We start from the raw sequence: 115,343 nt of genomic DNA on the forward strand, positions 1-115,343 counted from the left end.
AACTCTTTATGAGGTTTTTGAACTCATTGGGCATAAAAATTTTATTGTAAATATAGAGATAAAAAGTGGAATTGTACTTTATCCAGGAATTGAAGAAAAGCTTATCAAAGCGATAGAGGATTATGACTTTGAGGATAGAGTAGTTATTTCTTCTTTTAACCATTATAGCTTAAGGGATGTAAAGAGAATGGCACCGGAGTTTAAAATTGGGCTTCTTTATCAATGTGGGCTTGTAGAACCATGGCACATGGCAATACGAATGAAAGCGTATTCTCTGCATCCTTTTTATTTTAATATAATACCTGAATTAGTAAAGGGATGTAAAAAGAATAATATAAAATTATTTCCTTGGACTGTTGATAGGAAAGAAGACATGGAAATGATGATAAAAGCAGGTGTGGATGCGATTATCACTGACGACCCACAAACTTTGATAAATCTTTTAGAGAAGGGAGAATAATATGTCCTCGCGATTGAATTATTTGAAGATATTTAATTTAGGCCTTGGTTTTATGGTAATTTCCATGATTTGGGCAGCATATAATGCCTATATGCCCATTTTTCTTGGTAATTTTACAAAAAGCAATACTTTAATTGGGTTTGTAATGAGTTGGGACAACATTGCTAACCTTTTTATACTTCCATTTTTTGGGGCTTTAAGCGATAATACGCGAACAAGAATAGGCAGGCGAATGCCATATATACTTGTAAGCATGCCTCTTGCTGGCGTTTTATATGCTTTGCTTCCACTTCAGACAAAACTTTTATCGCTTCTTGTTATAGATTTGCTGTTTAACATTGTTGTAGCTACGTATAGGACTCCTATGGTAGCTTTAATGCCAGATATTGTAGAAGAAGAGCACAGAAGCAAAGCTAATGGAGTCATAAATTTTATGGGAGGATTAGGTTCATTAATAATATTTTTTATTGGATCTCAGCTTTATAAAATAAACAAAGCATATCCCTTCTTTTTGTCAGGGATTTTATCATTAATTATACCTATAGTTTTATTTTTAACAATTAAAGAACCTAAAATAGTTTTTAATGAGGAAAAAAAAGAAAAACAGAGTATTTTAAAGGCCCTTGCAACTGTGGTAAAAGATCAAAATAAAGCACCCTTTTATACTCTCCTGTCAATTTTTATGACAATTGCGGGTTGTGCTGCAGTTGAAACTTTTTTCACAAGGTATTGCAAAATAGCTTTAGGGATAGACGAAAGTGTTTCTTCTTTTGCAATGGGTTTTTACGCTTTGGCATTTTTAGTTTTTGCTTTACCTGCTGGATTTATAGCTACAAAAATAGGGAAAAGAAAAACTATGATGATTGGAGCTTTTGGACAAGGAATTTTATTTTTAATATTTATGATAGTACGTGATTTTAGGACAATCCAAATTTTGATGCCTTTTGCTGGAATGTTTAATGCTTTATTTACAATAAATTCTTATCCTCTTGTAGTGAGCTATACTTCAGCTGAAAAAATAGGGACATATACAGGACTTTATTATTTCTTTTCATCCCTGGCCGCAATAGTTACTCCTTCCTCTTTTGGAGCTATTATGGATTTTATAGGATTTAACAAGTTATTTTTAGCAGCGTCTATATGTTTATTTATATCTTTTGCTTTTCTATGGATAATTGGTGAAAAATATGAAAACACAATGTCGTGAAAATATCAGTTTTTTGTGATATAATTTTAAGCGTAAATAAAAATTAAAATTAGGGTGATGAAATGAAAGAGAGAATAAAATTAATAAAGGGGAATATTGTGGATCAAGAAGTAGATGCTATTGTAAATGCTGCAAATTCTTCTTTATCTGGAGGTGGTGGGGGTAGACGGAGCTATTCATAGAGCGGGTGGCCCTTCTATCGATGAGGAGTGCAGAATTATAAGAGAAAAACAAGGAGGATGCCCTACAGGTCATGCGGTTATAACTGGAGCAGGTAATTTAAAGGCTAAATATGTTATTCACGCTGTTGGGCCTATATGGAGAGGCGGCAATCATAATGAAGATAATTTATTAGCAAGTGCTTACATAGAAAGCCTTAAATTGGCGGATGAATACAATGTAAAAACTATAGCTTTTCCCTCTATAAGCACAGGAGCATATGGTTTCCCTGTGGAGAGAGCTGCAAAAATAGCTTTAAGAGTAGTATCTGATTATCTTGAAGGTAGCAATATAAAAGAAGTGAGATTTATACTTTTCAGTGATAAAGATTATGAAGTATATTCAAAAGCTTATGAGGAATTGGAATAAATAAAATAAATAAAAAGGATAGGCCATAAATGGGTCTACCCTTTTTTGTTTTTATTATTTAACTATCTTTTCAGATATTAGAAGTAACATAAGTAGTCCTACAATTAGTCTATAATAAGCAAATGGTTTTAAAGGATGTTTTGTGAGATAGGACAAAAATTTATCTACTACAAATAAAGCGGTTATGAAGGACATTATGAATCCTACTGTAAGAGCTTCCCATTCCAATAAAGACATGGCAGTAAAACTTTTGATAAGTTCAAAGCCTGTTGCTGCCAACATTGTAGGTATAGCTAAAAAGAAAGAAAATTCTGCAGCTGCTTTAACTGATAAACCTACAAGCATACCTCCCATTATAGTAGAAGCAGACCGTGACATTCCAGGGAAAAGAGACATAACTTGTGCTATACCTATCCAGAAAGATTTTTTTGTGTCTACTTTGTCCATGTTGTCAATTTTATATCTTTTTCCGAAAGTATCTTCTATGACTATCATCATTATTGCACCTACAATGAGGGCAATTGCTACAGTGAAGGGCGAAAATAAATGCTCTTCAATGTATTTGTGAGTAAATAATCCTATAACTGCTGCTGGTATAAAAGCTATAAAGATTTTGAACCACAAATTAAATCCCCAATCTCCAGGTTTTAAATTTTTAAGAGAAGCAAATATTTTTCCCTTGTAATAATATACAACTGCTAAAATAGCTCCCAACTGAATGACGATTTCAAACATTGTAGCAAATTTTCCGGTAAAATTAATAAAGCTTCCCACAATGATTAAATGTCCTGTAGAGGAGATGGGGAGAAATTCAGTTAGCCCTTCCACGATTCCCATTATAAAAGCTTTGATTAACAGTTCCATTACCATACCCCTTTGTCTTAAATTTTGTAACCTCTATTATTTTATATGATTAATAAGGACTAATCAATCAAAAAAATGTAAATTTAATTTATTTTTAATTTGCAAAATATGATATAATGTAATCAAGATATGAGAGGTGATTACAGGGTGATGGAAGGGACTTTTTCGTTTATTGTTGCTATTTTAATATTAGTTTTTATTTTATGGCTTTTAGGTAAATCTCTAAGGTTGATGGTAAAGTTTGTATTAAATGCCTTAGTGGGTTTTGTGATGCTTTTATTTTTTAATTTTTTTGGTGTTCTATTTGGGGTTTACTTGCCTGTCAATATAATTACTTCATTTATTACAGGAGTTTTTGGAATAGCAGGTATAGCAATTTTGCTGATTCTTAAATATTTATTCCATGTCATATAGGTTCCTTTTAGGAACTTTTTTGTTTGTTGACAAACTTTTTATGTTTTATGTATAAATTAAAAGTCTCCAGCTTTTATGCTCGAGTGCAGGCTCACGTATCTAAGTCGTGTCTAAGGCTCGTTTTGGGCAGCTTCCGAATTCGCTTTCCTCCTTACATGAAAGGCGAGTTTAATTTAAGTTTAGAAAAATTCTTTTTTAGGTAATAAGTATCTAAGAGTTGCTCATGGAAAGCTGCTTTTCCAAAACTTCGCCAAGACACACTAAGATACTTCCGCGATGCACTTTACGCATAAAAGCGGAGACTTTTTAATTTGACTTTGTCTTCAATCTGTAAGTTCCTTTTTAGGAATTTTTTTGTTTATTATTTTTTATTTTGGGAATTATATTAATTGAATTCTCATAAATGGAGGTATATTATGGACATAAAGAAAGCAGTACTTAATAATTTAAAGGGAAGAACAAAAGAAGAAATTAAAGGGTTTATACAGCAAGTGATTGACAGTAAAGAAGAAAATGCAATTCCAGGACTGGGGGTGATTTTTGAAGCGATGTGGGAGAAAATGACCAATGAAGAAAAAGACAGCATGATGAATTTGATAATGAGGGGGGTATCTTAAAAACAATAGCCGGGGTGTTTAATCCCCGGCTCAGACTGTAGAACAAGAAGGAATTATTTCACCAATATTTGCAAATATATACTTTAATAATTTTGATTGGACTATTGGTAGAATGTATCAAGAGCCGATACAGAAATGTGCAAGAATTGATGAGGATAGAGAAAGATTAAAACATATATGAAGCAATATATTCTATAACAAAAGGGCTGCCAAGGATAATAAATAACCTGGTAACAGCTTCCCTTCTCTATGCGTACTCTAAAAGGCTAAGAGAAATAGATGAAGAAGTAAAAATAAAGGAATCCCTTTTATTATATGAGATTCCTTGGACTTTGTCTACAGTCTGAAGGGATAATCGAAGGATTATCCCTTAATTGTTAACTACCTTTTTAAAATAATTATTGAGAATCGCAATTAATATAATTCCTGCAATACCGCCGGATATTGCAGTTAAAAGTTGTGGCAGAGTAAATGCTTGGACAATTTTGATTGGAACTTTTATGTTAAACCACCGTAATATGTATTTTACAGATGCTATATTTTCTCATTTAAATTACTTACAGTCAAAATTTTTTTATTCTTGAAAATTTTATTGCGAGATGGTATCTTGATGTGCTACAAAAAGTATGACCTTTAAAATATAAAAGATATAATACTTGACAGTTAAAATTTAATAAGGCTATAATATAAATATATAAATGAGTAATGAAAGGCAGAGATAACGATTGACAACGATATAAAATAATACACATCCAATTATATATGTTGTGCCTGATTCTATTGGTGAAACAGCTGAACTGGTTACACGAGCAGCAGTAAGCCAGTTTAATTCCGGAAATGCTGAAATTCGTCGTTTTCCGTTTGTTAAAGATTCTGAAGAAATTGTTGAAATTGTTCAACAAGCAATGCAAAATAATAGCTTTATAATTTTTACACTGGTTATGCCTAATCTAAAAGGAATGTTTCTTAGCGAAGCTCAGAAACATTCAGAAACATAATGTAATAGTCGTAGATATACTTGGACCAGCACTCGATGCTTTAAAGCAAATAACAGGAAGAGAACCTCATTTCGAACCAGGTCTTATGAGAAGAGTAAATGAAGAGTATTTCAAAAGGGTAGAAGCTATCGAGTTTGCGGTAAAATACGACGATGGTATAGATCCTAAGGGCATTACGAAGGCAGATATGGTAGTAGTGTATATAAAGAATTGGAGTATGCCTAGGAGGTGATGAGGAAAATCGTTGATGTTACAAGGAAGGCTGTAGAAGAGACAGCTAATAGGGTTTTAGAAGTTTATTATAAAGAATTATGTAATTGTTAAAAGTGGGAGGAGATAGATTATGGCATATAAATTTGTTAAATGGTTTAATGAACTGGGGAAAGATGATGTGGAGTTGGTAGGAGGCAAAGGGGCTAATCTTGGAGAACTAACCCAAGCTAAGATTTCAGTACCACCGGGTTTTTGTATTACTGCAGAGGCTTATAAATATTTCATTGAAACAACAGGTTTAGCATCAAAAATTAAGGATATCATTAGCAAAACGGATATTAACAATTTGGAACAATTGAAAAAAAATACGTCAGATGTACGGGATATGATTACAAATACACCTATGCCACCTGAAATCGAGAAGGAAATTATTGAAGCTTATAAAGAACTTGGAGGTAACGATGGCCCAGTAAAAGTGGCTGTAAGAAGTTCTGCAACAGCAGAAGATTTGCCTGATGCATCTTTTGCCGGTCAGCAGGATACATATCTTAATGTTTGTGGTGAAGAAGATGTACTTGTTCATGTGCGCCGTTGCTGGGCTTCTCTGTGGACTGCCAGAGCTACCGCTTACCGTCAAGCACAAGGATTCGATCATTTTTCGGTGTATTTATGTGTTGTAGTGCAAAGAATGATTCAATCAGAGATTTCAGGAGTGGCTTTTACGGCAAATCCGATTTCCGGAAATAGGCAGGAGATAATGATAAACGCCAGCTGGGGTTTAGGGGAAGCTGTTGTTTCAGGTAAGGTAACACCTGATGAGTATGTAGTTGATAAAAGCAATTTTAGGATCATAGAAAAAACGATTTCTGACAAAAATCTAATGATTGTTGCTGATCCTGACTCAGAAAGTGGCTCTGTGGAAATAGAAGTATCCAAATACTTAGGTTCAGAATATGTTAAAAAGCAGTGTCTTTCAGACGAACAGATTTTGGCTTTGTGTCAGCAGCTTATAAAGATTGAAGGTCATTATGGTGTACCACAGGATGTTGAGTGGGGATATGAAAAAGGAAATTTCTATATACTTCAATGTCGTCCTATAACAACGTTGGGGAAAGTACAAAATGAAGATAAAAAGGTTAATACAACAAGTGAGAAGAAGGTTTTAGTTAGAGGATTGGGAGCATCACCTGGAATGGCTGCAGGCAGGGTTGTTCTTATTAATGATTTTGATGATGTTACCAAAATTGAAAAAAACACCGTTCTTGTAACAAAAATGACAAACCCGGATATGGTTCCTGCTATGAAAAAGTCAGCGGCTATTATAACCGATGAAGGAGGTCGTACCTGCCATGCAGCTATTGTATCCCGTGAGCTTGGTATTCCTTGTATTGTGGGAACAAAAAATGCTACAGAAATTTTAAAGGAAGGCATGGAAGTAACTGTTGATGCTTCCCGAGGAGTAGTTTATGAAGGACATATTAGCTTGGATGAAGAGAATACAGAAAAACTAAGCAAAGAATCAGGTCCATTGATAAATAGGGTACTATGGAAAGAGCTTGCGCCTGTTACTGCCACAAAGATATATATGAATTTGGGAGAACCGGAAGCCATTGCACGCTATAAAGATTTACCATTTGATGGGATAGGCCTCATGAGAACAGAATTTATATTTACAGATCATATAGGGGCTCATCCTATGTACCTTTTAAAAACCCATCAGGAAAAAATGTTTATTGACAAACTGGCAGAAGGTATTTCAACAGTAGCTCAGGCTGTTTATCCCCGACCAGTAGTTGTACGATTCAGCGATTTCAGGACCAATGAATTCCGTGGTTTAAAAGGAGGAGAAAACGAACCTATAGAAAACAATCCAATGATTGGATGGCGTGGTGTTTCTCGTTATATTTCTCCTGAGTATGAAGCTGGATTTCGCCTTGAATGTAAAGCGATAAGGAAAGTCAGGAAAGAATTTCAGCTTACAAATGTTTACGTTATGCTTCCATTTGTAAGAACTACCTCAGAGGTTCGCCAGGTTTTGAATATAATGGCTGAAGAGGGTCTTTCCTCTGGCTTGGATTTTAAGGTATGGATTATGGCGGAGGTTCCTTCAGTTATCTTCCTTGCCGAACAATTCTGCACCTTAGTGGATGGTTTCAGTATAGGATCCAATGATCTGACCCAGTTAATACTTGGTGCCGATCGTGATTCTGCCAAGTTGAGTAATATGGGGTATCTTGATGAGCGTAATGAGGCAGTCATTTGTGCAATTTCCCACCTTATAGAGGTTGCTCGTAAATATGGTAAGACTGTTTCCATATGTGGACAGGGACCTTCGGTTTATCCTGAATTTACCGAATTCCTAGTTCGTAAGGGAATAACCAGTATTAGCGTAAATCCTGATGCCGTTGTTGATACACGTCGTCTTGTTGCCAGCGTAGAGCAAAAGATAATTTTAGAAAGTCTTCGCCAGTACAATAAATAAAAGAACCAGAAACCTATTTTCATAGGTTTCTGGTTCTTTTATTGTTGCTTTTGTGTCACAGGGACGGTTTTTTTGACACATTTCATTTACTTTAATTATAAAACAAGCCTATAATATTAATTAACCACTCATGCTTAATCAAGCACAACCAGAAATGAAAATAAGTTTTCAAGTTACAAAAATTTCGCTTTTTGTTAAACTAAAATTAACAAGGCAAAAGGTTGAATTTTATTTTGATGGATTAATACCTCGTTAATTAATAAGCACCAGAGAGAATTTTTAAAGCTTTTACTCAAGCATTTAGACGAAATGTATGAACACCTGCACGAGATAGAAGAAAACATCAATTCTGAGCTTACAGATATAAAAGGCAGATTGAACAACTGGATGGTATACCTGGCATAGATGTAACGGCAGCTGCTGCAATAATTGCTGAAATTACATATTGGCGATGAGGCAATTTGAACAAAAATATTTTTAAAAATTTACTTAATTTTGACACGGACAAATGTTCACAGCCTATTGACTTTGTGAGAATAATGTTATAATATAATTTGGAAACCAAAATATTAGGGAGGCAAATTGATGAAACTAGGTTATATAGACAGTTTAGAAATGTTTTTACGAGAGATAAATCACATATTAAATTTATATACTCGAAGCTATCTCAACGAAAAAAATATAACAATGGCAAGATTTTGGGTTATGAATAAGCTGTCGGTTGACAATCCAATAACCATGAAAGAATTGCAAAGGAGGCTACTGCTGGCTCCCGGCACTCTGACAGGGCTTGTTGACAATCTTGTAAGTGATGGGCTCGTTGAAAGATGGCGAGATGAAACTGACAGAAGGCTTGTTTATCTCGTTTTAACACAAGAAGGTGACAAACTATTAAAGGAGATCTTACAATATCGTACATCAATACTTGCAAATATTTTGAAAAAGATTGATGGACTTGACGTAGAACGTCTAAACAGTGATTTAAGGTTAATTTGGAATCAATTGAAAGAATGTGAGACTTGCTAAATTTTGATTTGGAAGCAGGTGTTTATATGCCTTTTTCTGTTGAAGTTAAAAATCTAAGGAAGCTTTTTGGAAAGTATGAAGCAGTTGCAGGTATAAGTTTTAACATAAACGAAGGAGAAGTTTTTGGCTTATTGGGACCTAATGGAGCAGGAAAAACAACTACAATTCGTATGATAACTACTCTTCTGCCTCCGACATCAGGCGAAATCAAAATAGAGGGAATAAATGTTATAAAAAATGGAGGTTATATTCGAAATTTAATAGGATATGTACCACAAGCCTTATCAGCCGATTCAACTTTAACAGGGTACGAAAATCTTCTCTTTGTTGCAAAATTATTGCGTTTACCTAAAAAAGCAAGAGAAGAAAGGATTAATCATATTCTTGACATATTAAATTTAAGCGAAGCAGCAAACAGGATTGTCAAAGAGTACTCTGGTGGTATGGTTAGAAAACTGGAAATCGGCCAGGCATTAATACACAGGCCCAAATTATTAATACTTGATGAACCGACAGTTGGTCTTGATCCTGTAGCACGACGTAATGTTTGGGAGGTTCTCGAAGCACTTAGAAAAGAAACGGGACTTACAATTTTAATAACGACTCATTATATGGAAGAAGCAGAAGCCCTGTGTGACAGGGTAGCTATTATGAATAAAGGCAGGATAGCTGCACTTGGTACACCTGAAGAATTGAAAGCGATGACGGGAAATAAAGAAGCCACTTTAGAAGATGTTTTTACATTTTTTACAGGCAATCGACTGGAAAGCGGGGGAAGTTTCAATGAAATGCGACAAGTCAGAAGGCGCATTCAGCGCTTTGACTGATGAAAAACGACACAGTTTTTCTATACTATCAAAATTTATAGCCTATATAGCTAATTCCTTTACTATTGCTGAGATGGAAATAAGAAAATTGCGCCATGACCCCACTGAACTTTTTACTCGTGCAGTTCAACCAGCTTTATGGTTGTTGGTTTTTGGCCAGGCTTTTTCCAAAGTATGGGCTATTCCGACAGGAAATGTTAATTACCAGACATTTATGACTCCAGGAATTCTGGCACAGTCTATGATGTTTATATCAATTTTTTATGGCTTGAGCATTATTTGGGACAAAGACCAGGGAATTCTTCAAAAATTAATTGCACTGCCAGTACCTCGCTTTGCATTTGTTACGGGAAAAGCTTTGGGAGCCGGTGTAAGGGCAATAAGTCAAGTAGTGATTATACTGTTTCTTTCCTTGTTAATAGGGATAAAATTGCATTGGAGCATTGTTAACATATTAATGAGCGTAATTACTATAATTTTTGGGGCTATTATCTTTTCTTCTTTATCCATGGCTATTGCTGCTATAGTCAAAAACAGAGAAAGATTTATGGGCATAGGACAGGTAATAACAATGCCTCTTTTCTTTGCCAGTAATGCAATTTATCCTATTGAGATTATGCCTCATTGGCTGCAAATAGTAGCACAAATAAATCCTCTGAGTTATATTGTAGAACTTTTAAGAGGATATTTATTAAATAGTCCTATACCAAATGCAGGCTTGGATTGGCTAATAATAATATTCATAACTGTTATTTTGCAATTATGTGCCGCATTATTATATCCAAGAATCGTTGTATGAAAGGAGATGCATACTGTGAAAAAATTGGAATACAAATGGATTGCACTTTCATGCACTACAATAGGTGCTCTTTTTTCTGTTCTTAATGGAAGTATGCTTTTAATTGCTTTGCCTGATATTATGAAAGCTTTACATGCTGATATGACTATAATCATGTGGGTTGTAATGAGTTACATGCTTTCTATTACAATACTTGTACCGACAATAGGGAGAATTGCAGATATGATTGGAAGAAAGAAATTATATGTTACAGGTTTTGCGATATTTACTCTCAGTTCTTTACTATCTGGAATGTCAAATTCGGGTATTCAATTGCTTTTGTTTAGAATTATTCAATCTATTGGTGGCGCCTTAATGATGGCTAATAGTACAGTGATTGTAACAGACGCTTTTCCTAAAAACGAATTAGGGAAAGCTTTAGGTATAAACAGCATGGTTATAAGCATTGCAAATGTCATAGGACCTATTTTAGGAGGATTTTTGCTTAAATTTGGCTGGAGAAGCATCTTCTACATCAATGTGCCATTTGGGATTATTGGCACACTGTGGGCAGCACTACAACTTAGGGAAGTAGAGGCTCTTCCTGAGCATCAAAAATTTGATTATGCTGGTACTTTAGTATTTACCGTTGCTATGATAATACTTTTAATTGCCCTGTCTTTTGGAGGATTTGCAGGATGGGGAAATCCACACATTATTACTCTCTTTGTTGTCTCAATAGCCTTGTTTGTTTTATTCGTTTATATTGAAAATACCGTAGACCAGCCAATGCTTGATTTGAATCTTTTTAAAACGAGAATATTAGCTTTTGCCTATACGAGTAATCTTCTAAACGGAATAGCAAGAGGAGCCGTTACTTTTCTTTTGATTTTTTATTTGCAGGGCATTAAGGCAATGGCTCCATTGACTGCAGGTATTTTATTGACACCATTTGCTCTTGCAATGATGGTGGTTTCTCCAATTAGCGGTTGGCTATCTGATAGGTATGGGTCACGAGAGTTAAGTAGTATAGGGCTACATATATCTGCAGTAGGACTTGTAGGTTTTATGGGAATAAATGCTACAACGTCAATTACAAAGTTAATACTGTGGATGGCTATAATGGGTTTTGGCTCCGGACTATTTATATCTCCTAATACCAATGCTATAATGAGTAATGTTCCTGCTAATAAGAGGGGAATAGCGGCAGGAGTAAGGACAATGATGAACAATGCCGGTACAGTAATAAGTATAGCTTTGGCTATGGGAATAATTTCTTCAAGCATAGATCCACAAGCAATGCAAGCACTTTTTGTAGGCACTCAAGTTGGATCAAAAGGGATAGCAGTTGCTCAGTTTATTAAGGGATTAAGAGATACTTTTGGGATTTCTTTTGTAATAAGCTTGGTTGCAGCTTTTATATCATATTTTTAAGGGGACCACAGCCCAAATGGGAATCAGAATATAGTGTTAATAAAAGAAAGTAAGTAAGTTAAGATAATAAAAAACACCAGTAGCAGATCGTTGGTGCTAAGTTTAATGTCTACAGAATGTCAAAGGGATAAAGTTGACCTAAATCTAAAATTGAAGTTCCTAATTTCTCCTTACTTTTATAGCATAACAAATTAAACAAAAGAAAAGGTGATAAATGTGATTTTTCAAATTAATTTATCCTAAGACTAAGAAAATTTTCTTAGATTACTATAGATGAGAAAATTTAATAACAAATATTACCATTAGATAGATGCACTTTATCTAAGCCAATTTTAGTTGCTCAAAAATCTCATCGATAGGTATATTATTTTTAGGTTGATCATAAATCCATTGAATACGCTGCTTTTGTACATCTTTACGAACTATAACTATTCCACAACCAAATAAGTAATTTAGAATAGTCTCAGTATTTAGTTCAGTATCAGTGCATAAAAATGCATGTAGAGCTTTTTGATTTTTAAAAGCTTTTTCAAGGCCAGCATATTAGAACTACAGCATTATCTATACCATTTAAAGCACCTTCATAACGATATACCCAGTAATTAGAACCTTTCACTGTAACGAGGTGAACTTCGTTCTTATCAATATACTGGGCAAAGTCTTTTATCTGGATGCGAATCCCTTAAAGAGAACCCAAGTTGATTAACTGGTTATGTAGACTCAGTACTAACAATTGCAGACATCAATTTGTCAGCTCAGAATAGCTTTGAATTTATTCAGAACTTGAAATCAGAGGGAAAGTACAGGACACATTCCGACAATAATTTTAAGTGCAGATGCTAAAGTACCCTCAAATTAAACGAGCCGTGGAAGACCGAATGAAAAAAGGGGAATGCTTGGTGGACATATGGAATTATTAGAAAAGTATAGCCAACATTCGCAAGATTAATTTGGTATTTGCAACACTTTTTGGAGAAATAAGACTTATAGTATATCGAGTTGCATAGTGGATAAACCCTGAAGGACCACATAACAACAGAATAGAGGATAAAATACAAAGAAAGGAGATAAATTAGATTGAATTTTATAAGAATTTCCCATTCCTACAGTTATATCTTCGGCTCGCTTCTATTCTTATTTTAACTAGAGGATGGGGAGTCTTTTTAACCCCTTTTTAGACAAATAAGACTTGACTTATTCTAAATGAATCATATGTTCGAAAAAATACCCATTCCAACTCTTGACGAAAATCCTTGTTTGTAAGCAGAGAATAATTATTATCTATTTGTGGAAGTTATTGATTTCTGAGAAACGATATGCTATACTCAAACTGGTGGTGTTGGAAAGAAAGAGGAAGAGTTTATGGGGAATAATAATTTTGAAAGTAGAACAAAAGACAGTTTTAAAGGTTTGATAGGCTTTTTTAAAAGCATAGGACTAATAATTTTCACTTTAGGGGTATGGTCGTGGATTATAGGAGCTTTTATCTGGATTTTAGGAGCATTCGGTTGGTTTTTGCTTGCGTATGTGTGGAGAAAAAATCTTTTTATACCGCAGGCTGTATATTCCACAGCCCTTGCTTTTCTTTTGTCTGTTGGATGGGCTGTTATTATTTGGATAATTATGTTTATGTGGACCCAATATCATTATTACAGGTATTACAAGAAAAATAAAAGGAAATTAAAAATGCCAGCTTTTGAAGCACCGATATTAGCCTGGAAAGAACTTTCTTTAGAAACTCTGGATACAGCAAAAATTACTGAAAATAAGCAAATACGCCAGGAGACTAATGAAACCCCATTTGGAAATTTTGCCTCTATAAAAGAAGAAGATTATTTAATCTCCTTCCCTCCGTTAACTATGAAAAAGAATTTTTGCACTCCAAAAGGAAATATTATTGTTTCTGAAGGAGAAGAAATTACACCGGAAGTTATAAAAAGAATAGAAGAGGAGGGACTCTATTGGGAGTTTATTCATGAAATTTCTGAATATATACCTAAAGAGGAGGAAAGCAAATGACAATATGGGAAGTCATAGGATGGTATGTATTTACTTATCCTCTTGCAATGAGCATAATTTGGACACTTGCAGGAATATATTTCTGGTGGAGGCGTGAAAAAAGTTATTCAAGAAAACCCAGTCAATGGAGAAAAATTGGGGCGAAAAATTGGCCGCCAGTTACTATTCTTGTACCCTGCCATAATGAAGAGGTAAGTATTGCAGCAACATGCACGGCTTTACAATTTTTAAACTACCCAAATTACAGAGTAGTATTTATAGATGATGCATCCAGCGATAACACAGCGAATATTATTAGAAGATTTGTTGGTTTGAATCCCAATTTTCATCTCCTGCGACTTTCTGAAAATCAGGGAAAAGCCAATGCTTTAAATACTGCCCTGTCGGTTGATGTGTTGTAGCATTTCGAACAGAAGTTTTGAAGGAAGTTGGCGGTTTTTCACCATATACTGCGACTGAAGATATTGATATAACCTGGAAGATTCAAAAGCGTTTCTATGAAGTTTGGTTTGTACCTCAGGCAGTAGCCCTAATACAGTCTCCAGCAACGTTGAGAGAATACTGGAAACAGCGCAAGCGCTGGGCACTTGGAGGCTGGCATTTACTGCGAACTCATAAAGATATTTTTAAAAGCTGGCACTGGCGTTATTTATGGCCTGTTTATTTTGACTTTGTACTGGGATACCTGTGGGCATTCTGTTTTGTCTTTGGCACACTTTTGTGGGCTATAAGCAGTATATTTTTCCATTATCCTCTGGGAATTAGTCCAATTCCAGCCTGGTATGGGGCACTTCTTTCCGTTGCAGGGGTGGTACAAATGTCAGTTGCTGCTTTTTTGAATTATGACTACGACAGAAACTTATGGAAAACACTTTTCTGGGTTCCCTGGTATTTTCTATTTCTCTTTGCATTTGGTGCCTTTACTGTGGTGTGGACAGCTCCAAAAGGACTTTTTGGAAGTTTAACTGGAACTGGCAAATGGAAGAGCCCAAAAAGACTAAAAATGGAGAAACCGGATATTCGAGGATGAAAGTGGTATATATAAAAGGTGGCAGACTTTTTAACCGGATGAAAATAAACACTATGACAGGAAAATTTTATTGCACTTTTCAAGTGAGAAGAGTACAATAGTACTTTGGAAAATAAAAATCATAAATAATTTTTCAAAGATACTTGCAAAAAGGTTGGAGGTACCAGATGATGAATGCTTTTTACCTGAAGAAGGTCCTCATTGTAGAAGATAGCAGGCTCAATGCGCAGATAACAGCGGATATTCTGACCAGGCATGGATACGAAACAGAGATAGTCACATCAGGCGAAGAGGCTGTTGAAAAAGCACTAAATAACATCAAAAGCCCAGACTTAATTCTTATGGACATAGAACTTAAAGGAGCAATCGATGGGATAGAGGCAGCAAGAATAATTCAGCAGCATAAAGATATCCCAATTCTATTTCTCACTGCCAATGCCAGTAAAGAAATAATGGAAAAAATAAAGTCAGTTTCAGCTTACGGGTATGCTCTTAAGGGTGTAGATGAGTATGTACTCGTATCTCAAATAGAAATGGCTTTTAAGCTTTATGAGGCTAAAATACAGATAAAAAAAAGAGAAGAGTTGTTCCGCAATATGTTTGAAAATCATAACGTAGCAATGATACTTATTGATCCACAAACCGGACGCATCATTGATGCTAACAAAGCTGCCTGTCACTTCTACGGTTATTCCAGAGAAACTATGCTGCAGATGGACATAGAAGCTGTTATTGGCGTTTCTACTATAGATGGTGGTCAGAAGTGTTCGGAAGCTTTAAAGAAGGGCTGTAATCCCTGCATTTGCTTCCAACGGTTAGCCAACGGAGAAGAGAAATTAGTAGAAATATATTCATCCCCTGTAGATTATCACGGAAAAACACTGATGCATCTGATTGTCTTTGACATCACCGAACGATGGAAAGCAAAGAGAGAGCTTGAATTTTATAAAAATCTTTTTGAAGACTCGCTCAATGAAATTTACATATTCCATCCGCAGACACTAAAGTTCATCGCAGTAAACCGTGGAGCAAGGGAAAATTTGGGATATACTGAAGAAGAGCTTAAAGAAATGACGCCTGTTGACTTAAAACCGGAGTTTACCTTGAAAAGCTTTAAAGAACTTCTTGAGCCGCTTTCTAATGAAGAACAGAAGCAAATTATTTTTGATACAATGCACTGCAGAAAAGATGGTTCTTTATATCCGGTAGAAATTCACTTAGAACCTGTAGAATTTGGTAAAGAAAAAGTATATGCAGCACTTGTGATTGATCTGACAGAGCGCAAAAGGATGGAAGAAGAACTGAAAGAGAAGAATGAGATTTTAAGCACTGTAATGGAATATGCCGGAGATGCTATTGTAATGATTGACAATAACGGCAATGTAACTTTTTGGAATCCTGCAGCGGAACGCATACTTGGTTATTCAAGAGAAGAAATAATAGGAAAGGATTTGCACATGTTTATGATACAAGATATGCGACTGTACGAAGCCTATAGAGAAGCATTTAAAAAATTCCGTTTAACCGGAAAAGGAAGTGTCGTAGGTAAGACAATTGAGATGAAGACAAGGCATAAAGACGGACATGAAATTGATGTAGAACTTTCACTTTCTGCTGTTAGAATCAAAGATTCATGGCATGCAATAGGGATTATTCGCGATGTAAGTGAGCGCAAAAAATTTGAGGAATTGCTTTATCGCCAGTCTATTACTGATCCCCTTACAAATATTTATAACCGGCGTTTTTTCATGCAGATGCTGGAGCGGGAAATAGAGTGAACAAAGCGAAATAGAAAGCCGTTTTCCCTTATTATGTTTGACTTAGATCATTTCAAAAAGGTAAATGACCATTTCGGCCATGCTGCGGGGGATATGGTTCTTAAAAAAGTTGCCGATACAGTAAAAGGAAGGATACGCAAGACAGATTGTTTTGCACGGTGGGGAGGAGAAGAATTTATAATCCTATTGCCGGAAACTTCTTTAAGTGATGCGGTTGACCTGGCGGAAGAGATTAGGAAGCACATTAGTATGATGAGCCTACCTGAAGTGGGACATGTGACTGCAAGCTTTGGTGTGACGGAATATAGGGATACTGATACTATTGATACAGTTCTTCTTCGTGTAGACAACATGCTGTATGAAGCAAAAGGTGCGGGAAGAAATTGTGTAAAAAGCGAGTAAAACTGAGCTGAAGTATTTTACAGAGAGGGAGGATAGAGAGTGAGGCTTGTAAGCTGGCCTCAATAAAAGAGCTATGGAAGAAAGAAAAAATAGTAAGAGCATTCTAATAATAGATGACTCTGTATTAATACGGTTTATGGCTAAAAATATATTAGAAGCAGAAGGATATGACGTTGAAACTGCAGCTACTGCTGAAGAAGCAATATTGAAAGTAAAAAATAAAGAGAAATTATTTGATTTAATAATTGTAGACATTAATCTCCCGAATCAGAATGGCTTTGAATTTATACAGAAACTAAAATCGCAGGCGGAATACAAAAACATTCCGGTGATGATATTGAGCGCAGATGCTACACCACTTTCAATTAGAGAGGCAGTAGAAGTTGGTGCAGTAGAATATTTCATTAAGCCCTTCAAAGCAGCTGAGCTTGTAAAACGTGTGGTAAAGCTAATAGAATATGTTAAAGAAGAAGACCACTATCCAGAACTTAAAGAGCTGCTGAAAAAAGAAATAAACCGGGCGAAAAGAGGCAATGAAAATCTTTCTTTAGTGTTGACTCAATGCAACGGGAAAGTCAAAATTGAAATTTCAAAAATAGCAGAACAGCTAAAAAACAAACTTCGTGACATAGATACAGTATTTGAGGTTGATAAAAATACACTGGCTTTAATTCTTCCTGTTACAGGAGCTGATGGTGCAGCGGTTGTAATAAAAAAACTTAAAGATAAACTGCCGGGGAAATGGTATTTTCACATAAGTACATATCCTGATAACGGGAAAAATGAAGAAGAGTTAATTAATTTTGCAAAAGAAAACTTAATGAAGGAAGAATCAAATTCAAAACAAGAGACGGCAGAAACAAAAGAAATATAAGGAGTTATAAAGACAGTAATTTTTTGGCGTTATGTTTTTAGACAAAAAAATAAAAAGGGAGAGAGGGTAACAGTACAGGAAATAAAGGAAAATAAAATTTACTTAGGGTTGAGAAATGGCTTTAGTATAATATTCTAATTTTGAGATTTTTCATCAGGCTTTGCGCAATAAAGCAAAAACAGGCGGGGCAGGCATTCCCCTTGTATGCCGATAAATACAAAAAAAGAAATAGGGAGCCTTCCTCCCAATATATTATAACTCAGTTTGAAAAAATTAAAAAGAGGAGATGAAAGAAAAATGCAAATTTTTCAGTTAAAAATAACATTAAAAGACGTAAACCGCCTGTGTGGAGAAGAATATTGGTTAGAGATGACATAACATTTTTTAAGCTCCACCAAATAATTCAGTGTGCAATGGGATGGCTTGAGGAACACCTTTACGAATTTGAGGTAGGCGATTTGATTATCGGAGAAAAAGATAATGAATGGGATATCAATATAGACAGAGAAATAAAAAGTTCCAGAAGTGTAAGATTAAGAGATATAGGTTTTGTACCAAAAAATAAATTCGAATATATTTATGATTTTGATGATTGCTGGGAACATGAAATCATTGTTGAAAAGGTGCTTGAACCGGGAAAAGGTATAAAAATATCCTGTATGTATTGGAGGCAAAAGAAAATGTCCACCTGAGGATGTGGGAGGCCCATGGGGAGCTTTAAAAATGGTGTAAAACCAAATTTAATTTATGCATAAAAATAAAACAGTTATAAAATTCTTTAAAAGAGAGTTTCTGCTGTGATATAATTAAAACAAAAAAAGAGGGGAATGACAATGAGCAGCTCAAAAACAGCTATTAATTTACAAGATGTTTTTCTAAATCAAGTAAAAAAAGAACAGGTGCCTGTGACAATTTATTTATTCAAAGGTATACCATTAACAGGCCTTGTAAAAGGTTTTGACAATTATACTGTAGTTTTAGAAGTAGAAGAAAACAAACAGCAAATGCTAATTTTTAAAAGTGCAATTTCTTCGATTATTCCGAAAAAATCCATAATTTTTACTCAGTCGGATAAGAATGAAAGAAAAGAAAATTAATTAATAAAAATTGATAGTGCAAAATTTGAGTAGGTGATTAAGCAGGGAAAAAGGTGCAAATGTAGAAAAAAGACCTCACCGCCAAAAACAATCAAAACAAAAATCAAAAGGAAGGTGATGTCTGATATGTTAGATATTCGACACATAACCAAGACTAATGGAGGAACACGACCATAAGACGTGGGAAGTAATAGGATTTAGAGCAAAGCAGGTAATAAGCGCATTTGGATAGTTTACATACAAGAGGAGATGCAGAAATATTAGCCTATCTTTTTCCTGGCATTAGTGCAATGACAATATGGAAAGTAGTACAAGAAATAGGAGAGAGATTAAAGAAAGAAAGCGAAAGAAAAAGGGAAGCTGTATTTGAATGTGGAGAGATACCAGAAGGAAAAGAAGAAACGAATAAACTGTATATAGAAGGAGATGGAGTAATAATAAAGCTACAGAGAGCAGATAAAAGCAAAGGAGAAATAAAACACTTTGTAATCTATGAAGGGAAAAAAGAAGTATCCCAAAGTAGATACAAACTAAAAAATAAGCTAGTAATAAGTGGGTTAGCAGAAGGAACTTTCATTTAAGTTTACAAAACGATAACATTGTGCAGGTGATAAAAGTATGAATGATTTGATGCTTTTCTGGATTGTTGTAATTTTCGCGGGAATTATTATAGATATAATAACAAGCAATATTCTTTTCGTAAGCTTTTCTATTGGTGCTTTAACAGCAATTATTGTACAACTTATGGGCTTCTCTTCAGTTTGGCAAATAGTTGTTTTTCTTTTTGTTGGAAATACAGCTTTTGCAGTAAGTTATTTCTATATTCGTAAGCATATTAAAAATATTCCTCAAGTAAGCCCTTATGAAAAGACTTTTATCGGGCGCACAATTAAGTTAGCTAATGATATAGATACAGAAGGGCAGGTGATGCTTGATGGAACTTATTGGCTAGCAATAACAAAAAAACCTTTAAAAGCAGGTGATACTGCTGAAATAATAGGCATAGAAGGAAATAAATTATTAATTAAAAGAAAGGAGTAATGTAAAGTGTCAATTCTAATGATAATTTTATTAATAATTTTTTTATTTATTTTGCTTTCAAGTGTAAAAATAGTCAGGACGGGCTATGTTTATGTTGTTGAAAGAATGGGACAGTTTTATAAAGTGTTGGAACCCGGCTGGCACATTATTTTGCCATTTGTAGATTATGTACGTGCAAAAGTATCGACAAAACAGCAAATTCTTGATATAGAACCACAAAGTGTGATAACAAAAGATAATGTAAAAATTTTAATAGATAATGTCATATTTTATAAAGTTATAAACGCAAGGGATGCAATATATAACATAGAAAATTATAAGGCAGGTATTATATATTCTACAATAACGAATATGAGAAATATAGTTGGCAACATGACTCTGGATGAAGTTTTGTCAGGCAGAGATAAAATTAATTCAGAACTTCTTAAAATAGTAGATGAAATAACGGATGCTTATGGGATAAAAATTTTGTCTGTTGAAATAAAGAACATAATGCCTCCGGAAGAAATACAGCAGGCAATGGAAAAGCAGATGAAAGCGGAAAGAGACAAAAGAGCAATGATTTTGCAGGCAGAAGGTGAAAAGCAGAGTGCTATAGCAAAAGCAGAAGGTTTAAAGCAGGCAAAAATTCTGGAAGCGGAAGCAGAAAAGGAAGCTAATATAAGAAAAGCTGAAGGACTTAAGCAGTCTCAACTTTTGGAAGCGGAAGGTAAAGCAAAAGCAATAGAAGTGGTGGCAAAAGCACAAGCTGAAGCTATTGCTTTAATCAACAAAGCAATAATTGAATCGGGCACAAATGAAACAGTTATAGCGTTAAAACAAATAGAAGCGCTGCAGGAAATGGCAAAGAATCCGGCAAACAAATTAATAATTCCCGACAAACTGATAGATACACTTGGCAGTATAGCTGCTGTATCAGAACTGATAAAATCAAGCGGAGAAAAGAAATAATCTCTCCTTTTCCTACTACTGAAATTAAATGAAAGCTTTAATTTTGCTCCAATATTAAATGGACTTAATAATTCATGGTTAGTTGTATAATTAAATGCAACAGGTAAAAAAATAGAAACCATAGTGAAAATCATGTATGATATAGGTGTCAAATCAACATCATACAAGGAGGATTTTCACTACGGTTCATAATAATTATACCACAAAAAAGCGTTCTTTTAAACACTTAAGTAGCTATGAACGAGGAGAAATCTATGCATTACTCAAAGAAGGGAGAAGTATTCGATATATTGCTAAAAAACTTAATCGCTCTCCGAGTACAATCAGCCGTGAAATTAAACATGGAACTACTACACAACTTAGAAGCGATTTATCTTCTTATACAAGCTATTTTCCTGAAACTGGTCAGGCTGTCTACGAAAAAAATCGTTCAAATTGCGGAGCTAAATTTAAAGTAGCTAAAGCAGAGGATTTCTTGAAATATGCTGAAGATAAAATATTACATGAAAAATGGTCACCAGATGCAGTTGTGGGACATTGCAAAAAAGACTCAAGCTGGAATAATAAAACCATTGTTTGTACTAAAACGCTGTACAACTATATAGATAGAGGATTATTAGCATTTAAAAACATTGATTTACCTTTAAAACTACGTTTAAAACCGAGGAAGAAACAAAACCGTAAGAATAAACGTATTATGGGTAAAAGTATTGATGTTAGGCCTAAAGAAGTTGAAAGTCGTGAAGTTTTTAGGCATTGGGAAATAGATACGTTAATTGGCAGATACTACACGATGTTTTATTCCTAAGGGCAAAAGTATCAAAGATTTATCTATAGATACTATAGAAAGAGTAGAAAACTGGCTTAATAACCTTCCACGTAAATTACTAAGATATAAAACGCCTAAAGAATACTTTACGAGGAGCTAGTAAAAATCTGTTAAGCCCATCCCTTATAAAATATAGAGCTCACTCGTAATTTGTCAAGGGGCAGGCTTCGCCTGCTTAAACCCTTGACAAATCACGACCTTCGCTCAATATGTTAACTAAGATGGGCTTAAGGTTAAATATGATTTATTTCTAAATCCTAATCTACATGATTTTCATTAGGTGTTGCATTTAATATTGCAATTAATTATACATAAAAGATATGCTCGCGGTGAGGCAATATAGTAGCAAGAATTTTGAGTTCTCCAGCTGACGTTTGTGCAGTAGCAGGACATGTTCTTGTAAGAAACAGCAGAAATAACATATTAACAAGAATGCAAGAATGGGACTACTTCATGGGAATTGCTTCTTTAAAAAGAATGCAGGGGCTGTATCAAGGAACGCTTGTAGCGCAGGGTGCTTTCAGTCTTTATAAAACAGATGTTGTAAGAGATGTAGGTGGCTGGGATGATGTAATAGGAGAAGATATTGTGTTAACGTGGAAATTTTTTAAGAAAAACTACAGAGTATATTTCGAACCAACAGCGGTAGCGTTCACAGAAGTTCCAGAGAAAGCAAAGCATTTCATAAGACAGAGATCCCGCTGGGCAAGAGGCATGTTCGAAGGATTAAAAACTGCAGGTCCGTGGGATCAAAGAAGATTTCTGACTGCTTTTCTAATCGGAATAGACATATTGATACCTTTTGTAGATTTTGCTTATACATTTTTCTGGATACCTGGCTTGATAATGGCGTTTTTTGGTAAGTACTACATTGTAGGACCTTATACACTGCTGGTATTACCATTAAATGTTGTTGTGACAGTTGTTATGTATGCATTTCAAAAAAGAGTTTTTGATACTCTTGGTTTAAAAATACGCAGAAACAGAATAGGATATATCCTTTATCTACTTTTCTATCAGCTCATACATTCACCGATTGCGGTGTGGGGTTATATACAGGAAATTTTTCAACTTCGCAGAGTGTGGAAATGACTTTATTTTAAAATAATGTTTAGAAGTAGATGAGATGCTACAAAAAAGTACTTAACAACAAACATGGAGAATAACCATTACAGGGAAATTTTTATTGTGTTTTTAAGTAAAAAGAGTATAAAACATTTCGGAAAATAGAAGTCTTGAACAGTTTTTTTGAAAATACATAATGGTTTTTGTAATCTACATCCAATTTATACTTATTTAAATCAAAATCAATTGGAGGCATTAACTGATGAATACTGCTTTTCCAAAGAAAATCCTTATTGTAGAGGACAGCAAACTTAATGCACAAATAGCAGCTGACATTCTAAATAAATACGGATACAAAACAAATATAGTCACATCAGGAGAAGAGGCTGTTAAAAAAGTAATAAATGACACCGAAAACCCAGATTTAATTCTTATGGACATAGAACTTAGAGGAGCAATCGATGGGATAGATACAGCAAGAATAATTCAACATCATAAAGATTTCCCGATTTTATTTCTAACTGCTAATGCCAGTAAAGAAATAATGGAAAAAATGAAGTCAGTTTCAGCTTATAGGTATGTGCTTAAGTGTGTAGATGAATATGTACTCATATCTTAATGGATTTATGTCAATATAGTAGACACAAAAAGATTTGTCAACAAACTGAGCAGGATGTCTAAACCCAGGCTGTTTTTTACTTAAAGCAGCAAGATTGTTACGATGTATCCTGCAATAAGTCCTGTTATTACAGGTATCATATTTCTTTTAGCAATTTTGTCAGCTTCTACATCTATCATTGTAGATACTGCAACCGTGCTCCACGGTATTATGGTACCACCGCCCGTCCATATAGCTGCTATTTGCCCTATTGAAGCGAGAATTGCTGGATTTAGGTTTAAAGTAGAAGAAAAAGTTTTAGCAATGGCACCTATTAAAGGAAGGCCTGAGAATCCGGAACCCGATAAGCCTGTAAGTATCCCAAGAAGAAGTTCAGCCAAAGAGACAGTATATTTATTTAATGGAATATGTTGCGATAAATATACTCCTAAGTCCATGAGATATCCTTTTGCATGAGGACCTATGACCTCTTTTGCCATACTGGTTTCTCCCATGAGAAAAAAGGCGCTTATCACTATGATAGGGGCAAAAGTTTTCATTCCAGTTATGAAACCTTCTCTTAAATATTCGCGGGTTTTATCTAGAAAATTTTTTTGTACTAAAGTAGAGGCAATTAAAACTATTATAGATGTTCCACCTATCAAAGCAGTGGCCGCGTTAGAGTGAATTCTAAATAACAGCATCAAAATTATGTCTAAAATAAAAAGTCCTACTGCAATTATTGAAACCACCACACTACTAAAAGGAGGAGAAGGTTTGTTAACATTATTAATGTCTAAATAATTGTTTTGCTGTTGTTTTTTACTTTGCTGCACTGTAATAAAGTAAAGTATAAGAATGCTTACAGCTGAAGCTGTAGCCCAAATAGGTAAACTTACCAATATTAATGTGTGAATTGGTATACCTGTTGCTCTGGCTGTTATAGAGGGAGCTCCTTGTATGAAAAAGTCTCCTGATAATGCTGATCCAAAGCCAAAAATTGAAACAATAGAGGCAAGGCTTACTTTGTCAATACCCGACTTTAAAGCGGGATTGATGAGAACCGTACCGATTAAGCCGACTGCAGGGGCAGGCCATATAAAAAATGATAAAAACATCATTAAAAAACCTATTATCCAAAAAGAAAAAGTAGGAGTTTTTAAATATTTTATAAAAGGTTTCGTTATGATTATATCTGCGCCTATGTCATCTAAAGCTTTTGACATAGATATTATAAGAGATATTATTACTATGATTTGCCACAGCCTTTTTCCTGACACAAAAATTGCAGTGTAAAGTATTTGAACTGCTTTTAAGATATTTCCAGTTGATAGAAATCCAATTAAAAATATTGCTAATATTATGGGTAAAATTATATCTTTTCTCATTAAAAGTAAAATCAATATAATTAAAATCATTATTAGATATGCTATGTGGGATGCAGTCAAGATAACCATTTCAACACCTCTCAATATTTTTCATAGTTTTATGATAGCTATATTTTGAGTTTTTATACCTTTTATAAAATGATATAATTATTCTGAGGTGTTATAATGGAAAAGTTTTTGGTGTTTACTTTATTAACTTTAAATGTATTTTCTTTCATCTTAATGGGTATTGATAAATATAAGGCAACTCACAAGCTTTGGAGAATAGAAGAGAAAACATTTTTTCTTTTATCACTGTCTGGTGGTTCTATAGGTGTGTTGATTGGCATGTATATATTCAGACACAAGACAAGACATAAATTATTCACAATAGGAATACCCTTGATTATTTTGTTTCAATCTTTGTTAATTTTTTATATGAAGTTTTGGTAAAATAGTGTATATAATAAAAATAGGTGTAGTTGTAAAGCCTTTTGATTTGTCTGTTAAAGATATAGGTAAATTGGCTATGGCATTAGTGGATGCTGCTACAATAGTTATAGGTACTCCAACAGTACTTACAGGTGCTCATCCAATGGTGGTTTATGCTACTTATTTGGCCAATGTTTTAAAGCCGAAGACAAAGTTTGTTTCAATTATAGGCTCTTATAATTGGGGTAGCAGGGCACAAGACCAGCTTTCTCAAATGATTACTAATTTAAAAGTAGAGGTTATTTCACCAGTTTTCATAAAAGGATTCCCAAAAGAAGAAGACTTTAAGGCTCTTGATGAGTTAGCTGAAGAAATAGTGAAAAAACATGAAGAGGCTGGGATTTTATAATTTAAAAGCACTCGTGATTAGTGCGAGTGCTCCTTTATATCTTCTATCAAATTTTTTACATTTTCTTTGATTATATCTCTTATTTCACGAAATTTATTTAAAACTTCTTCTTCTGTGCCTGTTGCTCTTGCAGGGTCTTCTAAGTCCCAATGGAGGCTTTTTATTGATGGAGGCAAAGCAGGACATTTATCTCTTGCATCACCGCATAAAGTTATTACATAATCTGCTTTAAAAAGGATATTTTCATCCAATAAATCGGAAGTCTGATTGCTTATATCAATTCCTATTTCTTTCATGACCTGTATAGCTTTTGGATTTAAGCCGTGAGCTTCTACACCACCACTATATACTTCAAAATCATCTTTTCCATAATATTTGCCAAAACCTTCTGCCATTTGACTTCTACAGGAATTGCCAGTGCATATAAAATACAAAATTTTTTTATTTTTTGACACATAAATTCCTCCCTTCTTGTTTATTATAAAAAATTGTGGATTATAAAACAATCCGCTTTTTGTTAAGAATATGTTAAATTCTTTTGAGTAAAATAAAGTAGAGGTGATGTTTAATGTTGAATTATCCATACGGGCAAAATTCCATAGCGCCTGGTATAATTGTTACACCAGACAATGGAAATGCAAATTTAAAAGTACCGACAGATACATTTAGTATATATGTAAATGGGAAATATGTGGGAGAAAAAATCCTTATTGTACAAGGAGATTTAGGGGAAAACTCTGTAAAAGAGTACCTTATGAATCAAGGTTTTACGGATTTTAGCTATACAATTGATGGAAAAAATATTTATATAGACACATATGAAGAAAATGCTAAAAATGTGATAAACTACTTAAAAGTGTATTTGAGAATAAGGTAAGAGGGACTAAAAATAAGTCCCTTTTTAAATTTTTACAAATTGTTAATGGAATTTTAATATATTGGTTGTATAATATTCGATGTTAAATTTAACTACTTTTTATCTGAGGTGGTATATGGGAAAGAAAATTTCTATGAAGCACATTTTGGCTTTTTTGATATTTGAAGTGTTTTTTGTGTCCATTACAATGCCTGCTTTAGTTTTTTACGGGCCTTTTACTAATATACGAAATACTTTTGTCACAACAGCGATGACAACTTTTACCCATCAGTATCTTGCAACCTTGTTTTTGCCAAAAAATGTGATAAATAAGATAATGAGTATGAACAAGATACAAACTGGTAAAACTGATAAAAATTTGATAAACTTTACGAATAAACATGATAAATCTATAGAAGTGTATAACATCTACGGGAAACACTTTGAAGGTAAAATGATATTAATACATGATCCTACGAGGGTACAAGTAGGGATATCCAGTAAATTTCCTAAAGAAGGGGAAACTACAAGCGTAATAGCTAAAAATTACGATGCCATAGCAGCTATAAATGCTGGTGGCTTTGGAGATAGCAGTATGAAAGGTATTGGTGGTGCTCCTCAGGGATTTGTGATTCAGAATGGAAAAGTTTTATACACAGAGATTAAGAACCCAAACGAAAAAGTTGATTTGATAGGATTTACACAAGACGGGAAATTGCTGGTTGGAAATTATAGGTATAAAGATATATTAGAAATGTCGATAAAAGAAGCGGTGAGTTTTGGACCAGCACTAGTCATAAATGGACAGCCTATGATAAAAAGAGGAGATGGAGGTTGGGGGATAGCTCCTCGTACGGCTATTGGGCAGAGAAGAGATGGCACGGTGATTTTTTTAGTAATAGATGGAAGGTCATTAAAAAGTATTGGAGCTACTCTCAAAGATGTTCAAGATATAATGTTAAAATATGGTGCTTATAATGCAGCTAATCTCGATGGAGGTTCTTCTACCACTATGTATTTTAAAGGTAAAGTGATAAACAATCCCTCAGATGCTTTGGGAGAAAGATGTGTTCCTACCATATTTTTTGCAAAATAAGTGGGAGGTAAGAACAGTTGAAACTAAAGAAAATTTTAAAATGGAGTATTATATCTTTGATTTTTGAACTGGGATTTTTATACTATATTAACAACTATTTTCTTGTAGATTCTACTTTTATTAAAACTGAAAAAGTATTTGGAGATACTAAGTTACCTCATACTATAGAAATAACAGTGCCCTATGGGGCAAAGGATATAAAAATTTCCTATGATGGCGAATATATCTCATATATAGAAAATGGCAAACTCCACATAATAAGTACTAAGACTTCTAAAGTTGTAAAGCAAATTAAAGTGGAAGAAAAAAATACAGATTATTATACCTGGTTAACCGATAGAAATAGAATACTGTATTTTCTAAGAGAAAGATATGGGCATGGAATAAGAATAAATTTAGAGGCTTATGATGTAGACAATAGTTTAAACAATACTGTCAATAAAGCGATTTATTTGCCAGATAAGAGCTTTGTGTCATATATGACTTTATCTCCTCTTACAAATATGATTTACATCAAAGTAAACACACCTTTAGGAGATAGACTGTATCAAGTCAATATAATGAGTGAAATAAGAAGGATGTATTTACCTGTTAAAAAAATTTTAAAAATGGTTGAGACCCAAAAAAAGGACAATCTTGTTTATCAATCTTCAAATAACATAATTCACGTCATTAGAGACGGAAAGAAAGACACGTATTTAAGCACGAAGAAGTACGTTTTAATTGGAATTGATGGTAATGACAATGTGTATATTGGAAGTCTTAACAATAAAAAGCAGGTCACAAATTTATACTATGGCCATGTCGACAAGCCTTTAAGAGAATGGAAGAAGATTACTTTAATGAGAGAAGAAAATCCTCAAAATATAATCATTATTCCAAAAGATGATAGTTTAGGTTTTATACGAGATAATGAAGTTGAAAACTTGGAAAGTGGAATAGTTGTAAAAGGATATGGAAAAATAATCGATGTAAATAAAAGTTATATAGTTTATCGAAATAAGGACAAAATAATATTAAAAGCATATTAAGCAGGGGTTTTCCCTGCTTTTTAAATGAAAATGTGTGAACAATTATATAATACTAAAATTATAAAAAATATCACATGATAATTATTATTAAGGAGTGATTTATATGAAAATAGGTTTAATTGGACTAGGGCGCATGGGGTTTAATCTAGCATTAAATATGAGAGACCATGGACATGAGGTTATTGCATATAACAGGTCCCCTGAAAAAGTAAAAGAGGCCGAAAAAGAAGGTATAAAAGGTGCGTATACCATCGAGGATTTGGTAAAAAATCTCGAAAGAAGAAGAGTTATATGGTTTATGGTACCTGCTGGAGATCCAGTGGATGAAATGATAGATAAACTGCTTCCACTGCTTGACAAACATGACATTATCATAGATGGAGGTAATTCCTACTATAAAGACACCTTGAGAAGGAATCAAATGCTTAAAGAAAAAGGAATTGATTTTGTAGATGTGGGCACAAGTGGAGGAATTGAAGGAGCAAGACATGGAGCCTGCACCATGATAGGAGCAGAAGATGAGGTCTTTAAATATATTGAACCTCTAATTAGGGATATAAGTGCGGAAAACGGTTATTTACATACAGGCAAAAACGGCTCAGGGCATTTTGCAAAAATGGTTCACAACGGCATAGAATACGGAATGATGCAGGCTATAGGAGAAGGGTTTGAGGTTTTAGAGAAAAGTCAGTTTGATTTTGATTTAAAAGAAGTGGCCAGAGTTTGGAGTCATGGGTCAGTGATTCGCGGATGGCTTATGGAGCTTATGGAAAAAGCTTTTGAAAAAGACCCTAAATTGTCTGGAATAAAAGGAGTAATGCATTCTTCTGGAGAAGGACTGTGGACGTTAGAAGAAGCTTTAAACCTCAAAGTGCCTGTACCTGTAATTGCACAGTCGTTGTTTATGAGATATCGCTCAGAGCAAGAAGATACTTTTGCAGGAAAGGTTGTAGCTGCTTTGAGAAATGAGTTTGGAGGGCATGCGGTGGAAAAGAATTAATAGAGGTGGTTTTATGGTTAAAAATAATATATCTAATATAATGGTTATATTTGGTGGGAGAGGGGATTTGACTCACAGAAAGCTTATGCCTGCTTTGTATAATTTAAAATATCAAAAAATTCTTCCTGAAAATTTCGCTGTTGTTTCTATAGGAAGGCGGGACAAGACAGAGGAGCAATATAGAAACGAGGTATTGGAGTCTGTTAAAAATTATTCAAGATTTAACATTGATGAAAAAATTTGGCAAGATTTAAGTAAGGGAATATACTATAAAAAATTTGATTTTACAGATGGCAAGGGTTATATAGAACTAAGCTCTTTTTTGGAAGAAATTGATAAAAAATACAATGCAAAAGGCAATAGAGTTTACTATCTTGCGGTGGCACCGGAATATTTCGGGATAATCGTTGAAAAACTTAATAGGTACGGTATGGTCAAAAATGAAACTTCATGGCAAAGAGTAGTAATAGAAAAGCCTTTTGGAGAAGATTTAAAATCGGCACAAAGGCTAAACAAGATAATTACAGATGTTTTTACAGAGAGGAACACTTACAGGATAGACCATTATCTTGGCAAAGAGATGCTGCAAAACATAATTGTAATTAGATTTGCCAATGTATTTTTTGAACCTGTATGGAACAGAAGATACATTGACAATGTGCAGATTTCCTCTAATGAAACGGTGGGAATTGAAAACCGTGGGGGATATTATGAAAAAGCAGGAGCTTTAAGGGATATGGTTCAAAATCACATGCTTCAGCTTTTGACTTTGACAGCGATGGAACCACCTGTAAACCTCGATACAGAATCTATAAGAGACGAGAAAGTAAAAGTTTTGAAGTCTTTAGAAATTTTTACTCCAGGGGCTGTTGAAAAAAATATCGTTAGAGGGCAATATGTAGGATATAGACAAGAGGACAAGGTTTCGCCTACTTCCAATACAGAAACATTTATGGCGTTAAAAGTTCATGTGGAAAATTTCCGATGGGCAGGAGTTCCATTTTATATTCGCACAGGTAAGAGAATGCCGGCAAAATCTACGGAAATTGTCATACAGTTTAAGCCTCTTCCAGGTATTTTAAGCAAAGTTATAACAAAGTGTAAAGTATTTGACTTTACGAATATATTTGATAAAATAACTTCGGAGGACCTTGTAAATAAAAATATTCAAAAAGGAAATTTTATAATATTTAAGACGAGGAACTCCTTGGTAGAGGATTTCGACTTTGAATTTGTTTATTTAGATAAAAGCGGAGCCCTTTATTTAAAAGAAAAAGAAATTGTGGGTGTGGGAATTGATGCCTTAGGAATTGAGAGAAGCCAGCCAGACCATGAAACCCACAAAATCCTTTTGGAAGCAGGCATAGTTATCCTTGAGGGACTCCGGCTTAAAGATGTTGAAGAAGGGGAATATTTTTTGTATGCTGCACCTTTAAAAATTAAAGGTGCCGAAGCAGCTCCTACAAGAGCCGTATTGATAAAGGAAGAGTAAAGGTGCCATGAAATTAAAATTGTCTAAAATCAAAAATTTTGTCTTAGGAAAAATTTCATACGATGAGGAAGGAATAAACGAATATATTCAGCTTTTGTTTGAAAAGTTCGGCGAAAAGTTTTTTGAGGATTTATACAAAAGATATGAAGAAGGAGAAGAAATAGATAAGGCTTTTAAAAATACGCTGATTGAATATGGTAAAATTAAGCCCCTTAAAATAAAAAAATTAAACGTAAAAAGATAGTAAGCCGGGGAAACCGGCTTACTGTGCTGTTGCTTTTTAGTAGAGTTAAAGGTAAAATGTAGCTAAGAAAACTTTTACGTAAGGGGATCAATATGAGGGATTACAGCGTTTTTGATATATTGGGACCTATAATGGTTGGACCCAGCAGTTCCCATACAGCAGGAGCTGCAAGGCTTGCAAAAATTGCTCGAAAAATTGTGGAAGAGGATGTATCAGAAGTAGAGTTTATACTGTATGAATCTTTTGCCCACACTTATAAAGGGCATGGCACAGACAAAGCTCTTGTGGCAGGCATATTGGGCTTTGACCCTGATGATGAAAGATTACCTTATTCTTTTGAAATAGCAAGACAGCAAGGTATGAGGTTTAAATTTATTGAAAGCGATGAAGAAGCTCCACACCCCAACACTGTAAGAATGATAATCACAGGCAAAAAAGGACAAAAGAATAATATATTAGGATGTTCAATAGGCGGAGGCAATGTCCTTTTAAAAGAAATAAATGGCATAGAGGTGGAGTTTAGTGGAGAATATGAAACCTTGATTACAAATCATATAGATAAACCGGGGATAGTAGCAAGTGTCACTAAAATTTTTGCAAATTATAAAATAAATATCGCTTTTATGAGGGTATACAGGCATTCTAAGGGAGATAAAGCTATTATGGTGATAGAGTCAGACCAGAAAATACCTGAAGATGCAAAAGAGGCAATAAAAAATATTGATGGCATTTTGAATGCTATAATAATAAATACTATTTGATGGAGGTATAAAATGTATCAATATAATCATGGTTATGAGTTATTAGAACTTACCAAAAAATTCAATTTGCCCATATCTCAAATTGTAATGCTAGAGGAACAAGAGAGAACTGGAGAAGATTTAAATGTCATTTTTCAAAAGATGAAGAACAATTTGTTAGTGATGAAAGAATCTATTAATAAAGGTTTAAATGAAGATTTAAAATCAGTAAGCGGCTTGTCTGGAGGAGATGCTAAAAAACTATACGAAAGAGTAGTAATAGGGAATACCCTTTCTGGGGAGACAATAGCCAAAGCTGTAGCATCTGCTCTTGCAGTGACAGAGGTTAATGCTTCTATGGGTAAAATTGTTGCTGCTCCTACTGCAGGTTCCAGCGGTGTTATACCGGGAGCGCTGGTTACAATAGGTAGAAAGTTTGGCAAAAGCGATGACGACATGACGAGGGTATTGTTTACTGCATCAGGGATAGGTATTATAATAGCCAAAAATTCCACTTTATCAGGTGCTGAAGGGGGGTGTCAAGCAGAAATAGGTTCTGCCTCGGCAATGGCTGCAGCGGCTTTAGTAGAACTTATGGGAGGAACGCCAGAGCAGTGTTTTACTGCGGCTTCCTTTGCCATAATGAATTTGCTGGGGCTTGTATGCGATCCTGTTGCAGGATTAGTAGAAATACCCTGTGAAAAAAGAAATGCAATTGGAACAGCCAATGCCATAATATGTGCTGATTTAGCAATAGCAGGTATGGATAGTATAATTCCTTTTGACGAAGTTGTAGATGCGATGTACAGAGTAGGAAGGTCTATACCTTGCGCTTTGAGGGAGACTGCAGAAGGAGGGCTTGCAAAGACGCCAACAGGGGTTAGACTTAAAAAAGAAATTTTCCAAAAGGATTAAGTGGGAGGTTAACATGGCTACTTTAAAAACCAGAAGTGAAATTGAAGATAAGTATAAATGGAGACTTGAGGATATATACGAAGATGAAAAATTGTGGGAAGAAGATTACAATAAAGTAAAAGAGCTTTTAAAGGAAATTGTCAAATTTAAAGGGAAAATTAATACTTCTAAAGACTTATTGAGCGTTTTGAAGCTTCATGACGAAATTGGAATAATGGCTGGGAAAGTTTTTGTATACGCCCGCATGAGAAGAGATGAAGACAACACAAATACAAAATACCAAGCACTAGCTGACAAAGCTATGAGGCTAAACATTGAAGTGATGAGCACTACTTCTTTTATAGTTCCGGAGATTTTGTCTATTGATACGCAAAAATTAATGGAAATGATAAATGAATGTGAAGAACTAAAAATATATCAACATTATTTTGAGGACTTGATTAGATTTAAGCCTCATGTCCTCTCTCCAGAAGAAGAAAAAATATTGGCGGAAGCAGAAACTATCGCAGAATCTGTATCAAATATATACACTATGCTAAACAATGCGGATATGAAATTTCCTACGATTAAGGACGAAAACGGCGAAGAAGTAGAATTAACTCATGGCAATTTTATACGATTTATGCAGAGCAAAGACAGAAATGTCAGAATGGCTGCATTTAATGCCATGTACGATACATATGAAAAGTTCATAAATACTTTTTCTTCTACAATGGCTGGCAATATTAAAAAAGATATTTTTTATGCAAAAACGCGGAAATACAATTCCTCTTTAGAAGCCTCACTTTTTGAGGATAATATAAATGTAGAGGTTTATGACAATCTTATAGAGACAGTACATAATAGGCTTAATCTTTTGCACAGATATGTAAGTCTTAAAAAGAAACTTTTGGGTTTATACGAACTCCACATGTACGACTTGTATGTTCCCTTGATACAGGAATACGACAAGAAATTTACATACGAAGAAGCTTTAGAACTCGTACTTGAAGGTCTCAAACCTATAGGAGATGAGTACATAAGCTTGCTTAAAAAAGGATTTAACTCTCGATGGATTGATGTTTATGAAAACCGAGGCAAAACATCTGGAGCCTATTCATGGGGCACTTACGGTACCCATCCTTATGTGCTGTTAAACTACCAAGGCAAGCTAAATGACGTTTTTACAATTGCTCATGAAATGGGCCATTCATTGCATACCTATTATTCTAATTCAACTCAACCGTACATATATGCGGGCTACAAAATTTTTGTAGCAGAAGTAGCTTCTACTTGCAATGAAGCACTATTGATGGACTACCTTTTAAAGAATTCAAAGGATGAGAAAGAGAAACTTTATCTTTTAAACCACTTTTTTGAGGAGTTTAGGGGCACTATATACAGACAAGTGATGTTTGCAGAGTTTGAAAAATACGCTCATGAAATTGCAGAAAAGGGAGAATCAATTACTCCCGAAGTATTGTGTAAAAAATACTATGACCTCAACAAACTCTATTACGGTGATGACATCGTAGTGGATGAAGGTATAAGTTATGAATGGGCGAGAATTCCTCATTTCTATAGGAATTTTTATGTCTATAAATATGCCACAGGATTTTCTGCGGCAATAGCTATCTCTCAAATGATACTAAATGAGGGAGAAAAAGCTGTACAAAGGTACAAAGAATTTTTAAAGAGTGGAAGTTCTGATTATCCTTTGAATCTTTTGAAAAAAGCAGGAGTAGATTTGACAACTCCTAAGCCAGTAAATGAGGCGTTGGATGTTTTTGAAAGATTGCTTGATGAGTTTGGAAAAATGCTATGATGAATCAAGAGGGCAGTAAAAGAGACTGTCCTTTTTTCCAAACAAAAGTTCAAACGCTGGGGACGGTTCCTTCCGTCCGATTTCAAATTAAAATTCAGCTAAAAGGAACCGTCCCCTTTGTCTGAAAATAAAAAAGTGTGAGGTGTGAACTTTGGATTTTATAACAGTCGATTTAAAAGAAAGGTCTTATCCTATATATTTTGCCTATGATTCTTTTGATAAATTAGGAGAAATAGCAAAGAAACATGTGAGAAGCAGTAAAACATTTGTAATAACTGATTCTAATGTTTATCCTTTGTATTTTGAAAAACTCAATGAAAGTCTTATAAAAAGTCGTTTTGATGTGTCATATGAAGTTATTCCTGCAGGGGAAACAAGTAAAACAATGGAAATGGCACAAAGGCTTCTTGAAAAAGCTTATGACTATGGACTTTTAAGAGACAGTTCAGTTATAGCTCTTGGAGGAGGCGTTGTAGGAGACATAGCGGGTTTTGTGGCAGCAACTTACATGAGGGGAATAGACTTTGTGCAAATTCCCACGACTTTGTTGGCGCAGGTTGATAGCAGTATAGGGGGCAAGGTAGCAGTCAATCTAAAAAAAGGCAAAAACATAATAGGAGCTTTTCATCAACCTAAAATGGTATATATAGACACTGCCGTTTTAAATACGTTAGATAAAAGAGAAATACTTGGTGGATTAGCCGAAATAATCAAATATGGTATTATATGGGATTTTAGTTTATTTGAGTATATTGAAAGCAACATTTATGAAATTTTAGATTTAAAAGAAGATAAATTAAGGCATATAATCAAAAAATCTTGCGAAATAAAAGGGAAAATCGTATCTCTTGATGAGAAAGAAGAAAACCTGCGTTCAATATTAAATTTTGGCCATACGATAGGACATGCTATTGAAGCTTTGACCGGTTATGAGAGGTATATCCATGGAGAAGCAGTTGCTATAGGGATGGTATATGCTTGTAAACTTGCATTAAATTTAGGGTATATTGATGAAAAATATTTTGAAAGAATTTTTTCTTTGATACAAAAAACGGGATTACCTACAGATTATGGGGATTTGCACAAAGAAGACATCGTAGAGGCTATAAAACTTGATAAAAAGAGTAGAGAAGGCAAAATAAATTTTGTTCTTCCACGTGGTTTTGGAAAAGTTGAGGTCATGAGTGTTAAAGAAGATGAAATCTTAAAAGTTTTAAAATAAGCGGATAACCGCTTTTTTATTTATATTTTTTAGACTTTATGAAAAATTTACTTGACTCTACTTATGCAAAGTATTAAAATATCACTAATATTATAATTTGCAAGGGGGTGTTGGATGAAAATTGGCTATTTGGGTCCTAAAGGAACATTTTCTGAAGAAGCTGTTATAAAATACACGCAAGGTGTTGAAAATTGTGAAGTTGTAGAGTTTAACACCATTCCAGAGGTCATAAATTGCATAAGCAATGGCTTATGCGTAGAGGCAGTAATTCCTATTGAAAACTCTATTGAAGGTTCTGTAAATATTGCCGTAGATATGCTGATAAACGACGCAAATGGGATAATGATAAAAGGAGAAGTGATAATACCTATTTCCCATTGCTTGATTTCGGATGCTCCAATTGAATTTAAAGATGTACATTGTATACTTTCTCATCAGCAGGCAATTGCTCAGTGCAGGGAATATATATCTAAAAAATTTCCCAATGCGGAAGTAAAAGCTACAGACAGCACTGCTCAGGCAGTCTTAGGTGTCAAATCTAAACCTGGAGTGGTGGCAATAGGTCCTGAAAGAGCAGCTGTTATTTACGGCATGAGAATAATTGACAAAGACATTCAAGATGTAAAAGAAAATTATACAAGGTTTTTGGTCCTTTCTCAAAAGGACGGGGTTGTCACAGGGAAAGACAAGACATCAATAGTGTTTTCTGTCCCCAATGTTCCAGGCAGTTTATATAACGCTTTAGGGGTTTTGGCCAATAAAAAAATCAATATGACAAAAATAGAATCTCGACCTTCAAGGAAAAAACTTGGAGAATATGTTTTTTGGGTGGACATTGAGGGGCATAGAGAAGATGAAATAGTAAAGAGTGCTTTAGAGGAGTTAAAAGGTAGAACGGATTTTTTAAAAGTGTTAGGTTCATATCCTAAATTTAAGTAGAACGGTAGAATGGAGGAATTGAAAATGGTAATTGTTATGAATATTGATGCGACTGATAAACAAATCTCTGATATTACAAATCTTTTAACATCTCTTGGTTTATGTTACCATATTTCAAAAGGTGAAGAACGGATAGTCATAGGTGTCATCGGTGATAAGAAAAAATTAGAAGGTAAGGCTGTAGAAATGATGGAGGGAGTTGAAAAAGTCATTCCTATTGTGGAACCTTACAAACTTGCCAGCAGAATTTTCAAACCAGAGCCGACTGTTGTGGAAGTAGGGGATATAAAAATAGGCGGAAACAACATAGTTATAATGGCGGGACCCTGTGCAGTAGAAAGTAGAGAACAGCTCTTTGAAAGTGCGATGGCAGTCAAAAAAGCGGGAGCTCAATTTTTGCGAGGAGGAGCATTTAAGCCGAGAACATCTCCTTACTCCTTCCAAGGGCTTGAAGAAGAAGGCTTAAAAATGCTTCAGGAAGCAAAACAGCTTACTGGCCTTAAGATTGTGACAGAAGTTATGGATATTCATTCAGTTGAACTCGTGGTGCAATATGCTGATGTTCTTCAAATAGGCGCAAGGAATATGCAAAATTTCCCATTACTTAAAGCGGTGGGGAAAATTAACAAGCCTGTTTTATTAAAGAGGGGTATTTCAGCAACATTGGAAGAATGGCTAAGTGCAGCCGAATACATTTTAAGCGAAGGTAACAAAGACGTCATACTTTGTGAAAGAGGAATAAGGACTTTTGAAACTTATACTCGAAATACTTTGGATTTGAGTGCAGTTCCAGCAATAAAAAAATTGAGCCATTTGCCCATAATTGTTGACCCCAGCCACGGAACTGGAAAATGGCACCTGGTAGGTCCTATGGCTAAAGCTGCTATAGCAGCAGGAGCCGATGGCCTCATTATTGAAGTCCACCCAGACCCTAAAAATGCGTTATCTGATGGGGCTCAATCCCTTACCCCTGAAAATTTTGAGGTTTTGTGTCAAGACATAAAGTCTATTGCCAAAGTAATAGGGCGTGATTTTGCATGATAAAAAACGCGGTTATTGTAGGATTGGGTCTTATAGGCGGGTCACTGGCAAAAGCGTTAAGTAAATATACTGATATAAAAGTTATGGCTGTTGATATAAATGAAAATAGTTTACACAAAGCGTTGGAAGAGGGAGTAATTTCTTATGGCGTGACAGACCTTGATTTTCAAGTAGATGCTGATCTAGTTTTTATATGCACGCCTGTTGGAAAAGTTGTTGAAAAGGCTAAAAATATACTTCCTTATTTAAAAAAAGGTTGTATTGTAACTGACGTTGGAAGTACAAAAAAAGTTATAATGGAAGAAGTGCAAAAATTTTTACCCGATGAAATTTTTTTCATCGGGGGCCATCCCATGGCTGGCACAGAGAAGGCAGGTTATGACAACGCTGATGCAGATTTATTTGTCAACTCTAATTATTTGTTGACACCTTTTGATAATGTAAAGGAAGATGTTTTAGATTTATTTATAAATGAAGTAATAATAAAAATAGGTGCAAAACCGGTAATAATGGATTATAATAAACACGATGCCATTGTCGGAATAATAAGTCATGTACCTCATATTCTTTCTGCTACCCTTACGAATTTTGCTCATGATAAATGCAGTGAAGCATTTAAATACGCAGCTGGTGGGTTTAAAGATACTACGCGAATTGCCTTGTCTCAGACTGAAATATGGAAAGACATAATTTGTACAAACAAAGAAGTTATTTTGGAGTTACTAAAAAATTACAGGGAAGTCCTAAGTGACTTTATTTGTTATTTAGAAAATGACGATATTGACACCATACAAAAGTTTCTTGAAGATGCAAGAAAATATCGAAACACTATAACTTGAGGTGTTGTTATGGATATTGAAGTTAAAAAGAAAAGATTTTTAAAAGGTATTGTCTCAGTCCCTGGAGACAAGTCAATATCCCATAGAGCTGTAATGATTGGGTCAATTGCAGAAGGGATTACAGAAATTGAAAATTTTCTTTTAGGAGAAGATTGTATATCTACTATTAATTGTATGAAGAATTTGGGAGTTGACATTGAATTAAAAGGGACAAATGTTAAAGTTCATGGAAAAGGGCTTTATTTAAATAAAAGCGAAAAAATCCTTGATGTAGGAAATTCGGGTACTACCATTAGGCTTTTGATGGGTATTCTCGCTGGTCAAAAGTTTGAGACAACGCTTACAGGTGATGATTCTATAAAGAGACGCCCTATGGGAAGAGTGATAACTCCTCTTAGTATGATGGGAGCGAAAATAGAAGCAAGAGAAGGAAATTTTGCACCTCTTACGGTTTTTGGAAACAAACTTAAAGGCATATATTACAAAATGCCAATTGCCAGTGCACAGGTTAAGTCCAGCATAATGTTGGCAAGCCTTTACGCTGATGATAAAACGACTATTGAAGAGCCTTACCCTTCAAGAAATCACACGGAACTCATGTTTAGTTCTTTTGGTGCTAAAGTGGATGTAAATGGCACAAAAATAACTTGTTACCCTGGCTACAAATTACAAGGGCAGAGAGTTATTGTACCAGGGGATATATCGTCAGCAGCATATTTTATTGTTGCTGCAACTCTCGTTCCAAATTCGGAGGTTACTATAAAAAATGTAAATGTAAATCTTACAAGGACTGGTATTATCGATGTGATAAAAGAGATGGGAGGAGACATTGTCTTAACAAATGAAAGAACTATAAACAATGAAAAAGTAGCGGATATAACAGTTAAGACTTCAAGGCTAAAGGGAATTGAAATTGGAGGAAGTCTTATTCCAAGGCTTATTGATGAAATTCCAGTAATAGCAGTTGCAGCAGTTTTCGCAGAAGGGAAAACAGTGATAAAAGATGCCGAGGAGTTAAAAGTAAAAGAAAGCAATAGAATAAATACAATCACTTCAGAATTAAAGAAAATGGGAGCAAAAATTTTTGAAACAGAAGATGGGATGATTATAGAAGGGACGGGTTTTTTAAGAGGAAATACAGTGGAAAGTTACAACGACCACAGGATTGCCATGTCTTTATGGGTTGCTGGACTTATAGCAGAAGGAGAAACTAAGATAAAAAATGCTGAATGTGTAAATATTTCGTATCCGGATTTTTATAAAACCTTTGATATGCTATAATATCATTGGTGATGAATGATGAAAGAAAAGATACTTATCATAGAGGATGAAAAGCACATAGCCCGTTTTTTACAATTGGAGTTTGAACATGAAGGATATACTGTCACTGTGACTTACGATGGACCTTCTGGCTTAAAGGAGGCATTAGAAGGAGATTATGACCTTGTGCTTTTGGACATAATGCTTCCAGAAATTGACGGATTTGAAGTTTTAAAAAAAATAAGAGAACATTCCGACATACCTGTTATAATGCTTACTGCCAAGTACGAAGTAAAAGACAAAGTGGAAGGACTTGACATTGGAGCTGATGACTATGTGACAAAACCCTTTTCTATAGAAGAGCTTTTTGCAAGAGTGAGGGCTGCTTTGAGAAAGAAAAAGCCGCATCTTAAAAAAGATGTGTTAAGATATAGCGACATCACTATGGATTTGACAACTCATGAAGTAAGAAGAGCGGGTATAAAAATTGAACTTACAAAAAAAGAATTTGACCTTTTAGAATATTTGATTAAAAACGCAAATATAGCGCTGACAAGAGAAAAAATCCTTGAGTGCGTGTGGGGTTATGATTATTATGGAGATACCAACATAGTGGATGTATATATAAGGTATTTGAGGAGCAAAATTGACGACCCTTTTGACCGGAAGTTAATCCACACCATAAGAGGAGTGGGGTACACTTTGAAGGAGGATAAAGATGAAGATTAAGCTGTGGCCCCGCCGCATAACTTTAAGGATAGCTCTTCTTTATTCTGTAGTTTTTTCAGTAATACTGGTTGTGCTTAATGCTTCTGTGCTTTACGGCTTAAAATATTATCTAATATACCAAGCAATGGACCAAGTAACAAGCCAGGCAGAGGCTATAAAAAGTAAACTGGGGGAAATAAAAGGGGACGTCAATTTATTTGAAAAAGATTTGATTTTTTCAAGCATACCAAATGAAAATATTTATACAAAAATATTTGATGAAAAAGGGAATGTCATCTATTCTTCTAAAAGATTAGAAAGAATTAATATTCCTCATGATGTAAACATAGATATTCCTGTTAAAATTGACAAATATGATAAGGATTTGACTTACCTCAATACCATTTTTAAAAGCGATGATAAAGTGTTCTATATTCAAGTGATAAAGGACATGGAAAATGAATATTTGTTTTTGAAGCTACTTTTTATTTTGATGTTTTTTGCGGATGCGGCAGGAATTTTTGTGTCCTTTATTGCAGGATATTTCGTTACAAAGAGGGCTTTAAGACCTGTGGATTATATGACAAAAGAAGTAAGAGAGATAGATGCCCATGGGTTAAATAAAAGACTTAAAATATATGGAGAAGACGATGAACTTACAAGATTGGCAAAAACCTTTAATGACATGCTGGATAGGTTGGAAGATTCTTTTAAAAGGCAGAACATGTTTGTCTCTGATGCTTCTCACGAACTTAGAACCCCAATTTCTGTAATAAAAGGGTATATTGACATGTTGGATAGATGGGGAAAAGAGGACAAAGCCGTATTGCAAGAGGCTATAGAGGCGATTAAAAAAGAGACATTAGACATGGAGCATCTCATTGAAAGACTTCTTTTGTTGGCAAAAGGAGATAATAAATCGATAAAGTTAAATAAGGAAGAGTTTAATTTAAAGGATGTAATAAAAGAGGTTGCAGAGGAAATAAAAATGTTAAATGAAAGCAAAAATATAGTTGTAAAAGGGCAAAATGACATAAATATAATGGCTAACAAAAAACTCATTAAAGAGCTTATAAGGATATTTTTAGACAATGCAGCAAAATACACTTCTTCAGATGGCAATATAGAAATTGATGTGGGGAAGGATAACTCAAAAGCCTATATAAAAATTAAAGATGATGGCGTGGGAATACCAAAAGAGGACATTCCACATATTTTTGATAGGTTTTACAGAGTAGACAAAGCGAGAGCCAAAGAGACAGGTGGGGCAGGATTGGGATTAGCTATTGCTAAGTGGATTATTGAGGAACATAAAGGAAGCGTCACTGTAAAAAGTGAAGTAGGGAAAGGTAGTGAATTTACCATAACATTACCTATCTTTCCACCAGTTTAATATGGACACAAGTTAAATATCCGGCTATAATTTAGTTAAAAATATGCCGAATCCCCGATAAGGGGTACGGGGGAACTAAATTGGGGTGAATCCACTTTTGTGGTAGGGTGTCCCTAACCCGAACCCGTCAACTAACCTCGGAGGCAAAAGGGGGAACAACATGTTTAATATTCGCATCAAGGTCAAACCTCTCATCGCATCAGTTATAGCCGGATTGTTTATTTCCCAATCAGTATTTGCCGCAACTTACACAGTTAAACCCGGCGATACCTTATGGGGTATAAGTCAAAAATACGGAACTACCTATACTAAGCTGATGTCTTTAAACGGCCTTCAAAGTACCGTAATATACCCAGGACAAGTTTTACAAGTGCCGGGTAGTGATAACACATATGTTGTCCAAAAAGGTGACAGTTTGTACTTAATTGCTTTAAAATACGGCATTACTGTTGATATGCTCAAATCTGCAAACGGATACAAAAGCGACATAATATATCCTGGACAAGTCTTTATTATACCCAGTGCTACTTCTTCTAATAGGGCATATCAGGATGTCAGCAGAGGTTCTATCGAAAGGGGTGTAATACCCTACACAAAAGAGGAATTTGACCTCCTTGCGCGACTTGTTACCGCGGAAGCAGATGGAGAACCATACCAGGCTAAAGTAGCAGTTGCGGCTGTAGTAATAAACAGAGTTAAAAGTGGTATTTTCCCTAATACTATAAAAGATGTGATATATCAAGTCGATGCATACGGAAATTACCAATTTACTCCTGTGCTAAATGGGTGGATAAATAGACCTGCTTCAGTTGACGCTATAAGTGCAGCAAGAGATGCGTTAAGTGGTGTTGACCCAACAAACGGAGCCTTGTATTATTTTGACCAAAGTTCTACTAATGCGTGGTTGTGGTCACTTCCTATAGCGGCAAGAATAGGTAATATGGTTTTCTGTTACGGCAGGTAAAACTTCCGATGAGAGGGTCAAAAACGGGTACAATTTAAGTACCCGTTTTTGACTTAGAAAAACAATTTATACAAAGTAGAAAGACCAAAAGCGATGAATATGAAAGAAGATAGATATTTTAAGTATTGAGAGGGAAATTTTTTATTGAAATAGATACCTACAATTATTCCTAATATATCTGCTAAAAATATCCCCAGAGTAGTACCTATTAATATGTACAGAGGACTGTTATATGATGCAGTCAAAGCTATAGCAGCCAATTGCGTTTTGTCTCCAAATTCTGATAGTACATATGTACTTATAATAGTTGCAACAGGACCATATTTTGAATTTTTTATTTTTTCCTGTTTTGTTTCTTTCTCTATTAAAGTTGAAATTCCAAAAAACAAAAATAATAAAGCAGCTAAAAATTTTATATAAAAAATGGGAATGTATTCGGTGATATACGAACCAAATATCACAGCAATGCCATTGTTTATTAAGGCTGCGATAAATATACTTATAAGAACAGTCCTTACTTTAAAAAGAGTAGCAAAAGCCATTGACATGAGCTGTGACTTATCTCCCATCTCAGAAGTAAAGATAAGGACAAATGATGTGACAAGTGCCTCCATTTTATTGCCTCCCCAACTATTATATTTGCTCTATAAATAAATTAGGACCTTTACATAATATGTAAAACATATTATGTAAAGGTCTCGTTCTTTAAGGTAAAGCCAGGGTTTCCCGATATGTTGACTTTACCACATATAAGCTATGCGAACTACTCCCCTTTACTCAATATATTGTAAAAAATTTATCATAAAATGTCAACTTATTTGATTGTAACATGTCTGTCGAAATTTTGAAGGTTACTGAGTTTTTGCATAGTTATATTTTTAGACTAAAATTTTACACACATTATTTTAGAAATGAAGGCAATGTAGCTTTATTGGTGAAACCAATTTCAAAAAATTGATGTAATTTACAAAATGAGTTCTGCAAATAAAATTTTAGTAAATGGCTACAAGTTAATAGGATATTGATTATTTTTCTTTTTTCAAAAGTCTCCACGCTGTTTTGTCAATAAGATATTTATTAGAAGTAGTGGTAGCAGATAAATATATTGCATCAAAGTCTATATTTATAGGAATAGTGATATGAATTATTCTATTTTTTATATTGACATCTCCTTTTCTATAGACTAATTTTCCATTTGTAACTTTTGCATTTATTCTTGTAACTTCTTTATGGCCTTTAAATAGTATACCATATAAGTTGTATTCATAAAGTGGCTTTGCAGGTTGTCTACACTTTATAGTTATGTGCAAATTATTATTTTGTATATATGCATACACTCCTGTTATATCAACACTTCCATTTTCATAATCTCTAAAATTATCATATTCTGGGTCTATTATCACTTTATAATCATCAAATTTACGGTTTTTATTGTATTTTTTCAATATGCCGTCTTCATAAAACCCATACAGCTCTGTTTTTCTGTCAAAAGCCAATAAAAAGTCTTTCATCACTTTTATCTGAGTTTTATACATCATTATTGCTTCTCCCTTTTTGTCAATATCGGTTTTTGCAAGAGGATATAGATGCCACTCTGTTCCTGTCTTCAAAAGATTTTGAGGAGGATTTAGATTTAATTGAGAATGTTTTCCAAAAGGCAGTGGCCAGTCTGTGCGATGAATTATGTAAAGAAATTGAGGGAGATTTTCTTTTTTAAGAAGATATAAGGTATATTTTACAAAACTATTTGTTGCCCAATGGTCGGGATGAAGCTCATTTGGATGAGGATACACAATAAGCGTAGGGTTATATTCTTTTATAATTTTTGTTAAATCTTTTATTATGTTTTTTCCATTGTATTCTACTTTCAGAATGTATGAATTATCATAGGGGCTTATTGTTGTCTTAGTACCAAAGCTTTTATAAGGTACATTCCAATATTTCCACCAAAGAGGAGCTAAACCTTTATCAGGGTATCCTAAAAAAATTATATTTTCACCTTTAACGCCTAAGTATTTTAGGGCATTTTTAGTTTCTTTTTGCCTGTCATAGCCGAGGCGCAAAAACTCCTGTGGCTTAGGCATTGGAATTTCATAATTTTCTATAACTGCACGCTCGAAAGAATCTCCATTAGTCATTACTATGACTTTAACGCATCCTCCATATCTTAAGGTGTCCTGAATTAAACCGGCAGCAGCAAGCGTTTCATCATCAGGATGAGGTGCAAAAACTAATACTCTTTGATAAATTTGAGGAGTTGGATAAAGTTTTTTAACAGGAGTTTTGCCTGCATAGTTATAAGTTTTTAATTCTAATCCAGCAAAAGCTACAAAAAGTATTAAAGTAATTATTGCAATGTATTTCATTTTTTTATTCATTATAAGGCACCTTCCTTGTATATTTGTAGTCTCAAAATTTATTATTTACATTTTTCAAATTATTATGGTATAATAATTACAGGAAAATGTTCGGCAATCGAACTAATTTTTTTGGATAATTAGTTCAGATAATGAACTAATGGAGGCGAGATATTGAAAGACTATACTAAAGGCACTTCAGGGTTAATTAAAAATATCAATAAAGCCAATGTTTTAGATGTTATTAAAAAAATGCAACCCATATCGAGAATAGAGGTTTCTAAAATTTTAAAAATGAGCAAATCTACTATTTCTGCCATTGTAGATGAGTTGATTGAAGAAGGTTTGGTAATAGAAAATGGCTACGGAGAAAAAGGTACAGTAGGGAGAAAGCCTATACAGCTTTCTTTTAATCCCGATGCTAGATTTGTTATAGGGATAAGCGTTGAATCTACAAATTCGATAGGAATTCTGACTAATTTAGAGGGGAAAATTTTAAAAAAGATAAAATGGGAAACTGGCATTAAAGAACAGGCTTTTAATGGAATTGTGAAAGGGATAAAAGAACTTACTGAGGAAGATAAAAATATAATAGGAATTGGTATTGGTCTTCCAGGAATCACAGATATACAAAAAGGAATTATTGATGCACCGGGATTGAAATGGAGTAATTTTGATTTAAAGAAAAGGTTGAATGAAATTTTTAATTATAGCATTTATGTAGACAACAGTGTAAATTATGCTGCACTGGGAGAGAGATGGATTGGTTGTTGCCGCGAAATAGAGAATTTTGTGCTGATAAATATAGGAAATGGTATAGGTTCCGGGATATACGTAAATGGCAAATTATTAAGAGGCAATGCTTATGCCGCAGGAGAAGTAGGCTATATGGCTACAGAAGAGGACGTCTTTGAAAACTCGTATTCTTATGAGGACTATGGTTATTTTGAAAGGAAAGCTTCTTTGTCTGCTTTAGTTGAATCAGTTTCTAAAAGTTTGCCTTATATAAAAACTATGGAGGGTGTAGTAAAAGAATATAAAAAACAAAATCCTGCTTGTGTACAAGCTGTATCTCAATTTATTAAAAATTTAAGCATGGGTATTGCCAATATTGTAAGTATTTTAAACCCAGAAGCGATAATAATTGGAGGAGACATCCTAAACTATGAAATTGATATACGCCAGGAATTAAAGGAGAAAGTGAAAAGGATTGTGCCTTTTGATTTTGACATTAAAGTAGCTCAACTTGGTGAAGATGCTTCTGCTATTGGGGCGGTAGCCGATGTGCTTTTAAATACAAATAATTTAATTTTACTATAAGGAGGTATCAACAGTTGAAATAAAAAGTAAAATAAATTAAAAATCAGGTGGCAGGAGAAGAGAAAAGGAAATCTCTATTCAAGAGGGGATAAAAGCAAAAAAGGAAATCTCAACACAAGAATAGAAGTAAGAAAAAACGGCACTTTCTTAAGGATAAATGTAGGGGAAAGAAAATATGTATACGCCAAAATAGAAGCAGGCTACAAAAAGAATAAAAAAAGAAAAGAACTCCTGCAGGAAATTGCCCAATCAAACATACCATACTCTGTAGAACTAAAACTCAAAAATGGCAGCATATGCGCCTATTTTGCCATTGAAGAAGAATATCCAGAAATAAAAATAACAAAAGAAAAAGGAATCATAGGAATAGATGTGAACGCATATCCGGACAACATATCATGGGCAGAAGTAGATGAAAAAGGAAATCTAATAAGCTATGGCAGTATACCAATGCCGGAACTTGCAAGCGGCAATTCAGATAAAAGAGAGTATTTCAGATGGCAGTATGCTCATGAGATAGTAAAGATAGCAAAAGAAAAAAGAAAAGCAATAGTAATTGAAAAATTAGACATAAAAAACAAAGGAGAAAAAGGAGACTTTTCAGGCAAAAAGTCAAGGAGAATAAGACATAACTTTAGCTACAAATCCCTTTTAAAAAAGATAAAAATTTTAGCAAAAAAGGAAGGGATAGAAGTAATAGAAGTCAATCCTTCTTACACCTCAATAATAGGCATGTTAAAATATGCGCCGCAGTACATGATAACAAAAGACATAGCAGCAGCTTACGTAATAGCAAGAAGAGGATTAGGCAGAGAAGAAAAGATACCAGACAATTATATAAAGTTTCTTAACGCACTAACTATAGATAAATTAGAAGAATTAAAAAAGCATGTAAAGAAAACAGTCAGGAACAAGCAGTTGAAGAAAAAACACTTAAAAGAGATAAATAAAGCAATAGAATTTCTACAAAGCCTTGAGAGTGAGCCAGGAAGGGTACTAAAACCTCTGGATGGAACAAGTTTTAGTGCCCATGATTTCTGGCAAGTTCTCAAGGTAGCGGTGGTAACTCCACTCTCCCCTGAGAAGGTGCCAAGAGACTTCTCTGCCCTAAAAAAGCTGTTAATTCAGGGCAAGTGGGGAGACCCATAAAGGCGCGAGTCCCTGCTTCTTGGGGCAGGGGCTATGGCTTTCCCAAAAACCGCCTGCTGGGGCAGGGAAAGTCTGAAGGGCGGACTACAAATACCCCAGCTGCCCAAACTGCACAGTTTTGCACAGTTTGGGTAACCAGGATATACACAAATGAAAACAGTAAATGTCACAGATGAGACTTTTACAGAGGAAGTGTACAATTCTGATAAACCTGTTTTAGTAGATTTTTGGGCTAAATGGTGTAGACCCTGTTTAATGATGGCACCAGTGTTAGAGGAGTTTGCGGAAGAATATGCTGATAAGATAAAAGTTGCAAAACTGGATGTAGATGAAAATCCTGTAATTGCTTCTAAGTATCGAATTATGAGCATTCCTACGATGGGAGTTTTTGTAGAAGGCAAAATGGTAGATAAGGTGATTGGCTTTATGCCAAAAGAGCATTTAGTTGAAAAATTGTTAAAATATTTGAAATAGGTATTAAAAAGGAGTATCTTTTGTTGGAGATACTCCTTTTTTAGTAAAACATTATGCTATCACATTTAAAACTTGCCGGTCATTTACTATTTTTATATAATTTACTTCCGGGTCTTCGGTGCCTTGTATACTTAAATTGGCTTCTTTCATTTTATTTACATATTCAATTATTTCTAATGTTATTCTTTCGCCTGGGCAGAGTACTGGTATACCTGGGGGGTATGCCATCAAAAATTCCGCGCTTATCTGGCCTATACTTTCTCTAAGAGGCAACGATACAGTTGAACAGCCAAAAGCGTATCTGGGGGAAACAACTTGTTCAGGTATTTCGGGAATGTCTATAGGCTTTGCTATTTCAATGTTTTCATCATATAATTCATCACTTATTTCTCTTAAAGCCCTTAAGAGATAATCGACTTTTTCCTTTGTATCACCAATAGAGAATACACATAAAACATTATACATATCTGAAAGTTCAGGTTGTATATAATATCTTTCTGCCAATATTTTCTCTAACTGATGGCCGCTTATTCCAAGGCCTTTAGCTGTTATTGTAACTTTTGTGGGGTCGAAGTCGTAAGCTCCGTCTCGACCGACAATTTCTTCACCAAAGCAGTAGAGTCCCTTTATATTGTTTATCTCTCTTCGAGCGTACTCTGCTAATTCTATTGTTTTATCTAATAATTCTCTTCCTTCTGTAGCCATTTGCATTCTTGCAACATCTAAAGAGGCTAGCAATATATATGAAGGGCTAGTGGTTTGAAGCAAGCTCATCACTTGCTTTACCCTATTGATATCAATTCTATCACCTTTAACGTGAAGCATCGAGCTCTGCGTCATTGAGCCAATAATCTTATGAGTGCTCTGTGCACAGATATCAGCTCCTGCTTCCATTGCTGAAATAGGCAATTTTTCGTTAAATTTTAGGTGTGGTCCGTGAGCTTCATCTACCATTAATATAGCGCCATACTCATGAACAATTTCAGCAATTTTTGCCATATCCGTAGAGACTCCGTAATAAGTTGGATTTATTATTAAAACAGCTTTTGCATCAGGATGCTCTCTTAATGTTCTTTCTACTGTTTCTGGAGTGACATTTAATGCGACACCGATATTTTTATCAATTTCTGGTTGCATATAAACAGGTATAGCACCGCTTAGTATTATTCCTGATGTTACGGATTTATGAATGTTTCGCGGAACAATAATTTTTTCATTTTCTCCCATTACACTTAAAATCATTGCCTGTATTGCTCCAGATGTTCCGTGAATAGAGAAAAAAGTAGCGTCGGCACCAAATGCTTGTGCTGCCAATTCTTGGGCATATTTAATTGGTCCAGTAGGTTTGTGCAAGCTGTCTACTTGCTGAAAAACTGTTACGTCCATTGACAACACATTTTTGCCCACAAAGTCTAAAAATTTTTTTGCCATTCCCACACCTTTTTTATGGCCTGGCACGTGAAAAGGAATGGTGTTGTTATTTACGTATTCCATTAAGGCATCAAATAAAGGGGTTTGAGTTTGATCTAACTTTTTCAACTCACTTAACACCTTCTTTCATAAGTTTTGGCTCAGAATAAAAGCCTAAAACCTTGATATAGGTAATTCAAGGATATAGGCTTTTGCAGAGCTTAGCTTTCCCTAAAAATAATTTCAATTCATTATAAGATACATTGTTTCAAATTTCAATAATAAGTTTGCTATGATTTAAAAAATTTTTTAGAGAAATTTCAAACTGCTAATCTAGCTTTAATTACACTATACTATATAGTATGAGAAAAACCCTGAAATGTCAAATACATTTTATTGAAGGATAGGTTTACAAGATAATTTTTTATTTGCGATTTTTACAATATGGATTATAATAATAGACAAATCAATGCAAACTTACCAACAAACATTGTAATGCAATGAGGTGTTGAAATGTTTAACAAAGATGCAATGAAAAAAATAAAAAGTTCGGTTGTTGAAAAATTAAGAAATATGAATTTTGATATAACAGAAAATTTAATAAAGGAAATAGATGAGTTACTTGTAGAAGCAGAAAGCTTGATAGACTATAAAGTACAGCAGGAAATATATGATAATTTTAAAATAGACCAAAAAGAAAATAGAATAATTCTTAATGAAAAAGATTATCTGCTTGGCAAATATATTGTTAAAAGTTTGCAAAAAGCAGAATATATAGTTTTGGCAATTATTACTTTAGGAGAGAGGGTAGATAAAAGGATAAGCGATTATTTTTCTTGTGGCGATTATACAAAAGGACTGATTTTAGATACTATTGCAGGAGTTGTTCTTGAAAATTTGACAATAAATTTTTGGAATGGTTTAAAAGAAAATGCGCAAAAATACGGGAAAGGTATTACAGAAATTTTTTATCCAGGAAGCAAATGGGATATAAAAAATCAAGCTGTTATTTTCAAAGTTGTCAATGCTTCAAGAATTGGAGTTAGTATCAATGAAAGTTTTATGATGACTCCTGAAAAAACGGTGTCCTTTGTGTGTGGCATTGGAGAAGACTTAAAAAGCTGTGTCATGGGAACTAGTTGTGATGATTGTGAAATGGAAAATTGCGTTTACAGAAAATCTTCTGCAACCAAAGCCTATAATGTGACTGTTCATTTTAATGGAGAGACTAAAATGATTGCAGCAAAAGAAGGGGAAAATCTCTTTCGCCTTCTTGTCAAAAATGGAATTTACCTTTCTAATTCCTGTGGTGGCAATCGCATTTGCGGTAAATGCAAAGTTATTTTAGGAGAAAAAAGCAATATATCCTCTGAAGAAGCGTATTTTCTGACACAAAAAGAAAGAGAAGAAAATGTCCGCCTTGCTTGTTTTGTTAATATTGACAGGGATTTAGAAGTTACTGTGCTTTATTATGAAGAAAAAGCCAATATATTGACAACGGAAAAAAGCTCTTTAGATGTTTCGTTAAATAGTCGAATTAAAAAATATGTAGTGGAGGTTTCTCCTCATACTTTAGAGGACCAAAGGGATTATGTAAAAAAGGTTTGTGATTTACTTGGAGGCAAAATAAAAATTTCTTTGAGTTTGGTTGGGATGCTTCCTCAAACTTTAGAACAACATGACTACAAAGTAAGTTGTGCGGTGAGAAAAAATGAATTGATTTCTGTGGAAGACAAAGCTTTAAATGATAAGAATTTTGGCATAGCTTTGGACGTAGGTACAACAACTATTGCTGCCTACTTATATGATTTAAATCTGGGCAAACAAATAGATGTGTATTCCTGTTTAAATCCTCAAAGGGTTTTTGGGGCAGATGTAATATCACGGATAAACTATACTATCACTGAGCCTTTAGGGCTATATAAAATGCACTCCGCTTTGATAGATAAAATAAATGAAATAATTGAGAGATTTAGTCAAAAAAATTCTATCAGCAGGAATAATATATATGAGATTGTGGCTGTAGGTAATCCTACTATGATACATTTTCTTTTAAATATACCGTGTAAACACATAGCCGTGTCTCCTTATGTGCCAACTTTTACGTCAAAAATGGAAATAAAGGCAAAAGAAATAGGGGTAAATATAAACAAAGAGGGCTATGTAATTACATTGCCACTGGTATCTTCTTATGTAGGAGCAGATATTGTAGCATCTATTTTGGCAAGCAAAATAGATAAATATCAAGAATTGTGCTTGCTTGTAGACATAGGAACAAATGGAGAAATGGTATTGGGAAATAAATATAACCTTGTGGCTTCGTCGGCAGCGGCGGGGCCTGCTTTTGAAGGTGCTGGAATAACTTTTGGAGTAAATGGCATAGAAGGGGCTATTGACCATGTAGATTTTGGTAAAAGACCTTTTTATACTACAATAGGTGATAAAAAGGCTAAAGGGATATGCGGTTCTGGCATTATAGATATCATTTCTGAATTTTTAAAATACGGGATTATCGACAGTACTGGAAGATTTTTACCTAAAGAAGAAGTTAAAAATTTACCTATTGACATCGCGCAAAAGATAACAGTTTACAAAGATGAGCCAGCATTTTTAATAGAAAATGGTATTTATGTAACTCAAAAAGATATAAGACAAATACAATTGGCAAAGGGGGCAATAATTGCAGGTATTAATATTATGATAAAAGAAATGGGTATAGATGTGAATGATATAAAAAAAGTATTTTTAGCAGGAGGCTTTGGAAATTATATTTTTCCACCAAGTGCAATCACAATTGGGCTTTTGCCAAAAGAGTTAGAAGGAAAAATTATTCAAATAGGTAATAGTGCTGGGATTGGGGCAATAATGGCATTGCTTTCTGACAAAGAATTAGAAAGAGCCACACAACTACAGAAAAAAATAAAGTATATAGAACTTTCTACTCACAAGGATTTTCAGCATGAATATATAAAAGGAATGTACTTTTAGGTATAATCAAGAGTAGAGGTGTTTGTATATGACAAAAGAGGACCTTAAGAAAAAACTTGCCAAAATAGATGGGAAAGGATATAAAGCTTACGAAGATCTTCAAGGTGAATATGTGTTTGAAAAATTTACACTATGTATTGACCACGTCCAGGGAGATCCTTTTGCGCCTCCTTCCAGAATAAGGCTTAAAGTGCCTCAAAGTATAGCCGGCTTTGAAGTTTCCATGTATAACAAACCTTCAAGGCAGGTTGCTTTAGAAGATTTTTTAACAAGGGCTGTTTTTGAGGTTATTAAAAAATTGCCATCTGTTAAAGGTACAGGACACAGTGGTGATATTTACATAGACAAAGGTGGCCAACAAATAATCAAAAGAAGTGCAATGGTAGTTAGTAAAGATTATGTAGAGGCGAGATTAAGCATAGGTCTTCCTGCTTTTGGCAGACGCATAAATAGTAGTGGAGCCCAAAGAATACTTTTTGAATTTTTACCTCAAATTGTAGAAGAAGCTCTTTTAAAAAAGAGTCTAAAGGTAAGGGATATATGGTTATGGGTGGAGACAGCAGAAGATCAGGATTATCTTAGAAGCAAGTTAAAAGAGAGAGGGCTTGTGGCTTTTGTTGCCGATGGATCAATACTTCCTAGAGAAAGCGGTATAAGCGACAAACCCCTCAAGGGTGACAATGTGGTGCCATTTGAATCTCCAGCCAGTTTAAGAGTAGAGCTTCAACTTCCTAACCGTGGAAAAATAACGGGCATGGGAATACCACAAGGCGTTACACTTATTGTTGGTGGAGGCTATCACGGTAAGTCTACGTTATTACAGGCTGTTCAAAAAGGAGTATATAACCATATACCAGGTGATGGCAGAGAGTTTGTTATAACTGTAGCTGATGCAGTAAAAATAAGAGCGGAGGATGGCCGAAGGATAGAAAAAGTAGACATAAGCCCTTTTATAAACAATCTGCCCAATAAAATAGATACTACAAGGTTTTCTACCGAAAATGCCAGTGGTAGCACATCACAGGCTGCAAATATCATGGAAGCAATAGAAATAGGCACAAGTTTGTTGCTTTTGGATGAAGATACTTCGGCTACTAATTTTATGATAAGGGATACACGAATGCAAAAGCTAATTGCCAAAGAAGAAGAGCCTATAACTCCTTTTATTGATAGAGTGAAACAGTTGTATAAAGATAATGGCATATCTACAATTTTAGTTATGGGAGGCAGTGGAGATTATTTTGATGTTGCTGATTGTGTAATTAAAATGCATAACTACAGGCCGTATGATGTTACGCAACAGGCAAAAAAAATTGCAAAAGAATTTAAAACCAATAGACAAGTTGAAGGGAATGTTGCGCCTGTAGTTATAAATCAAAGAATACCTCTTAAAAAGGGGCTTGAAATAAAAGGCAAAAAGATAAAATCAAAGGGCGAAGATACTATTAAATTTGGATACCAAGAGATTGAATTGAATTATGTAGAACAATTAGTAGACAGAAGTCAAACAAACGCTATTGGGGAAATAATACGATATATGGCTGACAGATATGTGGATGAAAGAAGTAGTATAAAAGAAATATTAGAAAAAGTATATCGTGACATAAATATCAAAGGACTTGACGTAATATCGCCTTTTTATGGTAAACATCCTGGTAATTTAGCTTTGCCCAGGCTTCAGGAAATAGCTGCTGCATTAAATAGATTGCGAAGCTTTACTATAAAATGAAAATAAACATCCTCACCCACACTGGATTTGCTTGAGGATGATAATCTTATTATCTCATATAAAGTAAGACAATACCTGTTAATGGCGAAACAGGCTGGTGGTGGCACATGGATAAAGTAGCAAAAGGAGAGTTAAAGCCAGAGATTTAACCACCCAACCTAATGCACATGATTGGATAAACGGGAAAAGGGTAAAAAAAATTTAAGGAACTAAACAAAATAAACAAAAGAGGAAAAAGAAAAAAATAAAAGATATTCTCTAAAAGAATTTATTGACGACTTAAAAGCGGTTACGTAGTGGTAGAAAAATCCCTATTTAAAACGTTTTCTCTTTCTTCTACTCTGTTGTTAGAACTGTAAGGTCTAAATTTTTTGATAATTATAGATTTTATACCTAACTTATTCATAAGTCTTTGAACTCTTTTGAGACTTATATTATAGCCTTTATTTACAAGCATTTTGTGAATTTTGGGAGCTCCATAACGCTTTTTGCTTTCTTCATATATTTTCATTATTTCTTCCTCATACATCCTGTTTTCTCTACTTCTCTTGCTTTCTGTTTTATGAAGATACTTATAATAGGAGCTCCTTGAAACCTTTAAAACTTTGCACATTAATTTAACATCATGATATTTTTTATTTTCCTCAATAAACTCAAATATAGAGCTTACTCCTTTGCGAATATGGCCATGGCTTTTTTTAATATTTCATTCTCCTCTTCAAGTCTTGCCATCTTTTTTAACATAGCCCGATATTCTGCTATTGTAATTGTTGTGCTTTTGTTGTCTATATTTATTGGTTTTGCTTTTTCAACCAACCTGATATTGTGGATTTTGAGATGCCATATTCGCTTGAAAGCTCTGCTAGACTTTTACCATAGTTATACAACTCTACTATAGTATTCTTGAATTCATCATTATATTTTCTTTGTCCTCTTGGCATTTGTAGACACTTCCTCTCTTTATATTTTTATTTTATCCTGTTCGAGTTAAAGTATCTACAATAATATACTAACACCAGTTGTGAAAGATAAGGTTTTTACGTACAGGAATGCTTCAGATTATGAGAATTTTGTAGCAGAAGAAGTAAAGAAATATGTCCCTTCAGAGAAAGTGTATGTATTCAATAAAAAAGAAAAAAGCCCCCTTTTTTAAGGGGGATACCTATATTTTGCTAAAAAGTACCATTCCGCATATTGGAGGAACTGTGAGAGTATTGTCTAAAAACGCCCAATCGCCTTTTTCAATTGGGATAACCCCTGCTTTTTTATTGTCAACAACCACTTTCCAGTTTCCTGGTGGAAGTTTTATGTCAACTTCAGATTTTGTGGGATTGTAGATTACAGCAATTTTTTTCCATGGGTCGTTGTTTGCATTGTCTGAGATTAAAAAGGATATTGTGTTTTTAGGAGTTTTTATAAAAGAAAGTTTTGACTTTATTTCTTCTTCCGTTCTCATCCTAAAGGCGGGATGTTCTTTTTTTAGCCTTATTAAGCCTTTGTAATATTCAAATACTTCCTTGTATTTCAATTTTCTTGGCCATTCCAGCTGGTTTATTTCATCTCCTGCGTTATAACTGTTGTTGTTTCCTTTCTTTGTCCTTAGAAATTCTTCTCCAGCGTGTATAAAAGGAATTCCCTGACTGGTCAGGATTATCATGTTGGAGAGCTTATCCATAAGTATTCTCTCTTCTTCCGTGGCATCTGGGTTGCTTTTTGAAATTTTGTCCCACAGCGTGAGATTGTCGTGGCATGAAACATAGTTTATAGTCTCTTGAGGACTTTGAGTAAAATCTTTGATTTCGCTGGAATATTCAATAGATCCTACTACGCCTTTCATTATATCTTTTTCCTTGTTTTTTTCGCCAGTGGCAAAGCCTTTAGATTCATCATCAGGAAATCCCTTAATGGCATTTCTGAAATTGTCGTTAAATACGCCTATTCGGGTATTTTTTTGAGCACCCTTCATAAACTGTTTTTCCATGGGCAAAGCTGAAGGACCTGCTGCCCATGGCTCACCGTATAAGAGCAAAGAGGGTTCTATAGAGTGAAGAGTTTTTTCTATTTCTTTCATTGTATCTATATCGTGAAGCCCCATCAAGTCAAATCTAAAGCCGTCTACGTGGTATTCTTTTACCCAGTACTTCAGAGAATCTATCATCAACTTTTTCATCATAGGCCTTTCTGAAGCAGTTTCATTTCCACACCCTGAACCGTTGGAATAACTGCCATCAGGGTTGTGCCTGTAGAAATATCCTGGCTCAACTTTGTCTAAAATAGAATCAAAAGTGGTATAGGTGTGGTTGTAAACCACATCCATTGTTACCCGGATTCCTGCTTTGTGAAGAGAAAGTATCATTTCTTTTACTTCTTTTATTCTAGAAAGGGGGTCTTTAAGGTCTAGAGCATAACTTCCTTCAGGTACAAAATAGTGGTAAGGGTCGTATCCCCAGTTATACCCCCCTTTTAACTCATCTACACTGGCAAAGTCCTGTATGGGGAGAAGGTGAACATGAGTTACGCCCAATTCTACAAGGTGGTCAATTCCCGTCTTTATCCCATTGTAATCGGTGTCTCTTTCTGTAAAGGCAAGATACTTACCTTTATTTTTAATTCCAGAATCCTTGTGTACAGAGAAATCCCTTACATGAAGTTCGTATATTATGGCGTCAGTAGGATTATCAAAAGGAGGTTTTACATCTTCCGACCATCCAGGAGGATCTGTTTCTCTTAAATCAATTACTACACCGTGTGTTCCGTTTGCTGTTAAAGCTTTGGCATATGGGTCTACCGTTTCCACAAACTGGCCTTTTCTCAAGATTTTATAAGTGTAGAGAGCATTTTTGAGGTTTTCCTTTACATCAATAAACCATGTGCCTCCTTCGCTTTTTTCCATCTCTATTTCCTGCTTTTTATTATCTTTTAAGAGGCACAAATACACTTTCTCTGCAGTGGGGGACCAGAGACGGAATTTTGAAGAAGAAGTCGTGAAAGTGCATCCCAAATCTTCTCCATTGTATACCGGATATTCTTCATAATTTTTACACATATTACCTCTCCTTTCTCACTTTACTATTATATACTAAGGTTCTTGTATGTGCAATTGGGGAAGATTGTTAAGATAGTGTAAAATTTCAGTAGATAACGAAGCAGGAAAACGAGGTATAGATGATGTAGAAAAAAGACCTCACCGAAAAAAATCAAAAATCAAAACAAAGGAGGTTGAGGTCCGAGATAAAATAAAAAAGATAATGCAGCCGACAAAGCAGGAGGAAAAAAGAAAATACGCGGAAGAAGACATAGAAGAATGGGTAAGAGTTTCATTACCGATACTGAAAGGTCCATTTGCGAGCAAGCCATGGATAAAATACGTTTTATAGGTTATTAGCGGTGAGGTCGGCTGCAAAAAATTTTTACCTACAAAATCTTTGACACGGACTGGTTGCCAGATTTAATTGACATAATTTAGCTAAAATGTTATAATGAAAATAGAAAAATGTCATATTTTGCGCAATGATTCTCTTTTGCATGTCTTTATTTTTCATTTCTTTGACAGTCCTGCTGTGGCTTCCCAGGGAATATAGATAAAAAGGGGTGTTTTGATGGTGAAGGGCAGGTGTACGAAGTCTACAATTTACCTTTCCGATGTCAGAAAATTTTTAAAAGGAGAACATTTCAAATCTTACGCATTTTTAGGAAACAGGTTTATAAACTATCGAGGTAGGGAAGGGACGGTATTTTGTGTTTGGGCGCCTAACGCAGAGAAGGTAGGAGTTGCTGGTGATTTTAACAGCTGGGATGCAAAAAATCACATGATGCTCAAAGTAAAAGATTCAGGATTGTGGTGGATTTTCATAGAAGGGTTAAAGGAAGGGGAACTTTATAAATACGAAATTCACACAAAAGACAGGAAAAAGATTCTGAAAGCAGACCCTTATGCTATTTTTTCAGAAGTGCGACCTAATACTGCTTCTATTGTAAAAAATCTGCCTGAATACCAATGGCATGATGAAGAATGGATGGAGAAAAGAAAAAAGACAAATATTTTTGAAACTCCTATAAATATCTATGAGCTTCATTTGGGATCTTGGAGAAGGAAAGAAAATGGAGAATTGTTAAATTACAGAGAAATTGCCGACTTACTTGTGCCTTACGTGAAGGAGATGGGATATACCTATGTAGAACTGCTGCCTTTAATGGAACATCCTCTGGATATGTCTTGGGGGTATCAAATAACAGGATATTTTTCTATAACAAGCCGCTTTGGCACTCCTGAAGATTTTATGTATTTCGTTGATACACTGCATCAACATGACATTGGGGTAATTATGGACTGGGTGCCTGGGCATTTTTGCAAGGACGAATACGGATTGTACAATTTTGATGGGACACCTCTTTATGAGTATGAAGACCCTTTCATAAGAGAAAACCATCACTGGGGGACAGCCAATTTTGACGTGTCAAAACCAGGTGTAAAAAGTTTTCTCCTTTCTAATGCTTATTTCTGGTTTAAAGAGTACCACATTGACGGTTTCAGGTGTGATGCTATTTCTAACATGCTCTATCTTAATACCCGTTCTGGAAGGCAGGAAGTCCAAAATCAGGTGGTTTCCTTCTTACAGGAACTAAACAGGCTAATCTTTACCAATTTTCCCAATCCTTTGATGATTGCAGAAGAATCAAGTGCATATCCTTTGGTCACTTATCCTGATTATGAAGGTGGTCTTGGATTTAATTATAAATGGGATATGGGATGGATGAATGACACGTTAAGATATATGTCAATCATCCCTGAAGAGAGGAAATGGCATCACAATCTTCTCACTTTTTCAATTATGTACACATACTCTGAAAATTTCATATTGCCTTTGTCCCACGATGAGGTGGTGCACGGCAAAAAATCTTTACTTGACAAAATGCCGGGAAGCTGTGAAGAAAAGTTTGCAAATTTAAGGGTTTTATACGGATACATGATGACTCACCCGGGAAAGAAGCTACTTTTTATGGGAGGAGAATTCGGACAGTTTATAGAATGGGACTTTAAAAAAGAGCTGGACTGGTTTTTGCTGGATTATACAATGCATAAAAGCTTACATCAATATATGAAGGACTTAAATCAAATATATCTTTCTAATAAATGTTTGTGGGAAATGGACCACTCGACGGAAGGGTTTTTATGGATTGATGTGCATAACAGCGAACAGAGCATTATTTCTTACATAAGATATGCAAAAGACAAAAAGGATTTTTTAGTTGTTGTGTGCAACTTCAGCAGAGTGTCGTATCCCATCTACAGAATAGGTGTGCCTGAATTTTCAGTGTACAAAGAGATTTTGAACAGCGATGATGTCAAATACGGGGGAAGAGGCTTTGTAAATGAAGGTCCCATTGAAGCTGAAAAAGTAGGAATGCATGGCAAGCCTTACAGCATACAAATAAAATTGTCTCATCTTTCTGTAGTCATATTAAAGCCAGAGTATAATGAGGTGATTTGATGAAAAGGGAAATTATTGCATTAATTCTTGCGGGTGGGCAGGGTAGCAGGCTTGAGTCATTGACCAAGACAAATGCAAAACCTGCAGTAGAGTTTGGAGGTAAATACCGAATAATTGATTTTACTTTAAGCAATTGCTCTAATTCTTCTATAGAAGTGGTAGGGGTTTTGACTCAGTATCAACCTCTCATACTTCACTCTCATATAGGGATAGGTAGTGCCTGGGATTTGGACAGGGTAAATGGAGGTGTGACGATACTCCCGCCTTATACTGGAGAAAAAGGAGGTAGCTGGTACAGTGGAACTGCTGATGCAGTGCTGAAGAATATAAACTTTGTGGAAAGATATTCTCCTGAAAATTTATTGATTCTCTCTGGAGACCACATATATAAAATGCGTTATTTAAAAATGTTAAAGTTTCACAAGCAAAAAGATGCAGATGTGACGATTGCTGTTACAAAAGTGCCAATAGAAGAGGCGTCCCGTTTTGGCATAATGAATACCTACGAAGATTACAGGATATATGAATTTGAAGAAAAGCCTAAAAAACCAAAAAGCACATTGGCCTCAATGGGGATATACATCTTTAAGTGGGATAAGTTAAAAGAAGTTTTGCTTGAAGATGCTCAAGACGAGAGCTCTTCACATGATTTTGGTAAAGACATAATTCCTAAGATGCTTAAAAAAGGATATAGGATGTACGCTTATCTTTTTAAGGGATATTGGAAGGATGTGGGTACAATAAGTAGTTATTGGGAAGCAAGTATGGACCTCATAAATGAAGATCCTTATTCTAGCAAAGAGGGCATAGACCTTAATCTATTTGATAAGAATTGGAAAATATATAGCTTTTCCTTCGCATATCCTCCCCACTACATTGGTCCTTCTGCAGAAGTTTCAAACTCCTTGATTGTTGAAGGTTGTATGGTATTTGGGACTGTTTTAAATTCTGTCCTATCTTATGGCGTGATGGTGGGGGAAAACGCGGAAGTGAAAAATTCTATCACCATGTCTGATACAGTTATTGAAGAAGGGGCAAAGGTCATAAACAGCATAATTGGCCCTAAAGTGGTAATAAAAAGAGGAAGTGTTATAGGAAATGAAAAGAGGATAACTGTGATAAAAGAGGGGGAAGTTGTGGAGGGGATTATGGGATAAATTGGATAGAAAGGGGAGGGTTTTATGCTTGCTAATTATATAGGCATATTAAATTTGAACGAGGATGAAAGCAATTTAAAGAGCCTTACTATGAATAGGCCCTTGGCTTCTGTGATAATTTTTGGAAGGTATAGAGTGATAGATTTTATACTTTCAGATTTTGTAAATGCAGGCATAAAGACTGTAGGTATTTTTGGGCAAACTCATTCCCGGTCTTTAATTGACCATTTGGGTACAGGCAAGCCGTGGGACTTAGATAGAAAAATGGGAGGACTTTTTATATTCAATTATTGTTTAGAAAATCCTCCTATAAGCGATGTTAAACTTTTAAAAAATAACATGGAATTTTTTCACAGAAGCTCAGGTGACCATGTGATACTCGCTTCTTCTAGGATGATATACAAAATAGACTTCAACAAAGTCGCTAAATACCACGAAGAGATGGGAAATGATATAACAGTGGTATACAAAAAGGTGAAAGACGAGGAAGGAAGATTTTTAAACTGCGATGTGTTCAATTTGGATGAAAATAATAAAGTTTTAAGCGTAGGGAAAGTCTTGGGACTCAATGTAAGTGTGAATGTCTCTATGGAGACGTTTATAATGAAGAAAGACCTTTTGGTGGATTTTATTTACGAAGGTATAGAAAAAAACAAGCATGGTTCTTTTAAGGAATGCATATATGAGAGTGTGAATAAACTTAAGGTAGGGGCGTATGAGTACAAAGGCTATCTGAGCTGTGTAAATTCTATCAAAAATTACTATATCACTTCAATGGATATATTGGATTTGAGAGTGAGGAAGGAGCTATTTTTTGAGGGAGGTAAAGTTTACACAAAAACGAATGATTCTCCTCCTACAAAGTACTACGAAGGTTGTGAAGTAGAAAATTCGCTCATTTCAAACGGCTGCCTTATAAAGGGAAAAGTGAAAAACAGCATAATTTCAAGAGGAGTTGAGATAAAAGAGGGGGCAGTGGTGGAGGATTCAATAATTTTTTCAAATTGCATCATAGAAAGAGGAGCATTTCTAAAGAATGCCATTTTAGATAAAAATGTTATAGTGGAGGAGGGCAAAAAGCTAATTGGAGATAAAAAGTTTCCGATTGTAATAGAAAAGGGAGAAATAGTTGAAAATTTACTTAGAAAGGCAGGAGAAAGTAGAAAATGAAAATACTATTTGTTGCTTCAGAAGCGTATCCTTTTGCTAGAGTAGGTGGCCTTTCGGATGTAGCGTATTCTCTGCCAAAAGCTTTAAGGAAGTTGGGCGTTGACGTAAGAGTGATGCTTCCTAAATACAGTCAGATATCCCAGGAATATCAGAATGAGATGAGGCACCTTGCAAATTTTATAGTGCCTGTGGGTTGGAGAAATCAATACTGTGGAATTGAATATATAGAGTTTGAGGGAATTCCTTATTATCTTTTAGATAATGAATATTATTTTAAAAGACACCAATATTACGGATACTATGACGATGGAGAGAGGTTTGCTTATTTTAGCAGAGCTATTTTGGAGTCCATATACCATTTAGAAGATTTTAAGCCAGATATAATTCACTGCAATGACTGGCATACAGGTATTGTTCCAGTTTTATTAAAAGCCCATTACAGTCAAAGTGATGTCCACAAGAACATAAAAATAGTTTTTACTATACACAATTTAAAGTTTCAAGGGGTATTTCACAAAATAGTTTTAGGTGATCTACTATCCCTGGGAGATGAGTACTATGATGAGAACAGGCTTAAATACTACGATGGAATTTCTTTTATGAAAGGTGGAATCATATACTCAGACAAAGTGACAACTGTGAGTAAGACCTATGCAGAAGAGATAAAAACTCCTTTTTATGGCGAGGGGCTTCACGGACTTTTAGAAGGGATAGGAGATAAACTTGTAGGAATAGTAAATGGCATTGACTATGATTTTTATAACCCTCAAACAGATAAGGACATATATGTAAATTACGATGTAAATTCTTTTGAGAAGAAAAAAGAGAATAAGGTAAGGCTTCAAAAGGATTTAAAACTTGAAGTGGGGGAGAATATACCTTTAATAGGTCTCGTATCAAGGCTCACAAATCAAAAAGGTATTGATTTGGTCCTTGCAGTGCTGGAGGACATTTTGCATACAGGAGTACAATTCGTTGTTTTGGGCACAGGAGAAAAAAACTATGAAGATTCTCTTAAGTATTTTGCTTTTAAATATCCTTCTCAAATGGCTGCAATAATTGACTTTAGCGATTCACTGGCTAAAAAGATATATGCTTCATCAGATATGTTTTTAATGCCCTCTTTGTTTGAACCCTGCGGCATAAGTCAGCAAGTAGCTCAGAGATATGGGAGCCTTCCCATTGTAAGAGAGACAGGTGGGTTAAAAGATACAGTGATCCCCTATAATGAATACACTGGTGAGGGAAATGGTTTTTCATTTACAAACTACAACGCTCACGACATGTTGCACGTGATAGAGTATGCGGTGTCAATATATAAAGACAAAGAAAGGTGGAATAGGATAGTAAGGCAGGCTATGGAAGTAGACCACAGCTGGAATGCTTCTGCTAAAGGATATCTTTCACTTTACGAAAGTCTGTGAAATGATAAGGGGGCTCTTTACGTGCCCTCGTCTTAACTGCTAGAAGATTAATCCCTCTGATCTTTGCAATGCTCAGCAAAGGTCAAATATACCAAGAAAGAGGTGTTGATTGCCTCAAAAATTTTTTAATTACCCCCTTGACATTTTACCGTTTGTCTTTCAACAAGAGAGTATCTAAAAACCTCTTCCCTGGAGTCCAAACTATACACTCTAGTTACATAAAAAGACGTAGGTCCATCTGCAGTGCCAATTATGCCTATAGCAGCTGTTTCTTTTAAATTAAAATCCAGCATATGCGCAAAAATTATAGTTAAAAAATATCCCTAGCAGTTAACAATTTAGAACTTTCTATTTCTAGAGGAGAGTTTTTTGGGCTATTGGGGCCCAATGGAGTTGGAAAAACAACAGTAGTGAGAATGTTATGTGGGTTAATTTCTCCTACCTCTGGAGAGATTTTTATAGAAGGAGTTCCTATGAGAAGAGATACATTAGAACTGAAGAGAATAATAGGTATAGTGCCCCAACATGTAAATTTGGAGTGGGAAATGACTGTATGGGAAAACTTAGAACTTCATGGGCGCTTATATGGAATTCCTTTAAAAGAGAGGAGAAAAAGAATTTGTGAACTTCTTGAATATTTTGAATTAACTTCAAAAGTTAATGAAGTGATCACGACGCTATCTGGCGGAATGCAGAAGAAACTTATGATTGCTAGAGCATTAATGCATGATCCAAAAATATTAATACTAGATGAACCAACAGCTTCTCTTGATCCAGACATAAGGAGGAAGTTATGGGATTTAAGGCTATGCACCAAAAGGGATTAACCATAGTTCTTACTACTCACTATGTTGAAGAAGCAGAAATGCTTTGTGAAAGAGTAGGTCTCATGGATAAAGGAAGTCTAATAACGCTGGGTAAACCTAAAGAGCTGATAGGAGAAATAGGGCGATTTGTAGTGGAGTATTTTATCGAGGGGAGGACTATAAGGGAATTTTTTTCCGAAAGAGAACAAGCGTTTGAAAGAGCAGAGAGTATAAAAGGAAATGTAAATGTCCGAGAGACCAATTTAGAGGATGCTGTTTTAAAATTAGCTGGAAAGTTTTGAACTACGAGGGAGATAAACATGGGAGTCCCTACAATACTTTGGCGGGAATTTGTATTTTTTAGGAAAAGTTTTTGGAGTACTACTTTTAGCAACCTAGTTTCTCCTGCCCTGTATTTAATAGCATTTGGGTGGGGGATAGGAAGTGGAGTAAAAGTAGGAGAAGAAAACTATCTGACTTTTATAGTGCCAGGTATCATTGCGCTTACTACAATGACCACGAGTTTTGAAGCGGTTGCTTTTCCCCTCAACATTGATAAAATATATGGAAAAACTTTAGAGGAATTTATCACAGCCCCAATAACACCTTGGGAGTTTGTATGGGGAAAAGTCACAGGAGGGGCGTTTAGGGGGCTGTATTCTGCTCTATTGATAATATTGCTGGCTTATGTATTCAGCGCACGTATTAGTATGAATGTTTATTTTCTGTTAATAGTTGTACTCAATTCTTTTGTATTTAGTACTCTGGGGTTTGTAGTAGGTTTAGCGGTTATGTCATATGAAGATGTGGGAAAATTCAATAATTTTGTAATTACCCCTATGGCATTTCTGTATGGGACTTTTTTCCCTATTGAAAAATTACCCTATTTCTTTCAGAAAATTATACTTTTTTTACCACTGACTCATGCAGTGCTCGGTCTAAGGAATCCTGTTCCTATGTTGCAATTCTTTATACACTTGTTGGTATTAGGAGCATATCTTTTGATTTTTGGAATAATCGGCGTGAGTATCTATAAAAAAATAGAGTGAAGCACCTTTCACTCTATCAATACCATCCCTACCCACATTATCTTTTCTTTTGGAGGAAATTCTAGTGAAGATGTGACAACTTTCTCGAGAGTTGCGGTTACGTCGATTCCCATTGCTTGCATGGAAGGCCGTGCTTGTAGGGGATGCCTGCAAGTTGTGTCATTTTTTTCTGCAATTACACATTTGTCGCACAACTTACACGAGTCACTAGTGAAACCTGCTGCAAATCTATAACCTTTATTAAAAGCTGCTTTTTCTAACTCACTGACAATTTTGTAAACTTTTAAAGAACCTGTTTCAATTTTATCTTTTTCCTGAGATACAGGCGTTTCAACTATTACCAATATTCCCCATCGATATTTTTGAATCATCTCTTTTGCTTCGTTAAAAGGAGGCAAAAATGGTGGACACATGAGATTTTTTCTGTAGTTAGGACATAAAGGAACAATACACTTAAGTCGACATCTTGGATCGAACACTATGTCTGCTGTAGAGATTGCAATTGCTTTTGATGCTCCTAGTTTTATTGCTTCTTCTATAAATATAGATTTTTCCATTAAATTCCCTCCCTTTATTTGGTTAAAAAATAAGGGCACACATTTATGTGCCGCTAAACATCTTGAGGTGATTGATGAGTTTTTTCTTTTCTTTTTCAGGAATTTTGTCCCAATTATTTGATACTACTGCAAACTCCTCATTAAGGTAAATAACCTGGGGTGGAAGAAAGGATTCCTCCTTATGACCTGCAACATATGAATGCCTTCTTCCCATGATTTCCACCAGCCACAAGCTCACGCCGTACTTTGATTTTATTAAGTCTGAGAGCCTGGTAAATTCCTCAATCATTAGCTTCTTAGAAGTAGAGGTCTCTCTCTCCATTCTGTATCCTCCTGTAATATTCCATAAGCTTGGAAAATACTTCTGCAGGAACCCTTTCTTTGATTTCCTCTAATTCTTTCTGTATTACTTGTTTACCGGCTATTTTTGTTTCCTCGCTTGCAAAATCATCTAGCCATTCTCTGAAGGTGAGTACGGCGTTTAGTTTGCAGAAAACAGCCTCTCTCCCTGTCTTAAGAAGGGTCATTATGTGTTTGCCTGTTCTTCCACATCTGTAACCTGCCGTGCAGAAGCTTGTTATATATCCCATTTTTGCTAGTTCTCTTATCAATTCGTCCAGGCTTCTGGTATCTCCCAGCAGGAACTGCTGTCTCTCCGCTTTCTGTTCAGTGTACCTGTCAGAGTAGGCACCTATCCCAATTTTTGTAGAAGCATCTGTTTGGGTGACTATGCCCATGGAGAGAATCTCATTCCTCAGGTGAGCAGGTTCTCTGGCAGTCAGGATCATACCAGTATAAGGTACAGAAAGCCTTATGACGGCTATTAACTTTTTGAAATCTTCATCAGATACCTTGTACTTTGACTCCTGAATAAAGAGCGTATTAGCAGCAGGTTCTAACCGTGGAAAAGATATGGTGTGGGGTCCTATGCCAAAAAATTTCTCTAAATTTCTTGCGTGATACAAAAGTCCCATCACTTCAAATCTCCAGTCGTAAAGGCCAAAGAGCACTCCCAGAGCCACATCGTCAACCCCTGCTTCCAGTGCTCTGTGGTGGCAGTACAATCTCCACTGATAATGGGATTTTATGGTTCCTTCTGGGTGTAGCTTTTTATAGGTCTCGTGATGATAGGTTTCTTGGAAAACCTGATAGGTTCCTATTCCTACATCCCGCAGCATTTCTAATTCTTCTATAGACATGGGGGCGGCGTTTACATTTACTCTTCTTATCTGCCCATATCCATTTTTTGTCTTGACTTTGACTTCATATATAGTTCTTATTGTATCTGCGATGTATTTGGCATCTGTAGTGGGATGCTCACCGTATACCACGATTAAACGCTTATGGCCTATTTCTCCTGCTAGAACTTCTGCTTCTCTTCTTACTTCTTCTAAAGTTAACCTTCTTCTTTTGATGACTGTGTTTTCTCTTCTAAATCCACAGTAGACACAATTGTTCACACACAGATTGCTGCAATAAAGGGGCGCAAAGGTCACAATTCTGTTGTCATAAACTTTTTTCTTGATTTTTGCTGCCGCATCAAAAATTTCTTGCCATAGTTCGGGATCTTTAACATTGAGAAGAGCAGCTGTTTCATCAGGTTCAAGGGTTTCTATTTTTAGTGACTTTTGAATTATTTCCCTTATCCTCTGCTTATCGGGATTCTGGTTTTTTCTCAGTTTTTCCCATATCTCCTCGTCGTCAATGAAATCTCTTCCGTTTTCAAGATATCTGGTAATTTGTTCCTCTTTGATTACACTGTCCATCCACTTTTTCTCTTTTTCACTCAATACAATAGTCATTTTTAAATTTCCTCCTTTCCTCGCCCTCAGAGTATCTCCTTGGGCTCAGTATTTCAATTACATTATACAATAGGATTGTTAAGTCTTCAACAAAAATATTTAACGTCTTCCAAACAAATACGTGAAAGCAAAAGCAGGGATTTTTACTATGGGTACTTTCGCCGAAATGTCAATTTTTCCATAGTCTTCTGGCATTTTTTGTTACTAGTATTGCTGAAGCGATATTTTTTTCTTTTTTGCTCATCTCAACAATCTCGTCATTTTCGGAGAGGGTTGTATCTTCACTGAATTTTACTTCAATTAGGGATTTGCTGTACGGAAATTCAACGACAACATCAATTTCTTTTTGATTGTCAGTAGGTTTTCTAAAATAACCTATTCTAGCATTTGTTTGAGAGTAAAAGTTGTAAATATGTTTGAAAACTGCGGTTCCAACTGTCATTCCATTTCTTGGAGCTCTTTTATCCAAGTCTTTGAGCTTGTTCAAAGGTGAAGCTTTCTCAAGCGCTTCGTAAAGGTCTTTAGTAGAAAGTCTTATGTAGTGTTTTGACATGGTTAAATCAGTATGCCCTAAAAGACGTTTTGGAGAATGACAAAGAAGTGGACTTTGTGGTCACTAGAGGTCCTGTAATAATGATGAGATAGTATAAAATTTCAGTAGATAACGAAACAGGAAAAATGAGGTATAGATGATATAGAAAAATAGACCTCACCGAAAAAAATCAAAAATCAAAACAAAGGAAAGTGAGGTCAGAGATAAAATAAAAAAGATAATGCAGCCGGCAAAGCAGGAGGAAAAAAGAAAGTACATGGAAGAAGATGTAGAAGAATGGTTAAGAGTTTCATTACCGATACTGGAAGGTCCATTTGCGAGCAAGCCATGGATAAAATACGTTTTAAAGGTTATTAGCGTGAGGTCGGCTATAAAAAATTTTACATACAAAATCTTGACATGGACACACGTCTTTAGGTGAAGTCCAAATTTTTGTGTAAAATCCCTCTGGTTTAGAATTTGGGTTCTTTTTTTAAAGTATCTTGACAGTATGAACTTATGCACTATATTTAAATAGGCAGGAACACATATAAAAATACAGAAGCAAATTTTTTGGTTTGCGTGCAGAAAAATACTTTCAAACAATATTTCATGATTTCATAAATTTTTTCTTACTAACAAGGTTGCAAACATTTTGCTAACGCAATAAATAAAAACACTTGAAAATAGCCGTGAAATAAACTCAATAATTTCCAGTAAAGTAACCGAAAAAAGCTTATTTTTAGGCACTTTTAAAACTTATTAATGGTAATTAAAAGTACATAAAAATTTCAGAAACCAAATCAGAAATAGCAGAATACAGTTACCAATTTATAAAAAATAAACCTTCTGCTATAAACACTTTCACACTGCCTGGAGAACCGGGATATAAAGATGGCGTTAGCTATTTCTTTGCAAACACTACTAAAATTCCTGAGATAGTAGCAGAGTTTTCAGGAGAGAAAAATTTGCTCTCCCAGGAAAGGACAAATCAAGATAAAAACAAAAAGCTATGAAGCCAACTCATGGGTAGTATCCTTGTATGGCTCAATTTTTGAACCTCTTTTAGGATGAGTTTTCTTTCATGGATATTGTCTGCTCTGAGATATTTTCTTACTGTACTTCTGGAATAACCTGTTCCTCGTGCGATTCCACGAATACTTTTACCTTTTGCTTTTATCTTGTATAACATCATAATAGACCTACTCCTTAGTATTTATTTACCTCCGATTCTCTGAGATAGTGAATTTAGTAAAATATTAAATTATTTCTCCTTCCCGGAGTTAGTTTTTGCAAAAAAGACTTGCGCAGGCTTCTCAGAAAATAGAAAGACCAACTGTTAAAGAACTTGCAGAAGGGAAAAATAAGAAAGTGGAAGTTATAAGAGCAGGCAGTAAGAAATAACAAATTTAAAAATAGTTGTTAAAATAATAAATATAAGTGCAGCAACCTCTGTTATTAGGAAAAAGTTGCTGCACTTTGCTTTTGTACATCTTGCCAATCTCTCAAGAAAACAGAGACCAGTACGTTTATTTTATCTATTTTTATCTGCTTTTATTTTTTATGTTTGCAAAATGTTTGCAAAGTGATATAAAAACCAAAAGCCGTTAGCAAAGTGGCCAAATCTCTTGATTTTTCTGGTGCCGAAGGCGGGAGTCGAACCCGCACGGGGTGTGAGCCCCACTGGATTTTGAGTCCAGCGCGTCTGCCAGTTCCACCACTTCGGCGAATCATTACATTTGATATATTACCACATAAAAGAGCAAATTTCAATACCCTTTTTAAAAAGGGTCGATGTAAAATTTCAGCTATAAATTGCTTTTTTTACGATAATGAAATATTATTATATTTACAAAGTGTTTGTAAGGCTGGTGATGTTATGGAAGAGTTAAACAGAAATGAAAATGTAGAAAAGGCGATTTTGGTTGGGATTATTTCAACACCGGAAGATGAGGAAAGCATGGAAGAATTAAAGGAGCTTGCTTTGACTGCTGGTGCAGAAGTAATAGGTGTAATGACACAGAAGCGCAACACAATTGATAAAGCTCATTATATTGGCAAAGGCAAGCTTAAGGAATTAAAGTTTTTTGTTGAAAATCAAGGAGCTGACCTTGTGATTTTTAATGATGAACTTACAGGTGTACAACTTAAAAATATTGAAGAGGTTTTAAAAGTAAAAGTGATTGACAGGACAAATCTCATTCTTGATATATTTGCTAAAAGAGCGAGGTCAAGAGAAGGGATACTCCAAGTAGAATTAGCCCAATTGAGATATAGGCTTCCGCGTCTTGTAGGTCTCGGTGAACAGCTTTCAAGGTTGGGCGGTGGTATAGGAACGAGAGGACCTGGAGAAACGAAGCTGGAAACAGATAGAAGGCATATAAAAAACAGAATAAAAGCGATAGAAAAGAAACTGGAGGAAATAAAAAAGCACAGGAATTTACAAAGAGAAAGGCGTAGAAAAAATCAAATTCCTGTTGTGGCAATAGTAGGATATACAAATGCGGGTAAATCCACATTACTTAATGCTCTTACAAATGCAGAGGTATATGTTGAAGATAAATTGTTTGCAACCCTTGACCCTACCGCGAGAAGATTTATATTGCCGTCTGGGAGAGAAGTCATTTTAGTTGATACTGTTGGATTTATCAGAAAATTGCCACACGACTTAGTAGAGGCTTTTAAATCTACATTAGAAGAGGTTAAATATGCTGACCTATTGCTTCATGTAATTGATGTAACATTAGCAGATATGGAAGAAAAAATAAAAGTTGTAGAAAAAGTGCTTTTAGATTTGGGTGTTATGGGTACTCCTATAATAAATGTTTTCAATAAAATTGACCTTTTGGATGTAGTGCCAAAAGGAAATGAAAGAAATATATATATTTCTGCAAAAAATAAAATTGGACTTGATAAGTTATTGGAAGTAATAGAAGAGGAAATCTTCAAAGATGCAGAAATAGTGAATTTTTTGCTACCTTATGACAAAACTAAAGAATACAATTATTTAAAAGAAAAAACTAAGGTAGTAGAAGAAAAGTTCAGTGAAAAAGGAATAATAATAAAAGCGGAAGTGCAAAAAGAAATAAAGGAGAGGCTTAAGGATTTTGTCATCGCCTAATGGCATTGTATTCTGCTTTTTCTTGTGCTTTTACATTTTTGACTATTTGGACAATTTTTTTATAGGCTTTTTGCGTGCCATAAGTAACTAAAGGCCTTCCGATAGTGGGGAGTTTTAAAGCTATTGAAGTAAAGCCCCCAATCTTCATAATCCAATTAGTAGCAGCAGAAGTATCAATTAAAAGTAAGCCTTCGTTTGTGTTAAAAATATGATAATAGAAATCCTTAAGAGCAGGTTCAATCAATTTTTTTGCGTTTTTTACACCCATAGAATATACGTTATTTCCGTATTCATCAGTGCCAATTGGTACAATATGACCTGGATCGTTCTGACCGTTTAATTTATCAAATAAGGGAATGCTTTCTATCTCTTCTTTCGATGGCACTTTATCCATAGGAAGTTTCCCCATGTGTATATATGAGGCTATTACAGAAGTATGGGTTCCTCCGTAACAATGATAAATTATATACATTTACAAACTCTCCTTCCTTAGCCTGTACATTAAATATTTTTTATGATTTTGAGACTTTTATACTGGTAATTTAATTTTTGCGAGGTAAAAATAAAATTTGATGTATAATTATGGTTTAATGCGGTAAAATAAAAGTAATAAAATTTAAAATTTAAGAAGGAATTTAAGAGTTTGTAAAGAATATTATATTAAAGAACATAAAAAAATAAAAAATTTTAGGGGGCTTGAAAATGTTAATAAGAGATTGCGCTGGAGGAGTTGTATTCAAAGGAGACAGTGTATTTATCCTCAAAAACGAAAAGGGTGAATGGGTGTTACCCAAAGGGGTTATTAGAAATAATGAATTGCCTATTGATGTGGCCGTAAGGAGAGTCTGTGCTGAAACAGGCCTTAAATCTGTTGAAGTCCTTTCTACTCCTGGTGAGACCAGCTATGAATTCTATTCTGTTACCCGTCAACGTCCTGTCTTTAATAAAATCACGTGGTATCTCATGACTACTAATGAAGAAGAATTTAATATAAGTAAAGAAGATGGTTTTGTTGATGGCGGTTTTTATCCTATAGACAAGGCTTTGGAGATGATAACTTACAGTCAAGATAAATCGCTTGTAAACGTTTCTTACTTCAAATACAAGACGTTGACAAAAGCACTTGCATAAAAACATAAAAAAGAAATGATTGTAATAAAGCCGTAAACGGCTTTATTTTTTGGCAGTTAATAGTTTAAGCTCTTTATTGTTTGTTTATTATTTGGTATAATAACAAAGGGGTGCTAATTTGGCTAAAAGTTATAAAACACTTTATAATTGCGGAGTAGCTGAAGTTGAAATAAAACGTTCCAGATTTATTGGCCATGCAAAACCCGTTTCTTCGGAAGAAGAAGCGATAAAATTTATTGAGGAAATAAGGGCAAAACACAGAATGGCTACGCACAATGTGTATGCTTATGTTTTAGGTGAAAATGATGAAGTTCAGCGTTACAGTGATGATGGTGAGCCTTCTGGGACTGCTGGCATTCCTGTTTTGAATGTGATAAAAAAAGAAGGATTAAAAAATGTAGCAGTGGTAGTTACGAGATATTTTGGAGGAATATTATTGGGAGCAGGAGGTCTTGTAAGGGCTTATACCAAAGGGGCAAAGGTGGGAATTGAGGCAGCAGGAATTGTAGAAAAAATATTTGCTAAAAGCGTTGTTCTCACTTTTGATTATACTTTACTTGGTAAAATTCAAAATGAATTGCTTAAAAGGGAATATTATATTAAAAATACCAGATATGAAGATAAAGTTATAATGGAGGTTTACATTGAAGAAGACAAGCTTTTAGAGTTTGAAAATTTTATCAATGATCTGACAAGCAAAAGGTGTAATATAGAGGTTAAAAAAGATGTGTACCTTTTTAAAAAGGACAATAGTTATGTAGAATAAATAGATTGCCCCCATTATATAAATTAAATAAAGTGGAATGTGGTGGCGTTTGAATATAATGGGGGTGCTACCGTGAATTATTATAAAGTTTGGATTTCTTGTATGGATATGTATAATTCAAAAGAAATAACGATTGTGAGATATTTCAAAGCAAAAGACATTTTGGAAGCTTATGAAAGTGGAAGTAATGACGGAAAAACTAAGGGGAAGTATTCGCGTAAAGCAGTACTGCTCGTAAAACCCATTGACGAAAAGGAATACATAATAGGTAAAAGCATGGAAAGGTTTAATAAATATTTATATAATTTTTAAATTTTAAATAACATAGGAGGTAAAAGTGATGGATTACTCATATATAGATTACGTAAGAAGAAGCTATGAAAAGAAAAACATGGGCTGTTGTTGGTGCTACTCCCAGACAAAACAAATACGGTTATCAAATTTACCGAAGCCTTAAGCTAAACGGCTATACAGCTTATCCGGTTAATCCCAGGTATAAAGAAGTTGATGGAGACCCCTGTTATGAATCATTATCTAAACTACCTGTGGTACCTGAGGTAGTAGATATGGTGGTTTCTCCTACTTTGGGAGAGGCGTATGTGGAAGAAGCGGCTAAATTGGATGTTGAGTTTGTATGGTTCCAACCAGGAGCTGAAAGTGAGGAACTGGTAGAAAAAGCGAGAAACCTTGGCTTGAAAGTAGTGTACAATACCTGCATAATGTTAGAAACAGAGAAGAGGAAATAAGAGGAGTGCCCCATTTCCTCTTTTATTATTTTCAGGATTATTTTCGGGGCTTTGAAAAAATTTCGTATATTCCCATACCGAATAAAAAAACTGCAAATATTTTTTTGAGTATAACAGCTTTTGTAATTGCAGCTAAAATAGCTCCGATTGAACTTCCTATTATTCCTCCTATTATTATGAGAGTCACAATTTTATATTGTATGTTTTTGCTTTTAATATGATATATTAATGCAATTATTGCAGTAGGAATAAAAGATAAAAGATTAACACTTTGAGCTATGTGCTGTTCAGTTCCTAGAAAAATTGTCAAAGCGGGGATGAGAATTGTACCTCCTCCAATTCCCATTCCTCCCACAATTCCTGCGAATAATCCAATTAAAAATAGTTTCATGATACCAGCATCCTAACCGAGGCAACTATCATTATTATTCCAAAAATTTTTCTTAAAATAGGTATTGAAAGTTTGTTAAGAAAATATGCACCTATAATACCACCTATGGTACTACCTACTGCTACATTTATAGTTAGAGGGATGTCAATTATTTTATTTTGTAAATATATAAAAGAGCTGACTATTGTAAGAGGGAGTATAATTGAAATTGCTGTCGCATGGGCTTTATGGTCTTCAATTCCAAGTAAAAACACCATTGCAGGTACTATTAAAGTACCTCCTCCCGCACCTAAAAGCCCGTTTATTATACCCGTGATAAATCCTATGAAGAAGAGTTTGAGTTTGTCAGCCATTTTATCACCTTTTTCTGATTTTGATATTATTATTTTATCTCTAAAAAGTTTCAGTATTCTAAATTCCATTTGACATAACCTATTTGTGAAGTTTAAAATTTTTTATAGCAATATATAAACGGAGGTAACTCTTATGATAGCGAATAATGTATTTGAATTGATTGGCAATACGCCGGTAGTGAAGTTAAATAAGATTGTTGATAAAGATTGGGCAGAAATTTATTTGAAGTTAGAATTTTTTAATCCTGGTAGCAGTGTCAAAGATAGGGTTGCTCTTTCCTTGATAGAGAGAGCTGAAAAGGAAGGAAAATTAAAAAAAGGAAGCGTAATTGTAGAACCCACTAGTGGCAATACAGGTATAGGATTGGCGATGGTAGGAGCTGCAAAAGGCTACAAAGTAATCATAGTCATGCCAGATACTATGAGTTTGGAAAGAAGAATGCTTTTATCCGCTTATGGAGCGGAAGTAGTTTTGACACCTGGTAAATTGGGCATGGAAGGAGCTATTAAAAGGGCAGAGGAATTAGTTAAGCAAAATAAAAATTATTTTATGCCGCAACAGTTTGAAAACTTTGCAAACCCTTTAATCCATGAAGAGACCACTGCACAGGAAATATTAGAAGATTTTAAAGAAGGCCTTGATGCTTTTGTGGCAGGTGTAGGTACTGGAGGCACAATTACCGGTGTAGGAAAAGTCCTCAAAAATAAGTTTCCCAATGTAAAGATTGTAGCAGTAGAGCCTTATTCAGCAGCGGTGCTTTCTGGCAAAGAACCTGGTCCCCATAAGATTCAGGGCATTGGTGCGGGATTTATTCCTAAAGTATTAGATAGAAACGTAATAGATGAGGTTATTGCTGTAAAAGATGAAGATGCTTTTGAAATGACTCGCAGTTTAGCTAAGGAAGAAGGTATTCTTGCGGGAATTTCTTCAGGAGCTGCTTTATGGGCAGCAATTGAAGTTGCTAAGAGGTTAGGCAAAGGCAAAAAGGTTGTTGCAATAGCTCCTGACAGTGGAGAAAGGTATCTCAGCACGCAGGTTTTTAGAAATGACTAAGTTTACAACCTTCATTTTGTTGTGCTAAAATAATTTAGACAGAGTAAAGGAGGTTTTTTTATGTCTGGACATTCAAAATGGGCTAATATAAAGCATAAAAAAGAAAAAATGGATTCACGAAAGGGCAGAATTTTCACAAAACTCACAAAAGATATTATAAGAGCAGCCAAAGAAGGCGGTGGCGACCCTAATACTAACAGCAAATTAAGGGATGCAATAGAGAAGGCGAAAGCTCATAATTTGCCTAATGAAAACATCCAGAGAGCTATTAAAAAAGGGACAGGAGAGCTGGGAGGCGCTAATTTAGAGGAAGTAATTTACGAAGGTTATGGTCCTTCTGGTACTGCTATAATTGTTGAAGCGTTAACTGATAACAAAAACAGAACAGCTGGTGAAATAAGACATATATTTGATAGAAATGGAGGAAGTTTAGGTTCTGCTGGTTGTGTTGCTTGGATGTTTGACAAAGTAGGCGTAATAGTAGTAGAAAAAGACGATTCTATTGATGAAGATGAACTAGCTATGGTAGCGATAGATGCAGGAGCTCAGGATTTTTCTGCGGAAGATGACGAGTTTGAAATAATCACCGAGCCTTCTAATTTTCAAGAGGTTAAAGAATCAATTGAAAAGGCTGGTTATAAAATTTCTGAAGCCGAAATTACTATGCTTCCCAAAAATACTGTCAAACTTGAGCCAGAAGATTACGAAAAATTTGAGCGCTTGATTGATAAATTAGAAGAAAATGATGATGTACAAAATGTATACCACAATGTTGAGATGGAAGAGGAAGAATAAAAGAAAGAGATAGAAGATACTACATTTCTTCTATCTCTTTCTTTTCTTTTTCTGTCAATACTTTGTGCAGATCTAAATTAATTATTAATCTGTCTTGAATGTTAATGATTGACCTTATGTACTCTTTCCCGATGCCTTTTATTATGTCTGGTGCTTCTTGAATAGAACTCTCATCTACATGCAGCACTTCTGTAACTGAGTCTACAATAAATCCTACAGGTTTGTTAGTTACATTTACTACAATGATTCGATTGTTATCATTTTTTTCTGATAAAGGCAAATTGAAGCGCTTTTTTAAATCAACAATCGGGATGACAGTTCCTCTTAAATTAGTTATGCCTTCTACAAAAGAAGGTGCATCAGGAACTTTAATGATGGTTTGAAGACGGATAATTTCTATGACCTGATTGATATCTACACAAAAGTCCTCATTATTTAGTTTAAAGACTACAATTTGATTTGTCACTTTATCATCTCCTCCCTATAGATATTATTCGATATTTTTTGACAGAATCCTGCAAGTAGAATAAAATTTTTAAAATTGGGTATAATTACATAAAACAGGAGGAGATGTTATGAAAAAGTTGTTTTCCAATAAAATGGTTGCTATATATTTAATAGCCATAGCGATAGGAGTAGGAATTGGTTATCTTTATAACGTTAAAAACAATGAGCGTCAAAACCAGGATAGAAAAGTAATATATGAAGAAAAAATTCCATATCAACAGGATGTTCTTGCTAAAAAGATGATTCCTCGCAGCAAACTTATATTTGAAACAAAATATCTAGAAAATGGCGAGGTAGTAAGAGAGGTTCAGACTTTAAATCCTTCTCTATACGGGAAGAGCAGAGAAGAGATTGCCAAAATATACAGTGATTGGGAAATTAAATCTTTTAATGATGAAGAAATAGTCCTTTATAGAGAAAAAAGAGGATTGCCAGCGGATTACTATATAATTTCTAGTATAAACGGATATGTAGTCTTATTAAAAAGTGATGGAAATGGAGGAAAAGAAATTGTTGAAAAAACAGATATTCCTTTAGAAAGTTTGACGCCTTTTGACAGAGAAAGGGTGATGAAAAATATAATAGTAAAAGATAAAGATGAAGCATACCAAATACTTGCAAATTTGAGTTCATAAGTTCTCTTAAGCTATTTAAGAGAACTTTTTCTTGTTTATAGCTACCATTGATGCTAAAATAAATAAAGGGAGGGAGATAAAATGAGAGTATTAGGAATAGACCCTGGAATTGCGATAATGGGTTATGGTATAATAGATTACAAATCAAATAAGTTTACTGTTATAGATTACGGTGCGATAACTACAAAAGCCGGTATTGACAAAAGCCTGCGTTTATCCGATATATATAATGGGATTGTTTCACTTATAAAGTCTTATAGTCCTGATGTTGTTGCTATTGAAGAGCTTTTTTACAATAAAAATGCAAAAACTGTTATAGCTATTGGAGAATCTAGAGGAGTTTCTATTCTGGCAGCTGTAAACTCTGGAATAAAAATTGCTGAATACACTCCTCTTCAAGTAAAACAGGCTGTGGTAGGTTATGGAAGAGCTGATAAACATCAAGTTCAACAAATGGTCAAGGTTTTATTAAATCTTGAAAAAGTACCAAAACCTGATGATGTGGCTGATGCATTGGCTGTTGCAATATGTCATTGTCATAGCAGCAATATAAATGAAAAGTTGAGGTCTTTAAGATGATTGAGTATATTAGAGGGATGATAGAAGACATTGGCCAGGACCATGTAGTAATTGATTTTATGGGAATAGGCATAAAAGTTTTTGTCCCTTTTTCTACTTTAAAAGTGTTACCTCCTAAAGGCAATATTGTCAAATTATATACATATTTACATGTGAAAGAAGAAAGATTCCAGATTTTTGGTTTTAAAACAAAAGAAGAGTTGGACCTCTTTGAAAAGTTATTATTTGTAAATGGAGTAGGTCCCAAGGGAGCTCTATCTATTCTTTCAGTAATTTCTATTGACAATTTTATAAAAGCGGTAAATGCAGGAGATTATAAAACAATTGTTACAGCCCCGGGTATAGGCAGAAAAACGGCTGAAAGAATTATATTAGAATTAAAGGACAAGCTTCCAAAAGAAGTCGCTTATGAGGGAGAAAATAATTTTTCAAATGACGTTTTGGAAGCCCTGCTCACTTTAGGTTATACTAAAAGCGAAGCAATTTACGCTTTGGCGGATGTGGATTGCAGCAATGTGGAAGAAGCCGTAAAACAAGCTTTAAAAAAATTAATGAAATAGGGTGAAGTAAATGGAGGAGAGAATAGTAACTCAAAGTTTTACACAGGAAGATGCCTCCGAATACAGTTTGCGGCCTAGGTGGCTTTCAGAGTACATAGGGCAGCAAAAAATAAAAGAAGAATTAAAAATTTACATTGAAGCTGCTAAAATGAGGAAAGAACCTCTTGACCATGTGCTTTTGTATGGCCCCCCGGGCCTTGGTAAAACTACTTTAGCTAATGTGATTTCTAACGAAATGGGTGTGGGAATACGAATAACGTCGGGGCCTGCAATAGAAAGGTCAGGAGATTTGGCTGCAATTTTAACTAATTTACAGGAAAATGACATTCTCTTCATTGACGAGATTCATAGACTAAATAGGAGCGTGGAAGAAATCCTTTATCCTGCGATGGAGGATTTTGAGTTAGATATAGTTATTGGAAAGGGTCCCAGTGCTCGTTCTATACGGCTCAGCCTGCCGCGCTTTACTTTGATAGGAGCGACTACAAGAGCTGCACTTATGACTTCTCCTTTAAGAGATAGGTTTGGGGTAATAAACAGGTTAGATTATTATTCAGTTAAGGAGTTAAAAGAGATAATTAAAAGGTCAGCAAATATTTTAAATATCGGCATTGATGAAGATGCTGCTTTTGAGATTGCTAAAAGGTCAAGAGGGACTCCCAGAATAGCTAATAGGCTGCTAAAAAGAGTAAGAGATTTTGCTCAAGTAAAAGGCAATGGATACATTGACTATAAAACGGCAAAAGAAGCCCTCGATGTATTAGGCGTTGATGAAATGGGGTTAGAATACATAGACAGAAAAATTTTGATTTCTATCATAGAAAAGTTCTCTGGAGGGCCTGTAGGGATAGATGCGATTGCGGCTTCAATAGGGGAAGATGGAGACACTATAGAAGACGTCTACGAACCCTATCTTTTGCAAATAGGTTTTTTAAACAGGACTCCGAGAGGACGAGTTGTGACAAAATTGGCGTATGAATATTTAAAATATCCGTACATGGAACAGGAGAGGATAAAAGATGTTTAGCAGTTTTGGCAAGATGTTTATGCTGATGGGAGCTATGCTTATTTTAATTGGAGCGCTTTTTTCCGTAGGTTCAAAATTCGGATTAGGACGTTTACCAGGTGATATAGTTTATCAAAAAGGGAATTTCACATTTTATTTCCCTATTGCCACAAGCATTATCTTGAGTTTATTTTTAACGTTGATTTTGTGGCTTTTTAGAAGATAACATAAGAAAAGGGGTTGTATTTTGTGAGGTTGAAAAAATTTATAATAAGGAGTATAATTAGTATCATGATTTTAACTCTGTCACCTTACCCTACCGCGAATGCTGATATTAGCATTCCCAAAATTATAAAAGTAGGGCTTTTTTATGGACAGACTGCAAAACCCTCTTACCAGCTTTCTTCTTCTGGGGGTTTTAATTTCGCCTATGAAGACAATGCAGGAAATTTGGTTAATATTTTTAGCACTAATTCACAAAATATAAAAGTTGTAAAAGATGATAATTTTTATTTAATGGTGGGAAGCTATGATAATTTGTACACTGTGAATGCTGATTATGCTAAAGTGGCAAGCCAAATTGCCAATGCTTTTATAGGATTTGATGGTAAATATCATATATACATAGGACCGTATTTGACATTGCCGGATTTGGAATCTGCTTATGAGATTTTTTCAAAAAATTATAGCAATATAGCCAAAGTGTTGCCGGATAAAAATATTTTAATAAGCAATGGTACAAAAAACCTGTTTTTGTTTAATATGAAGGCTGATTTATATGTAAGCAAACTTAATTTTGATAGCACACCCCTTGCGATAGAATCAAAGCGTTACAGAGGCATGTTTGAGTTTAGAAGGCAACAGGACAGTGACATGACTGCTATAAATGTTGTGCCATTGGAGGAATATTTATATGGTGTTGTGCCGGGTGAGATGCCGGCATCGTGGAATATAGAAGCTTTAAAAGCACAGGCAGTTGCAGCACGAACTTATGCAGCTAAAAACATAGGCAGATACGGAAGATATGGATTTGATTTGACAGATGATGATAAAACACAAGTTTACAAAGGATATGATGGAGAATATCCTTCTACAAGCAAAGCGGTAGATGAAACAAAAGGTGTGGTCGCTATATATCAAGGAAGTCTTATAGATGCTCTTTATCATTCTCACAGCGGAGGGTATACTGAAGACAATAATAATTATTTTTCTGCAGATGTTCCTTATTTAAAAGGTGTGGAAGATAAATATGTTTTTGGCTATAGCAGTGCTAATGACAGTTGGACAGTGACTTACACAAAAGACCAGATAAAAAACATGCTCTTAAGTAAAGGGCAGTATATAGGAGATATAGTAGATGTAAAGGTCACTGAGAAAAGCTGGACTGGAAGGGCGATTACTGTCACCATTTATGGTACAAAAGGGTCTTTTTCATTGAAAAAAGGAGATATACGATCTTTCTTTGGATTGAAAAGTACTATGATTGATATAAAAGGCGATGGTAGTAGTGAATTTGAAGCCTATGTGACTTCTTCTTACAGTGATTCGCAAAAAGTTTCTTTAAAAGAGATAAATATTCAAAATAGTACAGGTATAACGAAGGTTTCTAAAGATACCTTTTATGTTATAGGGGCAAATGGAGTAAAAGAATTGAAAAAGACAGATAAGCCCAGCGAAGTTTATACTATAAATGGCAGTGGTTATGGACATGGGGTTGGTTTAAGCCAGTATGGGGCAAGAGGATTGGCAGACCACGGGTATAATTACATTTCTATTTTAAAATACTATTACAAAGGTATTGAGGTGTATGATACTGTAAACAACAAAAATCTGTAAAAGGATGGCATAAAAAATGAGACGCAGCGATTTTTACTTTGAATTACCGGAAGAGTTGATTGCACAGGAACCTTTAGAAGACAGGTCAAGTGCGCGTTTAATGGTTTTAAATAGAAAAACTGGTGAGATTCAACACGATATTTTTAAAAATATAACAAAATATTTAAAAGCGGGAGATTGCCTTGTTTTAAATGATACAAAAGTTATTCCTGCGCGTCTTATAGGACGAAGACAAGACTCGGGAGGAAAGATAGAATTTGTTCTTTTAAAAAGGATATCCAATAATGAATGGGAAACATTGGTCAAACCTGGAAGGCGAGCTAAAATAGGATCAAAGTTTGTGTTTGGAAATGGAGAGTTAATAGCAGAAATTTTTGATACTACAGAAGTAGGGGGAAGGATAGTAAGGTTTTATTATGAAGGAGTATTTGAAGAGGTATTAGATAAATTAGGTGAAATGCCTGTTCCCCCTTATATTAAGAAAAAACTAAAAAATAAAGACAGGTACCAAACTGTGTACGCAAAATACGAAGGTTCTGCGGCAGCTCCTACTGCAGGGCTCCATTTTACTGAAGAGCTATTAAAACAAATCCGCGATATGGGAGTCAAAACCGTTTTTATAACTCTTCACGTAGGATTAGGTACTTTTAGACCAGTCAAGGAGGAAATAATAGAAAACCACAAGATGCATGAAGAATTTTATATCGTCACAAAGGAAGCAGCAGATGAGATAAATGCTACAAAAGAGAGAGGTGGCAGAGTAATAGCTGTTGGCACAACTTCTACTCGCACTCTTGAAACTGTCGCTGATGAAAATGGCTATATAAAAGAGAAAAGCGGATGGACTGATATTTTTATATACCCAGGGTATAAATTTAAAGCGATTGACGGTATGATAACAAATTTTCATCTACCTGAATCCACTTTAATTATGATGGTGTCAGCTTTCGCAGGCAAAGAAAACATAATGAAAGCTTATAAGATAGCTATTGAACATAGATATAGATTTTTTAGCTTTGGAGATGCAATGTTGATAATATAGGGAAATTGTTAGCAGTTGATTCGTAATATATTCCCAATCAACACTATTTCTAATAAATAGAAAAAAGGAGAACACGTAATTAACTATGTTCTCCTTTTAAAAACAAAAGGAAACAATTCGCCTCTGGATAAATTGAGAGGATGTTTTGACAACTATACAGTTGTACTTGAATTGGAAGATAATAAACAACAGATGTTAATTTTTAAAAGTGCAATTTCTTCAGTAACTCTTAAAAAGTCTATAATTTTTATACAATCTGATAAAAACGAAAAGAAAGAAAATTAAGAAAGAGCACGGTATTCATTACCCAATACTGTGCTCTTTTATGTTTGGTTCTATAATAAAAAGAGCACTTCTTCTGAATTCCTGTTATAATATAATTGTTCAAACACTGAAAAACACTATTATATTATTTGTCGTTAATGTTTTTTTACTCTTATCTATATATGTTATTATATTATTCCGCTTTTTTTGCATAATCATTTCTTCCTTATCAATCTCTGGGAAGCCAATATTTTCTTTTCTGCTCAGCAGTGTTTTTGAGTATACAAAAGTAGCTCCTGTACTTGTTTTTACCTTCAACTTTATATCTCCATATTACTTATTGTCATAACTATGTGATTATACGACTAACCGACTATAGCAGAGCAATAGCAGGGTTGTAAGCTTTTTGACAGAAGAATATCATAGGGATAATATTATGACAGGAAAATTTTTATTGTGTTTTTAAGTAAAAATAGTATAATAATATTTCGAGAAATAAAAGTCTTGAGTAATTTTCAGAAAACATAGCAAAGCATTTCATATGCTAAATAGATACTACAGCTAAAGCAGAGCGAGGATTTGTTTCGAAGCATGTTTGAAACTCATAATGTAGTGATGCTACTTATCGAACCAGAATCGGAACGCATTATTGATGCTAACAAAGCTGCCTGTCATTTCTACGGTTATTCCAAAGAAACTATGCTGCAGATGGACATAGAAGCTGTTGTTGGGGTTTCTACTATAGATGGTGGTCAGAAGTGTTCGGAAGCTTTAAAGAAGGGCTGTAATCCCTGCATTTGCTTCCAACGATTGGCTAACGGAGAAGAGCGGTTGGCAGAGGTATATTCACCTACTATAGATTATCAGGGAAAGACACTGTTGTATTTAATTATCTTTGACATTACCAAACGATGGAAAGCTGAAAAAGAACTTAAATTTTACAAACACCTTTTTGAAAACTCACTGAACGAAATTTATATAGTTCACCCACAAACATTAAAATTCATTGCGGTAAACCGTGGAGCAAGGGAAAATTTGGGATATACTGAAGAAGAGCTTAAAGAAATGACGCCTGTTGACTTAAAACCGGAGTTTACCTTGAAAAGCTTTAAAGAACTTCTTGAGCCGCTTTCTAATGAAGAACAGAAGCAAATTATTTTTGATACAATGCACTGCAGAAAAGATGGTTCTTTATATCCGGTAGAAATTCACTTAGAACCTGTAGAATTTGGTAAAGAAAAAGTATATGCAGCACTTGTGATTGATATAACAGAGCGTAGAAAAATGGAAAAAGAACTGCAGGAAAGGAATGAGATTTTAAACGCAATAATGGAGTCTGCAGGAGATACTATAATCATAATTGACGATAAAGGGAACGTAACTTTTTGGAATCCTGCGGCGGAACGTATACTTGGATATTCGAGAGAAGAAATGATTGGAAAGGATTTGCATGCATTTGTAATACAAGATAAACGACTGTACGAAGCATATAGAGAGGCATTTAAAAAATTCTGTTTAAGTGGTAAGGGAAATTTTATAGGTAAAACAATTGAGATGAAAACAAGACATAAAAACGGACATGAAATTGATGTAGAACTTTCACTTTCTGCTGTTAGAATCAAAGATTCATGGCATGCAATAGGGATTATTCGCGATGTAAGTGAGCGCAAAAAATTTGAGGAATTGCTTTATCGCCAGTCTATTACTGATCCCCTTACAAATATTTATAACCGGCGTTTTTTCATGCAGATGCTGGAGCGGGAAATAGAGCGAACAAAGCGAAATAGAAAGCCGTTTTCCCTTATTATGTTTGACTTAGATCATTTCAAAAAGGTAAATGACCATTTCGGCCATGCTGCGGGGGATATGGTTCTTAAAAAAGTTGCCGATACAGTAAAAGGAAGGATACGCAAGACAGATTGTTTTGTACGGTGGGGAGGAGAAGAATTTATAATCCTATTGCCGGAAACTTCTCTAAGTGATGCGGTTGACCTGGCGGAAGAGATTAGGAAGCACATTAGTATGATGAGCCTACCTGAAGTGGGACATGTGACTGCAAGCTTTGGTGTGACGGAATATAGAGATACTGATACTATTGATACAGTTCTTCTTCGTGTAGACAACATGCTGTATGAAGCAAAAGGTGCGGGAAGAAATTGTGTAAAGAGCAAGTAAAAATGAGCTGAAACATTTAACATAGAAGGAGGTATCAACAGTTGAAATAAAAAGTAAAAAATGGTATAGTTTTAAATAAATGATGATAAGTGCTATTAAATATAAAAAAGATTAACATGCTATGCGATATAAACAAAATTACATTAATGAACCGAAGAAAAAGGAAGATTGACAATACCCGTTAGAACATCAAAAAGACAAAGGGACCAAAAAAACATGATAGTGATACAGGCTAAACTCATTTTTCTAAATCAAGAAGACAAACAAATAGTAAAACATATCATGGGCAGAAACAGATGAAAAAGGGAATCTGATAAGCTATGACAAGATACCAATGCCAGAGCTATCAATGGAACAAGTTTTAGTATTATGTGTGCTATGCAGGATAATAGCTAAGCAGTGAAAACTCACTATGGACAGGCTTAGAGGCAGTCTTTACACTTCAAAAAATCTCTGATAAAATAGCCTTGTATAAATTCGTAATCAACAGGTCGATGCAATACTAACAATTTGACGAAATAGGAGGATATGATGGCAGCTATAAAATATCAACTTATCAAAAAAGATTCAAGGACAAAAGCACGGCTGGGGATACTTCAAACTTCCCATGGAATTATAGAAACGCCTGTGTTTATGCCAGTAGGAACCCAAGCTACTGTAAAAACTATGACTCCAGAGGAATTAAAAGAAATAGGCGCGACAATTATTTTAAGCAATACTTACCACCTTTATTTAAGACCTGGTCATAAGCTCATCGAGAAAGCCGGCGGCATCCACAAATTTATGAATTGGGATAGGGCAATTTTAACTGACAGCGGTGGATTTCAGGTTTTTAGTTTAAGTTCCTTGAGGGAAATTACAGAAGAGGGGGTAGAATTTAGGTCACACATTGATGGTTCTAAACACTTTTTTACTCCAGAAAAGGTGATAGAGATACAAAATGCATTGGGAGCAGATATAATAATGTCTTTTGACGAATGCGCTCCTTATCCCGCAGACTATGGATATGTCAAGAATTCGATGGAGCTTACCATCAAATGGGCTGAAAGAGGAAAAAAAGCCCACAAAAATACAGATAAACAGGCACTTTTTGGAATTGTACAAGGAGGAACTTATGAAGATTTGCGAAAAGAATGTGCTAATAGATTAGTGGAAATGGATTTTCCGGGCTATTCCATAGGTGGATTAAGCGTTGGTGAACCTAAGAATTTGATGTATGATATATTAGATTTAACGACTGATTATTTGCCAGAAGACAAACCAAGGTATCTTATGGGAGTTGGAAGTCCGGATGACCTCATTGAAGGCGTCATAAGAGGGGTTGACATGTTTGACTGTGTATTGCCTACGAGGATAGCAAGAAATGGCACTGTTTTTACTAGTAAAGGCAAATTAGTGGTGAGAAATGCTGCTTATGCAGAGGATTTTTCGCCACTGGATGATGAATGCGAGTGTTATACTTGCAAAAATTATTCAAGAGCTTATATAAGGCATTTGTTTAAAGCTAATGAAATTTTAGCAGCAAGGCTTGCGACTATACACAACCTATATTTTCTCGTTAAATTGATGGAGAGGATAAGGGAAGCTATAAGGCAAGACCGGCTGCTTGAATTTAAAAAACAATTTTTTGAAAAATATGGTTATAAGGAGGAGTATTGATGAATCCACAGACGACTTATGTAATTGTTGAAATGCTTATCTTTATTGCAATCTTTTACTTTCTCTTGATACTTCCACAGCAGAGACGCCAAAAGAAAGAGAGAGAAATGTTGGATTCTCTAAAACCTGGCGATGAAATCATTACAAAAAGCGGGTTTTATGGTAAAATTCTAAACATAAAAGATGATGTGATAACATTAGAAATGGGTGCAGACAAAGTAAGGCTTAAGATTGCAAAGTGGGCAGTAGGTGGAGTTATAAGTTCAGCCAGTGACAAAAGCGATAAAGAACAAAAATGATGCGGCATTTCCGCATCTTTTATTTTTTATGGTACTATGTAAAAATTAAAAAGCATACATATTACTAAGAAACCTATGGGAGGTGGAACTTTGAAAGGAAAATTTCAATTGCATAACGATAAAAATATAAATGTTCAAGGCATTTTAATTGGAGTTTTGGTAGCATACATAATCACTTTAAGCTTTTTTATAGTTTATGCGCTCCTTTTAACATTTACGGCTTTGTCTGAATTAACTTTACCTACTCTCACTATGCTGATAACCATAATAGGAATTGTGTTATCTGGTGCTTTATCTGCAAGACATACTACCAGCAAAGGTTGGCTAAATGGCGGTATAGCTGGTATTTTATATGTTACCATTATGTTAGTTTTAGGAGCATTTTTTGTCGAAGAATTAGGACCTGCCTCTTCTTGGACTGTAAAATACGTATGGGGTGCTGTTTTAGGGGCTTTGGGAGGAATGATAGGCATCAATTTATAGCTTTAATTATATCTTTTTATGTGCTATAATAATTCAGGAAGAGGAGGGAAGTAGGATGAAACACATTATCACACTTAACAAAGCGACATTGAAAAACAGCTTGAAAAAGCCTGGTTGCGGAGAATGCCAAGCATCCTGTCAGTCTGCATGTAAAACATCTTGCACTGTAGCAAACCAAGAGTGTCAGTATTAAATACATACCCAAATGGCAGTAAAATATTTTACTGCCATTTAAACTTGTAGTGGAGGTTGTGAAATTGTCAGAGTTAATGCATAAATTTAAAAGATTAGGAATGGATATTGTAGTAGATCCAGTTAGCGGATCTATACATGTGGTAGACGATATAACCTATGATATTTTGGACTTTTATGAAACTCATTCAAAAGAAGAAATTGTAAATATCCTTCAACATAAATACAAAAAAGAAGATATAATTGAAGCTATAGAGGAAATTGACGAGTTAAAAGAAAATGGCCTGTTATTTTCTGAAGACATATACAAGGATATTGCTGTATCAAGAAACGATTCTGTAATAAAAGCGATGTGCCTTAATGTCGCCCATGATTGTAATTTAAGGTGCAAGTATTGTTTTGCATCGACAGGAGATTTTAAAGGTGGCCGCAAATTGATGGATTTTGGAACGGGTAAAAAGGCAATTGATTTTTTAATAAAAAGCTCTGGTAAAAGACGAACAATTGAAGTTGACTTTTTTGGAGGAGAACCGCTTTTAAATTTTGAAGTAGTCAAGCAATTAGTAGAGTATGGAAAGGAAAAAGCAAGAGAAAATAAAAAAGTAATTAAATTTACAATAACAACTAATGCGGTTTTGTTAGATGATGAAAAAATAAAGTATTTTAATGAAAATTTTTCTAACGTAGTATTAAGCTTGGATGGGAGAAAAGAAGTAAATGACAACATGAGAGTTCGAGTGGACGGCAGCGGGACTTATGACACAATAGTTCCCAAAATAAAAAAATTTGTTGAGTCAAGAGGGAAGAAAGAATACTATGTAAGAGGGACTTTTACAGCAAAGAATTTAGATTTTGCCAATGATGTATTGCATATAGCAGACCTTGGCGTTTATGAAATATCAGTTGAACCAGTAGTTGAAAAAGAGGATACTTATTATACTTTAAAAGAAGAGCACTTGGAAACAATATTAGAAGAATATGACAGATTAGCTGAGGAATATATAAAAAGACAGGAGGAAGGAAGGCCTTTTTCTTTTTATCATTTTAAGGTGGATTTAGAAGGAGGACCATGCATTAAAAAAAGGCTTCAAGGTTGTGGTGCCGGTTTTGAATACGTGGTAGTGACTCCTGATGGAGATATTTACCCTTGTCATCAATTCGTTGGAATTGAAGAGTTTAAGTTGGGAAACCTTGATGAAGGCATCACAAATAAAGAATTGCAACAAAAGTTTATGGAAAGCGATATTTACAAAAGAGAAAAGTGTACAAAATGTTGGGCGAGATTTTATTGCAGTGGAGGTTGCTTTGCAAATAACTACAATATAAATGGTGACATTAATAAGCCTTATGAGTTATCTTGTGAAATGCAAAAAAGGCGTTTTGAAAATGCGATTGCCATAAAAGCATATCAAATGCTAAAGGGTGATGGTGATGATTATAAAGGAATATAAAGGTATGAAACCCAAAATAGATGATGAGGCGTATATAGCGGAAACAGCAGAGGTTATTGGAGATGTAGAAATAAAAAAAGATGCAAATATATGGTATGGGGCTGTGCTAAGAGGAGATATAGATAAAATAGTTGTTGGAGAAGGAACTAATATACAAGATAATTGCGTTGTACATGTTACAGAGGGACATCCCTGTTATATAGGAAATTACTGTACAATAGGACATGGGGCGATAGTCCATGCTTGCAAGATAGGAAATAATGTGCTAATAGGTATGGGGGCGATTATCTTAGATGATGCAGATATAGGAGATAATTGTATAATTGGAGCTGGTTCATTGGTAACAGGAAGTAAAAAGATTCCTGAGGGCAGTCTTGCTTTTGGGAGTCCTGCAAAAGTTATAAGGAAACTTACTCAAAAGGAAATTGAAAATATTCATCGTTCCTATGAACATTATGTAGAATTAGCAAAACTACATTTTTCTAACTTTGGGCAATTGACCGTTTACAATAAAAGTAATATAATAGAAAATAGTTAAACTACGAAGGAGGATTTGAATGAGAAGTAGAGGGTTTATCAAATTTTTTTCTGTAATTGTTATTGCAGCAGTAGTTGCATATGTGGCGTTTTTTGGAATAAATGCAGGTAATTACTCCATAAGTCCTGTACAAAAGCACATAAGATTAGGGTTAGATTTAAGAGGAGGCGTTTATGTATTAGAAGAAGCACAAGGTAATGTTACACAAGATGCGATAAATAAAGCTATTGCAGTCATAAGGAACAGGGTAGATGCTCTTGGTGTGACACAGCCTGTAATAAGTCAACAGGGGTCAAATAGAATTCGTGTAGAATTACCTGGCATGAATGACCCTGATAGGGCAATAGAGGTAATAGGTAAAACTGCTCAATTAAAATTTGTAGGTCCTGACGGTAAAGTGATATTGACAGGCGCTAATGTAAAAGACTCTAAAGCAGTATACGCTCAGACTCAAACAGGTGTGCAGCAACCAGAAGTTACGTTAGTACTTGATGCAGAGGGTACAAAGAAATTTGCAGAAGCAACACAAAAATTTTTAGGACAACCTATTGCGATACTTTTAGATGATAAGGTAATTTCTGCTCCTAAAGTAAATGACGTAATAACTACTGGAAATGCAGTCATTACAGGCTTGAAGGATTTTCAAGAAGCATCTGAATTAGCCACTCTTATAAGGGCAGGTTCTTTACCTGTCACATTGAAACCTATAGCCTACAGTTCTGTAGGTGCAACGTTAGGTCCGAGTGCTTTGAATGCTAGCTTAAAAGCTGGTATATACGGTACTTTACTGGTTATGTTGTTTATGATAGCTTTTTATAGATTACCTGGTTTTGTAGCAGACTTAGCCTTATTAATATATATATTAATAAACTTCATCGTTTATGCGTTATTTAATATAACATTAGATTTGCCAGGTATTGCAGGTTTCTTATTGTCAATAGGCATGGCTGTCGATACTAATATTTTAATTTTTGAAAGATTTAAAGAGGAATTGTGGGCAGGTAAAAGCATAAGACCTGCTTTAGATGCCGGCTTCGCGAAAGCTTTTAGGGCAGTATTTGATGCTAATATAACCACTATAATTGGAGCTATTATCCTTTTCTACTTGGGTTCAGGAAATGTTAAAGGATTTGCTTTAACACTTCTAATAGGTGTGACATCCAGCTTATTCACAGCTATAACTGTAACGAGATTTTTGTTGCATGCGCTTCTTGATATGGACTTGACAAAGAATATAAAACTTTATGGAGCATAGGAGGGGAATTGAGTGAACCAACATAGATTTCATATAGATGTCATTGGCAAAACGAAAATTTGGTTTGCGATATCAGGGATTATGATTTTAATTGGCGTAATAGCTATGCTTGTAAATGGATTTAATTGGGGAATAGATTTTACTGGCGGAACAATAATGGAGTTTAAAATTGGCAAATCTTTTGATACGAAGGATATAATTAAAATTTTAAACGAATATAAAGTTAAAGACTATCAAATTCAAAAAATAGGGGCAAAAGGTGATCATGTTTCAATAAAAACAAGTCCTATTTCCAATGAAACGCGGCTTTCAATAATAAAAGATATCGAAAAAAAGTACAACTTAACAGAAAATGACTTAATAATGTCACAGCAAGTTGGGCCTTCTTTAGGGGCAGAGATAAAATTCGGGATGGTATTGGCACTGGTAGTAGCTTCTCTAGTAATGCTTACTTATTTAGGCTTTAGATTTAATTTTGAAATGAGCTTGGCAGCGGTTGTTGGTTTACTTCATAATGTAATAATATTAATTTCTATATATGCTCTCTTTAAAATAACAGTTGACTCTCCTTTTATAGCAGCGGTTTTAACGGTATTTAGTTATTCTCTTCACGATACTATTGTAATTTTTGACAGAATAAGAGATAATTTAAAAAGTATGAGAAGATCTGATTATGCAGAAATTGCGAATGTGAGTATAAACCAGACTCTTACACGGTCGATAAACGTAGTTTTGACAGTATTGATCATGCTTGTCTTAATGTATTTCTTAGGGCCGAAAGCATTAAAAGATTTTGCATTGCCTTTACTTATTGGTATAACTTGGGGAGCGTATTCTTCAATATTTATTTCTACTCCTTTATGGGTATTGATTAAAAATAGAGAAAAGAGAAGAAAAACCTCTAATAAACCTGCAAAAGCTTAAGTTTAAATAATATAAAAAATATAGTGGCATAATATCTTTGCACAAGGTAGAATGCTACTATATTTTTATTGAGGTGAAGAGATGAACTTGTCTTTTATTTTTCGAAATAAAAATATCGCAAAAAGATATCGAGAAATATTAAGGATTTTGACTAAAAATGGATTTGGTTTTATTTCTGATATTTTGGTAAAAGGAGGCTATATTCCTTTCCACATCTTAAAAGGTCACGATTACATCGGAATTGGGGAAAGGGTTAGAAAAACTTTAGAGGAATTAGGTCCTACTTTTATAAAGATGGGTCAGCTTTTAAGTACAAGAGCTGACCTAATTCCTCATGATATTTTATTGGAACTTTCTAAGCTTCAAGATGAAGTAGTTCCAGAAAATTTTGAAGCAATTAAAAATATAATAGAATGCGAATTAAAAAGGAAAATATCGGATCTTTTTATGTATTTTGATGTTAACCCTATTGCCTCTGCTTCTATTGGACAAGTTTATCGAGCAACAACTAAAGAAGGAAAAGATGTGGTTGTCAAAGTTCAAAGGACAGACGTTTCATACAAGATTAATGCAGACATAATAATTTTAAAAAACATTGCTAAAATTTTAAATGACCGCATAATGGATTCGCCAGTAGACTTTGTTGAAATAATTGATGAACTGTCTGAATCTCTTCTCAACGAATTGGACTATACGCAAGAAGGAAATAATGCAGACCGCTTCAGAGAAAATTTCAAAAATGAAGATTACATTTACATACCTAAAGTTTACTGGGAATACACTACAAAGCGAATTCTTACAATGGAATACGTAGAAGGCATAAGTGTCAAAAATAAAGAATTGCTGATTCAAAAAGGCTTTGATTTAAAAAAGATTGCAAGAAATGGCGCATGGTCTATATTTTTACAAGTTTATGAGTTTGGCTTTTTCCATGGGGATCCTCATCCGGGGAACATCTTAATTACAAATGATGGTAAAATCTCTTACATCGATTTTGGTATAGTCGGTTATCTTGACAAATCAACAAGAGAAATGATAATTGACCTTTTTAAGGCTTTTGCAGAAAATGACACTGAAGAAGTGATAGGAGTTTTGTCGGATATAGGCGCTATAAGGCCAGAGACTAATTTGAGAAGTCTTAAATCTGACTTAAACCACATCATCAATTATTTTTACAATACTCCGCTTAAAAATATAAATATGAACGATTCTATGAGAAGGATAATGTCAACAGTTTACAAGCATAGGCTAATTTTGCCTTCAGAATTTACCTTGCTTCTCAGATCTTTGGCAACAATTGAGGGAGTAGGAACGAGCTTAGATCCCGATTTTAGCATTTCTAATGTAGCAAAAGATTTTGTAAAACAAGTATATTTGAGAAACATCAGCGTAACAAAAATATTAAAAGAAAATTCAAAAGACCTACATAAAGCGATAGTAGTATTGAGAAAACTTCCTTATAAAATTCAGAATATAATGACAAAACTCATAAAAGATGACATAAAAGTGAGAATAAATATCGATGAAAGCGAAAGCATGAGATACGACTTGAATATAATGATAAATAAAGTGATTGTAAGTATTATAGCTTCTGCTTTAATTGTAGGGTCTTCGTTAGTTTTGACTTCTCAAGGAGGATATAAAATTTTCGGCTATAATGCCATTGGTTTTTTTGGATATGTAATTGCTTCACTTTTATGTATGTGGGTATTTTATCGCATTTTCATAATCGAGAGGAGAAAAAAGTAGAAGGATTTGCGGGTGATTTGATGCCAAAAATATATAGATGGGTTTTTAAAAACGAAAAAGACCCACAGACTACCGATAAAATTCAGCAACTATATGGTCTGCCAAGAGTAGTTGCTGAAATACTTTCTTCAAAAGTTGGAGCAGAAGAAGTTAATGCTTTTTTAAACCCCACTTTAAAAGATTTGCATTCACCTTTTTTATTAAAAGGAATAAAAGAGGCAAAAGAATTGATACAAAAACACGTCTATTTACACAATCGAATCACAATTTATGGAGATTATGATGTGGATGGAATTACCGCTACTTCTGTATTGTACATGACTTTAAAAAAATTAGGTGCAAATGTTGATTATTATATACCAGAGCGATTGACAGAAGGTTATGGAATAAATGAAGAGGCGATAGATAAAATTGCTTCCCAGGGTTCTAAATTAATAGTTACTGTAGATTGTGGCATAACTTCTGTTGAGGAAGTAAAAAGAGCAAAAACTCTGGGAATGGATGTAATAATTACTGACCATCACAGTGTGCCCAAAAAAATACCTGAAGCAAATGTGGTAATAAATCCCCATTTGCCTGATATTAAATATCCTTTTTGTGACCTTGCAGGGGTAGGAGTTGCTTTCAAACTTTGCGAAGCTCTTATTGGGAAAGAAGCCTATGAGTTTTTGGATATCGTTGCGATTGGTACGATCGCTGATATTGTACCTTTAATAGGAGAGAATAGAGTAATTGTGAAAGAAGGGTTAAAAGTTTTAAATAAGACGAACAACATGGGTCTAAAAGCTCTTATAAAAGTTTCTGGAATAGAAAACATGCTAATTGATGAGTATCACGTGGGATTTATTTTAGCTCCAAGGTTTAATGCTGCAGGAAGACTGAAAAGTGCAGAAGCAGGTGTGAGATTATTAATAAGTGAGAATGAAAAAGAGGCACAAGAGATAGCAGAGTATTTAAATAATGAAAATGCGACAAGGCAACAGATAGAAAGTCGAATACTTCAGGAAGCAATTAAAAAAGTAGAGGAAAGCATTGATTTAAAAAACGAAAAAGTAATTGTCCTGTGGGATGAAAATTGGCATCCTGGCGTTATAGGAATTGTTGCTTCAAGAATTACAGAAAGGTATTTTAGGCCTTCAATTCTCATAAGTTTGAATGAAGGGGGAGGAAAAGGTTCAGCGCGAAGTATAGAAGGATTTAATTTGTATAATGCATTAGATTATTGTAAAGATTATTTAATAAAGTATGGCGGCCATGAAATGGCTGCAGGTATAATTATTGACAAAAATAATATAGAGGCTTTTAAAAGAGAAATAAATAAATATGCAGACAATATTCTTACTGAAATTGATTTAATTCCTGTAATAAAAATAGATGCCAGTGTAAAAAATGACAAAATAGACATTGAGACGGCTAAAAAAATTCAAATGTTTAAACCTTTTGGAAATAGTAACCCGCGTCCCACTTTTTTGCTGGACAATCTGACGGTTAGCAAAGTATTTAGTTTAGATGGAGACAAGCACATAAAAATCATAGCTCAAAAAAACAAAAATTTTTATGAGCTTATGCTTTTCGATGCAAAAGAGGAAAAAGATAAAATAAAAGTTGGAAGTGTAATTGATGTAGTCGGAAGCATTGAACTTAACAGCTGGAATGGTATAGAATCAGTAGTAATAAACGTAAAGGACATAAAGACAAAACCGCCCTTACTCTTTTATTACAAGAGCTTGGGCGAGATGTTGACAGAATATAGGATTAAAGAAAATGACAAATATACAAAATCAGCTGTTATAATTGACAGGCGAGGAATACGCAACAAATGCGAATACGTCCTTAAACTTTTTAAAGAAAACAGTAAAACGGTTGTTTTAGTTAACACTGTAGTACAGATGAAGTCTTTAATTAGATACCTGAAAAGAGAGAGATTTGTGGATTTTTCTTTGTGCAGTAGATATTGTGAAAAAGACAAGGCTATAATATTTCTTCCCAATTACTTAAAATCTTTAAATTATTACGACAACATAGTTTTCTACGATATACCTTTTAAAAAAGAGATATTTTATAACATTGTTTCCATGTGCGAAGGGAAGAAAATACATTTAATATTCGGACCTGATGACATTTACTATAATTTAAAATCTTTTGAAGAAATTTTTCCTGAAAGAAAGGATTTTGTCAAACTCTATAGATTTATAGAAGAGGGAAACACTATCTTATTCAAGGATTATATGTACCATCAACTAGATTTAAATCCTGTTAAATCTCTCTTTTGTATAAATGCGATGAAAGAAATAGGATTGATAAATGTCAAAGAAAGTGATAATATTTTTATGTTAAGTAAAAATTCTGTTTCTAAAAAGGTAAATATTGAACAAACTCGAGTAATGCGACAAATACTTTTGACTAAAAAAGAGTTTATTGAATTTGCCAAGTTTATTGTCAGCCAGAAATTTTAAGGAGGTTTTTGCAATGACACTGGAAGAAATTAAAATGATGATTAGGGAAATACCTGATTTTCCAAGAAAAGGGATAAAATTCAAGGACATTACACCAGTTTTAAAGGATGCTAAAGTTTTTAACTATTCCATAGAAATGTTGGCTAAAGCGTTAGAAGGAAGAAAGTTTGACCTTATAGCTGCACCGGAGGCAAGGGGATTTTTGTTCGGTGCCCCACTGGCCTACAGATTAGGAGTAGGATTTGTTCCTGTGAGAAAACCGGGAAAACTTCCTGCAGAAACATTAAGCTATAAGTACGAATTAGAATACGGAACTGATTCACTCGAAATACACAAAGATGCTGTTTTAGAAGGGCAAAGGGTTGTAATTGTAGATGATTTATTAGCTACAGGTGGGACAATTTATGCTTCTGCAAAACTTGTTGAGAGTTTGGGCGGAATAGTAGATTCTATAATTTTCCTGACAGAATTAACTTTCTTGGATGGTAGAAAAAAACTTGACGGATATGATATAATTTCATTAATAAAGTTTTAATTTATTAAGTGGCTTAAAGCCACTTTAATTATAAGGTGTGAGAATATGGTGGAGAAAATAGTACAGAGAATAAAAAAATATATGGGGAAAGATGTAAACTTAGATTTGATATATAAAGCTTATGACTTTGCCGTGAATGCACACAACGGCCAGACGAGAAATTCTGGTGAACCTTATATAGTGCATCCGGCAGAAGTTGCTTATATTCTGGCTGATTTGGAACTTGACCTTACCACTATCGCTGCAGGGCTTTTGCACGATGTGATAGAGGATACGGTTGTGACTTATGAACAAATATTGGAAAATTTTGGGCAAGAAATTGCTGACTTAGTAGATGGTGTGACAAAGCTTGGCAAAATAGAGTATAAAACGAAAGTGGAACAACAGGCTGAAAACATGAGAAAGATGCTCATAGCAATGGCAAAAGATATAAGAGTAATACTTATAAAACTGGCTGACAGGCTCCACAACATGAGGACACTTAAATATTTGCCTCCTGACAAACAAAAAGAAAAAGCAGAAGAAACTTTGGAAATTTATGCTCCTATTGCACATCGTTTAGGAATATCAAAAATAAAGTGGGAATTAGAAGATTTGTGTTTAAGGTATTTGCACCCAGATGAGTATTATGACCTTGTAGAAAAAGTTGCTGCAAAAAGAAAAGAAAGAGAAGAGTTTATACAAAATATCATAAGCACTATTAAAAGCAAATTGAAAGAAATTGGAATACAGGCAGAGGTAGACGGACGGCCTAAGCATTTTTACAGTATATATAAAAAGATGAAGACACAGAATAAAACATTTGAACAGATTTACGATTTGATGGCAGTAAGGATAATCGTAAATACCATAAAAGATTGTTACGGAGCCTTAGGAATTGTTCACACCTTATGGAAACCGATTCCCGGAAGATTTAAAGATTATATTGCAATGCCAAAACCAAATATGTACCAATCGCTTCATACTACAGTTATAGGTCCTAATGGTGAGCCTTTTGAAATACAAATAAGGACGTGGGAAATGCATAAAACTGCAGAATACGGTATTGCAGCTCATTGGAAGTACAAAGAGGGAAAGACAACAGAAGATGAATTTGACGCAAAACTTTCCTGGCTGCGTCAGCTTTTGGAGTGGCAGAAAGAATTAAAAGATGCCAAAGAGTTTATGGAAACTCTAAAGATTGACCTTTTTACAGACGAGGTTTTTGTCTTTACTCCTAAGGGGGATGTCATAAATCTGCCAGCGGGATCTACTCCTATTGACTTTGCGTACAGCATACACACCGAAATTGGTCATCGTTTAAATGGCGCCAAGGTAAACGGCAAAATAGTGCCTATAAATTATCAATTAAAAAATGGGGACATTGTAGAGATACTGACTACTCCCAATAAAGACAGAGGCCCTAGCCGAGACTGGCTTCAAATTGTTAAAAGCTCTCAAGCCAGAAACAAAATCAGGCAGTGGTTTAAAAAGGAAAAAAGAGAAGAAAACATTGCACGTGGAGAAGAGATGCTGGAAAGAGAGCTAAGGCGTCATGGCATTCAGCCTGCCATGATAAGAAGTGAAGTATGGGAAGAAGTCCTTAAAAAGTTAAATATCCACACAATGGATGACTTATACGCGACAATTGGATATGGTGGTTTGACTTTAAATCAGGTTATACCGAGGATTAAAGAAGAAATCAAAAAGTCCCAAAAAGAAGTGAGTTTAAAAGCTGTTGCACCTGATAAAACCGGTAAGAAAAAAGACAAAGTTGGTGGAATGGGCATCATTGTAAAAGGAGTAGACAATGTGATGGTGAGATTTGCAAAATGTTGCTCACCTGTCCCAGGCGATGAAATAATAGGTTATGTGACTAAAGGGCGTGGTATTTCTATACACAGAAAGGATTGTCCTAATATCAAAGATTATGTCTTTGATAGGAATAAAATCGTGGAAGTTGAATGGGAACAAGGTAAGAATATTGCATATCAAGCTGATATACAAATTATGGCTAGTGACAGATTTGGACTGCTAACAGAGGTTACCGGTGTTCTCGCGGATGTAAAAATTGCTGTAAAAGCTGTTAATGCAAGGACTACCAGAGACAATATTGCAATTATAAATCTAACATTGGAAATCACATCGAAAGAACAATTGGAAAAGATTATGAATAAATTAAAGGCTTTAGAAGGGGTAATGGATGTCTACAGATTAAGTGCGTAATAGAGGTGATTTTGTTGAGAGCTGTTGTTCAAAGGGTGACTCGCGGAGAAGTAAGTGTAGATGGCCAAGTGATAAGTTCAATAGGGAAGGGATTTGTTGTTTTAGTAGGTATTTCTGTTGATGATACAGAAGAAGACGTAGGCTATATGGCGGATAAAATAGTAAATTTGCGTGTTTTTGAAGATGAAAAGGGAAAAATGAATTTATCTCTTTTGGATGTAGGAGGGGAAATACTCCTCGTTTCTCAATTTACTTTGTTTGGAGATGTGAGAAAAGGAAGAAGGCCTAATTTTATGATGGCTCAAAACCCAGAGGAGGCTTTAAAGTTTTTTAATTTATTGGTTCAGGAGATTGAAAAGCGCGGTGTAAGTGTCAAAACAGGTAAATTCCAAGCAATGATGAAAGTTTTAATTGAAAACGACGGACCTGTGACCATACTTATTGATTCTAAAAAAATATTTTAGGAGTGAGTTTATGAAAATACAAAAATATGTTGTAGGACTTTATGGAGTTAACTGCTATATTGTTTTTGATGAAGAAAGCGGTGAAGCAATCGTTATAGACCCGGGAGAAAATGCATCTGAAATATACAAGTATATTGAGTCCAACAATTTGAAAGTAAAATATATTTTGCTCACCCATGGCCACTTTGACCACATTGGAGGGGTAGAAGAGTTAAGAAAGCTAACCCAAGCAAAAATTGCCATTTCTAAAGAAGACTCTCCCATGCTTTTAAATGAGAATTTAAATTTATCTGAGATGGTCTATAAAAAAATTCTATGCAGTCCAGCAGATATTTTATTAAATGATGGTGATACTTTATCTTTTGGAAAATACAGAGTAGAAGTCATACACACCCCAGGGCACACAAAGGGCGGAGTGTGTTTTAAAATAGGCAATGTCTGTTTTACAGGAGATACACTTTTTAAAGGCTCTATAGGAAGATACGATTTTCCAGGAGGAGATTTTGCTACTTTGATGGACTCTATAAAAAATAAGCTTTTAGTTTTGGGAGACGATGTCTTGATATACCCCGGTCATGGCGATTCTTCAACTATTGGTAATGAAAAGAGACTTAATATGTTTTTAAGGGATTTGATGGAGTGAAAAAGCAAGAAGACCTTCAAAATTATAGTTCTTCTTTAATTTTTTGCAATATGCTTTTTAATGTTTCTATTTCTTGGGGAGAGAGTTTTTCAAAAATTGGCTGTAAAACTTTCATTCTAAAGTCTACTAAATGTTTATATATATCTTCTCCTTTTTTTGTTAAAGGAATTTGTATTTTTTTTCTATCTTCTAAATCAAAGTTCGAAATTGTTTTGTCAATAGTTGGGGGAATATTAGAAAAATATAAAAAAAGACATTGTAGAACAATGCCCAATTAGCAATAAAAATGTAAAAGATAATTGTGATTGACAGTTAACAATGATATAATGTATAATATCAAATAAAATGGAGGATAAAATGCGATGACTAGGAGAGTAGCAATAGCAGGTATACAGGGAGAAGATACCGCGATTGAGAGTATCTTTATACTTCATGCTATTGTGAAAGACACCTGTGAGCAGACCAGTCGATAATGTAGGCTGTGTCCGTGAACCTGCGTTAAGGGAATGAGTCCAAATCAGGGTGGCACCACGGGATTTAACCTCTCGTCCCTGCAATCATTGCAGACGAGGGGTTTTTAAATGTATATAGTTTTTGTAAAAATGTAAAAGGAGATGGTGAAATGCTAACAAAGGCGCCGAGAGGGACAAAGGACGTTCTTCCTTCCGAATCTTATAAATGGCAATATATAGAAGGGTTTATAAGGGAGATATGTGATGTCTACGATTTTAAAGAGATAAGAACCCCCGGTTTTGAACATACAGAGTTGTTTTTAAGAGGAGTAGGAGAGTCAACTGACATTGTGAGAAAAGAGATGTACACTTTTACTGATAAGGGCGGAAGAAGTATTACCTTAAAACCAGAAGGTACTTCTCCTGCTGTAAGAGCTTTTATAGAACATAATTTGTATGCTGAGACACAGCCTACCAAATTGTATTATATAACTCCTGTTTACAGATATGAAAGGCCCCAATCTGGAAGGCTCAGAGAGCATCACCAATTTGGTGTCGAGATGTTTGGCGCTAAAAGCGCTTCTGCGGATGCAGAAGTGATAAGTGTTGCTATGACACTCTTAAAAAAATTGGGACTTAATAATTTGGAACTTAGAATAAACAGCGTTGGATGTCCTGTTTGTAGGAAAAATTACAATAAGGTATTAAAGGAATTTTTAAAAGAAAATTTGGAATATCTCTGCGATGATTGCAAAGTGAGGTATGAGATAAATTCTTTGAGGGTATTAGATTGTAAAGTAGAAAGTTGCCAGAGGATAACCAAAGATGCGCCTCTTATTACGGATTATTTGTGTGATGACTGCAAAAACCACTTTGAGGAATTGCAAAAGTATCTAGATGTAATGGGATATAATTATATAGTTGACCCGAGAATTGTAAGAGGACTTGACTATTATACCAAAACAGCTTTTGAAATAATTTCAAAAGACATTGGAGCTCAAGGGACTGTATGTGGTGGAGGCAGATATGATGGCCTTATAGAGGAATGCGGCGGCCCTTCTATGCCTGGAGTAGGTTTTGGAATGGGATTGGAAAGACTTTTACTTACGTTAGAACAAAACGGGATTGAGATTCCAAAACCTGAAGGTGTTGATTTGTTTATAGCCTATATAGGGGAAGAAGCAAAATGGTACACTTTTGCTCTTGCAAATAAATTGCGTTTTAACGGCTTAAAAGTTGAAAGGGATAATATGGACAGAAGCTTAAAAGCTCAAATGAAATATGCAAATAAACTTAATGCTAAATTTGCTATTGTAATAGGAGAAGAAGAGATGAAGGAAAATAAAGTAAAATTAAAAAACATGAGAGACGGAAGCGAAGTAGAAATAAAAATTGATGAGATAGAACAAAGGATAAAAAATATATAAAACGGAGGGAGTTAAATGGGAGAACAATTAAAAGGACTTAAAAGAACGCACATGTGTGGAGAATTGACAGTTGAGGATGTAGATAAATCTGTCGTAGTTATGGGTTGGGTGCAAAGGAGAAGAGACCACGGAGGTCTTGTGTTTATAGATTTAAGAGATAGAACAGGCATTGTGCAAGTGGTTTTTAGCAATGAAGTTTCCTCTGAAGCCTTTGAAAAAGTGCAAAGTGTGAGAAGTGAGTACGTCCTTGCAATAGAAGGAAAGGTTGTAAAGAGAGCTCCAGAAAATGTAAATCCAAAAATTTCTACAGGAGAAATTGAAATATATGCTAATACTTTAAAGATTTTGAGTAAATCTGATACACCACCTTTCCCAATAGAAGATAGAAGCAATGTATCGGAAGCTATAAGGCTAAAATACCGATATTTGGATTTGAGAAGGCCTTCAATGCAGAAAAATTTAATGACTCGCTTTCAAATAACAAAAGTTGTTCGGGACTTTTTAAACAGAAACGGTTTTATAGAGATCGAAACACCTCTTTTAATTAAAAGTACGCCAGAAGGAGCGAGGGATTATCTCGTTCCCAGCAGAATTTATCCTGGCAAATTTTATGCACTGCCGCAATCTCCGCAGTTGTTTAAACAGTTGCTTATGATTTCAGGTTTTGACAAATACTATCAGATAGCTAAATGTTTGAGGGACGAAGATTTAAGAGCCGATAGGCAGCCTGAGTTTACACAAATAGACATAGAGATGTCCTTTGTAGAAGTGGAGGATGTTTTGGAAATTAACGAAAGAATGATTGCTGAAATATTTAAAGAGACCTTAAACATTGAAGTTCCACTTCCATTTAAGAGATTATCTTATCAAGAAGCTCTAGAAAGATATGGAACTGACAAGCCAGACTTGAGGTTTGGGATGGAACTTAGAGATTTATCCGACATAGTATTTCAATCTGAATTTAATGTGTTTAAGACTGCTCTAAAGAATAATGGCTCTGTGAGAGGGATAAATGCAAAAGGTGCAGCTTCAATGCCAAGAAGGCAGCTGGATGAATTGGTGGAGTTTGTAAAAGCCTATGGAGCTAAAGGACTTTTATGGATACAAGTTTTTGAAGATGAGGTAAAGTCTCCTGCTGCTAAATTTTTGAGCGAAGAAGAAATGAAAGGAATACTTGGAAGGCTTGATGCAAAGGCTGGAGACTTAATATTGATTGTGGCGGACAAAAATGAAATTGTTTTTGATGCTTTAGCTCACCTGCGATTAGAACTTGGCAAGCGTCTCAATTTGATAGACGAAAGCAAATATGAATTTTTGTGGGTAGTGGATTTTCCTCTACTGGAGTACGATGAAGAAGAGAAAAGATATGTTGCAAAACATCATCCCTTTACGGCTCCCAAGGATGAGGATATAGGCCTTCTTGAAAAAGAGCCTTTAAAAGTCAGGGCGAAGGCTTATGACATAGTTTTAAATGGTGTGGAAATTGGCGGGGGTAGTATAAGAATACACGATACCGAACTGCAAAAGAGGATGTTTAAAGTGTTAGGTTTCAGCGAAGAAAAAGCATGGGAGAGATTTGGATTTTTAATGGAGGCTTTTAAATACGGTGCCCCTCCTCATGGTGGAATAGCCTATGGGTTGGACAGACTTGCAATGCTCATAACAGGAAGTGATACCATAAGAGATGTAATTGCTTTTCCAAAGACTCAAAATGCTGTATGTTTGATGACAGATGCGCCTTCAGAAGTGTCTGAAGACCAGCTAAAAGAATTGCATATAAAGATAGACCTATAAACGTTTACCAGTTGAAAAACAGAGGCTTTTGTGATATTATTTTAATAGAAAAGTGAATAAAATTTAAGACCCTGTGGTGTGCGTGAAAATCGGTGAAAGTTTTGAGCCAACACCAATAATAAGGGAGCCTGGGCTTTGGCAGTGGAATATAAGCCGTCTTTGAACGGACATATGAAGCTGCCAAGAGGGCACCCACGTTGTGAGGCCGGGTTCAAAACAACCGTAGGCACGGCACTATGGGGTTTTTTTATGGAGGAGTATTAAATGCATAGTTTTTCGAGGACACAACTTTTAATTGGAAAAGAAGGACTTTTAAAATTAAAAAATAGCACTGTTGCTGTCTTTGGAATAGGTGGAGTGGGCTCTTTTGCTGTTGAGGCTTTAGTAAGAGCAGGAGTTGGTAAATTGGTTTTAATAGATGGCGATAACGTATGTGTTACAAATATAAACAGGCAAATACACGCTACCACTCATACAATAGGTAAACCTAAAGTTGATGTAATGAAAGAGAGGATATTAGAGATAAATCCAGAAGCACAAGTTTTGACTTTTAAAGAGTTTTATCCTGGTGAAAATAGTGATAAACTGTTATCAAAAGAATATGATTATGTAATTGATGCAATTGACAGAGTGTCTTCAAAAGTGGATTTAATAGTAAAATGTAATTTATTAAGTATACCTATAATCAGCAGCATGGGGGCTGGAAATAAATTAGACCCTACAAAATTTGAAGTGGCAGATATTTATCAAACAAGTGTATGTCCTTTGGCAAAGGTGATGAGGAGAGAACTGAAAAAGAGGGGTATTAAATCTTTAAAAGTGGTATATTCTAAAGAAGAACCAATAAAAAATTTTTATGAAAGTGAAGAAAATGAAATCTCATCAAAACCAGTACCCGGCAGTATTTCCTTTGTGCCTTCTGTTGCTGGGCTAATACTTGCTGCAGAAGTAGTGAAAGATTTATTAAAAAAATAATAAAAGACTATTGACAGACCTGCTAAAAAATTTTATACTATTTACTAGATACCCCAGTGGGGCTGGGAGGTATAGTATGTATCAAGAGAGTAAAGAAGATTTGTTGAGAAGGCTTAAAAAAATCGAAGGACAAGTAAAAGGCATACAAAAAATGATTGAAAAAGATGCATACTGTGTTGATGTATTGGTGCAAGTGGCTGCTGTAAGGTCTGCTATAAACAGCGTGGGGAAAATTCTTCTCAAAAGTTACACTATTGAGTGTGTGAAAGGTGCAATGTGCACTGAGAAACAGGATGACATGATAGATGAATTGGTGAACACTTTTATAAAATTTATGAAATAGTTGTAAGAGTTAGATTTTGCGAGCAATTTGTTTTATAATAAATGTATAAAGCAATTGCTTTTTATAAAAATAAAAATGAAATAAAAGTATAGGAGTGGTTTTATGGCAGAATTAGTTATTACACTTGAAAATTTTGAAGAAGAAGTTGTAAATTCAGATGTACCAGTCTTGATAGACTTCTGGGCTGAATGGTGTATGCCTTGTAGGATGGTGTCTCCAATAATTGACGAATTAGCAAAAGAGTATGAAGGTAAAATCAAAGTTGGAAAAATTAATGTAGACGACGAAAATGAACTGGCAATGAAATTCAGAATAATGAGCATACCAACGATAGGACTTTTTAAAAACGGCAAGATGGTAGACAAGATAATAGGTGCAAGACCGAAAGCAGATTTCGTAAAATTCATAGAAAGACATCTGCAAAATTAAAAAATCCTGCGCAATGCAGGATTTTTTAATTTTGGCGTCTGAATAAATATAAGAAGAATTGTTTAATTTTCCTAAAAATTAAGAAAATCGTAACATAATGAGGCATACTCTCGCAAAACAAAGAAAACCCTATGTTTAATAGGGTTTTCTTTGTTTTTTAAAGGGTGGGAAGGCTTTTATTTAGCATAAGTAAATGTATACAAAATAGATAGAAAAAATTTTTCGAGGTGATAGAATGGAAAATATTAGAGTACTAATATGGGGCTTGGCGCGATGGGAAGCGGCATCGCAAAGATGGTGCTTTCTAAAAAGAGAATGGAAATAGTTGGAGCTATTGATACTGACCCTAACAAAGTGGGAAAAGATTTAAATGAAATTTTAGGGACGAATTTTAAACCTGTAGCTTGTGGTGTGTTATCGGAAAAATACCCTGGTGAAGCCTTAAAGTTAATTAAAAATAGCTTTGGCATTTAGAAATGGGGGAGATTAAGTGTATCCCTTGTTGAGAATAAACTTAGAAAAACTTCGAGAAAACACACAAACTATCGTTAATCTGTGTGAAAAGAGAAAAATAAAAGTGGTAGGGGTGACAAAAGTTTTTTGTGCTATTCCACAAGTAGCAGAAGTGATGGTAAAAGGTGGAGTGGATATTTTAGGGGATTCACGAATCAAAAATTTAAAAAAATTGCAACACATCCCGGTACCTAAAATGCTTTTGCGCATCCCTATGAAAAGTGAAGTAGAAGAAGTCATAAAATATGCAGATATAAGCCTAAACTCTGAAGTAGATACAATAAAAAGCCTGTCAGAAGAAGTTGTAAAACAGGGGAAAATTCATGACATAATATTAATGGTAGACCTTAAAAAGGTGTTGGCACTAATTTGACCTGCTATGGGTCAGTTATACCTACGCCGGATATCTTAGAAGACCTTGTGGAAATAAAAAATTCTATCAATAAAAAGTTTAACTTAAACTTAGACGTAGTTTCAGGGGGGAATTTTAGTAGTTTGTACTTGGTTCAAAACGGTCTCATACCGCGAGGGATAAATCAATTGAGAATAGGCGAGGCGATTGTTTTAGGGAGAGAAACAGCCTTTGGAGATAGAATTCCTCATACCCATGATGATGTATTTACGTTGGAAGCCCAAATAGTGGAATTAAAACAAAAACCGTCTCTTCCAAAAGGTATATTAGGAATGGACGCTTTTAGGGAAAGACAAGTTTATGTAGACAGAGGAATCATGAAAAGAGCCATTCTTGCTATAGGTCGGCAAGATGTAAATATAAACGACCTTATCTCGATAGACAATAAAATTGAATTAATAGGCTCCAGCAGCGACCATTTGATTGTAAATGTCACAAATTGTACTTACCCATACAAAGTGGGAGATGTAATAAAGTTTAAACTTAGGTATGGTGGCATTTTATCTTGTTCTACATCTGAATATGTAGAGAAAGTCATTGATGAGGCATAAAAAAATTTTATGCCTTACTTTTTTATTGAGAAAAAAGATGATGGATTGATATAATGATTTAGGGGGTATTTTAAACATTTATGCCTTCATGTAACAGACTAATACAAAAAAGAATTTGCAGTTGACAATTACTTTTTTAAGTGGTATTCTTTTTATTGAAATCCGAGCTGAATAGTAGGAATTAGGGGTGGATAATCGTGAAACTTTCCACGAAGGGTAGATACGGGATACAGGCGATGTTTGAATTAGCACTTTATTATGGAGAAGGACCCATCTCTTTAAAGACGATCGCAGAAAATGAAGGGCTTTCTGAACATTACCTTGAACAGCTCATTGCAATACTTAGGAAGGCTGAACTTGTAAAAAGTGTTAGAGGAGCACAAGGAGGATACATGTTGGCGGCTCCTCCTGATAAGATAACTGTTGGAGATGTGATAAGGACATTGGAAGGTTCACTGGCTCCAGCAGATTGCGTTGTGGAAGATACGCCTTTTGAGTGCAGTAGAGCAGGAGGTTGTCCTACAAAGTTAGTGATGGAAAGGATAAGAGACAGCATAAATAAAGTTATTGACTCTATTACGTTACAAGATATGGTAGATGATTACAGACGATTAAATCAAAAAAGTTCTTTTATGTATTACATTTAAGGGAATAATAATTTTAGGACTTTTAAAGGAGGATTTTATATATAATATGGAGATAAACAATAGAGTAGCAATTGGAATGAGTGGAGGAGTAGATAGCTCTGTTGCAGCATACCTCTTAAAAAAGCAAGGATTTGATGTTATAGGTCTTACAATGAGAGTATGGGTAGACCACGAAGCTAAAGCTTTTGATAGCGATAAGAGTTGTTATTCTTTAAAAGCTACACAAGATGCAAAAAAAGTTGCAGAGATATTGGGAATACCTCATTACACAGTTGATTTGAGTAAAATCTTTTATGATAAAATAGTAAATTATTTTGTCAATGAATATTTAAAAGGAAGGACTCCTAATCCTTGTGTATTGTGTAATAGGCAAATAAAATTTGGAGAGCTTTTAGAGAAAGCATTTGAGTTGGGAGCTTATTACATTGCTACAGGCCATTATGTCAGAAAAGAGTATGATGAAAAAACAAAAAGATATTTATTAAAAAAAGGTATAGATTCTTCTAAGGATCAAAGCTATGTCTTATATCGTTTGACACAGAAGCAGTTAGAACATGCTCTTTTTCCTTTAGGAAATTACAAAAAAGAAGAAATAAGAGCTTTGGCAGAGGAGTTAAAACTACCTGTTGCTAAAAAGCCAGAGAGTCAAGAAATCTGTTTTATACCAGATAATGATTACAGCGGATTTATAAAACGACAAGTTGAGAACGGAGTAAAACCTGGAGAATTTAGAGATATTAATGGCAATTTTTTAGGATATCATAAAGGTATAATACATTATACTATAGGCCAGAGAAGAGGTCTAGGTTTGTCTTCTGATAGGCCTTTATACGTTGTGGATATAGATGTTAAAAATAACGTTGTCATTGTAGGGCATCAAGAGGATATATGGGGAGAGGAACTCATATCTTATAACAATAATTTTATTTCAATTGAAAAACTTGAAGGAGAAATGAAGGTAACAGCAAAAATACGCTATACAGCTAAAGAAGAGGAGGCTATCATAAAACCTCACGAAGGAAATAGGGTACTAGTGAAATTTTTAAAACCTCAAAGAGCCATAACTCCTGGTCAATCAGTTGTTTTTTATGATAAAGATGTAGTAGTAGGAGGAGGAATAATTAAAAAAAAGCTGAGATAAGTGCACACAAAAAAAGTGTGCATTTTTTCTTTTAAAAAAGGGAAATCTATAAAAAGCCATAGATTTTATTTAGTTAAAGGAGGGCAGTTATGAGTAGAGATAAATATATAAAAGGATTTTTAGCAGGAATGCTAGCTACGGCATATATAATTCCTAAAATAGACATGAAAAAATATAGGCGTTATAAAGACATGGTAGAAAAGAATATGTCAAAAATGTGGCGCATTATAAATAAAGTAAAAGTCAGATAGATTTTGTAGGTGATAAAATGCAAAGCAGAAAAATATATGTGTTTTTTTCAATTGTTGTTTTGATAGTTGCATTTTATTTTTTTATAAAAAATTGGGTGAGTATTAAAGAGATACTTTCCCCTTTTTTTGTTTCTGCTTTGATTGCATATTTGTTAAATCCCTTTGTAAAATTTTTCACTTCAAAGGGTTTTTCTGTTTCATTTTCTATTTTTGTAGTGTTTTTAATAGTGACATTAGGAATATTATTTTTTTCTTTTTTCATAGTTCCATTGTTGGTAAGTGAGTTCATTGCCCTTTTAAAGATGATACCTTTTTATGCGGAAGAGATACAAACGTTTTTAATGCAGCTAAAATTTAATTATTTATCCTATCTTCCACCTCAATTTGAAAGAGTTTTAGATAAAAATTTGGGGAGTTTAAACACTGCTTTTGCTTCTCAGATAGATTCTGCTTTCAAATCAGCTATGACATTATTAAAAGATTTAGTGGATATAATAGTTATACCAATTGTAACTTTTTATCTTCTAAAAGATAAGGATGTTTTTAAAAAAGAGATAGAAAGGTTAGTGCCACAAAAATATTCTTTTAAATTTTTTAACATATTAAGGAAAATAGATAAAATTTTAAGCAAATACATACGGGCACAAATTTACATTTCCATCTTTGTAGCTATTTTTACCATGATAGGGCTTTCCTTGATTAAAGTCAAATATGCCTTTTTAATAGGTTTATTAGCTGGTATATTAAATATAATTCCTTACGTAGGACCTATATTATCAGTTATTCCTGCAGTTTTAATAGGTTTATTGGATTCTTTAACTAAAGGTTTTTGGGCATTAATTATATGTCTTGTTGTTCAGCAGATAGAAAATGCTTTTATCACTCCTAAGGTAATGAGTGATAGCGTTGGCCTTCATCCTGTTACCGTAATTTTTTCATTAATTGCAGGAGAAGAACTTTTTGGTATTTGGGGACTTTTGCTATCTGTGCCTATCGTGGCGATGATTAAAGCCATCATAATCGAGATTTTTATTGAGAAATAAACCAGTTATTGACTTGTTTCATTCAATCTTGTATAATATATTCAAAAAAGTGCGGGTAAAAGCCCGTCCCCCTATTTGGGACGGTTTTTATTGTATCAAAGAGGAGGATTTTTATGGAAAAACTCGGGATGAATGAGATTAGAGAAAAATTTCTCAGTTTTTTTGAAAGCAAAGGGCATTTGAGATTGCCAAGTTTTTCTCTAATTCCTAAAAATGATAAAAGTCTATTGCTTATTAATTCTGGAATGGCGCCTTTAAAACCTTATTTTACAGGGAAAGAAACTCCTCCTAGTAAAAGAATCACTACTTGTCAAAGGTGTATAAGGACTCCTGATATCGAAAGAGTAGGGAAAACGGCGCGCCACGGTACTTTTTTTGAGATGTTAGGCAACTTTTCTTTTGGGGATTATTTCAAAAAAGAAGCTATTCCTTGGGCTTGGGAATTTGTGACGGAAGTTTTAAAATTGCCAATTGAAAGATTGTGGGTGTCAATATACGAACAGGACGATGAGGCTTTTGAAATTTGGAATAAGGTAGTAGGACTTCCTACAGAGAGAATTGTGAGGATGGGAAAAGAAGATAATTTCTGGGAAATTGGTACAGGGCCTTGTGGACCTTGCTCAGAAATTTACTTTGACAGAGGAGAGGAAAAGGGATGCGGCAAGCCTACTTGCGGAGTTGGCTGTGACTGCGATCGTTTTATTGAGTTTTGGAATTTAGTTTTTACACAGTTTAATAAAGACGAGCAAGGGAATTACCATCCTCTACCTCATCCCAATATTGATACTGGCATGGGACTTGAGAGGATAGCAACTATAATGCAGGAAGTAGATAGTATATTTGATGTGGATGTAATAAGAGGTATCATTGAGTTTGTGTCAGAAATTGCAGGAGTAGAGTATGGCAAAGATGCAGAGAAGAACGTATCTTTGAGAGTGATAACAGACCACATACGCGGAATAACTTTTATGGTATCAGATGGTATTCTTTCTTCCAATGAAGGAAGAGGATATGTATTGAGGAGGCTTTTAAGAAGAGCAGCGAGACACGGAAAATTGTTGGGGATAAATGATACCTTTTTGCATAAAGTGGTAGACTCAGTTGTAGAACATTATGGAGAGGCTTATCCTGAGATAATTGATAGAAAGGATTATATAAAGAGAATTGTCAAATTGGAAGAAGAAAGGTTCAAAGAAACAATAGATCAAGGTCTTGCAATTTTAGAGGATTATATAAATGAACTTAAAGCCCAGGGTAAGACTGTTTTAGAAGGCTCCAAGGCTTTTAAGTTGTACGATACTTATGGGTTCCCACTGGATTTGACAAAGGAGATTTTGCAGGAATCCGGAATAACTGTTGACGAAGAAGGGTATTCAAAAGAATTAGAAGAGCAAAGAATAAGAGCGAGAAGCAGCAGAAAAGAAGATAACAGTCTGTGGGAACAGGACATATATTCTACTTTGGGGGATATTAAAACAAAATTCATAGGATATGACAATTATGAGAGCACTTCAAAAGTTGTGGCAATTGTGAAAGATGACCAGATTGTGGATGAAGCGGAAGTGGGAGATGAAGTAAGCGTTATATTAGATGTGACACCTTTTTATGCTGAGAGTGGTGGCCAAATAGGAGACAAAGGAGTCATAGAAAGCGAAAATGTTTTGGTAAGAGTAAAAGATTGCAAAAAAGTAGGTGACAAGTTTATACACATTGTAAACATTGAAGGAGGTATAATTTCAGTAGGAGATGAAGTAAAAGCTCGTATTGATGTGACAAGTCGTATGAATGCTGCAAGAAATCACACTGCTACTCACCTTCTCCATAAAGCTTTAAGGGAGATATTAGGGGACCATGTGCATCAGGCTGGCTCTCTTGTAGCAGATGACCGGTTAAGGTTTGACTTTTCTCATTATCAAGCAGTTACAAAAGAAGAGCTGAAAGCTATAGAACAAAGAGTTAATGAAAAGATATACGAAAATCTTGAAGTGGAGATTGAAGAGAAGCCATATGATGATGCTATAAAAGAGGGTGCAATTGCGTTATTTTCTGAAAAGTATGGCGATAAGGTAAGAGTTGTAAAGATAGATGATTATAGTAAGGAGCTTTGCGGTGGAACCCATGTTAGAAATACCAGCCAAATTGGGCTGTTTAAGATTGTCTCTGAAAGTGCAGTAGGCGCAGGTTTAAGGCGAATTGAAGCTGTGACGGGACTTCAGGCAATAAAATATTTAGAAGATAAAGAGGAAATATTGAAAAAGGTTTCGGATCTGTTAAAGGTACCTGAAAAAGAGTTGGTTTCTAAGGTGGAGAATTTGCAACAGATAGTAAAAGCAAAAGACAAGGAAATTGAGCAATTGAAAATAAAAATGGGTGTTACTCTGTCAAATAACCTTGTTAAATCGGCTGTTTCACTAGATGGTGTCAAATTAGTAGTATCAAAGATTGAAGATTATGACAGCGATGGGCTAAAGGCTATAGGAGATATTTTGAAAGATAAATTAAAGACTGCAGCGATAGTTTTGGCATCTCCAGCGGAGGATAAAATAATTTTTGTCGGTATGGCTACTAAAGATGCAGTTCAAAAAGGTATTCACATGGGGAATGTGATTAAAGAGGTGTGTAAGGCAGCAGAAGGAAATGGCGGTGGAAGACCTGAGATGGCACAGGGAACAGGTAAAAACTTATACAAAATTAACGAGGCATTAAACAAAGCATTAGACATTGTAAAAGAGCAGTTAAAAAGTTGGCAAAAAACTTGACTATGGTAATAGAGATAGGATATTATAGAGATAGGGTGTAGTTAAATGTATCTAGAGGTGATATATAATGGTAGATAAAAATGGTGAGACTCTCAGGTATCATATTGAAAACGAAAGTAAAACCGCCAGAGAGATATTGATGGCAGTATATGAGGCTCTTTCTGAAAAAGGATACAATCCCATAAATCAAATAGTGGGTTATATATTGTCTGGTGACCCTACTTATATAACAAGCCATAAAAATGCGAGAAACCTGATAAGGAAAATTGAAAGAGATGAACTGGTGGAAGAACTTTTGAAAGAATATTTATCTAAGTAAAAAATTGCCTCACCTTTGGTGAGGCAATTTTAGAATGGGGAGATTTTTTTGAGGGTAATGGCATTAGACGTTGGTGATAAAACTATTGGAGTAGCTATAAGTGATCCATTAGGTACGATTGCACAAGGTTTGACAACTATTAAAAGAAATAGTAACCAAAAAGATCTTGAACGAATAAAAGAAATAGTAAATCAATATAAAGTGGAAATAATAATTGTAGGCTTGCCTAAAAATATGGATGGAAGCATAGGACCACAGGGACAAAAAGTCCTAAAATTTGCTGATTTTTTAAAAGAAAATTTTGAAATACCAGTAATGCTGTGGGACGAAAGGCTTACTACTGTAGAGGCAGAAAGGGTTTTAATAGAAAAAGCTAATGTGAGTAGAAAAAAAAGAAAAAAAGTAATTGACAAATTAGCAGCTGTTCTTATACTGCAGGGATATTTGGATTCTAAAAAAATTGAATAATTTTTTTGTTAACAACTTGACAGCTAATTTGGTATGTTATACAATTACATTATCTTGGAGTAGAATTGAGGTGAGATAGTATGGAACCAGAAATCATTCAGTTAATTGACGAACACGGCCATGAAGTAGACTTCGAACTTGTAGCATCATTTGACCTTGACGATACGAGGTATGCTGTTGTGGTGCCTGTGGATGGAGATGGAGAAGATGCCTATATCTTGAGAGTGGAACAAGATGAAGACGGCAATGACATCTTTGTAGGAATTGAGGACGAAGATGAGTTCAATGATGCTGTCGAAGCATACAATGAGCTGATGGAAGAGTATGAAGAGTACTATGATGATTTTGATGAAGAAAAATAAATTTGAATTTTGAAATTGATTAAGATATACCTTTTAGGTATATCTTAATTTATTAAACATATATTTCCTTGGAAATATATGTTTAATAAATTAAGATGCTTTTCAATTGAATGTCATTTTTTTAGTTGAAAAAAAAGCGTTCTTTCTTTGAAATTGGATTTAAAAATGATTGACAATTGAGAATGAATGTCATAAACTGATATTAAGTCAAGATTATCTGGTGGTGGTTTAATGAATGAAATAGAAGAATTTAAAGAGAGATTAAAGAAAAAAGGTTACAAACTTACGACTCAAAGGCGAGTCATATTGGATGTTATTATGGAAAATAGAGAAAAACACCTTTCTTCTGAAGAGATATACGACCTTGTAAAAGGGAAATATCCTGAAATAGGATTAGCTACAGTTTATCGCACTCTCCAGCTTTTTGAAGGATTAGGGATTATTTATAAGTTGAATTTTGACGATGGCAGAAGTAGGTATGAGCTTTATCACGATGAAAATCACCAGCATCATCATTTAATTTGTTTGAAATGCGGAACTGTAATAGAGATGGAAGGAGATCTCTTGGAAAATTTAGAAGAGGCTATAGAACAGACAAAAGACTTTGAGATAGTAGACCACAATGTGAAGTTTTTTGGATATTGTAGTAAATGCAGATCCAAGCACAACTGAGCCTGTTTATAACGGGCTTAAATTTTTGACTAAAAATTATTAAGAAATAATTTACATTAGTAGGGTTGAAGTATGTTTTTAAATAAAGTATAATTTATATTAACTGGTGTAAGGTACGGGTAAGTTTTTTTAAGCCTTTGGGGGAAAATAAAATTAAACTAAAATATTATAATGAAAGGAGATAAGTATTTGGCAAACAAGGCAAAACTCA

Annotated in this window: 118 protein-coding genes, 1 tRNA gene, 1 other RNA gene, 13 pseudogenes and 1 riboswitch (2 of these 134 running past the window's edge); of the genes and pseudogenes, 110 read left to right on the forward strand and 23 right to left on the reverse strand. The window is 34.7% G+C overall.

Annotation, left to right across the window (positions count from 1 at the left end; translation table 11 throughout):
• The 3 genes and pseudogenes from TKV_RS05030 to TKV_RS05040 form a co-directional block, all read left to right on the forward strand.
• On the forward strand, nt 1-460 hold the 3' portion of the coding sequence (locus TKV_RS05030; RefSeq protein WP_049685011.1) for a glycerophosphodiester phosphodiesterase. The gene continues 272 nt to the left of window position 1, outside the view; the window shows 460 of its 732 coding nt (coding positions 273-732); its start codon lies beyond the left edge, outside the window; its stop codon occupies nt 458-460.
• Nucleotide 461: 1 nt separating this feature from the next.
• Nucleotides 462-1,667 (forward strand): MFS transporter, encoded by a 1,206-nt coding sequence (locus TKV_RS05035; protein WP_049685012.1) that lies wholly within the window; start codon nt 462-464, stop codon nt 1,665-1,667.
• Between the two features lie 62 nt (nt 1,668-1,729).
• Nucleotides 1,730-2,255 (forward strand): annotated as a pseudogene (locus tag TKV_RS05040) (O-acetyl-ADP-ribose deacetylase).
• A 54-nt stretch (nt 2,256-2,309) separates the two neighbouring features.
• On the opposite strand, the gene TKV_RS05045 reads toward TKV_RS05040, so the two are convergent.
• Complete coding sequence (locus TKV_RS05045; protein WP_003869475.1) at nt 2,310-3,119, reverse strand: undecaprenyl-diphosphate phosphatase; 810 nt, start codon at nt 3,117-3,119, stop codon at nt 2,310-2,312.
• Between the two features lie 150 nt (nt 3,120-3,269).
• On the opposite strand from TKV_RS05045, the gene TKV_RS05050 reads away from it, so the two are divergent.
• The gene (locus TKV_RS05050) at nt 3,270-3,533 is read left to right on the forward strand and encodes a pro-sigmaK processing inhibitor BofA family protein (RefSeq protein WP_234949253.1); all 264 of its coding nucleotides are present in this window, start codon (nt 3,270-3,272) and stop codon (nt 3,531-3,533) included.
• A 416-nt stretch (nt 3,534-3,949) separates the two neighbouring features.
• The gene (gene sspI / locus TKV_RS05055) at nt 3,950-4,150 is read left to right on the forward strand and encodes a small acid-soluble spore protein SspI (protein ID WP_049685014.1); all 201 of its coding nucleotides are present in this window, start codon (nt 3,950-3,952) and stop codon (nt 4,148-4,150) included.
• A gap of 370 nt (nt 4,151-4,520) precedes the next feature.
• Here sspI and TKV_RS13490 read toward each other — a convergent pair.
• A pseudogene (locus TKV_RS13490) lies at nt 4,521-4,682 on the reverse strand (ECF transporter S component); the annotation flags it as partial.
• Between the two features lie 235 nt (nt 4,683-4,917).
• Here TKV_RS13490 and TKV_RS13805 point away from each other — a divergent pair.
• From TKV_RS13805 to TKV_RS05145, 22 genes and pseudogenes are all read left to right on the forward strand, one after another.
• Nucleotides 4,918-5,148 (forward strand): kinase/pyrophosphorylase, encoded by a 231-nt coding sequence (locus tag TKV_RS13805; RefSeq protein WP_049685015.1) that lies wholly within the window; start codon nt 4,918-4,920, stop codon nt 5,146-5,148.
• Between the two features lie 16 nt (nt 5,149-5,164).
• Nucleotides 5,165-5,380, forward strand: coding sequence for a kinase/pyrophosphorylase (locus TKV_RS13810; protein ID WP_268870115.1), 216 nt, complete (start codon nt 5,165-5,167; stop codon nt 5,378-5,380).
• Nucleotides 5,381-5,491: 111 nt separating this feature from the next.
• Nucleotides 5,492-7,843, forward strand: a complete 2,352-nt coding sequence (ppsA, locus tag TKV_RS05065) for a phosphoenolpyruvate synthase (protein WP_049685016.1) — start codon at nt 5,492-5,494, stop codon at nt 7,841-7,843.
• A 255-nt stretch (nt 7,844-8,098) separates the two neighbouring features.
• Nucleotides 8,099-8,283, forward strand: a pseudogene (locus TKV_RS12350) (IS110 family transposase); the annotation flags it as partial.
• A 145-nt stretch (nt 8,284-8,428) separates the two neighbouring features.
• The gene (locus TKV_RS05070) at nt 8,429-8,869 is read left to right on the forward strand and encodes a MarR family winged helix-turn-helix transcriptional regulator (protein ID WP_049685017.1); all 441 of its coding nucleotides are present in this window, start codon (nt 8,429-8,431) and stop codon (nt 8,867-8,869) included.
• Nucleotides 8,870-8,877: 8 nt separating this feature from the next.
• The gene (locus tag TKV_RS05075) at nt 8,878-9,696 is read left to right on the forward strand and encodes an ABC transporter ATP-binding protein (protein ID WP_236617432.1); all 819 of its coding nucleotides are present in this window, start codon (nt 8,878-8,880) and stop codon (nt 9,694-9,696) included.
• Entirely contained in the window at nt 9,653-10,495 is an 843-nt protein-coding gene (locus TKV_RS05080) for an ABC transporter permease (protein ID WP_148307251.1), read from the forward strand. Before TKV_RS05075 ends, TKV_RS05080 begins: the two co-directional genes overlap by 44 nt.
• Before the next feature lie 15 nt (nt 10,496-10,510).
• Nucleotides 10,511-11,961 (forward strand): annotated as a pseudogene (locus tag TKV_RS05085) (MFS transporter).
• Nucleotides 11,962-13,270: 1,309 nt separating this feature from the next.
• The gene (locus TKV_RS05090) at nt 13,271-13,927 is read left to right on the forward strand and encodes a hypothetical protein (protein WP_049685020.1); all 657 of its coding nucleotides are present in this window, start codon (nt 13,271-13,273) and stop codon (nt 13,925-13,927) included.
• Nucleotides 13,924-14,328, forward strand: a complete 405-nt coding sequence (locus TKV_RS13495; protein WP_236617433.1) for a glycosyltransferase family 2 protein — start codon at nt 13,924-13,926, stop codon at nt 14,326-14,328. Before TKV_RS05090 ends, TKV_RS13495 begins: the two co-directional genes overlap by 4 nt.
• 17 nt (nt 14,329-14,345) lie before the next feature.
• Nucleotides 14,346-14,957, forward strand: a complete 612-nt coding sequence (locus TKV_RS13500) for a glycosyltransferase family 2 protein (RefSeq protein WP_236617434.1) — start codon at nt 14,346-14,348, stop codon at nt 14,955-14,957.
• A 170-nt stretch (nt 14,958-15,127) separates the two neighbouring features.
• Nucleotides 15,128-17,137, forward strand: a pseudogene (locus tag TKV_RS05100) (PAS domain S-box protein).
• 73 nt (nt 17,138-17,210) lie between these two features.
• Nucleotides 17,211-18,011 (forward strand): response regulator, encoded by an 801-nt coding sequence (locus TKV_RS05105; RefSeq protein WP_049685021.1) that lies wholly within the window; start codon nt 17,211-17,213, stop codon nt 18,009-18,011.
• A gap of 320 nt (nt 18,012-18,331) precedes the next feature.
• A pseudogene (locus tag TKV_RS05110) lies at nt 18,332-18,703 on the forward strand (plasmid pRiA4b ORF-3 family protein); the annotation flags it as partial.
• Nucleotides 18,675-18,743, forward strand: a complete 69-nt coding sequence (locus tag TKV_RS14140; RefSeq protein WP_084574327.1) for a hypothetical protein — start codon at nt 18,675-18,677, stop codon at nt 18,741-18,743. The pseudogene TKV_RS05110 and the gene TKV_RS14140, both read left to right, overlap by 29 nt.
• A gap of 101 nt (nt 18,744-18,844) precedes the next feature.
• The gene (gene hfq / locus TKV_RS05115) at nt 18,845-19,108 is read left to right on the forward strand and encodes an RNA chaperone Hfq (protein WP_049685023.1); all 264 of its coding nucleotides are present in this window, start codon (nt 18,845-18,847) and stop codon (nt 19,106-19,108) included.
• A gap of 224 nt (nt 19,109-19,332) precedes the next feature.
• Nucleotides 19,333-19,689 carry a UPF0236 family transposase-like protein gene (locus tag TKV_RS05120; RefSeq protein WP_049685024.1) on the forward strand — a complete coding sequence of 119 codons (357 nt, stop codon included), beginning with the start codon at nt 19,333-19,335 and terminating at the stop codon, nt 19,687-19,689.
• Between the two features lie 37 nt (nt 19,690-19,726).
• On the forward strand, nt 19,727-20,149 hold the full coding sequence (locus TKV_RS05125; protein ID WP_049685025.1) for an NfeD family protein: 423 nt from the start codon (nt 19,727-19,729) through the stop codon (nt 20,147-20,149).
• A gap of 18 nt (nt 20,150-20,167) precedes the next feature.
• Nucleotides 20,168-21,100, forward strand: a complete 933-nt coding sequence (locus tag TKV_RS05130; protein ID WP_049686214.1) for an SPFH domain-containing protein — start codon at nt 20,168-20,170, stop codon at nt 21,098-21,100.
• Nucleotides 21,101-21,272: 172 nt separating this feature from the next.
• A pseudogene (locus tag TKV_RS05135) lies at nt 21,273-22,029 on the forward strand (IS30 family transposase).
• 254 nt (nt 22,030-22,283) lie between these two features.
• Nucleotides 22,284-23,021 (forward strand): glycosyltransferase family 2 protein, encoded by a 738-nt coding sequence (locus TKV_RS05140; protein ID WP_236617435.1) that lies wholly within the window; start codon nt 22,284-22,286, stop codon nt 23,019-23,021.
• Nucleotides 23,022-23,256: 235 nt separating this feature from the next.
• Nucleotides 23,257-23,610: pseudogene (locus TKV_RS05145) on the forward strand (response regulator); the annotation flags it as partial.
• An 83-nt stretch (nt 23,611-23,693) separates the two neighbouring features.
• Here TKV_RS05145 and TKV_RS05150 read toward each other — a convergent pair.
• Nucleotides 23,694-25,049 (reverse strand): hypothetical protein, encoded by a 1,356-nt coding sequence (locus TKV_RS05150; protein ID WP_049685027.1) that lies wholly within the window; start codon nt 25,047-25,049, stop codon nt 23,694-23,696.
• Between the two features lie 96 nt (nt 25,050-25,145).
• Between TKV_RS05150 and TKV_RS05155 the strand changes: the two genes are divergently transcribed.
• Both TKV_RS05155 and TKV_RS05160 read left to right on the forward strand, forming a co-directional pair.
• Nucleotides 25,146-25,412, forward strand: a complete 267-nt coding sequence (locus TKV_RS05155; protein ID WP_049685028.1) for a DUF1294 domain-containing protein — start codon at nt 25,146-25,148, stop codon at nt 25,410-25,412.
• A gap of 22 nt (nt 25,413-25,434) precedes the next feature.
• Nucleotides 25,435-25,800: pseudogene (locus TKV_RS05160) on the forward strand (FprA family A-type flavoprotein); the annotation flags it as partial.
• 17 nt (nt 25,801-25,817) lie between these two features.
• Here the strand turns inward: TKV_RS05160 and arsC are convergent.
• Complete coding sequence (arsC, locus tag TKV_RS05165) at nt 25,818-26,255, reverse strand: arsenate reductase (thioredoxin) (RefSeq protein ID WP_084574193.1); 438 nt, start codon at nt 26,253-26,255, stop codon at nt 25,818-25,820.
• Nucleotides 26,256-26,368: 113 nt separating this feature from the next.
• Between arsC and TKV_RS05170 the strand changes: the two genes are divergently transcribed.
• The 17 genes from TKV_RS05170 (at nt 26,369) to TKV_RS05250 (ending at nt 43,344) form a co-directional block, all read left to right on the forward strand.
• Nucleotides 26,369-26,677, forward strand: a complete 309-nt coding sequence (locus tag TKV_RS05170; RefSeq protein ID WP_049685030.1) for a hypothetical protein — start codon at nt 26,369-26,371, stop codon at nt 26,675-26,677.
• Nucleotides 26,678-26,756: 79 nt separating this feature from the next.
• Nucleotides 26,757-27,752, forward strand: a complete 996-nt coding sequence (locus TKV_RS05175) for a phosphodiester glycosidase family protein (protein WP_236617436.1) — start codon at nt 26,757-26,759, stop codon at nt 27,750-27,752.
• A gap of 17 nt (nt 27,753-27,769) precedes the next feature.
• Nucleotides 27,770-28,783: a hypothetical protein gene (locus tag TKV_RS05180; RefSeq protein ID WP_049685031.1), complete on the forward strand. Its 1,014-nt coding sequence runs from the start codon at nt 27,770-27,772 to the stop codon at nt 28,781-28,783.
• Between the two features lie 103 nt (nt 28,784-28,886).
• Nucleotides 28,887-29,783 (forward strand): phosphogluconate dehydrogenase (NAD(+)-dependent, decarboxylating), encoded by an 897-nt coding sequence (gene gnd / locus TKV_RS05185; RefSeq protein ID WP_049685032.1) that lies wholly within the window; start codon nt 28,887-28,889, stop codon nt 29,781-29,783.
• 13 nt (nt 29,784-29,796) lie between these two features.
• Entirely contained in the window at nt 29,797-31,275 is a 1,479-nt protein-coding gene (gene zwf / locus TKV_RS05190; RefSeq protein WP_158506597.1) for a glucose-6-phosphate dehydrogenase, read from the forward strand.
• Nucleotides 31,276-31,282: 7 nt separating this feature from the next.
• Nucleotides 31,283-31,519 (forward strand): hypothetical protein, encoded by a 237-nt coding sequence (locus tag TKV_RS05195; protein ID WP_049685033.1) that lies wholly within the window; start codon nt 31,283-31,285, stop codon nt 31,517-31,519.
• Nucleotides 31,520-31,611: 92 nt separating this feature from the next.
• Nucleotides 31,612-32,280 (forward strand): L-serine ammonia-lyase, iron-sulfur-dependent subunit beta, encoded by a 669-nt coding sequence (gene sdaAB, locus TKV_RS05200; RefSeq protein ID WP_049685034.1) that lies wholly within the window; start codon nt 31,612-31,614, stop codon nt 32,278-32,280.
• Between the two features lie 12 nt (nt 32,281-32,292).
• Nucleotides 32,293-33,174, forward strand: coding sequence for an L-serine ammonia-lyase, iron-sulfur-dependent, subunit alpha (sdaAA, locus tag TKV_RS05205; protein WP_049685035.1), 882 nt, complete (start codon nt 32,293-32,295; stop codon nt 33,172-33,174).
• A 13-nt stretch (nt 33,175-33,187) separates the two neighbouring features.
• The gene (pepF, locus tag TKV_RS05210; protein ID WP_049685036.1) at nt 33,188-34,978 is read left to right on the forward strand and encodes an oligoendopeptidase F; all 1,791 of its coding nucleotides are present in this window, start codon (nt 33,188-33,190) and stop codon (nt 34,976-34,978) included.
• Between the two features lie 151 nt (nt 34,979-35,129).
• On the forward strand, nt 35,130-36,200 hold the full coding sequence (aroB, locus tag TKV_RS05215; protein ID WP_049685037.1) for a 3-dehydroquinate synthase: 1,071 nt from the start codon (nt 35,130-35,132) through the stop codon (nt 36,198-36,200).
• Between the two features lie 114 nt (nt 36,201-36,314).
• The gene (gene pheA, locus TKV_RS05220) at nt 36,315-37,139 is read left to right on the forward strand and encodes a prephenate dehydratase (RefSeq protein WP_049685038.1); all 825 of its coding nucleotides are present in this window, start codon (nt 36,315-36,317) and stop codon (nt 37,137-37,139) included.
• 24 nt (nt 37,140-37,163) lie between these two features.
• The gene (gene aroF / locus TKV_RS05225; RefSeq protein WP_049685039.1) at nt 37,164-38,180 is read left to right on the forward strand and encodes a 3-deoxy-7-phosphoheptulonate synthase; all 1,017 of its coding nucleotides are present in this window, start codon (nt 37,164-37,166) and stop codon (nt 38,178-38,180) included.
• Nucleotides 38,177-39,019, forward strand: a complete 843-nt coding sequence (locus TKV_RS05230; RefSeq protein ID WP_049685040.1) for a prephenate dehydrogenase — start codon at nt 38,177-38,179, stop codon at nt 39,017-39,019. The genes aroF and TKV_RS05230 overlap by 4 nt, the downstream gene beginning before the upstream one ends.
• A gap of 9 nt (nt 39,020-39,028) precedes the next feature.
• Nucleotides 39,029-40,300, forward strand: a complete 1,272-nt coding sequence (gene aroA, locus TKV_RS05235; RefSeq protein ID WP_049685041.1) for a 3-phosphoshikimate 1-carboxyvinyltransferase — start codon at nt 39,029-39,031, stop codon at nt 40,298-40,300.
• A gap of 18 nt (nt 40,301-40,318) precedes the next feature.
• Entirely contained in the window at nt 40,319-41,008 is a 690-nt protein-coding gene (locus tag TKV_RS05240) for a response regulator transcription factor (RefSeq protein WP_049685042.1), read from the forward strand.
• The gene (locus tag TKV_RS05245; RefSeq protein WP_049685043.1) at nt 40,998-42,380 is read left to right on the forward strand and encodes a sensor histidine kinase; all 1,383 of its coding nucleotides are present in this window, start codon (nt 40,998-41,000) and stop codon (nt 42,378-42,380) included. Before TKV_RS05240 ends, TKV_RS05245 begins: the two co-directional genes overlap by 11 nt.
• Nucleotides 42,381-42,414: 34 nt before the next feature.
• Nucleotides 42,415-42,541, forward strand: a riboswitch (cyclic di-AMP (ydaO/yuaA leader).
• Nucleotides 42,541-43,344 (forward strand): cell wall hydrolase, encoded by an 804-nt coding sequence (locus TKV_RS05250; RefSeq protein ID WP_049685044.1) that lies wholly within the window; start codon nt 42,541-42,543, stop codon nt 43,342-43,344. It overlaps the preceding riboswitch by 1 nt.
• A 53-nt stretch (nt 43,345-43,397) precedes the next feature.
• On the opposite strand, the gene TKV_RS05255 is transcribed toward TKV_RS05250, so the two are convergent.
• Complete coding sequence (locus tag TKV_RS05255) at nt 43,398-43,958, reverse strand: TMEM165/GDT1 family protein (RefSeq protein WP_049685045.1); 561 nt, start codon at nt 43,956-43,958, stop codon at nt 43,398-43,400.
• 411 nt (nt 43,959-44,369) lie between these two features.
• A complete protein-coding gene (locus tag TKV_RS05260; protein WP_049685046.1) occupies nt 44,370-45,722 on the reverse strand; it encodes a PIG-L deacetylase family protein in 1,353 nt (450 codons plus the stop codon).
• A 153-nt stretch (nt 45,723-45,875) separates the two neighbouring features.
• Between TKV_RS05260 and TKV_RS05265 the strand changes: the two genes are divergently transcribed.
• The 3 genes and pseudogenes from TKV_RS05265 (at nt 45,876) to trxA (TKV_RS05275) (ending at nt 48,644) form a co-directional block, all read left to right on the forward strand.
• A complete protein-coding gene (locus TKV_RS05265; protein ID WP_049685047.1) occupies nt 45,876-47,021 on the forward strand; it encodes an ROK family transcriptional regulator in 1,146 nt (381 codons plus the stop codon).
• Between the two features lie 33 nt (nt 47,022-47,054).
• A pseudogene (locus TKV_RS05270) lies at nt 47,055-48,170 on the forward strand (IS200/IS605 family accessory protein TnpB-related protein); the annotation flags it as partial.
• 150 nt (nt 48,171-48,320) lie between these two features.
• Complete coding sequence (trxA, locus tag TKV_RS05275) at nt 48,321-48,644, forward strand: thioredoxin (protein WP_049685048.1); 324 nt, start codon at nt 48,321-48,323, stop codon at nt 48,642-48,644.
• Between the two features lie 51 nt (nt 48,645-48,695).
• Here trxA (TKV_RS05275) and TKV_RS05280 read toward each other — a convergent pair whose 3' ends face one another.
• Nucleotides 48,696-50,183: an aminotransferase class I/II-fold pyridoxal phosphate-dependent enzyme gene (locus TKV_RS05280; protein WP_049685049.1), complete on the reverse strand. Its 1,488-nt coding sequence runs from the start codon at nt 50,181-50,183 to the stop codon at nt 48,696-48,698.
• A 384-nt stretch (nt 50,184-50,567) separates the two neighbouring features.
• Here TKV_RS05280 and TKV_RS05285 point away from each other — a divergent pair, with 384 nt between their 5' ends.
• Both TKV_RS05285 and TKV_RS05290 read left to right on the forward strand, forming a co-directional pair.
• Nucleotides 50,568-53,042: an ASKHA domain-containing protein gene (locus tag TKV_RS05285; RefSeq protein WP_049685050.1), complete on the forward strand. Its 2,475-nt coding sequence runs from the start codon at nt 50,568-50,570 to the stop codon at nt 53,040-53,042.
• 28 nt (nt 53,043-53,070) lie between these two features.
• Complete coding sequence (locus tag TKV_RS05290; RefSeq protein ID WP_049685051.1) at nt 53,071-54,771, forward strand: ABC-ATPase domain-containing protein; 1,701 nt, start codon at nt 53,071-53,073, stop codon at nt 54,769-54,771.
• Between the two features lie 289 nt (nt 54,772-55,060).
• Here TKV_RS05290 and TKV_RS05295 read toward each other — a convergent pair whose 3' ends face one another.
• The 3 genes from TKV_RS05295 to TKV_RS12805 all read right to left on the reverse strand — a co-directional run bounded on the left by TKV_RS05295 (nt 55,061) and on the right by TKV_RS12805 (nt 55,712).
• Nucleotides 55,061-55,300 (reverse strand): IS3 family transposase, encoded by a 240-nt coding sequence (locus TKV_RS05295; protein ID WP_158506598.1) that lies wholly within the window; start codon nt 55,298-55,300, stop codon nt 55,061-55,063.
• Between the two features lie 137 nt (nt 55,301-55,437).
• Nucleotides 55,438-55,587, reverse strand: coding sequence for a hypothetical protein (locus tag TKV_RS13145; RefSeq protein WP_173402329.1), 150 nt, complete (start codon nt 55,585-55,587; stop codon nt 55,438-55,440).
• Nucleotides 55,563-55,712, reverse strand: coding sequence for a transposase (locus TKV_RS12805; RefSeq protein ID WP_148307252.1), 150 nt, complete (start codon nt 55,710-55,712; stop codon nt 55,563-55,565). Before TKV_RS12805 ends, TKV_RS13145 begins: the two co-directional genes overlap by 25 nt.
• 80 nt (nt 55,713-55,792) lie before the next feature.
• Here TKV_RS12805 and TKV_RS13815 point away from each other — a divergent pair, with 80 nt between their 5' ends.
• Nucleotides 55,793-55,924: a hypothetical protein gene (locus TKV_RS13815; protein ID WP_268870104.1), complete on the forward strand. Its 132-nt coding sequence runs from the start codon at nt 55,793-55,795 to the stop codon at nt 55,922-55,924.
• A gap of 9 nt (nt 55,925-55,933) precedes the next feature.
• Here the strand turns inward: TKV_RS13815 and pulA are convergent, their stop codons facing one another.
• Nucleotides 55,934-57,817: a type I pullulanase gene (pulA, locus tag TKV_RS05305; protein WP_049685052.1), complete on the reverse strand. Its 1,884-nt coding sequence runs from the start codon at nt 57,815-57,817 to the stop codon at nt 55,934-55,936.
• 202 nt (nt 57,818-58,019) lie between these two features.
• Here pulA and TKV_RS13820 point away from each other — a divergent pair, with 202 nt between their 5' ends.
• The 5 genes from TKV_RS13820 to glgA all read left to right on the forward strand — a co-directional run bounded on the left by TKV_RS13820 (nt 58,020) and on the right by glgA (nt 64,014).
• Nucleotides 58,020-58,148, forward strand: coding sequence for a hypothetical protein (locus TKV_RS13820; RefSeq protein ID WP_268870105.1), 129 nt, complete (start codon nt 58,020-58,022; stop codon nt 58,146-58,148).
• A gap of 222 nt (nt 58,149-58,370) precedes the next feature.
• A complete protein-coding gene (glgB, locus tag TKV_RS05310; RefSeq protein WP_049685053.1) occupies nt 58,371-60,263 on the forward strand; it encodes a 1,4-alpha-glucan branching protein GlgB in 1,893 nt (630 codons plus the stop codon).
• Complete coding sequence (locus TKV_RS05315; RefSeq protein WP_084574195.1) at nt 60,263-61,420, forward strand: glucose-1-phosphate adenylyltransferase; 1,158 nt, start codon at nt 60,263-60,265, stop codon at nt 61,418-61,420. The genes glgB and TKV_RS05315 overlap by 1 nt, the downstream gene beginning before the upstream one ends.
• 24 nt (nt 61,421-61,444) lie before the next feature.
• Nucleotides 61,445-62,590, forward strand: a complete 1,146-nt coding sequence (gene glgD / locus TKV_RS05320; protein ID WP_049685055.1) for a glucose-1-phosphate adenylyltransferase subunit GlgD — start codon at nt 61,445-61,447, stop codon at nt 62,588-62,590.
• Complete coding sequence (gene glgA / locus TKV_RS05325) at nt 62,587-64,014, forward strand: glycogen synthase GlgA (protein ID WP_049685056.1); 1,428 nt, start codon at nt 62,587-62,589, stop codon at nt 64,012-64,014. Before glgD ends, glgA begins: the two co-directional genes overlap by 4 nt.
• Nucleotides 64,015-64,139: 125 nt before the next feature.
• Here the strand turns inward: glgA and TKV_RS12365 are convergent.
• Nucleotides 64,140-64,325 (reverse strand): annotated as a pseudogene (locus TKV_RS12365) (sodium ion-translocating decarboxylase subunit beta); the annotation flags it as partial.
• A 66-nt stretch (nt 64,326-64,391) separates the two neighbouring features.
• Between TKV_RS12365 and TKV_RS13505 the strand changes: the two are divergent.
• Genes TKV_RS13505 through TKV_RS05335 form a run of 3 tightly spaced genes read left to right on the forward strand, consistent with a single transcriptional unit; the run spans nt 64,392 to nt 65,869 of the window.
• Nucleotides 64,392-64,841, forward strand: a complete 450-nt coding sequence (locus TKV_RS13505; RefSeq protein ID WP_236617437.1) for an ABC transporter ATP-binding protein — start codon at nt 64,392-64,394, stop codon at nt 64,839-64,841.
• A complete protein-coding gene (locus TKV_RS13510; protein ID WP_236617438.1) occupies nt 64,808-65,122 on the forward strand; it encodes an ATP-binding cassette domain-containing protein in 315 nt (104 codons plus the stop codon). Before TKV_RS13505 ends, TKV_RS13510 begins: the two co-directional genes overlap by 34 nt.
• Before the next feature lie 18 nt (nt 65,123-65,140).
• On the forward strand, nt 65,141-65,869 hold the full coding sequence (locus TKV_RS05335; protein ID WP_049685057.1) for an ABC transporter permease: 729 nt from the start codon (nt 65,141-65,143) through the stop codon (nt 65,867-65,869).
• Nucleotides 65,870-65,877: 8 nt separating this feature from the next.
• Here TKV_RS05335 and TKV_RS05340 read toward each other — a convergent pair whose 3' ends face one another.
• The 4 genes from TKV_RS05340 to TKV_RS05355 all read right to left on the reverse strand — a co-directional run bounded on the left by TKV_RS05340 (nt 65,878) and on the right by TKV_RS05355 (nt 68,781).
• Nucleotides 65,878-66,426, reverse strand: coding sequence for a DUF2284 domain-containing protein (locus tag TKV_RS05340; RefSeq protein ID WP_049685058.1), 549 nt, complete (start codon nt 66,424-66,426; stop codon nt 65,878-65,880).
• 43 nt (nt 66,427-66,469) lie between these two features.
• On the reverse strand, nt 66,470-66,748 hold the full coding sequence (locus TKV_RS05345) for a hypothetical protein (protein ID WP_049685059.1): 279 nt from the start codon (nt 66,746-66,748) through the stop codon (nt 66,470-66,472).
• The gene (hydG, locus tag TKV_RS05350) at nt 66,723-68,228 is read right to left on the reverse strand and encodes a [FeFe] hydrogenase H-cluster radical SAM maturase HydG (RefSeq protein ID WP_049685060.1); all 1,506 of its coding nucleotides are present in this window, start codon (nt 68,226-68,228) and stop codon (nt 66,723-66,725) included. The genes TKV_RS05345 and hydG overlap by 26 nt, the downstream gene beginning before the upstream one ends.
• Nucleotides 68,229-68,397: 169 nt before the next feature.
• A complete protein-coding gene (locus TKV_RS05355; RefSeq protein WP_049685061.1) occupies nt 68,398-68,781 on the reverse strand; it encodes a DUF4143 domain-containing protein in 384 nt (127 codons plus the stop codon).
• A gap of 220 nt (nt 68,782-69,001) precedes the next feature.
• Here TKV_RS05355 and TKV_RS05360 point away from each other — a divergent pair, with 220 nt between their 5' ends.
• The gene (locus TKV_RS05360; RefSeq protein ID WP_049685062.1) at nt 69,002-69,202 is read left to right on the forward strand and encodes a hypothetical protein; all 201 of its coding nucleotides are present in this window, start codon (nt 69,002-69,004) and stop codon (nt 69,200-69,202) included.
• Between the two features lie 577 nt (nt 69,203-69,779).
• Here TKV_RS05360 and TKV_RS05365 read toward each other — a convergent pair.
• Both TKV_RS05365 and TKV_RS05370 read right to left on the reverse strand, forming a co-directional pair.
• A pseudogene (locus TKV_RS05365) lies at nt 69,780-69,976 on the reverse strand (IS21 family transposase); the annotation flags it as partial.
• 422 nt (nt 69,977-70,398) lie between these two features.
• Nucleotides 70,399-70,487, reverse strand: a tRNA-Leu gene (locus tag TKV_RS05370).
• Between the two features lie 152 nt (nt 70,488-70,639).
• On the opposite strand from TKV_RS05370, the gene hflX reads away from it, so the two are divergent.
• The gene (gene hflX, locus TKV_RS05375; protein WP_049685064.1) at nt 70,640-71,881 is read left to right on the forward strand and encodes a GTPase HflX; all 1,242 of its coding nucleotides are present in this window, start codon (nt 70,640-70,642) and stop codon (nt 71,879-71,881) included.
• Here hflX and TKV_RS05380 read toward each other — a convergent pair.
• Nucleotides 71,871-72,353: a DUF3189 family protein gene (locus TKV_RS05380; protein WP_049685065.1), complete on the reverse strand. Its 483-nt coding sequence runs from the start codon at nt 72,351-72,353 to the stop codon at nt 71,871-71,873. The two genes, hflX and TKV_RS05380, sit on opposite strands and share 11 nt — an antisense overlap.
• Before the next feature lie 230 nt (nt 72,354-72,583).
• Here TKV_RS05380 and TKV_RS05385 point away from each other — a divergent pair, with 230 nt between their 5' ends.
• The 4 genes from TKV_RS05385 to TKV_RS05400 all read left to right on the forward strand — a co-directional run bounded on the left by TKV_RS05385 (nt 72,584) and on the right by TKV_RS05400 (nt 74,524).
• Complete coding sequence (locus tag TKV_RS05385) at nt 72,584-73,012, forward strand: NUDIX hydrolase (RefSeq protein ID WP_049685066.1); 429 nt, start codon at nt 72,584-72,586, stop codon at nt 73,010-73,012.
• A 118-nt stretch (nt 73,013-73,130) separates the two neighbouring features.
• Entirely contained in the window at nt 73,131-73,778 is a 648-nt protein-coding gene (locus TKV_RS05390; RefSeq protein ID WP_049685067.1) for a YigZ family protein, read from the forward strand.
• A gap of 72 nt (nt 73,779-73,850) precedes the next feature.
• Nucleotides 73,851-74,090 carry a hypothetical protein gene (locus tag TKV_RS05395; protein ID WP_049685068.1) on the forward strand — a complete coding sequence of 80 codons (240 nt, stop codon included), beginning with the start codon at nt 73,851-73,853 and terminating at the stop codon, nt 74,088-74,090.
• Between the two features lie 65 nt (nt 74,091-74,155).
• Nucleotides 74,156-74,524 (forward strand): CoA-binding protein, encoded by a 369-nt coding sequence (locus TKV_RS05400; RefSeq protein ID WP_049685069.1) that lies wholly within the window; start codon nt 74,156-74,158, stop codon nt 74,522-74,524.
• Nucleotides 74,525-74,561: 37 nt separating this feature from the next.
• On the opposite strand, the gene TKV_RS05405 is transcribed toward TKV_RS05400, so the two are convergent.
• Together TKV_RS05405 and TKV_RS05410 are read right to left on the reverse strand one after the other, a co-directional pair.
• Entirely contained in the window at nt 74,562-74,915 is a 354-nt protein-coding gene (locus tag TKV_RS05405; protein WP_049685070.1) for a TSUP family transporter, read from the reverse strand.
• On the reverse strand, nt 74,912-75,268 hold the full coding sequence (locus TKV_RS05410) for a sulfite exporter TauE/SafE family protein (RefSeq protein ID WP_049686220.1): 357 nt from the start codon (nt 75,266-75,268) through the stop codon (nt 74,912-74,914). The genes TKV_RS05405 and TKV_RS05410 overlap by 4 nt, the downstream gene beginning before the upstream one ends.
• Nucleotides 75,269-75,401: 133 nt before the next feature.
• On the opposite strand from TKV_RS05410, the gene cysK reads away from it, so the two are divergent.
• A complete protein-coding gene (gene cysK / locus TKV_RS05415) occupies nt 75,402-76,322 on the forward strand; it encodes a cysteine synthase A (protein ID WP_049685071.1) in 921 nt (306 codons plus the stop codon).
• Nucleotides 76,323-76,382: 60 nt separating this feature from the next.
• Nucleotides 76,383-77,117: a YebC/PmpR family DNA-binding transcriptional regulator gene (locus TKV_RS05420; RefSeq protein ID WP_049685072.1), complete on the forward strand. Its 735-nt coding sequence runs from the start codon at nt 76,383-76,385 to the stop codon at nt 77,115-77,117.
• Between the two features lie 19 nt (nt 77,118-77,136).
• Here the strand turns inward: TKV_RS05420 and TKV_RS05425 are convergent, their stop codons facing one another.
• Nucleotides 77,137-77,583 carry a chemotaxis protein CheW gene (locus tag TKV_RS05425; protein ID WP_049685073.1) on the reverse strand — a complete coding sequence of 149 codons (447 nt, stop codon included), beginning with the start codon at nt 77,581-77,583 and terminating at the stop codon, nt 77,137-77,139.
• 109 nt (nt 77,584-77,692) lie between these two features.
• On the opposite strand from TKV_RS05425, the gene TKV_RS05430 reads away from it, so the two are divergent.
• From TKV_RS05430 to TKV_RS05465, 8 genes are all read left to right on the forward strand, one after another.
• Nucleotides 77,693-78,259, forward strand: a complete 567-nt coding sequence (locus TKV_RS05430; protein ID WP_049685074.1) for a hypothetical protein — start codon at nt 77,693-77,695, stop codon at nt 78,257-78,259.
• 81 nt (nt 78,260-78,340) lie between these two features.
• Nucleotides 78,341-78,838, forward strand: coding sequence for a crossover junction endodeoxyribonuclease RuvC (ruvC, locus tag TKV_RS05435; protein ID WP_049685075.1), 498 nt, complete (start codon nt 78,341-78,343; stop codon nt 78,836-78,838).
• A complete protein-coding gene (gene ruvA, locus TKV_RS05440; protein WP_049685076.1) occupies nt 78,835-79,398 on the forward strand; it encodes a Holliday junction branch migration protein RuvA in 564 nt (187 codons plus the stop codon). Before ruvC ends, ruvA begins: the two co-directional genes overlap by 4 nt.
• A 10-nt stretch (nt 79,399-79,408) precedes the next feature.
• Nucleotides 79,409-80,425: a Holliday junction branch migration DNA helicase RuvB gene (gene ruvB, locus TKV_RS05445; protein ID WP_049685077.1), complete on the forward strand. Its 1,017-nt coding sequence runs from the start codon at nt 79,409-79,411 to the stop codon at nt 80,423-80,425.
• Complete coding sequence (locus TKV_RS05450) at nt 80,418-80,630, forward strand: DUF2905 domain-containing protein (RefSeq protein WP_049685078.1); 213 nt, start codon at nt 80,418-80,420, stop codon at nt 80,628-80,630. Before ruvB ends, TKV_RS05450 begins: the two co-directional genes overlap by 8 nt.
• 23 nt (nt 80,631-80,653) lie before the next feature.
• Nucleotides 80,654-82,240: a SpoIID/LytB domain-containing protein gene (locus TKV_RS05455; RefSeq protein ID WP_049685079.1), complete on the forward strand. Its 1,587-nt coding sequence runs from the start codon at nt 80,654-80,656 to the stop codon at nt 82,238-82,240.
• Between the two features lie 16 nt (nt 82,241-82,256).
• Nucleotides 82,257-83,282 carry a tRNA preQ1(34) S-adenosylmethionine ribosyltransferase-isomerase QueA gene (queA, locus tag TKV_RS05460; RefSeq protein WP_049685080.1) on the forward strand — a complete coding sequence of 342 codons (1,026 nt, stop codon included), beginning with the start codon at nt 82,257-82,259 and terminating at the stop codon, nt 83,280-83,282.
• A 132-nt stretch (nt 83,283-83,414) separates the two neighbouring features.
• Nucleotides 83,415-83,567, forward strand: coding sequence for an RNA chaperone Hfq (locus tag TKV_RS05465; protein ID WP_394214409.1), 153 nt, complete (start codon nt 83,415-83,417; stop codon nt 83,565-83,567).
• A gap of 99 nt (nt 83,568-83,666) precedes the next feature.
• Here the strand turns inward: TKV_RS05465 and TKV_RS05470 are convergent, their stop codons facing one another.
• Entirely contained in the window at nt 83,667-83,864 is a 198-nt protein-coding gene (locus tag TKV_RS05470) for a hypothetical protein (protein ID WP_049685081.1), read from the reverse strand.
• Between the two features lie 237 nt (nt 83,865-84,101).
• On the opposite strand from TKV_RS05470, the pseudogene TKV_RS05475 reads away from it, so the two are divergent.
• From TKV_RS05475 to TKV_RS05625, 34 genes and pseudogenes are all read left to right on the forward strand, one after another.
• Nucleotides 84,102-85,721, forward strand: a pseudogene (locus TKV_RS05475) (PAS domain S-box protein); the annotation flags it as partial.
• A 531-nt stretch (nt 85,722-86,252) separates the two neighbouring features.
• A complete protein-coding gene (gene tgt, locus TKV_RS05480; RefSeq protein ID WP_049685082.1) occupies nt 86,253-87,380 on the forward strand; it encodes a tRNA guanosine(34) transglycosylase Tgt in 1,128 nt (375 codons plus the stop codon).
• Entirely contained in the window at nt 87,380-87,679 is a 300-nt protein-coding gene (gene yajC / locus TKV_RS05485; RefSeq protein WP_049685083.1) for a preprotein translocase subunit YajC, read from the forward strand. The genes tgt and yajC overlap by 1 nt, the downstream gene beginning before the upstream one ends.
• 75 nt (nt 87,680-87,754) lie before the next feature.
• Nucleotides 87,755-88,162 (forward strand): TIGR04086 family membrane protein, encoded by a 408-nt coding sequence (locus TKV_RS05490; RefSeq protein WP_407702011.1) that lies wholly within the window; start codon nt 87,755-87,757, stop codon nt 88,160-88,162.
• A gap of 55 nt (nt 88,163-88,217) precedes the next feature.
• Nucleotides 88,218-88,355, forward strand: coding sequence for a six-cysteine ranthipeptide SCIFF (gene scfA / locus TKV_RS12370; protein WP_084574199.1), 138 nt, complete (start codon nt 88,218-88,220; stop codon nt 88,353-88,355).
• 64 nt (nt 88,356-88,419) lie between these two features.
• Nucleotides 88,420-89,805, forward strand: coding sequence for a thioether cross-link-forming SCIFF peptide maturase (gene scfB, locus TKV_RS05495; RefSeq protein ID WP_049685085.1), 1,386 nt, complete (start codon nt 88,420-88,422; stop codon nt 89,803-89,805).
• Complete coding sequence (locus TKV_RS05500) at nt 89,786-90,343, forward strand: gamma carbonic anhydrase family protein (RefSeq protein ID WP_049685086.1); 558 nt, start codon at nt 89,786-89,788, stop codon at nt 90,341-90,343. Before scfB ends, TKV_RS05500 begins: the two co-directional genes overlap by 20 nt.
• A gap of 19 nt (nt 90,344-90,362) precedes the next feature.
• Nucleotides 90,363-91,598 (forward strand): protein translocase subunit SecD, encoded by a 1,236-nt coding sequence (gene secD / locus TKV_RS05505; RefSeq protein ID WP_049685087.1) that lies wholly within the window; start codon nt 90,363-90,365, stop codon nt 91,596-91,598.
• 12 nt (nt 91,599-91,610) lie between these two features.
• Nucleotides 91,611-92,522 (forward strand): protein translocase subunit SecF, encoded by a 912-nt coding sequence (gene secF / locus TKV_RS05510; RefSeq protein WP_049685088.1) that lies wholly within the window; start codon nt 91,611-91,613, stop codon nt 92,520-92,522.
• An 81-nt stretch (nt 92,523-92,603) separates the two neighbouring features.
• Nucleotides 92,604-94,271: a 2-polyprenylphenol 6-hydroxylase gene (ubiB, locus tag TKV_RS05515; RefSeq protein ID WP_049685089.1), complete on the forward strand. Its 1,668-nt coding sequence runs from the start codon at nt 92,604-92,606 to the stop codon at nt 94,269-94,271.
• Nucleotides 94,272-94,291: 20 nt separating this feature from the next.
• Nucleotides 94,292-96,727: a single-stranded-DNA-specific exonuclease RecJ gene (gene recJ, locus TKV_RS05520; protein WP_049686221.1), complete on the forward strand. Its 2,436-nt coding sequence runs from the start codon at nt 94,292-94,294 to the stop codon at nt 96,725-96,727.
• A 13-nt stretch (nt 96,728-96,740) separates the two neighbouring features.
• The gene (locus TKV_RS05525) at nt 96,741-97,262 is read left to right on the forward strand and encodes an adenine phosphoribosyltransferase (RefSeq protein ID WP_049685090.1); all 522 of its coding nucleotides are present in this window, start codon (nt 96,741-96,743) and stop codon (nt 97,260-97,262) included.
• Nucleotides 97,263-97,307: 45 nt separating this feature from the next.
• Nucleotides 97,308-99,467 carry a RelA/SpoT family protein gene (locus tag TKV_RS05530; protein ID WP_049685091.1) on the forward strand — a complete coding sequence of 720 codons (2,160 nt, stop codon included), beginning with the start codon at nt 97,308-97,310 and terminating at the stop codon, nt 99,465-99,467.
• 14 nt (nt 99,468-99,481) lie between these two features.
• Entirely contained in the window at nt 99,482-99,931 is a 450-nt protein-coding gene (gene dtd, locus TKV_RS05535; RefSeq protein ID WP_049685092.1) for a D-aminoacyl-tRNA deacylase, read from the forward strand.
• Between the two features lie 10 nt (nt 99,932-99,941).
• Entirely contained in the window at nt 99,942-100,574 is a 633-nt protein-coding gene (locus TKV_RS05540; protein ID WP_049685093.1) for an MBL fold metallo-hydrolase, read from the forward strand.
• Between the two features lie 622 nt (nt 100,575-101,196).
• Nucleotides 101,197-102,453: a histidine--tRNA ligase gene (gene hisS / locus TKV_RS05550; protein ID WP_049685095.1), complete on the forward strand. Its 1,257-nt coding sequence runs from the start codon at nt 101,197-101,199 to the stop codon at nt 102,451-102,453.
• 15 nt (nt 102,454-102,468) lie between these two features.
• On the forward strand, nt 102,469-104,247 hold the full coding sequence (gene aspS / locus TKV_RS05555; protein WP_049685096.1) for an aspartate--tRNA ligase: 1,779 nt from the start codon (nt 102,469-102,471) through the stop codon (nt 104,245-104,247).
• 65 nt (nt 104,248-104,312) lie between these two features.
• Nucleotides 104,313-104,494, forward strand: a non-coding RNA gene (ssrS, locus tag TKV_RS12380) — 6S RNA.
• A gap of 17 nt (nt 104,495-104,511) precedes the next feature.
• Nucleotides 104,512-105,222, forward strand: a complete 711-nt coding sequence (locus TKV_RS05560; RefSeq protein WP_049685097.1) for a tRNA threonylcarbamoyladenosine dehydratase — start codon at nt 104,512-104,514, stop codon at nt 105,220-105,222.
• Nucleotides 105,223-105,298: 76 nt separating this feature from the next.
• Complete coding sequence (locus TKV_RS05565; RefSeq protein ID WP_049685098.1) at nt 105,299-105,565, forward strand: metal-sensitive transcriptional regulator; 267 nt, start codon at nt 105,299-105,301, stop codon at nt 105,563-105,565.
• Between the two features lie 102 nt (nt 105,566-105,667).
• The gene (gene trxA / locus TKV_RS05570; RefSeq protein ID WP_049685099.1) at nt 105,668-105,994 is read left to right on the forward strand and encodes a thioredoxin; all 327 of its coding nucleotides are present in this window, start codon (nt 105,668-105,670) and stop codon (nt 105,992-105,994) included.
• 258 nt (nt 105,995-106,252) lie between these two features.
• Entirely contained in the window at nt 106,253-106,468 is a 216-nt protein-coding gene (locus TKV_RS05575; RefSeq protein WP_049685100.1) for a hypothetical protein, read from the forward strand.
• Nucleotides 106,469-106,484: 16 nt separating this feature from the next.
• Nucleotides 106,485-106,880, forward strand: a complete 396-nt coding sequence (locus TKV_RS14260) for an alanine racemase (protein WP_236617439.1) — start codon at nt 106,485-106,487, stop codon at nt 106,878-106,880.
• Nucleotides 106,877-107,470 carry a type III PLP-dependent enzyme domain-containing protein gene (locus TKV_RS14265; RefSeq protein WP_236617440.1) on the forward strand — a complete coding sequence of 198 codons (594 nt, stop codon included), beginning with the start codon at nt 106,877-106,879 and terminating at the stop codon, nt 107,468-107,470. The genes TKV_RS14260 and TKV_RS14265 overlap by 4 nt, the downstream gene beginning before the upstream one ends.
• 197 nt (nt 107,471-107,667) lie before the next feature.
• Entirely contained in the window at nt 107,668-108,117 is a 450-nt protein-coding gene (locus tag TKV_RS05585) for an RrF2 family transcriptional regulator (RefSeq protein ID WP_049685101.1), read from the forward strand.
• Nucleotides 108,118-108,163: 46 nt separating this feature from the next.
• On the forward strand, nt 108,164-109,258 hold the full coding sequence (gene mnmA / locus TKV_RS05590; RefSeq protein ID WP_049685102.1) for a tRNA 2-thiouridine(34) synthase MnmA: 1,095 nt from the start codon (nt 108,164-108,166) through the stop codon (nt 109,256-109,258).
• Between the two features lie 89 nt (nt 109,259-109,347).
• Nucleotides 109,348-109,509, forward strand: a complete 162-nt coding sequence (locus TKV_RS13150; protein ID WP_173402330.1) for a hypothetical protein — start codon at nt 109,348-109,350, stop codon at nt 109,507-109,509.
• A 17-nt stretch (nt 109,510-109,526) separates the two neighbouring features.
• The gene (locus TKV_RS05595; protein ID WP_049685103.1) at nt 109,527-110,552 is read left to right on the forward strand and encodes an AI-2E family transporter; all 1,026 of its coding nucleotides are present in this window, start codon (nt 109,527-109,529) and stop codon (nt 110,550-110,552) included.
• 113 nt (nt 110,553-110,665) lie between these two features.
• Nucleotides 110,666-113,311, forward strand: a complete 2,646-nt coding sequence (gene alaS, locus TKV_RS05600) for an alanine--tRNA ligase (protein ID WP_049685104.1) — start codon at nt 110,666-110,668, stop codon at nt 113,309-113,311.
• Between the two features lie 67 nt (nt 113,312-113,378).
• On the forward strand, nt 113,379-113,630 hold the full coding sequence (locus TKV_RS05605) for an IreB family regulatory phosphoprotein (protein ID WP_049685105.1): 252 nt from the start codon (nt 113,379-113,381) through the stop codon (nt 113,628-113,630).
• A gap of 48 nt (nt 113,631-113,678) precedes the next feature.
• Nucleotides 113,679-114,098, forward strand: coding sequence for a Holliday junction resolvase RuvX (gene ruvX, locus TKV_RS05610; protein ID WP_049685106.1), 420 nt, complete (start codon nt 113,679-113,681; stop codon nt 114,096-114,098).
• Between the two features lie 80 nt (nt 114,099-114,178).
• The gene (locus TKV_RS05615; RefSeq protein ID WP_049685107.1) at nt 114,179-114,460 is read left to right on the forward strand and encodes a DUF1292 domain-containing protein; all 282 of its coding nucleotides are present in this window, start codon (nt 114,179-114,181) and stop codon (nt 114,458-114,460) included.
• A gap of 231 nt (nt 114,461-114,691) precedes the next feature.
• A complete protein-coding gene (locus TKV_RS05620) occupies nt 114,692-115,132 on the forward strand; it encodes a Fur family transcriptional regulator (RefSeq protein ID WP_049685108.1) in 441 nt (146 codons plus the stop codon).
• A 189-nt stretch (nt 115,133-115,321) separates the two neighbouring features.
• Nucleotides 115,322-115,343, forward strand: partial view of a ribonuclease J gene (locus TKV_RS05625; RefSeq protein ID WP_084574329.1) — the 5' portion only. It continues 1,643 nt past the right edge of the window; 22 of the gene's 1,665 nt are visible here — the first part of the coding sequence; its start codon is at nt 115,322-115,324; its stop codon lies off the right edge, out of view.

Origin of the sequence: Thermoanaerobacter kivui, assembly GCF_000763575.1 — a bacterium.
GTDB lineage: Bacteria > Bacillota > Thermoanaerobacteria > Thermoanaerobacterales > Thermoanaerobacteraceae > Thermoanaerobacter > Thermoanaerobacter kivui.

What these genes read in the sequence shown, in the direction of transcription:
- TKV_RS13510 (WP_236617438.1), top strand. Translation starts at nt 64,808, where the DNA reads ATGGGATTTAAGGCTATGCACCAAAAGGGATTAACCATAGTTCTTACT.
- TKV_RS05540 (WP_049685093.1), top strand. Translation starts at nt 99,942, where the DNA reads ATGAAAATACAAAAATATGTTGTAGGACTTTATGGAGTTAACTGCTAT.
- TKV_RS05400 (WP_049685069.1), top strand. Translation starts at nt 74,156, where the DNA reads ATGAAAAGAAAAACATGGGCTGTTGTTGGTGCTACTCCCAGACAAAAC.
- TKV_RS13150 (WP_173402330.1), top strand. Translation starts at nt 109,348, where the DNA reads ATGAGTAGAGATAAATATATAAAAGGATTTTTAGCAGGAATGCTAGCT.
- TKV_RS05620 (WP_049685108.1), top strand. Translation starts at nt 114,692, where the DNA reads ATGAATGAAATAGAAGAATTTAAAGAGAGATTAAAGAAAAAAGGTTAC.
- TKV_RS05175 (WP_236617436.1), top strand. Translation starts at nt 26,757, where the DNA reads ATGTTAAATTTAACTACTTTTTATCTGAGGTGGTATATGGGAAAGAAA.
- TKV_RS05245 (WP_049685043.1), top strand. Translation starts at nt 40,998, where the DNA reads ATGAAGATTAAGCTGTGGCCCCGCCGCATAACTTTAAGGATAGCTCTT.
- hflX (WP_049685064.1), top strand. Translation starts at nt 70,640, where the DNA reads ATGGAAGAGTTAAACAGAAATGAAAATGTAGAAAAGGCGATTTTGGTT.
- scfA (WP_084574199.1), top strand. Translation starts at nt 88,218, where the DNA reads ATGAAACACATTATCACACTTAACAAAGCGACATTGAAAAACAGCTTG.
- TKV_RS05430 (WP_049685074.1), top strand. Translation starts at nt 77,693, where the DNA reads ATGAAAAAGTTGTTTTCCAATAAAATGGTTGCTATATATTTAATAGCC.
- TKV_RS13495 (WP_236617433.1), top strand. Translation starts at nt 13,924, where the DNA reads ATGACAATATGGGAAGTCATAGGATGGTATGTATTTACTTATCCTCTT.
- TKV_RS05355 (WP_049685061.1), bottom strand. Translation starts at nt 68,781, where the DNA reads ATGTCAAAACACTACATAAGACTTTCTACTAAAGACCTTTACGAAGCG.
- pepF (WP_049685036.1), top strand. Translation starts at nt 33,188, where the DNA reads ATGGCTACTTTAAAAACCAGAAGTGAAATTGAAGATAAGTATAAATGG.
- glgD (WP_049685055.1), top strand. Translation starts at nt 61,445, where the DNA reads ATGCTTGCTAATTATATAGGCATATTAAATTTGAACGAGGATGAAAGC.
- TKV_RS05045 (WP_003869475.1), bottom strand. Translation starts at nt 3,119, where the DNA reads ATGGAACTGTTAATCAAAGCTTTTATAATGGGAATCGTGGAAGGGCTA.
- TKV_RS05450 (WP_049685078.1), top strand. Translation starts at nt 80,418, where the DNA reads ATGTTTAGCAGTTTTGGCAAGATGTTTATGCTGATGGGAGCTATGCTT.
- secD (WP_049685087.1), top strand. Translation starts at nt 90,363, where the DNA reads ATGAGAAGTAGAGGGTTTATCAAATTTTTTTCTGTAATTGTTATTGCA.
- aspS (WP_049685096.1), top strand. Translation starts at nt 102,469, where the DNA reads ATGGGAGAACAATTAAAAGGACTTAAAAGAACGCACATGTGTGGAGAA.
- recJ (WP_049686221.1), top strand. Translation starts at nt 94,292, where the DNA reads ATGCCAAAAATATATAGATGGGTTTTTAAAAACGAAAAAGACCCACAG.
- TKV_RS05155 (WP_049685028.1), top strand. Translation starts at nt 25,146, where the DNA reads ATGGAAAAGTTTTTGGTGTTTACTTTATTAACTTTAAATGTATTTTCT.
- TKV_RS05335 (WP_049685057.1), top strand. Translation starts at nt 65,141, where the DNA reads ATGGGAGTCCCTACAATACTTTGGCGGGAATTTGTATTTTTTAGGAAA.
- TKV_RS05560 (WP_049685097.1), top strand. Translation starts at nt 104,512, where the DNA reads ATGCATAGTTTTTCGAGGACACAACTTTTAATTGGAAAAGAAGGACTT.
- TKV_RS05230 (WP_049685040.1), top strand. Translation starts at nt 38,177, where the DNA reads ATGATAAAAAACGCGGTTATTGTAGGATTGGGTCTTATAGGCGGGTCA.
- TKV_RS05315 (WP_084574195.1), top strand. Translation starts at nt 60,263, where the DNA reads ATGAAAAGGGAAATTATTGCATTAATTCTTGCGGGTGGGCAGGGTAGC.
- hisS (WP_049685095.1), top strand. Translation starts at nt 101,197, where the DNA reads ATGCTAACAAAGGCGCCGAGAGGGACAAAGGACGTTCTTCCTTCCGAA.
- TKV_RS05240 (WP_049685042.1), top strand. Translation starts at nt 40,319, where the DNA reads ATGAAAGAAAAGATACTTATCATAGAGGATGAAAAGCACATAGCCCGT.
- pulA (WP_049685052.1), bottom strand. Translation starts at nt 57,817, where the DNA reads ATGTGTAAAAATTATGAAGAATATCCGGTATACAATGGAGAAGATTTG.
- sspI (WP_049685014.1), top strand. Translation starts at nt 3,950, where the DNA reads ATGGACATAAAGAAAGCAGTACTTAATAATTTAAAGGGAAGAACAAAA.
- TKV_RS05360 (WP_049685062.1), top strand. Translation starts at nt 69,002, where the DNA reads ATGCAGCCGGCAAAGCAGGAGGAAAAAAGAAAGTACATGGAAGAAGAT.
- TKV_RS05195 (WP_049685033.1), top strand. Translation starts at nt 31,283, where the DNA reads ATGAAATTAAAATTGTCTAAAATCAAAAATTTTGTCTTAGGAAAAATT.
- TKV_RS05410 (WP_049686220.1), bottom strand. Translation starts at nt 75,268, where the DNA reads ATGGCTGACAAACTCAAACTCTTCTTCATAGGATTTATCACGGGTATA.
- ppsA (WP_049685016.1), top strand. Translation starts at nt 5,492, where the DNA reads ATGGCATATAAATTTGTTAAATGGTTTAATGAACTGGGGAAAGATGAT.
- TKV_RS05170 (WP_049685030.1), top strand. Translation starts at nt 26,369, where the DNA reads ATGTTGAATTATCCATACGGGCAAAATTCCATAGCGCCTGGTATAATT.
- TKV_RS05150 (WP_049685027.1), bottom strand. Translation starts at nt 25,049, where the DNA reads ATGGTTATCTTGACTGCATCCCACATAGCATATCTAATAATGATTTTA.
- TKV_RS05420 (WP_049685072.1), top strand. Translation starts at nt 76,383, where the DNA reads ATGTCTGGACATTCAAAATGGGCTAATATAAAGCATAAAAAAGAAAAA.
- TKV_RS05385 (WP_049685066.1), top strand. Translation starts at nt 72,584, where the DNA reads ATGTTAATAAGAGATTGCGCTGGAGGAGTTGTATTCAAAGGAGACAGT.
- TKV_RS05255 (WP_049685045.1), bottom strand. Translation starts at nt 43,958, where the DNA reads ATGGAGGCACTTGTCACATCATTTGTCCTTATCTTTACTTCTGAGATG.
- aroF (WP_049685039.1), top strand. Translation starts at nt 37,164, where the DNA reads ATGGTAATTGTTATGAATATTGATGCGACTGATAAACAAATCTCTGAT.
- TKV_RS05130 (WP_049686214.1), top strand. Translation starts at nt 20,168, where the DNA reads ATGATAATTTTATTAATAATTTTTTTATTTATTTTGCTTTCAAGTGTA.
- TKV_RS05615 (WP_049685107.1), top strand. Translation starts at nt 114,179, where the DNA reads ATGGAACCAGAAATCATTCAGTTAATTGACGAACACGGCCATGAAGTA.
- TKV_RS05595 (WP_049685103.1), top strand. Translation starts at nt 109,527, where the DNA reads ATGCAAAGCAGAAAAATATATGTGTTTTTTTCAATTGTTGTTTTGATA.
- glgB (WP_049685053.1), top strand. Translation starts at nt 58,371, where the DNA reads ATGGTGAAGGGCAGGTGTACGAAGTCTACAATTTACCTTTCCGATGTC.
- TKV_RS05290 (WP_049685051.1), top strand. Translation starts at nt 53,071, where the DNA reads ATGACAAAAGAGGACCTTAAGAAAAAACTTGCCAAAATAGATGGGAAA.
- gnd (WP_049685032.1), top strand. Translation starts at nt 28,887, where the DNA reads ATGAAAATAGGTTTAATTGGACTAGGGCGCATGGGGTTTAATCTAGCA.
- sdaAA (WP_049685035.1), top strand. Translation starts at nt 32,293, where the DNA reads ATGTATCAATATAATCATGGTTATGAGTTATTAGAACTTACCAAAAAA.
- TKV_RS05125 (WP_049685025.1), top strand. Translation starts at nt 19,727, where the DNA reads ATGAATGATTTGATGCTTTTCTGGATTGTTGTAATTTTCGCGGGAATT.
- TKV_RS05250 (WP_049685044.1), top strand. Translation starts at nt 42,541, where the DNA reads ATGTTTAATATTCGCATCAAGGTCAAACCTCTCATCGCATCAGTTATA.
- TKV_RS05340 (WP_049685058.1), bottom strand. Translation starts at nt 66,426, where the DNA reads ATGGAAAAATCTATATTTATAGAAGAAGCAATAAAACTAGGAGCATCA.
- TKV_RS05105 (WP_049685021.1), top strand. Translation starts at nt 17,211, where the DNA reads ATGGAAGAAAGAAAAAATAGTAAGAGCATTCTAATAATAGATGACTCT.
- glgA (WP_049685056.1), top strand. Translation starts at nt 62,587, where the DNA reads ATGAAAATACTATTTGTTGCTTCAGAAGCGTATCCTTTTGCTAGAGTA.
- TKV_RS05260 (WP_049685046.1), bottom strand. Translation starts at nt 45,722, where the DNA reads ATGAATAAAAAAATGAAATACATTGCAATAATTACTTTAATACTTTTT.
- mnmA (WP_049685102.1), top strand. Translation starts at nt 108,164, where the DNA reads ATGGAGATAAACAATAGAGTAGCAATTGGAATGAGTGGAGGAGTAGAT.
- cysK (WP_049685071.1), top strand. Translation starts at nt 75,402, where the DNA reads ATGATAGCGAATAATGTATTTGAATTGATTGGCAATACGCCGGTAGTG.
- TKV_RS05500 (WP_049685086.1), top strand. Translation starts at nt 89,786, where the DNA reads ATGATTATAAAGGAATATAAAGGTATGAAACCCAAAATAGATGATGAG.
- TKV_RS05530 (WP_049685091.1), top strand. Translation starts at nt 97,308, where the DNA reads ATGGTGGAGAAAATAGTACAGAGAATAAAAAAATATATGGGGAAAGAT.
- aroA (WP_049685041.1), top strand. Translation starts at nt 39,029, where the DNA reads ATGGATATTGAAGTTAAAAAGAAAAGATTTTTAAAAGGTATTGTCTCA.
- pheA (WP_049685038.1), top strand. Translation starts at nt 36,315, where the DNA reads ATGAAAATTGGCTATTTGGGTCCTAAAGGAACATTTTCTGAAGAAGCT.
- TKV_RS05070 (WP_049685017.1), top strand. Translation starts at nt 8,429, where the DNA reads ATGAAACTAGGTTATATAGACAGTTTAGAAATGTTTTTACGAGAGATA.
- TKV_RS05080 (WP_148307251.1), top strand. Translation starts at nt 9,653, where the DNA reads ATGAAATGCGACAAGTCAGAAGGCGCATTCAGCGCTTTGACTGATGAA.
- ubiB (WP_049685089.1), top strand. Translation starts at nt 92,604, where the DNA reads ATGAACTTGTCTTTTATTTTTCGAAATAAAAATATCGCAAAAAGATAT.
- TKV_RS05605 (WP_049685105.1), top strand. Translation starts at nt 113,379, where the DNA reads ATGGTAGATAAAAATGGTGAGACTCTCAGGTATCATATTGAAAACGAA.
- TKV_RS05575 (WP_049685100.1), top strand. Translation starts at nt 106,253, where the DNA reads ATGGGGCTTGGCGCGATGGGAAGCGGCATCGCAAAGATGGTGCTTTCT.
- hfq (WP_049685023.1), top strand. Translation starts at nt 18,845, where the DNA reads ATGAGCAGCTCAAAAACAGCTATTAATTTACAAGATGTTTTTCTAAAT.
- zwf (WP_158506597.1), top strand. Translation starts at nt 29,797, where the DNA reads ATGGTTAAAAATAATATATCTAATATAATGGTTATATTTGGTGGGAGA.
- TKV_RS05035 (WP_049685012.1), top strand. Translation starts at nt 462, where the DNA reads ATGTCCTCGCGATTGAATTATTTGAAGATATTTAATTTAGGCCTTGGT.
- TKV_RS05525 (WP_049685090.1), top strand. Translation starts at nt 96,741, where the DNA reads ATGACACTGGAAGAAATTAAAATGATGATTAGGGAAATACCTGATTTT.
- TKV_RS05050 (WP_234949253.1), top strand. Translation starts at nt 3,270, where the DNA reads ATGGAAGGGACTTTTTCGTTTATTGTTGCTATTTTAATATTAGTTTTT.
- ruvA (WP_049685076.1), top strand. Translation starts at nt 78,835, where the DNA reads ATGATTGAGTATATTAGAGGGATGATAGAAGACATTGGCCAGGACCAT.
- TKV_RS05405 (WP_049685070.1), bottom strand. Translation starts at nt 74,915, where the DNA reads ATGAAACTATTTTTAATTGGATTATTCGCAGGAATTGTGGGAGGAATG.
- alaS (WP_049685104.1), top strand. Translation starts at nt 110,666, where the DNA reads ATGGAAAAACTCGGGATGAATGAGATTAGAGAAAAATTTCTCAGTTTT.
- hydG (WP_049685060.1), bottom strand. Translation starts at nt 68,228, where the DNA reads ATGACTATTGTATTGAGTGAAAAAGAGAAAAAGTGGATGGACAGTGTA.
- TKV_RS12805 (WP_148307252.1), bottom strand. Translation starts at nt 55,712, where the DNA reads ATGCCAAGAGGACAAAGAAAATATAATGATGAATTCAAGAATACTATA.
- sdaAB (WP_049685034.1), top strand. Translation starts at nt 31,612, where the DNA reads ATGAGGGATTACAGCGTTTTTGATATATTGGGACCTATAATGGTTGGA.
- TKV_RS05565 (WP_049685098.1), top strand. Translation starts at nt 105,299, where the DNA reads ATGTATCAAGAGAGTAAAGAAGATTTGTTGAGAAGGCTTAAAAAAATC.
- TKV_RS05345 (WP_049685059.1), bottom strand. Translation starts at nt 66,748, where the DNA reads ATGGAGAGAGAGACCTCTACTTCTAAGAAGCTAATGATTGAGGAATTT.
- TKV_RS05285 (WP_049685050.1), top strand. Translation starts at nt 50,568, where the DNA reads ATGTTTAACAAAGATGCAATGAAAAAAATAAAAAGTTCGGTTGTTGAA.
- TKV_RS13820 (WP_268870105.1), top strand. Translation starts at nt 58,020, where the DNA reads ATGCAGCCGACAAAGCAGGAGGAAAAAAGAAAATACGCGGAAGAAGAC.
- TKV_RS05490 (WP_407702011.1), top strand. Translation starts at nt 87,755, where the DNA reads ATGGGAGGTGGAACTTTGAAAGGAAAATTTCAATTGCATAACGATAAA.
- TKV_RS05380 (WP_049685065.1), bottom strand. Translation starts at nt 72,353, where the DNA reads ATGTATATAATTTATCATTGTTACGGAGGAACCCATACTTCTGTAATA.
- trxA (WP_049685099.1), top strand. Translation starts at nt 105,668, where the DNA reads ATGGCAGAATTAGTTATTACACTTGAAAATTTTGAAGAAGAAGTTGTA.
- TKV_RS05090 (WP_049685020.1), top strand. Translation starts at nt 13,271, where the DNA reads ATGGGGAATAATAATTTTGAAAGTAGAACAAAAGACAGTTTTAAAGGT.
- trxA (WP_049685048.1), top strand. Translation starts at nt 48,321, where the DNA reads ATGAAAACAGTAAATGTCACAGATGAGACTTTTACAGAGGAAGTGTAC.
- ruvC (WP_049685075.1), top strand. Translation starts at nt 78,341, where the DNA reads ATGAGAGTATTAGGAATAGACCCTGGAATTGCGATAATGGGTTATGGT.
- yajC (WP_049685083.1), top strand. Translation starts at nt 87,380, where the DNA reads ATGAATCCACAGACGACTTATGTAATTGTTGAAATGCTTATCTTTATT.
- TKV_RS05295 (WP_158506598.1), bottom strand. Translation starts at nt 55,300, where the DNA reads ATGTATGAGGAAGAAATAATGAAAATATATGAAGAAAGCAAAAAGCGT.
- tgt (WP_049685082.1), top strand. Translation starts at nt 86,253, where the DNA reads ATGGCAGCTATAAAATATCAACTTATCAAAAAAGATTCAAGGACAAAA.
- queA (WP_049685080.1), top strand. Translation starts at nt 82,257, where the DNA reads ATGAGACGCAGCGATTTTTACTTTGAATTACCGGAAGAGTTGATTGCA.
- ruvB (WP_049685077.1), top strand. Translation starts at nt 79,409, where the DNA reads ATGGAGGAGAGAATAGTAACTCAAAGTTTTACACAGGAAGATGCCTCC.